Source organism: Paenibacillus sp. MBLB1832 (genome assembly GCF_032271945.1).
Lineage (GTDB): Bacteria > Bacillota > Bacilli > Paenibacillales > NBRC-103111 > Paenibacillus_E > Paenibacillus_E roseopurpureus.
The window spans coordinates 57,672-173,014 of the sequence record NZ_CP130319.1 but is presented as its reverse complement, the minus strand read 5'-3'; the positions used below and the strand labels follow the sequence as shown (position 1 = coordinate 173,014).

Here is a 115,343-nt window from a genome sequence, read left to right as displayed (position 1 = left end):
CCATATTACCCACAGCTCACCGAATGGTGATGAAGGGATTACCGCGCGAGTGGAGCGCTTGATTGAGCGTTTCTCCCACGGTGATTTCGGCTTCAAAGAAAACATCCTGTTCGAGCACAAAGTGAACACGCCGTACGAAGGCGACATTATTGCTGAGCTTGTGGAACGCAAGGCGATTAAAGTGCTTGAGCCGGGCCTCTTCATTTTCCGTGAGCCGTTCTCCAGCTTGATGCGCTTCCTGGACTACTCGTTCGTCACGAAGATCGCCAAACGCTTCGAAGGCATGCAAGAGGAGCAATATCCTGCCGTCATTCACAGCCATACGCTCAACAAAACGAATCACTTCACGTCTTTCCCGGAGCACATCCATTTCGTGACGCATCTTCGCGAGGATTTGGATGTCATCGAATCGTTCTCCCAATCCATTCGTGAGGCGGGCGGTTGGGATCAAGAGAAGCCATTGGCGATGGATGCGAACATGGTCAAGCCTAACTTCATGATGAATCCTTCTACGTGCTACCACTGCTATGAAGGTTTGGAAAATGAAACGCTTGAAGGCGACGGAATCGTCGTCACAGCCATTGCGAAATGTCATCGTTTCGAGTCCAAAAACCACTCCGATTTCGGACGCTTGCTTGACTTCTCGATGCGCGAAATCATTTTCGTCGGTAAGCCTGACTTCGTCAAAGAGAACCGCCTGAAATCGATTGAATATTTGAAAGAGCTCGCCGTAGAGTGGAACGTAGACAGCATGCTGGAGATCGCGAACGATCCGTTCTTCACGAACGATTTCCAAGTGAAAGCGTCGTTCCAGCGCAACCAAGAGATGAAGTATGAGCTTCGCCTCTCCATCCCGCATGTGAAGAAGTCAATTGCCTGCTCTTCGGTCAACTTCCATAGCAACACGTTCGGTAACGCCTTTAATATTAAAATGGGCAAACGCAACGCCGTCACTGGCTGCGTCGGCTTCGGTATTGAGCGTTGGGCGTTCGCATTCCTTGCCCAGTACGGACTTGATGAGTCGCAATGGCCTGCTACTTTCCGCGAGCAGTACCACGCTTGGCAAGAGAAAGCACTATAAGTTTTTTCCATTTCAAAGATAATGAGTGATTCTATTGAAAGCAGCCGCCTTTCTTAAAAAAAATAGCTTTGTGCTCGGCTTGTTGCTCGCCATCGTCGTCTCCGACCTCCTCATCTCGCAGTGGGACCCGATGGCGTCTTCACGCCGTTTCTACAAGAACGACTTTACCAAAACACTCTACCATCACGGCTGGTCCCATTCGGGTCCAGTTTTCTTCGGTAATTCGTCCGTAACGGGGGCTTATATCGAAGAGAAGGCAGATAGCCATCTGGTGGAGATGGGGCTCTCCTACGGGAAGCTGACCGATCTTAAATCGATCCTGAAGGATGACCTCTATCAGGTTCAAGATGAGCTCGTCATTGGAATCGATGTTCATACGATGCTCGACGCCCTCGAGACTGACCCAACCTATCAGTGGTTTAAGCCCTGGTACCAGCCGTATGTGTATACGTACCGCGACTACTTCCGAGATTCGGGCGAGGAGTTCGCTCGCAATCTGAGCAAGGGCAGCCTAGACTACCAGCCACGCTGGATCGATAAAGAGCTGTACCCTGGACGTAAGGATGATACCGCCTTGAAGGTCAAGTGGGATGACTATAACCAGCGCTTCGGCGCCATGACCTTGAAAGATTTTAAGCAAAATCTAGACGCCTTGCAGTGGGTACTGCAGTATGCCGACGAGCACAAGCTCGCGCTGCGTGTGATCTGGATGCCATGGAATGGTGGCTACGCCGATCCACCCTATGTGGCTTCACTGAAAGAGGCGGTTAATGCTCAGCTTCAGGCCGCGAAGGTACCGACACTTGACCTCATGCATATGTTTGAGCCGCGCTATTTCCATGACCTGGTCCACCTGAACCGCGAAGAGGGTGCGCCGATCTTTACGAAGGAGGTTGACACATGGTTAAATTCCTTAGGAAAACCATCGAAATCCTCATCTACCTCGTGATGCTATACTTGGTTTTCGTATATTTTACCGGCAAGGGACTATTCATTTACGAAAAGTTCTAGCCTTGAATTCAGCCTTTCTAGCAGTTCTAGTAGGTCCAGCATTTCTAGCAAGCGAGGAGTTCTCTAGCTATGTTTTATATGCACATGAACGCGATGGTCGCAATGAGCGGCATGATCGCCGTTCTCATGCTTACCCGCAAGTGGGCGGATAATAAACGCATCTTAATGATCATTTTCAGCCTATGCTTTCTGCTGTTGTTCAGCAAAAAGCTGGTCGTTTTCTATGCCATTTTTACCCTAATCAATTATGTCGGCTTCGTGTATTTATGTCGGACAACTCTCTGGCGCAAGGCCACCTTCATCTTCGGAATTGCGGCCAACATTGTGGGCGTTTTTCTCGGGGTTCGCTTTTTCGTGATGGGGATTTTCCACAATCCGATGTTTGATACGATTATTTATTTGGGCCTCATTTATAACGTGTTGAAGGTCATTGATGCTTATTATTTCGCTTATTTCTTTGGCAAAGACGGCGAAGTACCCGCCATCGATTATGCGAACTATGTGTTGTTCATCCCGACCTTCACGTCGGGTCCGATTCTAAAATTCCGTGATTTCATGGCGGATAGCAAAAAGCCCTACACCGTCGACGCCAAACTGTTCGAAGACAGTGTAAAGCGGATTATTCTTGGCCTTTTTAAGAAAATTGTTGTTGTCACATGGATGACGGGTATTTTCAATAACGTGCTCTCGCATGAGCTTCACACATGGCATTCCTTGTTCCTGTTGATCTGGTTCTACGCACTGATTTATTTCGACTTCTCGGGGTATTCGGACATGGCGATTGGCTTTGGGCGTTTGATGGGCTATACGATGCCGGAAAACTTCAAAAAACCCCTCCTGTCCCCCTCGATGACGCAATTTTGGCGGAATTGGCATGTGACGTTGGGTGACTTTTTCCGAGACCACATCTTCATGTTCTTCTCGCGCAAAACGCCCTCTGTCGGGCTCACCGCAAGCCTCTCCATCCTGATCATGGTATTGATGGGTCTCTGGCACGGCTTTACATGGCTGTACTTCCTCTATGGGCTGTACCATGGCATTATTATTGCACTGGAGAATATGTTTAAAATCACGACCGTGAATCGGAAAAAGGTGTCCAAAGCCTACTTCTATTTCCGCTGCCTCATCACACAGACGTTGGTTACGTTCTCAGTTATTATTTACAGTTCGAATTGGGAGACGGTGCTTCGCATTTATAAAGGCTTGCTTCATTTTACTGGATGATAGTGGTATAATTTGATCTGATTGTTTGACTAATTCTGGAGGTGTAACCTAATGAAGTTAGGCGTATTTATGGTTCTATTCGGTGGAAAACCTTTCGAGGAAGCGCTGGATTATATCGCGGCGAAAGGCTTGGACGCTGTTGAAATTGGTACTGGCGGTTACCCGGGTACAGCTCATTGCAACCCAAGTGAACTTCTTGCTGATGCAGGAAAATTGAAAGCATTTAAAAAAGCGGTAGAATCCCGCGGCTTGACGATCAGCGCATTAAGCGCGCACGGTAACCCTCTTCACCCGCAAAAGCAAATCGCAAAAGAATTCCACGATGCAATTATACAAACGATTGAACTCGCTGAGCGTCTTGAAGTTCCTGTTGTAAACACATTCTCTGGCTGCCCTGGCGACCACGAGGATGCGAAATACCCGAACTGGCCAGTAGCCCCTTGGCCGAACGATTTCCAAGAGATTCTGGACTGGCAGTGGACGAACAAAGTTATTCCGTACTGGAAAGAAACAGGTAAATTCGCTTCTGATCGTAATATCAAAATCGGTCTTGAGCTGCACGGCGGTTTCTCCGTACATACGCCAGCTACCCTTCTTCGCCTGCGTGAAGCGGCTGGTGAAGTAATTGGTGCCAACTTGGATCCAAGTCACATGTGGTGGCAGGGGATTGACCCCGTTCAAGCGGTGCAAATCCTTGGTCGCGCTAACGCGATTCACCATTTCCACGCGAAGGATACATCGCATGATTACAACAACACAAACCGCTTTGGCGTAACGGACATGCAGTCCTACGCTAACATGCTTGATCGCTCCTGGCAGTTCCGCTCCGTTGGTTTCGGCCACGACATGAAAGTATGGGCTGACATCATCTCCGCATTGCGTCTAGTCGGCTACGACTACGTGGTCAGCATCGAGCACGAAGATGGTTTGATGTCCGTAGACGAAGGCTTCTCCAAAGCTGTTCAAAACCTGCAACAAGTTCTCATCAAGGAACCACTTGGTGAAATGTGGTGGGTATAAACTTCAATCACTCATATTGATTGAGAAAAGCCCACAGGCTCAAGATCTAAGGATCTTGTATCCTGTGGGCTTTTAATTGTTGCTTCTATGTACTACCAACCCTTAATCATGATAACGTCCATGAATAGGAAAACAAGTAGCGCAACAGTTCCAAATCCTAATGCAAACAAATTACGTTTAGGGTTAATCAATTGTCTGATTACCGCAATGCCAATAATCACTGTGAAGATCAACACATAAATGTCAAAAGCTGTATACGTACTTGTTGATGCTTCAGCTGCTTCCGCGAATAACATGGTGAAACCTCCTTATAGTAACTCGGTGCAAGGCACACGTCCTGCTATTTTAATACTATGTTAGCTTGATTAGACACGAGATGCAAGTAGTTGTCCCGATGTGTAACAAGTTTGTCACCTTTTGTTTGGGTTCCCCTCATGGCGCGAAGTCCCTCACACGTATAAACTGTCCAAATGCTCTCCAATTTATTACTTTGGTATGCGGCTAAAAAGAGAGAATCCCTTAGCCAACTTGATGGCTTTGGGATTCCCTCTTCGCTTCGCGTATGTCATGCGCTGCTGTCTTTATCCAGCCAGCGATTCTCGATGATCTTCGTCTTCTTCGTACTCGTTCAACCCTGCATAGGCCAGCTCCTCTTCTTGCCATGCTAGAAATCGGAACGGATCAATCCCCAAAGCAGATACAATCTCTTGAAGCTCTAACGTCGGTTTCATTTTTCACTAGCCTCCATAACAAATAATTTGACTACACTGCTATATCTCTCAATCATCATGTCATTAGTTAGGTAGAAGGAGATGTTCACTGTTGCTTACTATTATTATAGGCTTAATTTCAATTAATTGGAAAGAGGGTTAAATTGTCGAAGCCTGACTCATTCGATTAATCTTCCCTTAATGTATGTGTCGAATTTGTTTCAAAAGGCAAAAAGCCTGAAAACGGCTTTACGCATGGCCGCTTCCAAGCTTAATGTTCGGTTCTAGCTAACGGAGCCTTCTAGAATCTCCAATCGCTTCGCATAATCCTCTGAACGCTCCCGATCCCGCTCGAGGATCGGCTTCAAATACTGGCCGGTATACGACCCGGCCACCTTCACGACATCCTCTGGCGTACCCGACGCCACGATCAAGCCCCCGCGGCTGCCACCTTCGGGTCCTAGATCGATGAGGTGGTCCGCCGTCTTGATGACATCGAGGTTATGCTCGATGACCAACACGGTTTCACCGCTCTCCACGAGGCGGTGCAGCACCTTCAGCAGACGATCGATATCGTGGATGTGGAGCCCCGTTGTGGGCTCATCCAGGATGTAGATCGTCTTGCCTGTACTGCGGCGGTACAACTCCGCCGCGAGCTTCACACGCTGGGCTTCGCCGCCTGACAGCGTGGTCGCTGGCTGGCCGAGGGTCATGTAGCCCAGCCCCACATCCAGAAGTGTCGTCAGTTTACGATGAATGCGCGGCAAGTTCTGGAAGAACTCGCAGCCGTCTTCAATCGTCATCTCCAACACTTCCGAAATGCTCTTGCCTTTATATTTCACTTCCATCGTCTCGCGGTTGTAGCGTTTGCCTTTGCAGATTTCGCAAGGCACGTACACGTCCGGCAGGAAGTGCATCTCGATCTTGATGATGCCGTCTCCACGGCAAGCCTCGCAACGGCCGCCTTTCACGTTAAAGCTGAAACGGCCCTTCTTGTAGCCGCGCACCTTGGCTTCATTCGTATTCGCGTACACATCGCGAATATCATCGAATACGCCTGTGTAGGTGGCAGGATTAGAACGCGGTGTGCGCCCGATTGGCGATTGGTCGATGTCGATGACCTTATCAATATGCTCCAGACCGGCAATTTCTTTATGCTCGCCAGGACGCACCTTCGCCCCGTTCAAATCGCGTGCAAGCGTTTTGAATAGAATTTCATTGATCAATGTACTTTTCCCTGATCCCGATACACCAGTCACACACGTGAATACCCCTAGCGGTATTTTGGCCGAGACGTTGCGCAGGTTATTTTCTTTGGCTCCTTTGACTTCAAGCCATTTGCCAATCGGCTTGCGACGTTCTGCTGGAATCGGAATGAACCGCTTCCCGCTTAAGTATTGGCCCGTCAGTGAGTTCTCGTCAGCCATGAGCTCAGTAGGCGTGCCTTGCGCAATGACTTGTCCGCCGTGGATGCCAGCGCCAGGGCCGATATCGATGATATAATCCGCTGCCATCATTGTATCTTCATCGTGCTCCACGACGATCAAGGTGTTCCCGAGATCACGCATATGCTCTAGCGTCTGAATCAACCGGGTATTATCCCGTTGGTGCAAGCCGATACTCGGCTCATCCAAAATATAGAGGACGCCCATTAGGCTGGAGCCAATTTGCGTAGCCAAGCGAATGCGCTGCGCTTCTCCCCCTGACAGAGTGCCTGCTGAACGATGCATCGTTAAATAATCGAGACCTACGTTCACGAGGAAACCTAGACGCGCGCGGATTTCCTTAAGAATCAGGTTGGAGATCGTCAGCTCTCGTTCATTCAATTCCAGCCCTTTGAACCATTCTTCCGCCTCGCCAATGGATAAGGACGTTGCGTGGGCGATGTTCTTGCCGTTGATTGTCACTGCAAGCGTCTCAGGCTTCAAGCGCTGCCCTTTACACTTCGGACACGGCTTCGTGCTCATATAGGTCTGAATGTGCTCGCGAATGCCCTCTGAGAACGTATCTTTGAATCGGCGCTCCAGGTTACGAATAATCCCTTCGAACGGTACGAGCGCTTCCTTCGTGGCACCCATGTCATTCTCATAACGGAAGCGAATCTTCTCGCCTCCCGTTCCGTACAAAATGACCTTCATTTGATCACTGCTTAGTTCCGATACAGGGACATTCCGTGGAATATGATAATGCTCACACACCGCAGCAAGGAACTGCGGATAATAGTTAGACGTGCTGCCTGCCCACGCTTCAAATGCGCCCTCTTCAATCGTTAGCTTTCCATCGGGAACTAAGAGATCAGGGTCCACGATCATCTGACTCCCTAACCCGTCGCATTCTGGACAAGCTCCGAATGGACTGTTAAAGGAAAACATACGTGGCGCAAGCTCTTCCACACTGAAACCACACTCTGGGCATGCGAGGTTTTGGCTAAATAGCAGCTCTTCTTGTTCCATCACATCCACAATGACTCGCCCGTTCGCCAATTTCAACGCAGTTTCGAGTGAATCGGCCAGACGTGTCTGCACATCATCTTTGACGACAATACGGTCTACGACCACATCAATGGTATGTTTCTTATTTTTGTCGAGCTCTATTTTCTCAGAGAGGTCCATGGTCTCTCCGTTTACACGTACACGGACAAACCCTTGCTTCTGCACATCCGTGAACAACTTCGAATGCTCACCTTTGCGGCCTGAAACGAGCGGAGCCAGAATTTGAATTTTCGTACGCTCTGGGTACTCCATAATGCGATCAACCATTTGTTCCACGGTTTGCGACGTGATCTCTATGCCGTGTGTCGGGCAATGCGGACGCCCGATACGGGCGAACAGCAACCTTAAATAGTCATAAATTTCAGTAACCGTTCCTACCGTGGAACGCGGATTGCGGCTCGTTGTTTTCTGGTCAATTGAAATCGCAGGCGACAGGCCATCAATCGAATCAACATCTGGCTTATCCATATTCCCAAGAAATTGACGCGCATAAGCAGATAGCGATTCAACGTACCTGCGCTGCCCTTCTGCATAAATCGTATCAAAGGCCAGCGATGATTTCCCAGATCCGCTCAAGCCCGTAAGAACGACGAACTTATCACGCGGAATGGTGACATCAATATTTTTAAGATTGTGAGCTCTCGCTCCTTTAATGACGATCTGATCTCTAGACACAGATAACCTTCCTCTCCTATGTGACACTGATGCTCCCCTTGTTGCTAGGCATCAGCCTTCATTTCCATAATTGCGTCACGCAGCTGTGCGGCACGCTCGAATTGCAAGTTCTTCGCCGCCTCTTTCATCTCGCCTTCCAGGCGTTCGATGAGCGTAGCGCGATCTTTTTTCGACATTTTGGCGCCCTTCACATCGGCCAGATAATCGGACTTCTGTTCGGCGACTTTCGTAGCCTCGATGACATCGCGAACTTTCTTCGCGATCGTCTGCGGCGTAATCCCCAATCGCTCATTGTTGGCTTCTTGCAAGCTTCGACGGCGATTCGTTTCCGAGATCGCTTTCTCCATCGAATCCGTGATTTTATCCCCGTACATGATCACGCGGCCATCCGCATTACGCGCTGCACGGCCAATCGTCTGGATCAACGAGCGCTCCGAGCGCAAGAACCCTTCCTTATCCGCATCCAGAATGGCGACAAGCGATACTTCCGGTAGATCGAGGCCTTCTCTCAGCAAGTTAATCCCAATCAGCACGTGGAATGTCCCCAACCGCAAATCCCGAAGAATCTGCATCCGTTCAAACGTCTTAATATCCGAGTGCAAATACCGTACTTTAATCCCGATTTCCTTGAAATAGTCCGTTAAATCCTCGGACATTTTCTTCGTTAATGTCGTCACCAACACCCGCTCATCTTTGCGAACGCGATCTTGTATTTCTGCAATCAGATCGTCAATCTGCCCTTTGGTCGGACGAACCTCAATGATCGGATCGAGCAACCCTGTAGGCCGAATAATTTGTTGAATCATCGTCGGACAATGTTCTAATTCATAAGGCCCTGGCGTTGCTGAAATATATAAAATTTGAGTGACCTTGTCTTCGAATTCCTCAAAGCGTAGCGGCCGATTATCCAAGGCAGACGGCAGCCGGAAGCCATGCTCTACCAGCACATCTTTCCTCGCCTTATCCCCATTGAACATCGCTCGAATTTGCGGCAGCGTCACATGGGATTCATCGACCATGAACAGCATGTCGTCTGGGAAATAATCCAGCAACGTATACGGCGTTGCTCCCCGTTCACGGAAGGTCAGAGGCCCCGAGTAATTCTCGATCCCCGAGCAGAATCCCATCTCCTCCATCATTTCCATATCGTAACGTGTTCGCTGCTCCAAACGCTGCGCTTCCAGAAGCTTTCCTTGCTCTCTAAGTTCTGCAAGCCGTTCTTCCAGCTCACGCCCGATGTTTACGAGCGCCCGCTTCATCGTATCTTCATGCGTTACGAAGTGAGACGCCGGGAAAATTGCGATATGCTCGCGCTGACCAATAATTTCCCCTGTGAGGACGTTGATTTCGGTAATCTTCTCAATCTCATCCCCAAAAAGCTCGACACGCACCGCATGCTCACTATGCGACGCTGGGAAAATTTCTACAACATCGCCGCGCACACGGAACGTACCGCGCACAAAGTTCAAATCATTGCGCTGATATTGAATATCCACGAGCCTGTGCAGAATTTCATTCCGCGATTTCTCCATACCAACACGCAGTGAGAGCAGCATATTCCCGTATTCCATCGGAGAACCCAAGCCATAAATACACGAAACGCTGGCAACGACAATAACGTCGCGGCGTTCGAATAAGGAGCTCGTCGCGGAGTGGCGAAGTTTATCAATTTCTTCATTTACACTGGAATCTTTCTCGATGTACGTATCGGAGGAGGCAATGTAGGCTTCTGGCTGGTAGTAGTCGTAATAACTGACAAAGTAGGATACCGCATTATGAGGGAAAAACTCTTTGAATTCGCTGCACAATTGCGCGGCTAAAGTTTTGTTATGAGCTATGATCAAGGTAGGTCGGTTTAATTTCGCGATAACTTGCGCTGCTGTGAACGTCTTGCCTGTTCCCGTCGCACCGAGCAGCGTCTGATGCTTGTTGCCGGCTTCGATACTCCGTACAATTTCATCAATAGCTTGGGGCTGATCCCCTTGTGGCTGAAATTCGGAGACAAGCTCGAATTTCTTGGAGCTCATGACGATTTCATTCATCCATTATCACCCTCGATTTCCGAAATAAATCGAACTTTTATCCTATAAACTTTCCCTTTCGACATTCCGATAAAGAAGTCTATGGTACTTTTTGTCCATATATGACGGATTGTAGTACGAAATCCAACATAAGAATGTTTGTTCTCGTTTTTTTATTATACTCTTTTTGACGCATGGATGCAAACAGCATTCCCAGTTTAAGCCTTATGTTAGGCGGCTTTTGCGAGCAGCGGTATCTATTCTTTTTATACGAATTAGGAGTGGTACAGTCATGGATTTGACAACCGTATTAGGGTTAGTATTGGGTCTTGCAGGATTAATCGGCGGATACATGTGGGATGGCGGTCACGTCTCCTCATTAATCATCCCAAGCGCATTGCTTATTGTCTTCGGCGGAACGTTTGGCGCAGTAGCCGTGAGCTTTCCTGGTTCTATTTTAGCTAAAATTCCTAAAGCCCTCGGTATCGCCTTCAAACAGGTAAGGAGAGACCCCGCAGCCACCATCGATGAAATCGTGGATATGGCCTCCATTGCTCGTCGAGAGGGTGTCCTTGCCCTTGAGCAGCGTGCGCAGGAGCACCAGAATCCATTCTTGAAGGATGGACTCCTGATGGTTGTCGACGGTACCGATCCCGAGCTGACGCGTCAGATTCTGGAGCTTGAAATGGATGCGATTGAGCATCAAGTTACGAATATGTCCAAAGTTTTTGAAGCCGGCGGCGGATATGCACCTACAATGGGAATCATCGGTACGGTCATGGGACTTATTCACGTTCTAGGCAACCTCGAGGACCCGTCCTCCCTTGGACCTGCCATTGCCGTTGCTTTCACCGCTACTCTGTACGGCGTTATGAGCGCCAACTTAATTTATTTGCCTATTGCGACGAAAATTAAAATTCGCGGTAAAGAAATGGTTAGTGAAATGGAATTGATGCTGGAAGGCATCCTCGCTCTACAAGCGGGAGAAAATCCGCAACTAATCAAGAAAAAACTGAATTCCTTCCTCCACGATAAATCAACTAAGCAAGCTCCAGAGGAGGTCGATGGCTTTGGCGAGGCGCGGTAAGAAGCACGAAGAACATGTTAATCATGAGAGATGGCTCATTACGTACGCCGACTTGATTACGCTGCTGCTCGTTTTTTTTATTATCATGTATGCGATGAGTAAAGTGGATGTTCAAAAGTATTCCGTTTTGGCCCAAGCCTTAAACCTGCAATTCCAAAAAGCGGACTCCATCCTGGATAAAAACCATGGGATCAGCGGTTCCATGACGCCGAAGCAAGGCGACGCGGATAGCAAGGATAAGGACTACACGCAACATAATCAGGATGAGCAGAAAGAAGAGCACGACAAGACGAAACCTGAAGACAGCGAGAAAGACAAGCGCGAGAAAGAGCTGCAGGATCTCTTGAAGCAAATTCAAACGTACATTACGGATCAAAAGTTGGAGTCCCAAGTGTCCGCCATGAATACGGAACGCGGCGTGGCGATTACGCTCAATGATCTCTTCCTGTTCGATTTGGGCAAAGCGGACCTGAAGGCCCCTTCCTTCCCGATTCTGCAAAAGCTGGCTTCCCTCTTCCCGACGCTAAAAAGTAAGGTCAGTATCGAGGGGCATACGGACAATTTGCCGCTAGCACCTGGATCTCCTTACAAAGATAACTGGGGGCTCTCCTTCGCCCGCTCCCTCTCTGTCCTTCGCTATTTCAGCGATACGGCGAAGCTGGACGATAAGAAGTTCATCGCGACCGCTTATGCGGACACGGTGCCGAAGGAACCGAATACGAGCGATACCAATCGCAGCAAAAATCGCCGCGTCGAGATTATCGTACTCCGGGATGAAATTAAACCGACGACACCGACGCAGTAGGTGCGGCCCTGTGCGTGCCCTAGCCCTATATCCACGATGTGGATGTAGGGCTTTTTTGTGTGCCAGCCCGTCTCGGGGCGGGGTAATGGAGAATAAGACCTTTGCGGGGTCTTATCGTGCTTTCGCTACCAGCGAGTCGCGATTTAAGACCTCTGCGGTCTTATTTGCGGCGGAAGGGAGCGACGGGTTCGGATTGGGGTTTTGACATTAGCTGCGATTGCGGTTGTGCTGCGAGGTGCGGTCGCGTCCCAACCGGGTTAGCGATATACCACAAACATGCAAAAAGCCACCCCCGCGCAGGATCATCTCTACGCTGGGGCAGCCCCGTTTTACAATGACTTCGTTGAATTGTTCGGCAAAAGCCCCGTTAGCTTACCGTGCAAGTAGCTGAACAGATGCTGCGGACGCTGCTCCAGATAATACAGCACGTCTTGATCAGGTGCGAGCAGAATGCCAAGCTGATGATGATCGCCCGCGAATATGCCTCGTTTCAAAAACCGCACCTCGCCCTGATGATTCAGAATCTCCAGCCTACAAAAGGCGGAGTTCAAGCTCATCGCCGCGTGCAGGTCGGTTTTGGTTTTGATTTTGAGTCCATTCACCTTGTGAATGACCTCGCCCACCCCAATGCCGAGCTCCTGCGCAGGGCTGTTCGGTACCACCGAAAGCACCAGAAGTCCGCGCTCGGAGTGAATATAGAAAGGGGTCATTTTCGACTCGGCCCACTGGTTATAAAAGAGCACACCTTCGTGCACCACGATGCTCAGCACTGCTCCAAGCAGGGCAAACGGTGTCCAGAAGTGAGCTGCCACAGCTGCACCAAGCATCACGACACCGTACACGTAGAGCAAGTTCGCGCTGTAGCGCGCTTGCTTCTGCGGCAGCTTCGAGAGCGTCAGCTCGGTGAAGCCGATCATCGCTGGGAAGGCCAGCAGCGTCCAGCCTGCGGAAAGATCAGGACTAAACAGCGTCGACCACGGCAGTGCCAGATCACTTCCGCCACTCATCGGCACGAGGAGGAACAACGGCACTGGCCAAAAGCCTTGCAACCGCTGAGCGCCAATCATTTGGCCGCGCTTCCCTTCAAGAAACAGCGGCGTTGCCATCCGCGCCCCTTGCCAGCCGACCAGTACGCCCTCTAAGAGGTGCAGGACGGCAACGATAACCAACAGCGAAGGGATATCCGCGCTTGCCACGGCTTCTACCATCGTGTAAGACTCACGCAGGCTCGCAGCATCAGGAATCCACGAAAGGATGAGCTGCGCAATCCCTAGAACCCCAACCGCGTAAGCCAGGCATAGGAACCGCACGCGAAACAGCATGAGAACGACCGTAATCACCCAAAGGATAAGGATCACGTCCGCTTGCACCGTCACCCCCACGAAGAAGAGCAGAATCGACGCGGTAAGTCCGCCAACCCAGCCCCAGAGCACCACACGCCACGTTTCACTCAGCAAGCTGTGCAGACGTGTATGAAAGAGCTTCCGCTCCATTTGGATTTGCTTCCGATAGTGCAGAACGATAAACAGTATACCTATATAGTAAAACGGATTCGTAAACAGCTGCCCCACAGCCTGCAGCCCTCTGTCCAAAAATTGCAACCACACATCCATACGAATCTAGGCTCCTTGGCAAAAAGAAATAGGAAGGTCGCCACGAAAGCAACCTTCCTACTCTATTTCGACCGCGAGCGCTTATTTCCTGCCGCAGCGGTACAATTTCCAATAACTTACGGTCATTTTATTTGCCAAGTTGCTTCTGAATCTGATAGACAGCGGCTTTAAGCTGAGCATCATTTTTCGGATCACGAATTTGGGTCATAATGGCCTTCTCGATCTTGGACGCTGTATCTGTGTCCACTTCGCCTGTTACAGGCAAACTGTTCGCCTTTTGGAAAGCTTTCACGGCTAGCGTCGTTTTTTCGCTGAAATAGCCGTCAGTCCGCTCGGCATTAAAGCCCAGACCCGCTAGCATCAACTGCAAGTTTTTCACATCATCGCTCGTAGTGTCTTGCTTCAGGACGTCCTTCTTCGTCAGCGGCGCCGCCTTGAAGTAACCCGGCTGCTCAACCGCAATGTCAGGTGTGATACCCTTCTTATGAATCCAGTTGCCATTTGGCGTCAGCCATTTGTACACCGTCATCTTGATATTGCTGCCGTCGCCCATTTCCTTCTCGAACGTGACTTGAACCGTTCCTTTTCCGTAGGACGTTTCACCAATGATTTTGCTGCCTACCGCTTCTTGGAACGCGCCTGCCAGAATCTCGGATGCACTCGCGCTTCCTTTATTAATCAGCACCGTGACGGGGTAATTTTTCCCTTTGCCTGTCGAAGGTGTCGGCTCCCGCTTCCCATCCCGATTCTCAACCTGCAAGATCGGTGAACCGCTCTTCACGAATGGATTCACGATGTCCACGACCACATTCAGCAAGCCTCCTGGATCGTTACGAACGTCGATAACAAGTCCCTTCATGCCTTTCGCTTCCAGGCTTTTCAGCTCTTCCGCGAATCGAACCGCGGTATTGGATGAGAATTGACGAATCTCAATTTTGCCAATCTGATCCGCCATCATTTCCGCATGTACCGTTTCGACATCGATATTATCTCTCACAACAATAACTTGCACGGGATCCCCCGTACCTTGACGCAATAAGTCCAGCTTCGCCTGCGTACCCTTAGGTCCGCGGATTTTCATCACCGCTTGATTCAGGGTAAGCCCGTCCAACTTCTCACCGTTTACAGAGACGACGACATCCTTGGATTGGATGCCCGCTTTCTCGGCAGGTGATCCTTTAATCGGCGACACAATAACGAATTTGCCATCCTCCAGCGAAACCTCAGCACCTATGCCTTGGAACGAGGATGTGATACTCTCATCGAACTGCTTCGCTTCCTTCTGGTCCATATACACAGAAAATGGATCTTCTAAAGATTCCAACATCCCGTTAATCGCGCCATTGACGAGTTGATCATGATCGGGCTGCTTGAGATACTTACTCTCGATCAGCTGAAACGTGGTGGCGATTTTGTTTAAATCCTTGCTTGAAAGCCCCGACGAAGCAGAAACTGATGTCGCCGAACTGCCCGTGGATTGCTCATTCTTTCCCCAAGTAAAGGAGGAATCGACAATCGTCAGTGTAACAATACTGCTTGCGAACATAGCTAACAAAACGAATACAATGACCGTGCGACCTTTGAATTGCAAAGTGCGATTCACATCCTTTTTCCTCTTACCCTTTTTGAGATGGCCTGCTTTAGTATATGACAAGCCCCTCACTTATTATTACCAGTTTGTCCTAACGCAAGAATGGCTTAGGATCCGTTGGCACTTCATTTTTCCGCACTTCAAAATGCAAGTGATTACCGGTCGACTGCCCCGTGGAGCCAACACCGGCAATTTTCTGTCCGCGCTTCACGACATCGCCGACTTTCACGTAAATACCATCGTTCATAATATGACCGTACAGCGTCCAAAGTCCGCCGCCATGATCGATGATGACACAGTTTCCGTAGCCATTCATCCATGAGGCATAGATGACAGATCCGTTCTCTGCGGCAAGAATCGGCGTTCCTTTGGCCGTGCCCAAATCGATCCCTTTATGGTTCTCTTGTTTTCCTGTCACAGGATTGATCCGACTCACGAAGTCCGAGGTGATCGGTGCCTGAGAAGCTAGCGGATAGCCCAACTTACCGCCCGCATACGTGAATGGCGATTTCGCATTCTCTGCGGCCCGCTTCTTCGCCTGCAAATCAGCCTCTTGCTTGGCTAACTGGGTAATCTGTTTATCGCTTTCTTCCGAGATTTCCTCCAGCTCTCGTTCTTGCTTCGCTAGTGAGGCGATCTTCACTTCCTTCGCCTTCTCCTTCACCTGCAGATCTTCGCGCAGTGCATCCGCATCCGCATAGAGAGCTTTCACTTTTTCAAGCTGCTTCTCCGTCTCCGCTTTTTTCTGTGCAACCATTTCCTTGTCTTTCATATTCGACTCTAGTATTTCTTTATCTTGATTGACGATAGATTTCAATGCTTCGATCCGGTTCAGGAAATCGGAAAAGCTCGTCGCACTTAGCACAACGTCCATATAAGAAACGAACCCGTTCATATACATCAATCGCACGCGGGATTTCAGCATATTGTCGCGGCTCACGACACGCGCTTCCGCTTCATCCAATTGCTTCCCGTTCGCTTCCAACATATCCGACACTTGGTCAATTTGTTCATTGAGTTCCGTCAGTTTTTTGCTAGCTTCGTTCACTTGATTGAGCAAAGTGTTCATGTCCTTGGTCGTCTGATCCTTCTCCGACTGGACTTTCGTGATTTGATTCTGCGCATTATTCGCTTTCTGCTGCGCTTCCGCCTTCTGTTTCTTCAGCGCTAATATCTGCTGATCAATCTTCTCCGTGGCCGACGCCGCATAGCTTGCGGCATTGGGCACGCTTAGCGAAACAAGCAATCCGAGCGTTAACGCGACCGGCACAATTTTCTTCTTCAAACGCGTAGCCTCCCCATCTGGAACGATTAATACGGCATGTATGGTTTGAATCTCTTACGTTCTAAGTTGCAAATCTATGAATCTTTGAAAATGAAACCAAGAAAAAAAGGAGGCCAGAGGAACACTCTGCCCCAATTTCTTCAATATTTACACTCGTAGGAATTTACGGACGGAGATCAGCGATCCCCAAATACCAATCACAATACCCAAACCGATTAAGAGAATGGTCAATGTAGGTGCAATGCTGCCGAAAGGCGTCAACTGAATCATCATCAAATTCAAGTTGAGTGAACTAATATGAAGCAGCTTCCAATAACCTCCAAGAATAATACCAGTTGGAACAATGGAACCAATGATACCGAGCAACGCCCCTTCAATGAAGAACGGCCACCGGATAAAAGAATTCGTCGCACCGACGAGCTTCATAATTGAAATTTCTCTTTGTCTTGCCAAAATCGTAATTTTGATCGTATTGGCAATCAGGAATACCGCCGTAAACGACAGCAGGATGACGATTCCGATACCGATCCAGCGAGCAATCTTCGTCACTTTGAACAGCGCTTCGACCGTTCCCTTGCCGTAATTCACTTTATAAATCGGTTTCGGATCCTTATCCGCGTTCAAGGCCGAAATCTGATCTGCGACATGGGCCACGTTCCGCGGGTCATCCACTTCGATCGTGAACGCATCATTCAGCGGATTGTTATCCCCTTCAAAGCCATCCAGGAGCGCCTTGCCGCTTTCACCAAGCTTCTGACGCAAGTAAACGAGTCCTTCTTCCTTGGAAACGAATTTAATCGTTTTGACCTCAGGGATTGCTTTCATTTGAGTTTCAAGCAAGGTGATCTGGCTCTGAGGCGTGTTAACCTCTAGGTACACATTAATTTCAACCTGTTGCTCAATTTGCGTAGCCACATCGTTCACGTTCAGTGTGATCAAGACGAATACACCAAGAATAAATAAGGAAATTGCGATAGAGCTGATGGATGCGAAGGTCATCCAGCCATTGCGCACGACATTTTTCGTACCTTCTCGCAAATGTCGAGCAGCCGTACTAATCTTCATAGCCATATTCCCCCCGTGCTTGATCGCGAGCAATAAGGCCATTCTCAATCGCAATAACGCGCTTGCGCATCGTATTCACGATTTCTTTGTTGTGTGTTGCCATGACGATGGTCGTGCCGCGGAAATTAATTTCCTCCATCAATTTCATGATGCCCCATGATGTTTCTGGGTCTAAATTCCCTGTCGGCTCATCGGCGATGATGACAGACGGGTTATTGATTATTGCCCGGGCAATAGCAACGCGCTGCTGTTCGCCACCGGAGAGCTGCGACGGGAGTGAATTGGCCTTGTCTTTGAGCTTCACGAGCTCGAGTACTTCCATCGTGCGCTTCTTGATCTGCTTCTTCGGCGCTTCAATCACTTCCATGGCGAAAGCGATATTTTCGAAAATGCTTAACTTCGGCAGCAAACGATAATCTTGGAAAATAACACCGATATTTCGACGAACATACGGGATCTTGCGCTGTTTCAATTTCTCCAAATTAAAGCCGTTTACGAAAATTTGACCTTTGGTAGGCCGTTCTTCTCTATACATTAACTTCATAAAAGTAGATTTTCCTGCACCGGAAGGCCCGACAACATATACGAATTCATTGCGGTCCACTTTTACATTAATTCCTCTCAATGCATGAGTTCCGTTGGAGTACGTTTTCCATACGTCCTGCATTTCGATCACAATATCACATCCTAATATAGGGATCTTTGAGTTTTACTCAAAGTCTCTCTGCTGTATAGACAGCCTATATCCATTCGACATAAAAGGTGAAATTCCTTCTATATCGACTTTGAAAATGATGGAGAATCCCGTCATGATGCCAATTTTTGTACATATTTTAGCCGAATCCTGATTCTGTACTAAATTCGTCCGCCCATTGATACATATAAAAAGACAGGCTGTAACTCATTCGTATGTAAAGGAGAGGCTGTTCATGACACGCCCATTGAAAACCTGGCTCCTCGTCTCGGGGATTACACTCGTCCTGTTAGGCGCATGCGGCGCTGCCCTCTATCGATATGGCTCACAATCTACCTTCGCTCCTGGTGTCACAATTGCGGGCTGGCGTGTAGGCGGAATGACTTATGAGACTTTCCAAAGCCAGTTAACTCAACGCTTGAAGCAGCTGTCGGCTTTCCCTGTCGTTCTGCAAACGTCGTATGCGGACGTGCCCACCAGAAAATTGCCGCTCGGGCAACTAGGCGTTCACTACGATCAAGCAATGCTCACACAATCCATGGCACAATGGACGTCCCGCTCCCTTTATACACGTATCAAAGCCCGATGGACCCTCAGAAATGTTGCGATTCCGCTTCCCGTTTCGGTAGACCCTGATCAGCTGAATGCCACGGTGAAGACCTCATGGAAAGAGCTGTATGCGAAACAACCCATAGCAGCTAAACGGGTTCTAAAGGCGAAGGACCAGATCACTTACGAGTCTGAGCAGAATGTCCTCCGTATTGATACCGCGCATCTGCAGGAGCAGCTGCTCACGATGGCTCCAACCCTGGGCACAGTAACACATGCCGCGCAAATCGGGATCTCCCTGCCGATCTATGAGATGAGCCCCTCTGTCACCGTGGCTTCCCTTCGGCAACAAGGCATTACGGGCAAAATGGCCGAGTTCACCACCACCTTTCCCCTTTCGGGCGAAGGGCGGGTTCATAATATTAAGGCAACGGCAACAACCATTCAAGATTACTTGATGGCCCCTAACGATACGTTCGATTACGCCAAAATTATTGCCCAAACCGAAGCCAAATTCGGATACAAGGAAGCGCCTGTCATTCTTAATGGCACCCTTGTCCCGGGCATTGGCGGCGGAATCTGCCAAGTCTCCTCAACCCTGTACAATGCGGTTCTGCGCAGCGGCCTAGAAATTGTCGAACGGCGCAACCACTCGCTTCCCGTTAGCTATGTGCCATTAGGGCAGGATGCGACCTTCGCTAACGGCTATATTAACTTCAAATTCCGCAATAATACGAGCAGCTATGTATGGATACGCACGATGACGACCGATGGAGCCGTAACCGTCAAATTATTTGGTCATCCCAACCCCTCGATCACCTATGACATTGACTCTACGGTCGTCGAGACGATTCAACCGCCGGTCAAGTACGTGAACAATCCGAACTTACCCCCAGGCTTGGAACGTCCGATCTCCTCTGGCAAAGCCGGGTACAAGGTGGAGACGTATCGCACGAAGCGAGAGAATGGCACAATTGTCAGCAAGGAACTGATCTCCAAAGATCAGTACTCGCCTGTACCTACGATGATTGCTGCCAATCGCGGCGATGCTAAGCCTCAAGATTCTGCGCCTAAACAGCCCATTGTCGAAGATGGCGTAAGTGCATTTTCCGCTCAGTAATCTCCCTTATACGGTGAAAAACGTGAAGGTCATGTGACTGTAGTTACTACGTCATTATGACTTTTTTCTTTTATGATAAGACTATCGAAAGAGGATTTAAGGAGGCCAAGTGATGAGTAAATCGGATTATTTCAAAGAATTAAACTATCGTTTGCGCGGACTTCCCGAGAAGGAGCGCCACAATATATTGAAAGTCTATGAAGAGTTGTTTCAGAAAGCCGTTGAAAATGGCAAACACGAAGACGAGGTAGCGCAATCGCTTGGCTATCCGCGCGTACCGAATTGGGATGCCCACAAGGAGGCACCTTCCGTGAAAGAGGATCTGCTTAGACCTACGGGGGAAGCGCCGCCAATGTCTGTGGCGAGTGACGATCTCCCTGAACCGCCAGCTGCGCCTTATATGGAGCCGAATGAGCCAGTATTTGACTCGAAAATCGCGCCGCAAGCCCCGCCAGCTTGGGAGCCGCCGGCTTACACGAAACCGCCGCAGCCGCATTTTCCACCAATGTACAGCGCACCATATCCGAAACCTTACCCGACCAAAACCGACACGGGCATTAAGGCGATCATCATTTCGATTATGCTTGGTTTCTTCAATCTCATGTTCGTTGTCGGACCTTGGTTCGGGGTCTGCGCAGCGTTGATTGCGTTCTTCGCAGCTGGCTTCGCTTTATTAATCGCACCTGTGATCGGCGTCCTCACCAGCCTCGCAGGAATGTCTGGCAGTGACTTTCAATTCGTATCATTTGCGATGCTCGCCTGCTTCGGCTTAGGCATCATACTCACGACGTTGAGCTCGATGCTGCTGAAGTTATTTTTCAAGCTAAGCTGGAAGTACATTCAATTCAATGCCAAACTGATCAAGGGGGTTTAAGCCATGCCAAATAAAGCGAAATTTTTCTTAGTGACAGGCTTTCTCTGCCTAGCAATCGGCCTGGTTGGCGCAGCGGTGTCTTTCCAGTCCTTAGACTTAGAAACTGGTGTCTCTAATATGGATATGGAGAAAAAAATTTCCGCATCCGCGATCGATACATTAACGATTCAAAACAACCTGACAGGCGTTACCTTTGTGCCAAGCAATACCGATGAAATTACCGTGCATGTGACAGGTTCCGCTCGTGAGGAGGAAGTGCAGAGCTGCACCATCGAAGCGGTGACGGAGGGGACGAACGGCTGGCGTGTCGATGTATGTCCGAAAAAGAAAAACCACATCGATATCGGCTTCGACCTTACCGAGCTGAAGCGGTTGATCAGCGGCCAGGACTTTAAACTACGTACCGAAGTCGCACTGCCCGATAAACTGTACAAAGCCATCACCGTCAGCACAGATACAGGTGCCATTTCCTTCAAGGATGTGAACGCTGAGAAATTAACAGCTAGTACCGATACGGGATCGATCACGATTGACCGGTTCGAAGGGAAAACATTGAGTCTCCAAACCGACACAGGCAGCATTCACCTCAATGACGGTCAGGGAAACATGAAACTGAGAACTGACACAGGCTCCATTACCGCTTCGCTCCGCGAGCTCGGCGATTCCGTCAATTTAGATAGCGACACAGGGTCGATCCGTGTTGAACTAAACACGCCGCCAACGGATGCAAGCTTTGATCTGAGAACAGATACAGGCAGCGCCAACCTGCAAATCCCAGGCATGTCCATACAGAAGACGTCACATAACGAGGCAAAAGGCACGATTGGCAATGGCAGCAAGAAGCTGACAGCTCGCGCCGACACAGGTTACATCGAAGTGAAAAGCAGATAACCTAACTGATTGGAAAAAGGCTTAATTCGCATTCGCTGCGGATTAGGCCTTTTTTACCATTTTCTGTTGTATTTTGTCGTAATAGGAGGAATTCCATCAACAGAACCGAATACATACAAAATTATACAGAAAGTAGGGATAATTAACCATATGTTAAAAAAATTGCAAATAAATATTCAGATGAAGATTGTGACAACATCACTGCTTCTACTGCTTATTCCTATTCTTATCTTAGGCAGCATCTCCTATTACGTTTCTTCCCAAGTCACCAATACCTTAATTGAAAAAGACTTAAGAAACGCTGTTCAAATGTCGATTCAACTAATCCAATCCTTCGATGATTCCGTCAAATCAGGGAGTATGACCAAAGAAGAAGCGCAAGAGAAAGTGAAAGTCTGGATGCTCGGACCGAAAAAAGACGGCAAACGCCCCATCAATCCAAAGATCGACTTAGGCAAAAACGGATACTTCTTTGTCCTCGATAATAAAGGAAACGAAGTCGCGCATCCTTCCTTAGAAGGCCAGAACATTTGGGATAAGAAATCGAATGATGGCCAGCTTTTTATCCAGGAGATGATTCAAAAAGCTGAAAATGGCGGTGGGTTCACAACTTACATGTGGCCTCTGCCTGGATCAACGAAGGAAGCGATGAAAATCACGTACGCTGAGAAGGATCCGCAGTGGGGGTGGATCGTATCCGCTGGCTCTTACTTACAGGATTATAACGCAGGACAAGCTGATATATTGCGCACCATTATTATTACTTTCGTCAGTTGTCTGGTGGTTGGTTTAGCGGTCCTGATTCTCTTCGCTAGACATATCTCCAAGCCACTCGTTCGAGTAGAGCGTCAGGCCAGTCAGATTGCCATCGGTAATTTGGTGATGACGGATCTCAATGTAACGAACCGTGATGAAATTGGCAAGCTAGCCGCATCCTTCAATCAAATGAAATCCTATATCCGGGAACTCGTTTCCCAAGCAAATACAAGCTCAGGTGCACTGAACAAAGAATCTAATCAAGTTGCACTCACACTGAATGGCATGGTGGAATCAGCCAATCATATCTCCTCCGTTATGCATGTTGTGGCAGCAAGTACGCATACACATGCAGCGAGTGTGATCGAGAGCTCGACAGCGATGAAGGAATTATCAAATAGCATTCAACAGGTCGCAGCCAGTTCCTCAACTGCCTTCAATTTGTCAGAAACCACCGTACTGGAAGCGGAAAAAGGTAATGCATTCATCCAGCAGACCAACGAACAAATGCGAGTCGTAAGCTCAACCATGGACAACCTGTCCAGCACCATCAATTTGCTGCGTGAACGCTCTCTGCAAATTGGCGAAATTGTTTCGATCATTTCCGACATTTCCTCGCAAACTAATTTGCTCGCTCTGAATGCCTCGATTGAAGCGGCACGAGCAGGAGAACATGGCAAAGGGTTTGCGGTCGTTGCAGGCGAAGTTAAGAAGCTAGCCGAACGTTCCAAACAATCTACCGAACAGGTGACGGAATTGATCTCAGGCATTCAAGGCGACATTCAGGGAGCTGTGGAGACGATGCGTAAAGGCGATGAAGAAATCGCAGCCAGCGTTGGCACCTTGCAGGAAACTGGCTTTGCTTTCCAAAGCATCCATGGCGCTGTGAAAGAAGTACTTGAACAGGTGCAGCAAGCATCATCTGAAGCCGGGTTCATGGCAGCCACTTCACAGCAGGTGCTTCAATCCTTGTCCGATATGGAAAACTCCGCTAGCCAATCCGCTGGCACTGCACAAACGATATCCGCTTTGACCGAAACACAGCTATCCAGCATCGACGGAATCGCAACATCCGTGAGAAACTTGAACGAGATGTCTGCGCAGCTGCAGCAAGTGATTGAACAGTTTAAGGTTTAGACCAAATTACAGTAAAGACGCCTCCAAATCCACGAGATACATGGTTCTGGGAGCGTCTTTTTGCTTGCATATTCGAAGTTTATTTGCTTTTCTCTAAATAGTCATTTAACCATGCCTGCGAGTCGGCAAGCACTTGCTCCGCGCGGCTGATCGCGCCGCTAACTTGGTTCGAAGCCGTACCGCCGTACACGTTACGCGCGTTGACGACTTGCTCGGGCTGAAGCACCGCATAAATATCGGACTCGAACAGCTCGGAGAATGTTTTGAACTCTTCGATGTTCATATCGAGGAGATATTTGTTGTTCTGGATGCAATACAGAACCGTCTTGCCGATGACTTCGTGCGCTTGGCGGAACGGAAGTCCTTTGTTCACGAGGTAATCCGCGATGTCCGTCGCGTTGGAGAAGTCTTGGTTCACAGCTTGGCGCATGCGCCCTGTGTTCACTTTCATTGTGGACACCATCGGCGCAAACAATTGCAGCGCCCCTTGCAGGGTACGAACGGTATCGAACATGCCTTCTTTGTCTTCCTGCATGTCCTTGTTGTACGCCAGCGGCAGCGACTTGAGTACGGTCAATAGACCGAACAAGTTGCCATAGACGCGGCCCGTTTTACCACGGACAAGCTCCGCGACGTCCGGGTTCTTCTTCTGCGGCATAATCGAGCTGCCGGTGCAGAACGCATCATCGAGTTCGATGAACGCGAACTCGGTCGAAGACCAGAGCACCATTTCCTCGCAGAAGCGAGAAAGGTGCATCATGATCATGGACGCGTTGGAGAGGAACTCCAGAATGAAGTCGCGGTCGCTGACCGCGTCGAGGGAGTTCTCGTACACGCGTCCGAACCCGAGCTGCTCCGCCACGAAATGGCGGTCGATCGGGAAGGTCGTGCCCGCGAGCGCGCCAGCGCCGAGCGGCAGCATATCTACGCGCTTGTAGCTGTCCTGCAAGCGCTCCAGGTCACGCTGGAACATGCTGACGTAGGCCATCAGATGATGCGCGAACAAGATCGGCTGCGCACGCTGCAGATGCGTGTATCCTGGGATAATCGTATCGAGATTAGCCTTGGCTTTCTCAAGCAGCGCTTCTTGCAGCTTGATGAGCAGGCCCACGAACTCGACCACGCGCTTGCGCAGGTAGAGATGCATGTCGGTCGCCACCTGATCGTTACGGCTGCGGCCCGTGTGCAGCTTGCCGCCGACAGGACCGATCAGGTCGATCAAGGTTTTCTCAATATTCATATGAATATCTTCATTCTGAATCGTGTACGCCAGCTCGCCGCGGCGAATCATGCCCTGCACTTGCAGCAAGCCGTCTTTGATTTTCTCAACATCGTCCGCAGGCAAGATGCCGCATTTGCCCAGCATTGTCACGTGCGCCAAGCTGCCCTCGATATCTTCCTCGGCAAGCTCTTTATCGAACGTAATGGAAGCTGTATATTCTTCGACCAGTTGGTCGGTTTGTTTCGTGAAACGTCCACCCCAAAGCTTTGACACCGTGCATAACTCCTCTCGAATCTCGTGATCTCGGTACGGCGCACATCCGCGCCGCTCTGAATAGCCCAAAGGCTTTCCTCGAGGGAAAGCCAGTGTTAAATCCTTATTTCTTCGCGTTCTGCTCCACGCCGGAGCCTACTTTCAAGCGCAGCGCGTTCAAGCGGATAAAGCCTGTAGCGTCGCCTTGGTCGTAAGCTTTCGTAGGATCCGCTTCCATCGTTGCGATATCTGGATTGTACAGGGATACAGGGCTTTTCACGCCTGCCCCAATTACGTTACCTTTGTACAATTTCAGGCGAACCGTACCAGATACGTTCTTTTGGCTCTCGGATACAAGCGCTTGAATCGCCAAACGCTCAGGTGCGAACCAGAATCCGTTGTAAACAAGGGAGGCATATTTGGAGATCAAGGAATCACGCAGATGCATCACATCGCGGTCCATCGTTAGGGATTCCATTTTGCGGTGAGCGGTGAAAAGAATTGTACCTCCTGGTGTTTCATATACGCCGCGGCTCTTCATGCCGACGAAACGGTTCTCCACCATGTCTACACGGCCAATCCCGTGTTTGCCGCCGATTTCGTTCAACGTTTCCATCACTTCAAGCGGGGAAAGCTGCGTACCGTTGATAGCAACACAATCGCCTTGCGCGAACTCAAGCTCGATGTATTCCGCTTGATCTGGCGCATCCTCAGGGTCTACGCTCAGTACGAACATATCTTTGTTAGACGTTGCTGACGGATCGAACCAAGGATCTTCCAACATGCCGCTCTCGAAAGAGATGTGCAGCAAGTTGCGGTCTGTGGAATACGGCTTCGCAGCGGATGCTGTTACTGGAATGTTATGCTTCTCTGCGTAAGCGATCATCTCTGCGCGGCCTGGGAACTGCTCGCGGAATGCTTCCAAACGCCAAGGCGCAATCACGGACAACTCAGGCGCAAGCGCCGCTGCTGTTAGTTCAAAGCGTACTTGGTCGTTCCCTTTGCCTGTAGCGCCGTGAGCAATCGCTGTTGCGCCTTCAGCGCGCGCGATCTCAACCATGCGCTTAGCGATCAAAGGACGCGCAATGGACGTGCCGAGCAGGTATTGCCCTTCATAAAGCGCAGCCGCTTGGAACATCGGGTTGATGAAATCTTTCGCGAACTCAGCGCGCAGATCGTCGATGTAGATTTTGGATGCGCCGGTTGCCAACGCTTTTTCTTCCAAACCGTCAAGCTCATCCTTTTGCCCGATATCCGCTGTGAATGCGATGATTTCGGCGTCATACGTTTCTTTTAACCATTTGAGGATAACTGATGTATCCAACCCGCCTGAATACGCGAGTACGATTTTTTCCTTAGCCATGTCTGTTCTTCGCTCCGTTTCTACTCTCACATTTGAAATTTTATATCATAGTCGCGGCCATAATGGCCTTTTGCGCATGAAGACGATTCTCTGCTTGATCGAAAATGATGGAATGCTTACCGTCGATGACGCCTTCGCTCACTTCTTCCCCGCGGTGGGCAGGCAAGCAATGCATGAACAAGTAATCCGGCTTCGCATATTTCGTCAAAGCTTCGTTGACTTGGTAGTTCTTGAACGCGATTTCGCGCTGTTGCTGCTCAGCTTCTTGACCCATGCTCGCCCATACATCCGTGTAGATGATGTCGGCATTCTCAACCGCTTCGCGCGGATCGCGCGTGACGAGCAGGCTTGCACCTGTTTCTGCCGCGTTTTCCTTGGATTGACGGATCACTTCTTTGTCGGCATCATAGCCTTCTGGCGAAGCGATTGCGAAATCCATCCCCAGCTTGCTAGCTCCCATCATCAAAGAGTGCACCATGTTATTGCCATCGCCGATATAGGCGACTTTGATGCCTCTTAGGCGGCCTTTTTTCTCCAAAACCGTCTGATAATCGGCCATGACTTGGCAAGGGTGCGCATGATCGGTTAAGCCGTTAATAACAGGTACCGTTGCCCCGCGCGCCAAATCGATCACCTTGCGGTGCTCGTAGGTCCGAATCATGATCCCGTCTAGGTAACGGGACAGCGTTTGGGCGGTATCCCATACCGTCTCACCGCGGCCCAGCTGCAGGTCATTTTTGCTTAGGAACAGCGCTTGCCCGCCTAATTGGTACATCCCCACTTCAAAGGAAACCCGCGTACGCGTAGAGGATTTCTCAAAAATCATCCCCAACGTTTTGCCCGCTAGAATCGGGTGCGGCTCTCTCGCCTTCTGCTTGCGCTTCAGTTCGATGCCGTAATGAATTAAGTATTCAATTTCTTCGGATGTATAATCAATTAAAGCCAGAAAATCCTTGCCCTTCAACTGGGCAGCCAGTTCTTCTTGGACTGTCGTATTCATAGAATCCGTTCCTCTCTACTGTAAACTTCAGTTAGACGCCGCTGATCGTTGATGCCTTCTGGGAGAGGACACCGCACACCACATCTAACGCTTGATCCAAATCTGCTTGCGGTATCGTTAACGCCGGCACTAAACGAATCACGTTAGGACCTGCTGGAATGACCAGCACACCTTGCTTATGAATCTCACTGATGATCTCGCTAGCAGGCTGAGTTAATTCGATCCCGATCAGAAGACCGATGCCACGAATACTCTTCACGAGCGGATTGCCCGCCAACGCGCTCTCCAACTTCTTCACCGTATACTCGCCTAATTGAGCTGCGCGCTCTGGCAATTGATTCGAGATAATCGTGCTAAGCGCCGCATGTCCAGCTGCTGTGGCAATCGGCGTGCCGCCGAATGTGGAACCGTGACTGCCTGCGTTGAACGCTTCGGCCAAGTACCCTTTGCCTAGCATCGCACCAATCGGGAACCCGCCGCCAAGACCTTTGGCCAAGGTGAAAATATCTGGCTCTACGCCATAATGCTCGTAAGCAAAAAGCTTGCCCGTACGCCCTACGCCCGTCTGGATTTCATCCGCAATGAGAAGGAGATTGTGCTCTTTGCATAACGCAGCCAGCTGTTTCACGAACTCAGGGTCAGCTGGCAGCACGCCGCCTTCGCCTTGTACGAATTCCAGCATTACCGCACACGTACGCTCGTTTACGAGACTGCGGACCGATTCGATGTCGTTGTAGTTGGCGTAGACGAATCCTTCAGGCAGCGGAAGGAAGCCTTCCTTTACTTTATCCTGACCCGTCGCAGTTAATGTAGCCAGCGTGCGTCCGTGGAAGGACATGTTGAACGTAATAATCTCGTACCGACCGTTGTTCAGAATCTTTTGCGAGTAGCGACGCGCTAGCTTGATCGCACCCTCATTCGCCTCCGCACCTGTGGAGCAGAAAAACACATTGTCCGCACAGCTATTCGCCGTCAATAACCCAGCTAATTTCTCTTGATTCGGAATGTGGAAAAGATTCCCTACATGCCACAGCTGATCCAACTGCTCGATTAGCTTCTCCTTAATTTCCTTCGGCGCATGTCCGAGTGCAGCAACCGCAATCCCGCTCATCATGTCGATGTACTCTTTGCCTGTGTCATCCCACAGTCGGCTGCCTTCACCTTTCACTAGCGTAATTGGATATCTGCTGTAGGTTGGAAAGAGCGAGCTTTTTCCTTGTTCTGTCATGTCCTTACCTCCTAAAAGTTTTCGTTAGAAAACTAGCTTCGTAAGCTCAACTTATGGGTTGTTTGGTTACCGCACAATACGCGTGCCGATGCCTTCGCCTTTCAGCACTTTGCTTAACACGTTCGGCTCCGAACCGTTCACAATGACAACTTCCTGTACTTGCCCTTGTATACATGCAATCGCTGCGCGCACCTTCGGAATCATGCCTCCGTAAATGTCGCCGCTGGTGATCATCTCTTCAATCTCGGCTACGCTGACGACTGGAAGGACTTGCTTCTCGCCGTCTACGACCTTCATGATGCCAGGAACGTCGGTGACAACGATCATCTGCTCCACGCCAAGGTGGGAAGCGACAGCGCCTGCAGCCGTGTCGGCGTTAATGTTATAGCGCTGCCCGCCATCGGCGCCAAGGCCTACAGGTGCGATAACCGGGATGTAGCCCATGCTCACGATCCCTTGAATCAGCTCTGCGTTAACCTTCGTTACGTCGCCAACAAGACCCACTTCATGGCTGTTCGCAACAGGCTTCGCTTCGATTAGATGTCCATCCACACCGGACAATCCGAGCGCTGTTGCACCCGTCAACTGAATACGTCGCACGATTTCCTTGTTAATCTGGCCGGATAGCACCATTTCTACCACATCCAGCACCGCTTCATTCGTAACTCGCAGCCCGTTCACAAAGCCAGACTCAATGCCGAGTTTGCCTAACGTCTCCGAGATCGCAGGACCGCCGCCATGCACGATGACGGTGACGATGCCCTCTTCCTGAAGTTGGCGCATATCTTCAAAAAAACTAGTCGGCAGCGCCGCAAGCGTGCTGCCTCCGCATTTCATCACAAAGCAATTGTTCTTCACTGCTAAATGTCCCCCTTACGTCCGATATGCCGCATTGATACGCACATAATCATAGGTCAAGTCGCAGCCCCAGCCCGTTGCTTTGCCTTCGCCCATATGTAAATTCACATGAATTTGAATCGTGTCTGTTTTCAAATAAGCTAGAGCCGCTTCCTCGTCGAACTTCACGGGACGCGACTGCTCTAGCACAGCGATATCGCCAAGGCGAATATCGACCGTGTTCACGTTCACTGGCTGTCCCGAGTAACCGACAGCCGCAATGATCCGGCCCCAGTTCGCATCCGCGCCGTACACAGCGGACTTCACGAGGCTTGAGCCGATGATCGACTTCACGATCTTCCGTGCCGCATCATCGCTCTCTGCGCCGATGACCGTCGTCTCGATCAGCTTCGTCGCGCCTTCGCCGTCGCGCGCAATCGCTTTGGCGAGGTACTCGCCGACGTATTGGAACCCGGCTGCGAAAGCTTCCCAATCCGGGTGCCCCGGATGCAAGGAGTCTCCGCCAGCCAAACCGCTCGCCATCACCACCACCATGTCGTTGGTGCTTGTATCTCCGTCAACCGTGATCATGTTGAACGTGCTATCTGTAATCCTGCTTAGCAAAAGCTGCAGGTATTCGCTCTCAATCGCGACGTCGGTTGTCATGAAACCGAGCATCGTCGCCATGTTCGGGTGAATCATCCCCGAACCTTTCGCTGCCCCGGCAATGTGCACCTCTTTGCCGCCAACCACAACACGGACACACGTCATCTTCTGCACGAGATCCGTCGTTAGGATCGCCTGGCAGAAGTCTTCGCCGCCGTCTGCCTTAACCTTCGCTGGCAGCTGCTCAATGCCGCTTAGCACTTTGCTCATCGGCAATAGCTCGCCGATTACGCCCGTGCTCGTCACGCCTACGTGATGCTCCGCTACGCCAAGTGCCTTCGCGCTTGCCGCGCGCATCGCGCGAGCGTCGTCTTCGCCTTGCTGGCCCGTGCACGCGTTGGCGTTGCCGCTATTCACGATCATCGCTTGCAGCTTACCGCTGTGGGCGATACTCTCTTGCGTCACGCGCAGCGGTGCCGCTTGGAACGCGTTCAGCGTGTACACGCCTGCCGCTGACGCTGGCACATCACACAGGATTGCGCCGAGATCATAGCGCTCTGTCTTCTTCAATCCGCAGTGCAGTCCGCCTGCACGAAAACCTTTCGGTGTTGTTACCGTTCCCTCTGGCACCACAGTAAAGCTAACTTTATCCGACATGGTTGTCTTCTCACCCATCCTTATCTTCTTGTTATGGATACACCGGCGCGAACAACAACCCTGTCGTTTCGTCCCAGCCCTGCATAATATTTAAATTCTGAATAGCTTGACCTGCCGCGCCCTTCACGACATTGTCGATGACCGACACAATTGTTACACGCCCTGTGCGCTCATCCACAGCAAAACCGATATCACAGAAGTTCGAGCCCATAACTTCCTTCGTCGCAGGGTACTTCCCTTGCTGGCGAATCCGCACGAATTTACGGCCTTCATAGAACTGACGGTACAACTCAATGAATTCCTCCGTCGAGTGTTCCCCTTGTACCGTGGCATACATCGTGGACATAATCCCGCGTGTCATAGGGACAAGATGTGTCGTGAACGTCGTCACAACCGGTTTGCCTGCAATACGGCTCAGCGCTTGCTCAATTTCCGGGATGTGCTGGTGTTTATTTATTTTGTAAGCTGATAAATTCTCATTCACTTCTGAGTAGTGTGCGGTTAAGCTTAACCCGCGACCTGCGCCAGAAACACCGGACTTCGCATCAATAATAATTGTGGATGGGTCAATCCATCCCGCTTTCACCGCAGGAATCAGACCCAGCAACGTTGCTGTCGGATAGCAGCCTGGGTTCGCGATCAGATCGCTGCCCTTCACTTCGTCCCCGAACACTTCGGACAGACCATAGATCGAACGAGCCAAAGCTTCTTCGGACGCGGCCGGTTTTTTGTACCATTTTTCATAGTCGCTAGCGGACTTCAGTCTCAAATCCCCCGAAATATCTATGACCTTCAAGCCTGCGGCAAGCAGCTTCGGTGAAAGCTCCGCACTCACGCCTGCTGGTGTCGCCAAGAACACAACATCCGCTTTGCCTGCAATCAGCTCAACGTCCAACGCATCCAGAATATCCACAACCACTTCCTGCAAATGTGGAAAATGCTCCGCCAATGGCGCTCCCGCATTCGATGTTGAAATGACGGACGTAATCTGCACATACGGATGCGCCTGCAAAAGACGGATCAACTCCGCGCCGCCGTACCCTGTAGCTCCAATAATAGCCGCTCTCATGTTCTGACTCATTCCCATGACCTCCCGATACTCCAAAAATATATGTATTATTATACATTCGTATACATCATAATACAATGAATTTTTTCGCGCTTTTTGCGCGGTTAAATTTACGATACAGCAAGTCATTTCAAGGCTTTCGCTTATGGAAATCAGCTTCCTGTTGCAATGTCTGAATAGTCTGACTACTAGCGGTCATATACACATTATGCATGAAATTTACGTTTGTCGTGCATAAAATCGTATCTACAAGTGAAGATCCATCCCTGCAATCCATCCAACTTATCCATTATCCCAAACTCTCAGGCAAAAAGGCAAATTCTGTTAGATAACTCATCTTGTACACATTTTTACTCCCATGTTGTGGATAAACATAGATGTTATACACAAAATACCAACAACTTATCCACAAACCAAAAAACCACGAGGCAACGTTATCCCCATGGTTTTTCACAATTTCCTTATGCGTGACGCTTAAAGCCTTCGCCCAATACCTCATTCGTTTCGCTCAAAATGACAAAAGCCTGCGGATCAACCGCTTGCACCAGTGTTTTCAACCGACTAACTTCATTCTGTTTCACGACGACCATCATGACTGTCCGCGATTCCCCGGTAAACCCGCCAGCACCGCTCAGCTCAGTCAATCCTCGATCCAAGTCATACAAAATCGCTTTACGAATGGCATCCGTGTGATCCGAGATAATAAAAGCTACTTTCGCGTAGTTGAAGCCAATTTGCACGATATCGATCGTTTTCGTGGTGACGAATAAGCCGATCATTCCATAGAGCGCATTCTCCGGTGTGAACACCAGCGCAGAGCTAATAATGACTACACCATCGAAAATGGCAACCGAAAAACCTAAGCTTAAGCCTGAATATTTATGTAAAATTTGTGCTGCCAGCCCTAATCCGCCTGTGGAACCTCGTCCCTTAAATACAATTCCCAAGCCTAGACCGACGCCGATCCCCCCATACACAGCCGCTAGCAGCGGATTATGCGTGGGCACACCGAGATGACTAGTCGCGAGTACGCAGAACGGAAAAATGATCGAACCGACAACAGCTTTAACCCCGAATTTTTTGCCCACTAGCCATATGGCGAGCAATAAAATTGGGATGTTAAGCGCCCACTGCGTGTACGCTGGTTTCAGTCCCGTTACTTCCTGCAAAATGGTAGAAATCCCTGACACGCCGCCCGTAGCGATCTGGTTCGGGTTCAAAAAGCTATTAAAGCTAGCCGCCATGATCAGCGAGCCCACTAGCATTAACACATATTCAAAGGCGGTGTGGGCCGGACTTCCAATCCGCAGCCGCGGTTCTCTTCTGGACATTGATGTTCCCCCTTGGATGACAATGAAAAATCCTACACCCCTTAGGTGTAGGATCGACGATTATTACACTATACATGCATAAACTTCGCTCGTTACTCTGGCTTCCGAATCTGATGACGCAAATACGCATCGATGAACGTATCGAGATCGCCGTCCATGACCGCGCCAACGTTCCCCGTCTCGGCGGACGTTCGGTGATCTTTCACCATGCTGTACGGATGGAACACGTAAGAACGAATCTGACTGCCCCACGCAATATCCGACTGCTCGCCGCGAATCTCGGCCAGCTGTTTCATCTGCTCTTCGATCTTCCGCTCGTAGAGCTTGGAGCGCAGCATCTTCATCGCTTTCTCGCGGTTCTTGATCTGCGAGCGCTCTTGCTGACAGCTCACCACCACACCTGTCGGAATGTGCGTAATCCGCACAGCCGAGTCCGTGGTGTTAATATGTTGACCGCCCGCGCCGCTTGCGCGGTACGTATCGATCTTGAGATCCTCCGAGCGAATCTCGCCTACGTCGGTGTCGTCTTCGATCTCTGGCATCACATCACACGACGCGAAGGAGGTGTGGCGACGGCCAGAGGCGTCGAACGGCGAGATGCGCACGAGCCGGTGCACGCCCTTCTCTGCCTTCAAATAGCCGTAGGCGTTGAAGCCAGTGATCTGCAGCGTGACACTCTTCACGCCGGCTTCGTCGCCAGGCAAATAGTCGAGCACCTCGACTTTGTAGCCCCGCTTCTCCGCCCAGCGGCGGTACATGCGCAGCAGCATCTCGGCCCAGTCCTGCGACTCGGTGCCGCCAGCGCCTGGATGCAGCTCGAGGATCGCGTTCAGCCTGTCGTACGGCTGATTGAGCAAGAGGCCAAGCTCGAAGGATTCGAGCTTCTTGATCAAAGCTTTGATGCCAGTCTCGATGTCTTTCACGAGACCCGCATCGCTTTCCTCCTCCTCGAGCTCCACCATGACCTGCAAGTCATCAAACTCGTTCGAGAAGCCCTGGAACTGCTCAACGACACTCTTGATGGCGTTGAGGTCCGCGATGGTCTTCTGGGCACGTTCGTTATCGTCCCAGAAGTCCGGTGCGCCCATTTTTTCCTCAAAATCTGCAATTGCTTCTAGCTTATGATCTAAGTCAAAGAGACCCCCGTAATTCGGTTAGTCGCTTCGCTGTTTCTCTTAGGTCTTGTTTTACTTCTGGTTCCAGCATGTCTTACACCTCATTTATTCATCTTGCAGGCTTGCAGGTAGACTCAGGTTGCTTTGCTTACAAAAGGCTTACATCCCTTGTCCATGGCACTGCTTGAACTTCTTCCCGCTGCCGCAAGGGCATGCGTCGTTGCGTCCAATGCGCTGCTCATCGCTGCGCACAAGTGGTTTCTTGCCGCCCGCTTCGTTTTTCGTATCGACCGCTTGACCCTCAGCTACCGCTTGGCGCTCCAGATTGCTCTGTACGTGTGCTTTCATGACATACATTGCCACTTCTTCACGAATGCTTTCGATCATTTCTTGGAACATCTCGAAGCCTTCGAATTGGTACTCACGAAGTGGATCTGTACCGCCGTAAGCGCGAAGGTGGATACCTTGACGCAATTGATCCATCGCATCGATATGATCCATCCATTTGCTATCTACGGCGCGAAGCGCAACAACCTTCTCAAATTCACGCATGAATTCTGGACTAATTTCCGCTTCACGCTCATCGTAACGCTTCCTCACAAGCGCATTAATGTGCTCAATGATCTCGTCTTGCTCTTTGCCCCAGATATCTTGCTCAGAGATCTGAGCGTCGTCATGCAGCAAATTGTTGTTGACGAAATTCGCAACTTCAAGCAGTTCCCACTCTTCTGGAATTTGCTCTTCCGGACAGTGTACTTTCACAACGCGCTCCACCACTGCTGCGATCATACCCTCGATGACTTCGCGGATATTCTCAGACTCCAGCAGCTCACGGCGCTGTTTATAAATAATTTCACGTTGTTGATTCATAACATCGTCATATTGCAGGACCACTTTACGCACGTCAAAGTTGTTACCCTCAACACGCTTCTGGGCAGATTCAACCGCACGCGAGATCAATTTACTCTCGATCGGCTGATCTTCTTCCATTCCGAGACGATCCATCATGGCCATAATATTTTCAGCGCCAAAACGTTTCATCAATTCATCCTCTAGGGAGAGGTAGAACTGGGAGGAACCTGGATCCCCTTGACGACCCGCACGACCGCGGAGCTGGTTATCGATCCGTCTGCTCTCATGACGTTCTGTACCTATGATATGCAAGCCGCCAATATCGTGTACGCCTTCACCCAACATAATGTCCGTACCACGACCCGCCATATTCGTTGCGATCGTAACGGCCCCCGGCTGTCCCGCACGAGAAACGATTTCCGCTTCTTCCGCATGGTACTTAGCATTAAGAACCTTGTGTTGAATGCCTTTTTTCTTCAGCATCTCAGACAGGCGCTCGGAATTCTCGATCGATACCGTACCAACAAGCACGGGTTGATTTAACTTGTGGCGCTCCACAATTTGCTCAACAACGGCTCTGAATTTACCATTTTCCGATTTATACACAACATCCGGCAGATCCTTACGAATCATTGGACGGTTCGTCGGGACGATAATAACATCCAGACCGTAGATTTTCTTCAACTCTTCTTCTTCCGTCTTCGCCGTCCCCGTCATCCCCGCCAGCTTGCGGTACATCCGGAAATAGTTCTGGAACGTAATCGTTGCGAGTGTCATGCTCTCATTCTGAACTTTCAATTGCTCTTTGGCCTCAATCGCTTGATGCAGCCCATCACTATAACGACGGCCTGTCATGATACGACCCGTAAATTCGTCAACGATCATGACTTCTTCTTCTTGAACAACGTAGTCCACGTCACGTTTCATGATGAAACGCGCTTTGAGCGCTTGTGTGATGTGGTGGTTGATATTGACATTCTGATGATCAAATAAATTCTCGATGCCGAAAGCTCGCTCCGCCTTCGCCACTCCTTCTTCCGTCAACGCAACTGCGCGGACTTTGATATCAATCGTGTAATCTTCTTCCTCTGTCAGCTTCGACACAAAACGGTCAGCCGTGAAATACATATCGGTAGACTTGGCAGCTTGTCCAGAAATAATCAAAGGCGTTCTGGCCTCATCGACTAGAATGGAGTCAACCTCATCGATTACGGCATAGTACAGCGGACGTTGAACCATCTGCTCTTTGTATAGCACCATGTTGTCACGCAGATAGTCAAAGCCGTATTCATTATTCGTTCCATATGTAATATCACAAGCGTAAGCCGCTTGCTTCTCTTCGTGAGACAAATCGTGTAAGTTTACCCCAACCGTTAGGCCGAGGAATTGATAAATTTGACCCATCTCGGCACTATCCCGCTGTGCCAAGTAATCATTTACGGTAACCACATGCACGCCTTTACCAAGCAAAGCGTTCAAATAAACAGGAAGCGTCCCAACTAGCGTTTTCCCTTCCCCTGTGCGCATCTCCGCGATACGGCCTTCGTGCAGCACCATACCCCCGATGAGTTGAACATCATAGTGACGCTTGCCGAGCACACGCCATGCTGCTTCTCGAACAACAGCAAACGCCTCAGGCAGCAAATCATCGATTTCCTCACCTTTCTCCAGGCGCTCTCTGAACTCCGTTGTCTTCCCTCTTAACTCGTCATCGGACAGCGGCTTAATGCCAGCTTCGAGCTCGTTGATGTAATCAACGGCCTTGAGCATCCGTTTAATCTCCCGTTCATTGGAATCACCAAAAATTTTCTTCACTAGTCCTAGCATCGGTGAACCCCTTTCCCTTGCGTTCGTATCCTTAAATTGTACCACTGATGACAGTCTTGTCGCAACAAACGCCTGTCTCTTCCTTGTTTATCTGATAAAAACAGGACTTATCTACCATGCAACCCTGTATTTCTTAGTATGAAATATCGACAGGACTTACATGCATGCTTGCATTTGGGGGGCAGCTTTTTGAAAAGGAAAAAAAGCTTAATTCGACGAATCGAATTAAGCTCATTTTACCATTTTGTATAGGAATATTTATGATTAGACCTGGTCATGATATGCTCACAGTGCTTGTAATTTGGTAGAGGCTACATAGCTGGTTCGATCAAACCGTACTTGCCGTCATCCCGTCTGTACACCACGTTCACCGTGTCTGTGTCCATGTTCGAGAAAACGAAGAAGTTGTGACCGACCATATTCATTTGAAGGATTGCTTCCTCCACATCCATCGGCTTCAGATCGAAGCGCTTGTTGCGAACGAGTTCGAAGTCTTCTTCCTCATCCACATAGGACGCTGCTGCCGCCACTTCCACTTTGAATAGATCGCGCTTGCCGCCGTCTTGGCGAATTTTACGGTTCGTTTTCGTTTTGTGCTTGCGAATTTGGCGCTCCAGTTTGTCCACAACCAAATCAATGGATGCGTACATGTCATTGTTGCGTTCCTCAGCTCTTAGCAGCACGCCTGTTAGGGGAATGCTTACCTCAATGGCTTGAAGACCTTTAACCACACTTAGCTTTACTTGTACATCTGATGTAAGGGGAGTTTCAAAGTACCTCTCAAGTCGATTCAATTTCTTCTCGACGTAATCTCCGAGGGCTTCAGTAACTTCAAGGTGTTCTCCGCGAATGCTAATATCCATAGTTAAACATCTCCCTTCCTTCTTACATTATACTACATTCCACCTCATCTTCATAATTCCTTTAAATACCGATCTTAAAAATTTATACAAAAAAACACCCCAGAATATTTCCCAGGGTGCCTCTTGCTAGGTGTATGCGATCGGCACAGGCTGTGCCCGATGATTATAGTCTGCTAACGTTAGCCGCTTGAGGTCCGCGTGCGCCTTCAACGATGTCAAATTCAACAGCTTGACCTTCGTCCAGCGTTTTGAAACCTTCGGATTGAATTGCTGAGAAATGTACGAACACATCCCCACCATCTTCACGCTCGATGAAACCATATCCTTTTTCTGCGTTAAACCATTTCACTTTACCTTGCATAACGTACACAATCCTTTCGTTTTAAAAAATATAAAATGAGTCAGTAAAAAAATGTAAGCCCTTTCTTTTTGACTATACCACCGATCTATTTGTCCTGTCAATTTCTAACTTTTAATAAAATGAATATTTAGAAAATTCACGTATATACAAGTGGTGGATAAGTGCGGATTTTGTAGAATCTTGTCGTGACGGGCTTTTTTACACATTATTAACAAAGTTATTCACAACTTTATGCACATTGTCCACAGGGTGTTGTAGAGGCTTCTATCGGCAGTGGGTTCGTTTTAGATGAGTTGTGCACATGATTAATCGAGGTTATTGATCATCGAAAAAAAAGCAATCCAAACCAGCTGTGAACTGTGTTTAGATTGCTTTTAGATTTTACTCTGAACTCATTTTATGGTCTCACTACTTTTGCACTTCCACTGTTTTTTGACCAATAAACAGGTATCCGTCCATGTAACAACGGAACTCTAGGGTAACACTAGTGGTTGTCCAATTGAAATCGGAGCGTTCAAATTTGAACTGTCCTTGCTTCGCTTGGTTGTAATATCCGTTGTTGCTTGTGAGTGCTTTTACACCATTAATTGTAGCTGTGTTCAAATCGAAACCTTGGCTGCTTGTTCCAGCTTTATAACCATTCGGCATTTCAACACGAACCGTAAATACGCCGCTATTTCCTTTAATAACCTTTGGCGTAACCTCGATTGTTGCCGGTACATAAACGACAAACTTTCTTTCAATGGTTGTACTTAATCCAGCTTTGTTAGTCACGGTAACAGTGATTGTGTAGGTTCCAGGGTTTACTAGTTGGAGGTTTGCACCATTAGGCATAATCAATTCAGCTTGATCAGGGCCTTTCACAACCATTTTCTCGAAAGCAATACCTGATTGTTCATCTTTTGCAAGATAGATTAGCGGTAGCGATGCTCCTAATTTATGCTCGTTGCCTAAATCCATTGTAACAACTGGTGCTGTGTTATCAATCTTTACTTCTGCAGTTTGAACAGCCTCTTTGTTACCCGCTTTATCTACGGAGTAGAAGGAAATTTTATTGATTCCCACTTTATCTACTACGAAAGATGTTCCTTCAACATAGTCTGCTCCGTTAATGGCATAGAATGTCTTTGCCACACCACTTCCTGTGTCCGTCGCTGTTAGCTTAATAGTTACTTTATCCTTGGACCATTCCGTTGGTGCATTTGAAATCGTTACTGGTGGTGTTTTATCAATTTTGATTTCTGCCGTTTTCACTGCCTCTACATTGCCTGCGAAATCAACGGAGTAGAAAGAGATTTGGTTTACTCCTTCTTTATCCACCACAAAGGATGTCCCTTCGATGAAGTCTGCTTCATTCACCGCATAGTATGTGTGTGCTACACCGCTTCCTATGTCTGTCGCTGTTAACTCAACATTCACAGCTTCCTTCGACCATTTCGTTGGCGCATTTGAAACCGTTACTGGTGGTGTTTTATCAATTTTGACTTCTTTCGTTTTGAGTTCTTCTACATTGCCCGCGAAATCCACAGAGTAGAAGGAAATTTGGTTCACTCCGTCTTTGTCAACCACGAGAGTTGTACCTTCGGTAAAGTCTGCTCCATTCACCGCATAGTATGTGTGTGCTACGCCACTTCCTGTGTCTGTCGCTAATAAATCAACAGTCACTCTTTCCTTCGACCATTCCGAAGGCGTGTTAGTCACCGTTACTGGTGGTGTTCTATCAATTTTGACTGCTGCCGATTTGACTTCCTCTACATTTCCTGCGATATCTACAGAGTAGAAGGAGATTTGGTTCACTCCTTCTTTATCGACCAAAAAGGATGTGCCTTCGACAAAGTCTGCTCCATTAACGGCATAATATGTGTGTGCTACGCCGGTTCCTATGTCTGTCGCTGTTAACTCAACATTCACAGCTTCCTTCGACCATTTCGTTGGCGCATTTGAAACCGTTACTGGTGGTGTTTTATCAATTTTGACTTCTTTCGTTTTGAGTTCTTCTACATTGCCCGCGAAATCCACAGAGTAGAAGGAAATTTGGTTCACTCCGTCTTTGTCAACCACGAGAGTTGTACCTTCGGTAAAGTCTGCTCCATTCACCGCATAGTATGTGTGTGCTACGCCACTTCCTGTGTCTGTCGCTAATAAATCAACAGTCACTCTTTCCTTCGACCATTCCGAAGGCGTGTTAGTCACCGTTACTGGTGGTGTTCTATCAATTTTGACTGCTGCCGATTTGACTTCCTCTACATTTCCTGCGATATCTACAGAGTAGAAGGAGATTTGGTTCACTCCTTCTTTATCGACCAAAAAGGATGTGCCTTCCACAAAGTCTGCTCCATTAACGGCATAATATGTGTGTGCTACGCCGCTTCCTACATCTGTCGCTGTTAGCTCTACAGTCACATTTTCCTTGGACCATTCGGCAGGTGCATTAGAGCGAGTGACTGGCGGTGTTTTGTCCATTTTTACTTCAATTGTTTGTACAGCTTCTACGTTACCCGCTTTATCCACCGAGTAGAAGTAGATATGGTTTGCACCATTTTTGTTTACATCAATAGTCGTTCCTTCTACATAATTCGTCCCGTCTAGACTGTAGAATGTATGTGCCACTCCGCTGCCAGTATCTGTTGCTGTGAGTTTAACGGTAGCATTCGCCTCGGACCACTCAGTTGGAGCAACAGAGCTTGTAATCGGTGCTGTTTCTATCAATCTTAACTTCTGCCGTTTTTGCCGACTCTACGTTACCTACAGCATCTACAGAGTAGAAAGAGATTTGGTTCACTCCCTCTTTATCGACTACAAAAGATGTCCCTTCGACAAAGTCAGTTCCGTTGACAGCGTAGAATGTTTTTGCTACACCGCTACCTGAGTCGGTCGCTATTAGCTTAACTGCCACAGCTTCCTTCGACCATTCGGTTGGTGCATTAGAGCGAGTGACTGGCTTCGTTTTATCAACCTTTACCCAAATACTTTTAGCCGTTTCTATATTGCCCGCTTTATCTACCGAATAGAAGGTAATTTTATGAGTACCATCATCCGCTACAAGAATAGAAGTACCTTCTATAAAAACTTGATCATCAATTGAGTAATACGTTTTGTAGACACCTGAATCATTATCCGTAGCAGTTAAGCTAACCTGTTGACTCTGATTCGACCAATCCGTTGATGCCTGAGCTGTTGTAACTGGAGGTACTGTATCCAAGATCAACTTAGCAACAACCGTGTTGGAAGGTGTCGATTCACCAAATGAATTACTCAACGAAGTGACATAGTATTTATGGTCTGCATTCGACAAGTTTGAAACCGTATAAGACAGGTTGTTTAGATTATTAATTAAGAGCACCGGTTTACCATCAATAATTTCATAAACGTTATATCCATTTGCATAAGTGATGAAATTCCATGTTATCCGCGCACTTGTTGCAGTTACTAGATTCAAGGCTGCAACTGGAGGCTGCATAGTCGGATAAACGATAGACTCGGTTACTCGATTAGAAGCGGCAGATTCCCCAAAACGAGTGCTAAACGCGGTTACTTCATAGCTATGAGCATCTTGAGTCAAGTTGTAAATTGGATACGTTAAATCCGTGCCTTTATACAGGAGTTCTCGTGTTTCACCTAATACGTGATACACGCGGTATTCATTTGCCCATGTTACTGCATTCCAGGTTAATGTTACGTTGTTAGCATTATAAACTGTGTCTTTCAAAACTGGTGGTTGAACAATAGGCCATACGAGATTGAATTGAATGGCTGCCGATTTAGGCGATTCACCAAACGTATCGTTGACGGAATTTACCTCATATTGATAAGGGCCTTCAGGCATATTAATAAACGTTCCGCTTATTCCTGTTACAGATTTAACGAGCGTTTTTTGGCCGTCTTGAACCTTATAAATTTTGTATGAACCAGCATAAGTTACAGCATCCCATTTCAATACAATATCATTACCCTTAGTAATGCTGTAGGTTAAATTAGTAGGGGCCTGCATAACCGGATATATCAGATCAAAATTAATTTTGCTGCCATCTGGTGATTCACCAAAGCGATTACTATATGAGTGAACCTCAATTGTATAATTACCTTGTGGCATATTGTTAAGAATTGTTGATGTACTCGTCGTTGTTGTTAACAACACTTTCTGATTATCGATAACCCGATAAACATTATAAGAGTTTGCATAAGTGCTTGATTTCCAGCTTAGGTTAATATCAACGAAGTTGGTTATACTCTGCACCAGATTGATTGGGGACTGCATTACAGGGAAAATTAAATTAAAGTCAACCTGGCTGCCTACTTTCGATTCACCAAATCGATCACTGTATGAGTGGACCACATACGTATATGGACCTTCAGGCATGTTGCTGAACAATGTGTTTGGATCGGTCACGGTTCTTTTTAATACTTTTTGACCATCGATAACTTGGTAAACTTTATAACTTGTTGAATAGGAAACAGCATCCCACTTTAATGAAATATTATTACCATTTGAAATGCTATAAATCAAGTTTACCGGTGCTAGCATTTCTTGATAGTCCAGAGTGAGTGATACTTGACTACCTGCGGCTGATTCACCGAATCGATCACTGTATGAATAAACCTCAAAGATGAGCGCCCCTGCAGCTGTGTTCGGGTAAGTGACAGTCGTATTTGTAACCGTACTTTTTAACACTTTCTGACCATTAATGATTTGATATACTTTGTAAGCTGTTGCATAAGGTACTGTATTCCATTGCAAGGTAAGATCATTACCATTAGCCAGGCTAGTTGTTAAGTTTCCTGGTGCTTCCATATTTGGATACTGCAATGGAACTGTAATTAAGCTTCCCTCTTGTGATTCGCCAAATCGGTTATTTACCGTTTGAACGATATAGGTATGCATACCTTCGGCAACATTCGTTAGTGTTGTCGTTAAGAACAAACCTGACTTAAGCAATACCTTTTGGTTATTAATAAGCTCATAGATATTATAGCTGTCTGCATTAGAAGCCGTACCCCAAGTTAGCACGATATCATTGCCCTTTTGAATTTTATAAACCAAATTACTAGGAGGCGTAATGACTGGGTATACGATAGATACGGTAATTGCAGCCCCTTCTGCAGACTCTCCGTAGAGTGTCGAGAACGAGTGGATCATAAAATTATGGTCACCAGCTGATAATCCGGTGAACGAAGCAGTTGCGCTGGACACTGTGTTTTTTAGTACTTTTTGGCCATCGACCACTTCATATATTTTATATTTTGTAGCATTAGTGGCTACTGTCCACTTTAGCGTAACATCTGTAACGATTGTTATCGTGGACGTTACGTTTGTTGGGGCCTGCATCGTTACACCATCCAAAGTCAATGAAAGCTGACTGCCTTCGGCAGAGTCCCCAAAGCGACTTGAACTCGAATGAACCACGTAGCTATACTCACCTGGTGGTAAGCTTGTATACGAAACAGAAGTTCCAGTCACTGTGCTTTTTAGGACTTTATTACCACCAACAATTTGGTACACTTTATAGCTTGTCGCGTAATCTACCGCTGTCCAGCTAAGTGTAACACTAGAAGGAGTCGTGATCGTACTTGTAAAATTGGTTGGTGGCTGCATCGTTGGAAATACTACTTCCAAAGTGAGAGATGTACCCATTGGTGAAGTTCCGAAACGATTCGATACTGCGTAAACCTTATATTGATAACTACCAGCGGGCAAATCACTGTAGCTAACTGATGTTCCTGTTAAAGAACTTTTCAGAACCTCTTGTCCACCGCTAATCTGGTAAACTTTATAACCTGTCGCATTCGGCGCAGCATCCCACTTTAATACAACCGTGTTGACATCGTTTATTGTATATGAAAAGTTGGCTGGTGCATTCATGATGACTGCCTCCAGAGTTACGGATAGCTGACTGCCTTCGACCGATTCACCAAATCGACTAGATACAGCGTGAACCTCATAGGTGTAATTCCCTGCAGGCAACCTAGTAAAAGTTACAGTTTTGTCTGTCACCGTACTATTTAAAACACGAGTTCCGTCTACGATTTGATACACCTTATAACTATCTGCTAAATTAGCAGAATCCCATGATAAAACGATATCGTTAAGATTTTGAATCGTATATGTTAGATTACCAGGCGGCTGCATAGATATTGGACTTAACGTAAAGGATACTTGACTGCCGTCTGCAGACTCACCAAATCTAGTTGAAAAGGAATGAACCTCATAGGAGTAGTCACCAACTGGCATATTGGTGTAGGTTACTGTTTTACCCGGTATCGAACTCTTTAAAACTCGCTGTCCATTTACAATTTGGTAGACTTTATAGCTGTTTGCATTGGCAGCAGACGGCCAAGATAAAACAATGTCATTACCATTCTGAAGCTGATAAGTAACATTGCTAGGTGAGAACATCGTTACACTTTCGAGATGAAATGAAATCGTGCTGCCTTCAGTGGATTCACCAAAACGGCTGGATATAGATTTCACAATATAACTGTAATCACCGCCAGGCATCTTGGTGAAGGTTACCGTCGTTCCTGTAACTGTGCTTTTTAGAACAGGCACTCCATCAATAACTTGATAGACATTATAGCTATCCGCATAAACAGCACTATCCCATGTTAAGATAATGTCATTAATGTTTTGAAGCTGATAAGAAAGGCTACTTGGGCTCACTATGGCTATAGGATCTAGTGTAAATGAATCTTGACTGCCATCTGCCGATTCCCCAAATCGGGTAGATACGGAATGAATTTCATAGGTATAGTTGCCTGCTGGCATATTTGAATAAGTAACGGTTGTCCCTGTTACTGTACTCTTTAAAACCCGTTGTCCATCAATAATTTGATAGATTTTGTAAGAATTTGCATTAGCTGCTGATGTCCAAGTTAGAATAATATCATTGCCATTTTGAATCTTATGTGCAAAATTGCTTGGTGGAAGCATCGTTACAACACCAACCGTTATGCTAACGCTGCTGCCTGTGGACGATTCTCCGAAGCGATCACTGTAGGAGTGAACTTCATAGCTATAATCTCCTGCCAGTACATTGCTATATTTTACAGTTGTTCCACTGACCGTACTCTTAAGAACTGGATTACCGTCAGTGATTTGGTAGATCTTATAACTCATTGCATTCGATACTGGATCCCAGCTTAAATTCACATCAGTGAGGTTGGTTACTGAAGCAGTGAAATTATTGGGTGCAGTCATTATTGGGTATACCAGATCAATCTGTTTAATCGTCGATTGGGCTGATTCACCGTATACTGTATGTACAGATGTTACAGCAAATTTATAGGTACCTTCGGGTGCCCGGGTTATCGTAAACGTCCTATCTATCCCGGATTTTAATAACGTCGCTACTCCATTCACATCAATCTTATAAAGATTATAAGATTGAGCATTTTGAGCAGAACCCCAGCTAATTACGATATCGTTACCATTTTGAATCGAAGCGTTTAGCGTCGATGGTGGCAACATGTCTGGGTAGTCAATGGTGACGGTGATCGGGGCGCTTGGACCGGATTCCCCTTCAGCACTTAAGGTAGATACGACATACCGATAAGAACCTTCGGCTAGATTATTTTTCGTATATGTAGCATTGGTTACTGTGCCAGTCAGTAGAAGCTGGCCATCTGTAATTTCATAGATCTTATACCCATTCGCACCAAACACAGGGTCCCAGCTTAGTTTAATATCATCAGCGCTCAGAGCCTGATAGGTAACATTACTAGGTGGCAAAATGGAACTGCTTGTTGCAAATACGCTTGCTGCAGGGAAAAGTAATTGCAATAGAAAAAGAAATGACATTATTGCTGACAATCTACTATGCATTCTGTTCGACATCGTTTTGACCAGCCTTTCAACGGTATAGTATTTTATGCGCAATAAAAAAGAACCTTTGCAAGGTTCATAGTTTTACCGCTATGACTCCTTGTGGCAACCGGCTGCCATCCTCATACTTAGAACGAGGTTCAGGCCCTTGGCTTTGCGTATCATGGTTTCCCATGACTTGCCTTTTCATTTGGGTTAAATGCGGCTATTCTTGTTGTTATGTCTCTATTATTGCGTTATTTCTTGAGATCAAAAAAGTAGCTTTCTCCTGTGTAAGCTTTGTCGTATGACATGCGTTGCGTCTTTCCAGTCTCTATCTTCGAAATCTGAAGGCTAGCTTCATCCCTTAACTGCTCTAATTTACGGATAAAAATCGTATCATGACTTAAAACCATTTTGACCCGATTCTTGTATTCCCTCTTCTGTTGTAGCGTAGGTGAAGCATGCAGCAGTAATTTCATGATCTGACTCCGTCGTTCCATATATTCGGAAATTTGTTCAGTGTCCATATTGGAAAGTGCGGATAGCCCCTGCTGCGTATGTATTTCTAATTGAACGAGTAAATCATCCATGGCTGACACCGGATGCTACTGGCGATACCGTTGATTGCGCAAGCTTTGCAGCTTGCATCCATGTTTCCTTTAACTGCATCAGATAACCCAATACCTCTTCTGCTGGCTCTACCTCTTTCTTCATATTCGCTTCAACAAGACGGCGTGTAAAATATTCATACAGCTTGAGCAGATCATTTGCTATTGGAATGGAACGATCAAGCGTAATCGAGAATTCGCTAATGATATCTTGCACCTTTACTAGGTTCGTATTGGCTTCTTGGAAGTTACTAGCCTTTAATGCCTCGATGCCCATTCTGCAAAACCGAATGCCACCATCACAAAGCATAATTAACAACTGTGCTGGAGTCGCAGTCTGAACGGAAGACTCCAAGTATTTATTCCGCTGCGGATAACTCATAGATGTTCCCCCTAAATATGTAGTCCTATTGAATTAGCCGCCCATTTGCTGACTAAGCTGTGCACTCTGCGCCTGCATTTGTGTAATATACTTTTCCATTGCTGTAAATTGATTATAATATCGGGTTTCGAGCGCATCCAGCTTAGCTGTTAGCTTATCAATATTAGTGTTAATCGAATTAATCGATTTGCCGATTAAATAATTAGAATCGACACTTGAAGTAGCCCCGGCCTTTTTTGTAAGGTTAGAAATTAACCGTGTGGCTTTATCATATAATTTCGTCGCTAAGCCGTCACCTGCATCCGAATCTTTATCTCCATCATTTGTAATAAAAAGCGCCATGACTTCATCAGGGTTTTCCGCGATTGCTGCTTTAAGCTTTGCATCGTTAATATAAATTTTACCGTTTTCCGAGTAACTACCTGAAATAGAATTTCCGGCAATCAGGCTTGTTGAGATGCCAATTTCTGATAGGGTTTTATAATCTCCTGTCGGTAATCCGGTTACTATAGCGGAAAAAGAAGTCCTAAAGTTTGTTAAGCCGCTTGAAAGCAAATCATCATTGCGCAGTAAGCCGCTCTTCGCTTTCTCTTCCCAAGCTTTAATTTGATCATCTTTCATTCCTTCTCGCTGTTCATCTGTTAAAGGAGAGAAATCCTTGTACTTCTTCTCAGAAACTTTGGTATTAACCGTCGTAATCAATTCATTGTATTTATCAACAAGTGTCTTAATCGAATTGTACACGCCATCGACATCTCGTGTCGTTGTAATACTAACTGCTGAATCAGTCGGTGCTTGCTCTTTCTTTGCCGTAAACGTCATGCCATTAATGGAAAATGTATTGGAGTCATATTTGGCGGAAACACCATTAAACTCAACATCGGCTTGAGTACCCTTTACACCAAGCTGGGAATAACTCGTTGACGTCGGTGCACTTAAAGCAAAATTAGTCGTAATATCCGTTCCATCTGCAGTTTGATCTGATAAAGTAATCGCTTCTCCCCCTGGAGCAAAGAAAGCAAGCTTGTTATCACTTGTTATATAGGCAGATATGCCAAGCTTCCCAACATCAGAGCTGTTAATTGCATCGATGACATTTCCGATTGCACTTGAGCTGCTTACGGTCACATCGACTGTTTTCCCCCCTGCGCTTACACGCAGTGTTTGCGCCGAGGTAATAGTACTATCTACGATCGTAGTCGTCCCAGCGCTAAATGTATTCGTTCCCTTGTAGGTTTGTCCTGTAGTACCCGAGATTGCTGCAGAAGAAATACCCAGTACATCCTTCAGCAGATTGGTAGTACCATTAGAGGATTCCATTTGCAAATTAACCTCAGCAGACTGCCCCGTACCTGACGATACGAAAAACAATCGCTTCATCGTGCTATCATAGTTAACACCAACACCAGTAACACTCGTTTTACTATTTATTCGTGAAACTAAACTAGCAATCGTATCTGCCTTCTCGACATTTAAGGTAATCGTCCCTTTTTGACCGCCAACGGTCAGTGTCGAAGAGCTGGATAATCCTAAGTCTTCTAGTGTCGAAGAATTACTCGTTGCAAGAGCTAATACATCCGAGGTCACCTTAGCTCCAGACGCAAGCTTGTTCACTTTCAGTGTATAAATCCCCTCGGCAGCATTGGAAGATGATGTAGCAGAAACTATACTATCATCCGATGAGGATGACTTCTTCGTTTGGTAGGCTGACTGTAATTTCATATTAAATGCTATGTTCCGAAATTCCATGATTTTAGAGTTCATAGCACGGTAATCATCACGCTGCCATTCCAGCGTCTGCTTATTCTGCTTTAATTTATTCTGTGGCATTCTCGCAGCCTTCATTAACTTACTAACCGTATCATCAATATCGATTCCCGAACCCGAAAAGCCGTTTAATCGAGTTACCATTGCCTGTGACCTCCTCATTCAACATAACGGATAAGTTTATCTCCGTTCATCAATAATAATTCCTGCCATTTCCCACAGCTTAGCAACAAAATCCAAGCTTTTTTCTGGTGGAATTTCCCGTATCGTTTCTCCTGTATTTGTATCTACGACCTTGACGGAGATTAGCTTAGTTTTTTGGTGAACAGAGAACTCTAGTGATGTCGTTCTACCCTGCATGGCTTTAATGGCATTTTCGATCGCTTTAACGAGCTGCTCATCACTAACCGTTACTTTCTCTCCCTGAATTTCTGCAACTCTAAGCTCATGCGTGTTCGTGATGTAGGGAGACACAAGTGACGCAGCATTTACTCCTGCATCTTCTATGCTCTTTGACTTTACAGTAGGCTCCACAGCAGGTAGTTCTGCCCCAGAAGAGGCTCCTATTCCACCAACAGGAAAATTGACGCTCATAACAAGAACCTCCAACCGAAATATGTATATTACATATATCGGCTGAAGGCACGTTTTGTATTATAGTTATTTTGTCGATTTTGCAATAAAAAAAGAGACTTTGGACGAGCCAAAGTCTCTTTTGTAGCAATAAATTAACGAAGCAATTGCAGAACGCCTTGTGGCTGTTGGTTCGCTTGTGCCAACATTGCTTGTGCAGCTTGGGAAAGGATGTTGTTCTTAGTAAAGTCCATCATTTCTTTCGCCATATCCACGTCACGAATACGGGATTCAGCAGCTGTCAAGTTCTCGGAAGAAGTTTGCAAGTTGTTGATTGTGTGCTCCAGACGGTTTTGCACAGCACCCATTTTGGAACGCTCAGAAGAAACGCTCGTAATAGCTTTGTCCAAAGAAGTGATGGCTGCAGCCGCACCGGAAGCAGAAGATACGTCAACTCCGGAAATACCTAGAGCGGAAGCCCTCATATCGGAAATACCCAGAGCGATCGTTTGTCCTTTATTAGCACCAATTTGGAAAGAAATCGCACCAGCACCAGCAGCTTCACGTGAAGCATTGCTCAAGCCTTGGTCATCCAGAACGGTTTGGTTCTCTTCTTCGGATAGCTGCAGATCACCACTTGGAGCTTGGAAAGTCAGACGACCATCAGATGTTGTTTTTACAATGATATCTTCAAGGAAGCCTTCGTCTCCTTGGGACTTACCTGCATTTGTATTCCATGTTGTGATTTCTGCATTCATACGTGTTTGGAACGCTGTAGCTAATGTATCCAAGCTTGAACCCGCTGCAACAGCAGACATTGTTACTTGCATTTGTTGACCGTTATAAGTCATAGTAAATGTTTGAGCAGCGGTTGTAGCGTTAACTGTCTGCCAGTCGCCATCTGTTTGAGTTGCAGCACCTACTAGTTCTGCAGTTGCTCCCAGGAATGTATCAAATACAGACTTAGAACCAGCCGCATCAGTTACACCGTCAGACAATTTAGCATTTGTAGAAGCACTAGCGTCTCCAAGGTACAATTCAACTTTGGAAGCCGTACCTTTTGTGCTGCTTTCAATTTTAAATGTACCTGCAGTTGCATCTGTAATATTAACATGCCCAGCGCCTGTTCCGGAATCGTCAATTGCTTGGTTGATGACTTTTTCCAGAATGTCACGAACCTTATGACTTTCTGTAGAAGTCATGTTAGTACCAGACCAATCATGTTCCAGAACTGCTTTATCATCAGCGCTCAAATATTTATTCCAAGCGACATCAATTTTCTTGCCATCAACGATTAGCGCGTCTGTTTGATCGTATTTGACGTTACCAGTGGAAGCATCCACAGCTGATACGCTAACACCAGTCAAATTACCTTTTGTTCCTTTGAATACTGCTGCGCTGCTTACGTTAACTGAAGAGTCGCCAGCAGCACCGTTTAAAGCGCCGTTTAGCAATTTCTGAGTATTGAACTCAGTTGTGTTACCAATACGGTCGATCTCGGATTTCAATTGGTTTACTTCATCTTGAATGTTTTTGCGATCTTCAGTTGTGTTTGTTCCGTTTGCGGATTGGTCAGCCAGCTCGCGCATACGCTGAAGGATCGAGTGAGTTTCGTTAAGCGCACCCTCAGCTGTTTGGATCAAGGAGATACCATCTTGAGCATTTTTGGAAGCCATATCAAGACCGCGGATTTGCGCTCTCATTTTCTCGGAGATTGCAAGACCTGCAGCGTCATCGCCGGCACGGTTGATACGAAGACCGGAAGACAATTTCTCAAGTGATTTGCTTGCTGCTGCTGTGTTGCTCGTTAATTGGCGGTGCGTGTTCGCTGCCGCGAGGTTGTGATTAATTCTCATCGTGTTCTTCCTCCTGAAGGTTCGGTTCATCCACGTCCATGTGGATGTTAATTAGGCGTTTAGTAGGTCGGCCGCCCTACTTATTGCCGTTAATTTGTATATCGGTAGGACCATTCTGAAAGTTTATAGCAATAATAAAAAAATGCCGACTTTTGCCGACATTTATCATTTATTTAGACTTATTCATTAACTTGTTCAAATTCATAGGACTGACCTTATGAGTAAATGCCTCTTTATTCGACTCCTCAATCTGTTGATAGATCTCCTTGCGATAAACCTCCACTTGCTTGGGAGCTTTGATTCCAACACGGACTGTATCTCCCTCTGTGCCGAGAATGACGACCTCAATTTGATCCCCGAGCATAATAGATTCGCCTTTTTTCCTTGCTAATACAAGCATGCTCCTCACCCCTTCACATGTGTCGATTCATCAAGCTCACTCAAGATTAGCTCATGCTTTACATGGTAACCCGAATCATGCAAGATGATTTGTTTAGCTAATTTCGATGTAAGGTTCAAAATAATCGGTGCCAATAGGTTGACTGTAATCTTGGAATAATCGTCATTTACGGTTACGACCGACCAAACCTGCACATCTTCTCTTTGTGCAATCTTGAGCTCTTGAAGTGCTGCATCGGGGAGGCTGAAGTCATAGTCCTTAAAAAAGAGAAAAGGGTCTGTAACTAGAAATGCAAGTTCTCCATCCTGAATAGACTGCATGTATGAAAACGGAACACTGTTATCAGGTTGGACCAGCGTAAATGTTGTCAGGTCTTCAAACCCCGGAATGCCCTGCGCAAACGTAATGACGTTAGCGTCCTCCACCTGTAGCTCGCCAAAAAATAATGTATGAACCATCATGAATCCTATCTCTCCTTAAAGGTTGTTCTGCTCATAAAAAAAGCTATAGAAGCAATCTATAGCTTGATTATAACGCTTTATGTTTTGAAATCAATTTGCGGTGGAGTGATCTCGATGCTAGGATATTGTCTCATGTAAATATCGAGCTTTCCACGATTGTAATCAACTTCAGGCGGATTGACATGTGTATTTACGTTCACTTTACCCTCAGTAACAGTGATTTCAGGTTTATGAGCCATATAAGTAATATCGACATTATCATAGGAGGCCTCGCCATAATAATCAAACTCCTGATGATCAAAGACGAGCTGATGAGCAATTTCTGCAATGGCGTTGCCAGGCTCATGAATTGCCGCCATTCGGTTGCCATTCTCAACAATGCGGGCGATTCCTTGGAGAGCCACATTCTTGCATTGCGAATATATGCGATTCATGGCTTCTAGAATAGGGCCTTCTCCCAAAGCATCCCAAGCTCGGCTTTGATCAATTTCGAGTTCTCCACGAGGTTGACGTATTTCTTGCTTAGGCCGATCAACCTGCATCTCATAGGTTGGCCTGGGTTGCTTCATTTCAAGCGTGCCAAGATCCGCATCAATCCCAATGAGTGCTGGTTGCTGATGAATCTGTAACTGTGGGATGATCGTCAAGTTAACTCCCTCCAACTACTTTTAGTGTAAGAAATCAACAAGACTAGGCACAATTACCTTGGTTCCTGCTGACAAGGAAGCCTGATACACGTTCTCTTCCATCTTCAAATTGGTTATGACGAGTGACATATCCGCATCCTCTGTTTTGGATTGCAAGCTTTGCAAGTTAATATTAATGTCTTTGAGGCGATCCTCTGCCAGTTGAATCCGGTTCGTCTTAGCGCCGACATCAGATCGTGCCCCAAGCAGCATGCTCATTCTCTCATCCATGAGCCCAATTGCATTTTGAATCGTGGTACTACCTCCAGGCTTCAACACAGCGGATAGATCTTTTAGAATCTGAAATGCATTATTCTTTGCCCCAGATGGACCAAATATTTGTGTTGCTGTCTTATTCATCGCAATTTGTACGCCGGCGCCTATTTCAAACTTGATCTCACCGCTATCTGTAATCGAATTAGCTGCATCGTCCGGGTCAGGAAAAGGCTTCTCATCGGTCTTCTGTCCATTAAACACATATTTACCGTTAAATTGACTATTTCCGATGTTTGTTAGTTGCTCATATAATTGATTGACTTCAGTTTTCATTGCATCTAGCGATTCAGCCGAATTTGTACCGTTAGCCGCCTGTACAGCTAGCTCCCGGGCTCTTTGCAATACTTGCCCTGTCTGATCAAGCATTGTGTCGGTGTAATCCAAAAAGGAAACCGCGGCATCCACGTTCCTTTGGTATTGATCATTCGTACCGAGCTCACTTCGATAACGCATCGAAAAGCTTATTCCTACAGGATCATCGGAAGGCTTATTAATTCTCCGACCTGTAGAAAGTTGATTCTGCAGCTTATCCATCCGGGTCATATTGCCATTTAAATTTCGCAGTAATTGTGTATTTAGCATGCCTTGAGTGACACGAAGTGGCATTACATTTCACCTCAACCTATTAGTTTCGTCTGGTGGGTTATCTACCTACAACACCCATCGAGTTTATAACTTTATCCAGCATTTCGTCGAAAGTAGTTAATGAACGTGCAGCCGCATTATAAGCATGCTGGTATTTAATCATATCGGCCATTTCCTCGTCCAAAGAAACACCGCTTACGGATTGACGTCTGGCGTCAACCTGGTCCACAAGAATCTTTTGATTCGATGCTTGACGTTGTGCTTCTTGTGTTTGGACCCCGATTTCCGATACAACCGCTCGAAGAAATTCGTCAAATGTGCCTCCATTGAGGATAATTTTTTGAACGCCAGAGCCATCAAAATTATACTTCTCGTTTTTAATATTAGCGATCTTAAGAGCCAATTCGTTGTTCCCTTTGATGACTTTGTTTGTGGCAGGATCAACCCGTAAAGATGCGGCAATATTCTCAACATTATCCGTAATATTACTACTTACTTTCATTGTTAGTGCTGCATTAGAAAAATCTGTGACAGGGGAGAAGAACTCTCCGCCTTTGGTTGCGGGATTTTGTAACGTATAGCCCTGTTTATGCGTGTCATTCACTGCAGTCACAATTGTCGAGACCATTGAATTTAGTTGATTCTTATAACCTGTTACATAGGCTGCATTGGAGTACAGAAGGCCGTACAGTTCTCCGCTATTCAAATCCGTAGGATAGGCTGCTGTTGCCATATCAGTGGTAAAATCTGTTGGCGTATCTCCGACAACCAGATCTTGATTACCCATTCTAACATGATAACCATTAGGTTCCTCCTGAACGGTTACATTTACGACTTTGGATAGTTGGTCGATAAGTAAATCCCGTTGATCTCGAAGATCATTGGCATTATTACCGAGGCCTTCTACCCTGTAAATCTCGCTATTTAAATTGGCGATTTGTTTAAGTGTCGAATTTACTTGTGTGACTTTCACTGAAATATTATCATTAATATCGGACGTAAGGTCATTAAGTTGCTTGGCTGCATGATTAAACGCATCTGTCACCGCTAAGGCACTTTCCTTCACAACAGCCCTTGTTTCCAAGTTATCCGGCTGCTTACTTAGCTCTTGCCAAGCATTCCAGAAATTATCCAATACCTGACGAAGACCTGTATCCGAGGGTTCGTTAACAATCGCCTCAAGCTTTTCCAATGTGTCCTGACGGACAGTCCACTCGCCAAGGCTTTTATTCTCGTTGGCAAATTGCTTATCCAGAAAGGTCTCACGAATACGGCTCACTTCAGTGAACAAGACACCTTGACCCATTTGACCAGGGATCGTCGAACGCTGTAAGCCTGGATACTCTATAGGTTCAGCTGCAACCATTTTTACAACCTGACGTGAGAAACCAGGCGTATTCGCATTTGCAACGTTATGTCCAGACGTAGTTAGAGCTGCTTGTTGTGTCAAAATTCCCCGTTTGGATATTTCAATTCCGCCAAAAGTTGATCTCATCCGTTCTCTCTCCTATGCCCCTACTTGAATTTTCTAACAGTAATACCTAGCCTTTTCGGTCAAACAATCCTTGACGGCTCATGCCTTTGTTCTGATTGGGATTCTTATAGACTACATCATCCTCTGGTGGTCCGAAAATTAAATCTATCGAATAATCCACAAAAGCTAATGACTGCTCAATTAATTGCTGGTTAATAACATTACTTGATTTCAATTCCTCTATGGTAGCAAGCAGCTTCTCCTGCGCTTCCCTTAGTGCTTGTTTTTCTTCCGCCTTAAAAATAACTTTAATTAAATCGCTAACGGTTATTTTGGGGTTCGGATTGTATCCTCGTGAAATGAGGTAAGAACTAATAATTTGAATCCGCTGCTGATTCGCATCTGAGATTGCTCGAATCCACTTGTTCTCGCGATTCACAACCGCATTGAGCTCATCAACTTGATTATTAATTAGAACCTGTGTTTTCGATTTGGCCAGTTCAAGCAGTGCTTCATGCGCTTCTTGCAGTGTGTTCATTGTTACCAATAATGGCTGTATGGACATGATTGTCACCTGCTTTTTCGTGATAGGCTCATTATTTCAAGTAAGGCAGCAGTTTCTCTGCAATTTTGCCTGCATCGACATGGTAGGTCCCTGAAGCGACAGAGGATTTCAATTGTTCAATGCGCGTGCTATGCTCTTCCGTTCGAATTCCTTGCGCACCTAACAATTCCTTCGCTTGGGCAGAGATTTCAACCTGATCCTTTGCTTTCCCCTTCTTACCTGGAGCTTGCGTAAAAGTGGCATCTCCTGATTTCTTATAGGGATTTACCGCGCCAATGCGCCCATTATCATTAATTTTCATACCGATACACTCCTATGCTCTTCTAACTATAAATATAAAAAGCCGATAATCGTTAGATGTATTATCGGCATCTTCGCTATGAAACTTTATATCACACCAGGTCGAATTCTAAATTAATGGCGATCCCGCAATCTATCTTTTATATTAAAACTTACCTTGCCTTCCTGCTGTCTCCGCTCTTCTTCCCGACGACCATCTTCCGCTGAGTTCTTAACATCCTTCATCAGCTTCTGACGGCACAATTCGCAGATCGTATTCTCACGAATGAGCGTCCCGCACACTTCACATGGATAAGACATGTTCGGTGCATTCATTATGGAGATTCGGCCCTCACGAACGAACTTCGTAATTTGCTTTACCGGTACCTCTGTTGCCTCGCTTAACTCCTGTATATTAACCCCACGATTCTCACGCAGATACTTGAGACATCTCTCATATTGCAGCTCTTGCTCCTTGATACAATTTGGACAAAGTTCTACGAAGCCCCTCACAAAAATTTTCCCGCATCGCGGACAATTGGCTACATTCATACCCATTGTTTGGCCCTCCTTATGTAGTATTCCCAATAACCACTTTATTAATTCCAGTTTACCGCAATTCGACAGCTTTTGCCTATCCCTATTTTTTTGAAAATAGGACCACTATACGCTCACCTAGCCCACGTGAGTCCAACTATTTCGACATTTACTGACAAAATGTCTTTAATCGTCAACGCGCACTGATTCATCGTACTCCCCGTCGTATATACATCGTCCACGATGTAGAGGAGGATCGTTGCTCCCTGACTGCTTAACTCAAGCTGGCCAGCCGCATTCACTTCAAACACATGTGCAAGATCGTCAATCCGCTCATTCCGCTTTTTGAAGCTTTGTTTATCCGTGTGCTTAGCACGACGCAGCAAGCTAACCACAGGAACTCCAACACGCCGACCAAGCTCTACCGCCATTTGCTCCGCCTGATTGAACCCCCGCTCCTGCATACGTCGCTCACTCACAGGCACGTAAGTGATAAACTCTCTTACTTGCTCAGCACCCACAACCTTTCTCTCCCCCTGCAATAGCTGAAAAGCATGCACCAGCATATGACCGAGCACGGCCTTCAACCGTTCGTCCCCACGATATTTGTACCTGGCCAGAAGCTCTTTCATCGTTTCATCATATCTCACTGCACTTCGATTTCTAGCAAAATGCGTGTGCGGCATACGTCGACAATCTGGACAGAACTCGCTTCGTCCGCAGGTTGGACAAATAACCTTGCGAATCCACGGAATACTTGTGTAGCAAGAGTGGCAGAGCCCAAGCTCACCCAGTTCCAGACTGCTCATTTGTTTACATAATAAACAGACTTCTCTCTTAGGCCCTAGCAGCGAAAATAACGCACGACTAACTCCCCTCCACCATCCGATCATTTCTCTCCTCCTTGCAAAAATCCTCGCTTACGCGCAATTCGATTCATCGTTCGGATCTGTCGAACTGCTTCTTTCTGTGATTTCGTCACTTCCGCAGCGGCAAAATACACCTTCCCATACGGGTCATCCTTCGATCTGCCTGCACGCCCCGCCATCTGGACGAGAGCTGCTTCATCAAATAACTTCGAGTCCGCATCCAAAATGAAAACATCGGACTGGGGCACCGTAACCCCTCGTTCAAGAATGGTCGTCGTGACGAGTACACGGATGTCTCGATCACGGAAAAACTGAACCTTCTCCGTGCGCGATGCGTCCTTAGAGGAAGTTCCCTCTACGCGGACAGCGGCCTTGCCGCCAAGCAACTTCTTTCTTAACAGCCCCACCATCGGCTCTACGAGCCCAATATTCGGGACAAAAACAAATACCTGTGCGCCACGGGCAATGGAAACTTCTAAACGGGATACAATCGATTGTGGAATGGATTGTGAAGCAATGGATTTTCGTAACATCGGGGTAGTTATCAACTGAGGGACTGGCAGTGGATGTTTATGATAGCGCACCGGCACGCGCACATGCGGCAGCTTACCGCGTTCGGCGGCTTGCCGGACGGCCCTTGGAGGCGTTGCGGACAACAAGATCGTTGTCCCGCTGGGCTTGCACACTTTCGCGGCTGCATAGATCAGCATGGGGTTGTTATGGTAGGGATAGGCATCGATTTCATCGATGATGACGAGGTCAAAAGCTTGATGAAACCGCAACAACTGGTGCGTTGTTGCGATCGTGATCTGCCCCTGCTCCCAGCGCTGCGCGCTCCCACCGTACAGCGTCACCACGCTGTACGCTGCGAACGCCCGCTGGATGCGGGGCTGAAGCTCCAACACCACGTCCTTGCGTGGTGTCGCAATTAGGACACGGCCCCCACGGGCGGCCGTGTAGTGAATGAACGGGAAGATCATCTCAGTCTTCCCGGCACCTGTAACGGCCCATATGAGGAACTCACGTGGGCCCGCACTACAAGAGCTACTCTCCATCTCATGGAGATAGCGGAGTCCCTCACCAGAGGCATGCGCTTGCGCGTCGCTAAGCCCCCAGGGCTCAATGTAGGCGCTCAGGTCGCCTACTCCAACTCTACCGCTCGCGATGCCACGCGAGCCCCCAAGCACCAGCAGCGAGCATGAGCGAACTCTCCCCATGGTCAAGCATTCTTCGCAGTACGGGCACGCTTGTCCGCAATGCACACAGTCGGACATGTACATTCGCTCAGATCCGCTTCCACAGCGCTTACAGCTGTAGCCTGCTACTTTCTTAAAGAGTCGTCGCCACTCCCTTCGCTCTTGCAGCAGCAATCCATTCGTAATCGTGACATCTCCGTGCAGATGCGCTAATTGCAAGTAGGCTGGCCAATTCGCCCGGAGATCGGCCAATTCATTGCTAGTTTCTACTAGTTGCTCTAGCTCTTCTAGCAAAAGCGCACGCCCCTGGCACATCTCCACCAGATCGCCATACACCCGACTGCGCAATTGCACCTTCGGATATTGCCCGCTGCACCATTGTCTATAGCCAACCACCTGCGCTGTCATGGCTTCCTTACTAGGCAGGCCAATATCCTCAGCCGCCTGCCTCACCTTCACCATACAATCGGCCTCGACCTGGATCACGGCACTCTTCAATATCTCAACCATTCGTTGTCCTTGCCCCAAAGAAACAAAAGGTTCGAACACTACGAGGCCGGCGTCGGCTGCGTATTGCTCGAACCAATATTGACAATCTGTTGGGGCGTGTAGTGTGAGCTGCCATGACCACACATCGTTTATGCGGGCAGCATAGAGCTGAACCTTCATTCTTCACCGCACTCTCTTTTTTATAAAACAGGAATCTTCACTGCCTCTTCCCGATTGCTTAAATGAACGATCACAACCGGATCATCCTCGTGCTGACTCAGAAAACGATCAATGGCATCATACTCAAACTGTACACGCAGCTCTACTGCATACGTCTGAGATAAACGTTCCACGATTTCTTGGGTATCATCCGATGAGCCTTCATCAAAAACAGTGGCGGTCACCTGAGAGCCCTTCACTTTCGAGAAGAAAAATAAAGAGCGAATAACCCACTCAATTTGACTTTGATTATTTTTGGTAACGAGAACTATCGTTGTCGGCTTCTTACTCCCTTTACGGGCGCCCAATAAGAGATGCATGATAATGATGCTCGCGCCGTAGCAGCCGAAAATACAGAGCATTCCAATCCACATTGCGGGTCCCTCCCTTACCTGCAGTGTATGCGGCAGAGCAAAGGGGGGTTCCAATCAGCATGGCATTTGAACTGTGGAAAAGCTTATGCTAGAGCGTTACCCAGCCATTTTTGATCGCGATAATAACAGCCTGTGTACGATCATCTACTTCCATTTTTTGCAGAATACTGCTCACATGGTTCTTAACTGTCTTCTCACTGATATAGAGGAACTCGCCAATCAGCTTATTGCTCTTGCCTTCGGCCATTAGACGAAGCACTTCGGCTTCCCTTTTGGTCAGCGGGCTGTTCGCATTATGTATGTATTTCAGACCTGAATCCTTCACGGTTTGGCCTGTTCCAACGACACCAACATCATCCAGATACGTCATCCGTCTCAGTTGATTGATCAGCTTGCCTGTTACCTTCGGATGAATGTAAGCATGCCCCGCAACGACAGAACGAATCGCATTAATCAAGGACTCCGCTTCCATATCCTTCAGCAAATACCCTGAAGCTCCTTTGCGGAGCGTCTCAAACACATAACTCTCATCATCATGAAGAGATAGTATGATCACTTTAATATCTGGGAAGATTAGCTTAAGCCGCTCGGTAGCCACGACACCATTCTCAAGTGGCATATTAATATCCATGAGCACAATGTCCGGCGTGATTTGATTGCACAATTCAATAACTTGAATGCCATCTCCACACTCGCCGATCACTTCCATATCATCTTCCATATTAATGATTCGTTTAACACCTTCACGAAAAAGCTGATGATCGTCTGCAATGACAATCTGTACATTGCGATTATGACTCGCCGTGTTGTCCATTCTGATTATCCTCCTTGTTCTCTCCAACGCCGCCGATCGGAATGAGCATTGTAATTTTAGTACCTGAGTCTTTCTCGGATTCCAAAACCATGGAACCTTCTAGCAGTTCTACACGCTCTCGCATTCCCAGTAAGCCAAAATTATTGCCCTTGGCGATTCGAATCTCTGTCAATGGAACATCAAAGCCAACACCGTTGTCTACAACATAGATTTGTACTTGATCTGGTTCTAACGTGAGCTCAACTGACACAAAGGTCGCTTTGGCATGCTTGTACACATTCGATAAAGCTTCTTGTACGAGTCGGAAAATAGCAATTTCAAGCCCTGAGGGTATGCGAGTCTCCTTCCCAACCAAGTTGAATTGTGTATGGATTCGATATTTATCTTCGAAGTCCTGCACGTATTTCCGCAGCGTAGGTACAATGCCCAGATCATCGAGCGCCATTGGACGGAGGTTGAAGATGATCTTACGAACTTCCTCAAGTCCGCCTCTGACTTGTCCCTTTAAATCAACTAATTCGTCTTTCACAGCCGAAATATCCTCTTTTACGAGCATCCTTTGTGCGATTTCTGTTCGCAACACGACATTAGCTAAGGTTTGCGCCATGCCGTCATGGATTTCTCGGGCGATACGTTTCCGCTCTTCTTCCTGGGCCAAAATAATTTTCAATCCCAGCAATTGTCGGTTCTTAGCCGATTCAATAATACGCGTTACCTGATTCAGATCCCCCGATAAGTATTCCAAGGCAACATTCATCTGCGAGACAATCGTCTCTGCACGTTCTACCTGCTTGTCCACATTCTTCATCCGGACCTGCAGATCGTTGCGGCGGTTCTTCAAATTATTTTCTTTTTCCCGCGCGATGGTAAGCTGTAATTGAAAAGCAATTGCAGCTTCATACGCGATTTTAATATCTTCTTCACGATACTTGTTGAAATCCCGGCTTACTTCCGTGAGCCGAATTCTCGACCTCTTGTAATCTCTTTCTAGCGTATCGACAAGATCAATCGTAACCCTCGTTTCATGCTTAATCTCTTCAAGCTCCCGCGCAAGCGTCTCCTTCTCTAAGCGTGAAGCTTCGGCGATTTCAAACAGCTGATACTTGCTGCTTTCCATGACGTTAATGGCGTTTTTTATGACACGATCTATAGCGTCTGGTTGCACATGAAACGAGCTCCTTTAATAAATCCAAAATGTTAAATTAGTCTACCCCATATTGTAGCATAGTTTTTCCGATTTGCCGTGTACTTCTAGTACTATTTATTCAATAGAAATCCCATAATTTTGGGGATCCCAGCCTACTTTGAAGCCTAATTTCTCCGAAATGAGACGAAGTGGGACCATGGTCACATTACTCATGATCGCTGGCGCTACCTCTGCCGTGACACGTTCACCGTTAATCAGGAGGTCCGCTTGATCAATCCAAAGGTCAATTAACTTATCGCCGCGAACGACCGTCACCTTACGTTCCTTGTCGTCCCACTTCACAGTTCCACCGAGCCCCTCTGTTACAAAACGAAGCGGAACCAACGTGTTATCCTTCACGATCGTTGGAGCCTGTTCCAACGTCATCGCTTTCGTATTCAGTGTCGCTTGCTTCTTACCCACCAATAGCTTCATTGTATTTTTCGGCAGAGCTGGCAGCTGACCATCATAGATGAAAGAGATGTCATCAATATTAATTTTCCCTTTACCGGCTCTTTCATCCTGTCCGTTAGCGGGATTCGCTACGTATATACTCTTCAACGAAATCGGCATTGTCAAATTAGAGACGTCCGCCGTCACCTTGCGCCAGCCGGTCCAATTCATATTTTCCGTAAAGCTGACATAATTGAGCTTGCCATTGCCATCGATAACTTCTGCGCGAACCCAGTTGAAGCTGCCATCTCCAAACACTTTGGCCGTAATGAATTGCGGCTCGCCCTCAATCGGAGCACCATTGCCATTATTCAATCTAGCATAGGCTGCCTTCGTCCCTAACCCCTTCGTGAAATCATACGTGATTTCAAGGTTCTTATTTCCGTTAAATTGCGGGATATTAACTGAAGATATCACTTCCGCTGGATACTTATCACCAGTCGTCATCACCGCATAATGATCCAGATCGTACCACACCTTTTCCTGCCCAATCGGGAGTGTCACCATCGTACTGTAGCCATCATATCTGGCAATCACTTGAGCAGCTTGTGAGCCCGCGGCGCTATCCACGTGAAGAACACCGTTCGTAATCGTGCCTTTGATGCCGCTTAGCTCCCATGTCGCCGAGGATGCGGGTAATTCCCTAGTTGCGCCACTCCGTGTGGTCACTGTAATTGGCAGCTTGAAATCGCCGCCTTCTATCACTGAGAAAGACCCATTTCGGAAAGCCATCGACACGATCTGATCGCGGCCCACTACTTCTACATCCATGGAGGCGGAGCCTTTGCCGGATTTGGCTATCACCTGTGTTTTCCCAGGCATAGTCGGTGTGTATACATTGTCCTTGAACGAGCCGTTTGCGACTGAAGTGCTCCATTGTGGCACAATGCCGTCCGTGGAGATCGGATTATAATAATCATCGTATGCTTTAAATTGATAAGTGCTGGATTCATTCATGAATAATAAGGATTGTCCTTTTAAAATAAGACCTTTCAACTCTCCCTTGGGAGCGGTAGAATAGACGCCCAACCCATTGGCAACGGCACGTTGATTGCCATTTTGCGGCTTATTGACCAGCTTCGGGTCAACGTCACCTAGCGGCCTAGACACCATCTGTGTCGATCCGCCTCCATCCAGCACCATGCCACGCCACACACCTGCATCAATCATGAATTGCTGCAGCTCTGGAAGGGTCATCCCTGCGCTATCGCCATTTCGATCCACCGTAATCATATAAGCCTTCTTCTGATCCTTGGAATACCCCACAGCCGTTCTGGAAAGCGGGCTATAACCGTTGAAATCATTAATATTGCGTGTAAAATAACTCGGCTTCGCCTCATCCACAAGCAGCGTGCTGCCGCCGATCAGCATTTTGAAATTGCGCCAATCATACGTCTTCGACGCGTCATGCGGAATCATGTCGTATTTCGTCGTGACCTTATCGCCGACTTTCAAATGCTTCACGATAAAGTCTTTCGCCAAACCCGAGCCCCTCAGAATATAGCCATCGGCTGGTGCTGCCATTTTGACATTCGTATCGACCTGAATTTCCTTCACTATATCGTTCTGAATCAGCGCTTCCGTCGGAACGTTCGTGCCATCCACTGCTCGCTGGGTCATCGCCCATGCGCTCGTATACAGGAAAAGACCATTTGCAATGAGCGGAACACCGTTGTCGTCCCAGTAAAAGGTTTTGTTCACGCCACCCAGCTCAAAAGCCGTACCATCCTTCGCCGTTACCGTTCCCTGGAAGTCAAAAATATCAATAATCGGTTGATTCGTCTTCGTTATTGCAAAAGAATACAACCCCGAAATCTTAGCAGGCGTGGACATGACCTGGCCATTAGTGATTTGCGCACCTTCTGGGACGCCCTCCGCTTGCGTATTATAGAAATCGCCATTGATGCCAGCGACAGCCCCTGTATCCTTCACCATGCCTAGGACACTCTGGTTCTTCGTGAATTGATTTTTCGTCCCAGCCATCGCATCGATCTTCACATTCGGATTCGTTAAATCTACCTCTATCACATTGGCATTCACCGAAACATCCTTGCTGCCTCGCGTCGTTGCCCATACATAATTCTTCATCACTGCGCCTGATGTAATCGTCTCTTGTGAACTTAGCGTTAACTTCGTGCCCGCCGCGCTCACGGTTGCTCCCGCCACTAACTGCCACACCAAAGCGCAAGCCAGCGCAGCAGCGCCTACCTGCTTCTGAACCGTCATGCTGCTTTCCACTCCTCATATTTATCTAATTCTCACCATGTCTATCAAATATCCGATATCTATATAGACTCTTAAACTATGGAAAAAGTTACGATTTCCGTTGCGTTGTATTCATATGCCAGCAAAAAGCTATGCCGATCAAAGAAAAGAGAGCACCCCCATAGGGTTTGCTCTCTGCTTGAGATGCTTATATGTTAAAATTAACCGATTTTCTTCAATTTTGCTTCTTGCTCGATGGATCGTGCAGATAATAGTTCAATGATACGGTGTTGGTTTTCTTGGACAACCTCTAGTCTTTTCACTATTTCATTCGTTTCAAGGACAGCTTGTTTGATTTGAGATTGTTCTAGTTCTAGGCGGTCTAATCTCTCAATCACTGGTGATAATTCTGCTTTCAGTATCGTTTTTAGTGCTTCTTCCGTTAGTGGTTCTTTCAATTCGTTATCCAACGTCTCGCTCTCCCTTCGACTTCCTCAACAGAATGTATCTTCATTATTATATCATAATTCTTGTTGTTTTCGCACGAGATGACATAAACAGATATTAACACACTTTTGTTCATTTGCAAATATAAAAGATTACAATTGTAAACAGATGGTGAGTCACACTATCACAACATGCAAAAAAGCCGCCCAATTGGACGGCTTCCTTAATTAAACTAACGCTTGTGTTTTCAAAGCTTCCGCTTTATCCGTACGCTCCCAAGGAACATCTAGATCGTTACGGCCGAAGTGACCGTAAGCCGCTGTTTGGCGGTAAATCGGACGACGAAGGTCAAGCTCTTTAATAATACCAGCTGGGCGCAGGTCGAAGTTTTTGTGAATAAGCTCAACAAGCTTCTCTTCACTAACTTTCGATGTGCCAAACGTATCAACAGCGATGGATACTGGACGTGCAACGCCAATCGCATAAGCCAATTGAACTTCACATTTCTCAGCAAGGCCAGCTGCTACGATATTTTTCGCTACATAACGCGCCGCGTATGCACCGGAACGGTCAACTTTCGTTGGATCCTTACCAGAGAATGCGCCGCCGCCATGACGTGCGTAACCGCCATACGTATCAACGATAATTTTACGCCCAGTTAAACCAGCATCACCTTGAGGTCCGCCGATAACGAAACGGCCCGTTGGGTTGATGAAATAGTTGGTATTCGCATCCAACAAGTTCGCTGGAACGATCGGGTTAATAACGTGTTCTTTGATATCAGCTTGGATTTGCTCCAATGTGATATTTTCATCGTGCTGTGTGGATACAACGATCGCATCTACACGCACTGGTTTGTCGTCGATGTACTCAACCGTAACTTGTGTTTTACCATCAGGACGCAGGTATGGAAGAGTGCCATTCTTACGAACTTCGGTCAAACGACGAGCTAACTGGTGAGAAATTGAAATCGGAAGCGGCATAAGCTCAGGTGTTTCATTAACCGCAAAACCGAACATAAGACCTTGGTCACCAGCGCCGATTGCTTCGATTTCCGCATCAGACATAGAACCTTCTCTTGCTTCAAGCGCTCTGTCAACACCTTGTGCAATGTCAGGGGATTGTTCGTTCAGGGAAACAAGAACCGCACATGTTTGGGAGTCAAAACCATATTTCGCGCGTGTGTACCCAATATCTTTAATTGTTTGTCTTGCGATCGCTTGAATATCCACATATTCAGACTTCGATGTGATTTCACCAATCACCAATACCAAACCAGTTGCTACAGATACCTCACATGCTACACGAGCATTCGGATCATTGGCAAGAAATGCATCCAATACCGAGTCAGAAATTTGGTCACAAATTTTATCTGGATGACCTTCTGTTACGGATTCGGATGTAAATAAACGACGTCCACGTACTTGCGCCATATCATTCATCCTCCTAATACCTTTAGTATGTTTGAAAAGCTTTTTCTCGATGCCTCTATGATGAAAAAATCGGGCCCGGCTTCAGCGGCAGCTTTTCACGCCAAACGGAATCCCTCTTCTGCGCTGGGGCGCTGGTAAGATTCTTGAATTCCGCCAAAAAAAATGAACCTTTTCCGATAGGAAAAGGTTAAATGAAAGATTGACCTTCAATTAGTTATCTTACTTCATTTGTCGTCTAGTGTCAATTCATCTTAGGGTAAAATTCCCCCTGATTTTTACCCTGGCTTCATTCAGCATTCTTTCAGATTTCTTTCATTCATTCTTCATTTTTTCTTTATAAAATTATAAAATCAACGAACGATGGCATTAAACTTTCCGAGCTATTTTTACATAAATTAAAGACTAAATAGGGTTTCCTCTGCTCTTTGGATTAGACGCTGCGTGATTCGGCCCCCGACAGCACCATTATCCCTGGAGGTAAGATGTCCCCATGATTCTTTTTTTCCAGAATAAGATGAAACAGAACCGAGCTCCGTTGCGAACTCCGTATCTACATTCATAGACAAATGTTTCCCGACTGGTAAGCCTAATTCCGCAGCAATTTCATATTTCAGGATGTCTAATGCTTTCTTGGATTCTGGAACCACTTTATTTCTAGCCATAACCCAAACGCCTCCTTAGAGTCTTAGTTGTTAATCTTGTTCAATAAGCAGCCACCTCTCACTGCTAGTACAATGATTAGTATGGCTATATTCGCAAGGCCAACACGCATAAGAAGTTGTCAGTTTGGGTAAAATTATGGAGTAGACATTTATTATTGTGAAACCGTACTACCATCTGCATTCAAAAGTAAATAACCACCGCGCACCATAACATAAATGGTTGTGTCGTTCTTAGGTGATGGCTTAATACCACGCCCTTCAACAGGAAATATCAAAAGATGATTCAGCGCAACTTCCGTTCCCGCTGCCAAATCCTTGCCTCCCGTTACATCCGGGATGCCGTTCTCATCGTTGCTCACCGCTAGCACTCGGCCGGTTCGCACGATAAACTCCGCGCCAGCGCCTGCATACAGAGTTTGTCCATTTTGCAACTGGACAACCTTCATGCTCGCTACTGCCGCAGGGCTAGTGCCCGTGCCTCCGTTGCTCCCGCCAGCATTCGCTGCGATCGCGGAGGCCACGATTTCCTTCACCTTTGCTTCGCTTAAGGTGTTTTGCTCGAAGTAGCTCAAGGTGATGACCGGATCGCTCCCGCCTGGGGATGGAGCTTCGGCTTGGGAAGTGGAGAGGGTTGTGGTTAGAATGAAGGTTAGTAGGAGTGCTGTTAGAGTCAGGTTCGTTTTCATTTTATTCTCCCTTAACTATGTCTTGTCTTTATATAATAAATCAACTAACCTCATATTTGCTATTTTTTAAACTTTCTATAAAAAAGAAGCCGAGACTATTGTCTCGACTTCTTTGAAGTTATATTAATTACTTAACGATAACTTTGAAGGAAATTACTTTTGAACCAATGATTGCAGTAACGTTGAATGTGTCACCAGTTGCAACGTGTGCAAGATCTTTTGTCGCGCTAGCTACAGTTAGATTAGACACGATAATGTTAGCTTGTGCAAAATCTTCAGCGATCTCTACACCGTATTGATCAACTGATTTAACAATACCTTCTACTACTGCTTCTAATTCGCCAATAGTGTCAACATCAGCTGCAAGAGCAGACACAACACCATCAGATTCCTTCTTAGCAACAGTAACAGCTGGAGAACCAACTTCATATTTATCTTTCAAAGACAAAGTTTGAATTGCTGGAGTTGCTTTAGATACTTTAACTGTTACAGGGATAGTTTGAGTTGTTGCACCTTTCACAACTACAGTTACAACTGCATCAGCAGATGTATCTGTTCCACTGAAAGCAAAGTTAGCTGCTGTTATTTTACCTGCAACTGCTGGGTCTGAGTTACGAGTGTATACTACACCAGCGTTACTGCTGATAACATCATAGTTAGCTGCTACGCTAGGGATAGTCACTTTGGATCCATCAGCAAGGATACCTGTTACAACTAGATCTTTACCGTAAGTTGCGCTAGCACCATCATTGTAAACAGTACCAGATACAGTAGCTTCGTAAGAAGCAATATCAGCGTTCTCTACAACTTTTTGAGTATAAGTGTATGAACCGTTAGCTACTGGTGCGAATGCTGCAGTATCAGTTGCCTTCTCAAGTTTCAATGTGATTGTGGAAGTACCTTTAGCTGCACCAGTCAATACAACAGAGTTAGTATCATCAACATATACGTTGCTAGATACGCTAACGTTGCCTACTGTACCACTTTCAACTACTACACGATACTCAGGAGCAGCGCTAGCAGCTACAGTGCCATCACCCCAGTTAGGAGTCATGTCGCGACCATATTGGTCTTTAACTACGATATTTGCTTTGCCAATAGTTACTGTACCAGTTTTCAGAACTGATGTGCTGAAATCTTTAGTAGCTGAAACTACAGTTGGAACTTTAGCATCTACTACGTTTACAGTTAATTGTTGTACTTTGTTTGTCTTAGTTACAATAGTGATGATAACAGTCCCTTTTGAAGGGTTAACAAGCTTCATGTTTGTTTTATTAGCTACTACATCTTTCTCGAATACAATGGAACCACTTGTTGTATTTACAGAAGTGAAGGAAGCAGCTGTTGGATGTGCAACATCTTTATTGAATTGATCAAGTGCTGTGAAAGGAATTACTGTTTCCTCAGCAGCAACAGCTAATGCAGGAACTGTCATTGTGAAGTTGTCAACTTTAACGGAATCCTTAACTACTACATCGAAACTAGATTTAGCGCCAGTTGATTTTGAGATAAGGGTTACATTGGAAGTACCAGCAGTCAATCCACCAGCCAAAGTTAATACTGCTTTGTTACTACCATCAATAGTAAGGTTAGCAAAAGTTGCAGCATTGTTCGTGTATCCAGCTACTGATACCACTGCCGTGTTTGATACGGTAACAAGAAGATCAGATGCAAGTACAGCTGTGTCAGTTACACTATTACCATATTGATCTTTTGCTTCAAGCACTAGGTTATATTCACCAACGTTAGCGTTACCAGCTTGAAGATCTGATTTTGTAGTATTGTTTTGGTATTGGGATTTAATCTCAATTGCTGAAACATTAGCTACAGCGCCAACAGTTACAGTTGCGCTCGCAAAAGTACCATTTGTGTGAATCAAAGACACTGCGATTGGGTCATTAGCTTTGAAATCAGCTGAACCATTATCGATTGTGATAGTGCCACCTGATACAGTGTTACCACCAACAATTGTTCCTGCACTAGTAGTAGCAGTTAGGGAAGTGGAACTAGTGATCTCTTCGTTGTATTGGTTGAATACTTTGTAACCAACTTTAACTTTTTTAAGATCACCACGAACCAATACAGCTTTGTCAGAGTTGAAGTTGATTTTTGTTACTTTCTCAGCTTCAACTTTAACAGTTCCAGTTAGATCTTTACCTAAGCCAGTTACTGATACAGTGTAATCAGCTGCAGCTAAAGCATAAGGGAATTCAACTGTTGCTGTTTTCTTGTCATCAGAGAAAGTTACAGACTTAGTGTTAACAGCATTAGTACCATTTTTAACTGCAATAACAGCTTTGCTAGTATCAACAGCTTTGTTGAAAGTAACAGTGAATTTTTTAGCGCCAGTTGCTTTGAAGTCAGCAGTTACTGCTTGAGCAGCTTCAACAGCTGCACTAGCAGCGAAAGAACCAACAACAAGATCAGCACGTGTTGCAAGTTTAGCACCGTCAGTTCCTAGATCAACATTATTTGCTTTAGCAACATCTAGGTAACCTTGGTACCAAGGAGTAGTTGTTTTAACATCTGCACCTTTACCAAAACCTTTTACAAGCAATGTAGCAAGTTGGCCCAATGTTACGTTGTCTTTCGGAGCAAACGTTGTGTCAGTCATTCCATCGATGATACCAGCTTTTTTAGCTGCTTCGATGAAAGGAATGGACCATGCGATTGAAGCGTCAGTTCCATCAACATCTTTAAAAGATGAAGTTGTTTCAGTGCCAACTGTTAGACCGAAGATTTTTGCAACAAGTTTAGCTGCTTCTGCACGAGTCATGTTGCCAGTAACGTCGAAGTTGTCGCCTTTACCGTCCATGTAACCTTTAGCAAGCAAAGCGTCGATTTTAGCTGTAAGAGCTGCGTCAAGACCAGCAAGGTCTTTGAAATCTTTAGAAGTTTTTACAGCTGCAGGTGCAGTTGTTGCTGCAGGTGTTGTTTCAGCAGCCATTGCCACCGATGCAAACAACGAGAACGCTAGTGTAGCGGATGCTAGTACTTTTAAACTTTTTTTCATAACCTTTTTTTCTCCTCCTTGAATATCGTGAGTTTTATTTTTTAAGTTCGGTCTTTCTTTATTGGAGCTCAATTCACTCATCTTATTGTTCACCCCCTCTCCAGAGTTAGAGCATTATATAACTAAGGTTCACTTGTGACTTCTTAAAGTCACATTTGAAACTAGTAAACTTTGAATAAAAATACTTCAGCTAGACCAATTTACATTATACATTGCTCATGTATAACCGTAAAGATTTATTTTTAAGCAAAATAATAACAAATCTTACTTGGGATACTTTCAAAGTATTAAACGCATTATATTTATAAAAGTTGCGATTACTCGAAAATTTCTCAAATAATTATTTGATGTATATCTTTTCTCTCTTTTTGCTACACTTTTAGTATACATGCAAGAGCAACATTATTCATTACCATGTATTTTCCTTTAAACAAAGGTTGTTGTCATTAGAATAACAAAATAAAGAAGCCGAGACTCATGGCCTCGACTTCTCTTGTATTATGTTTGAATTATTTAACGATAACTTTGAAGGAAATAACTTTCGAACCGATGATTGCAGTTACGTTAAACAAATCTCCCGTTGCAACATGAGCAAGGTCTCCTGCAGCGTTAGCAACAGTTAAGTTAGTTACAACAATGTTAGCTTGTGCAAAGTTTTCGTTTATTTCTACACCATATTGATCTACTGATTTAACAATACCTTCAACTGTTGTTTCCAATTTTCCGATAGTATTTACGTCAGCTGCAAGAGCGGAAATAACTCCATCACTTTCTTTTTTAACTACACCGTTAGTTGCTGTAAATGTATCTTTTAGAGACAAGGTTTGAATCGCTGGATCATTTTTCGATACTTTAACAGTTACAGGGATAGTTTGGGTTGTTTCACCTTTTACAACCACTGTTACAACGGAGTCAGCAGATGTATCTGTTCCACTGAAAGCAAATCCACTTGCAGTTACTTTACCAGCAACAGCTGCATCAGATCCAGGAGTGTATACTACACCAGTGTTGCTACTGATTACATCGTAGTTAGCCACTGTGTTAGGGACAGTTACTTTAGATCCATCAGCAAGTACACCCGTAACAACTAGATCTTTACCATAAGTTCCGATTGCTCCACCATCGTATACAGTGCCAGCAACAGTAGCTTCGTAAGAAGCGATGTCAGCATTTTCTACAACTTTTTGAGTGTAAGTGAAGGAACCATTAGCTACTGGTGCAAATGCAACAGTATCAGTTGCTTTCTCAAGTTTCAATGTGATAGTTGAAGTGCCTTTAGCAGCACCAGTCAGTACAACAGATTGTGTATCATCAACGTATACGTTGCTAGATACGTTAACATTTCCTGCTGTACCACTTTCAACTACTACACGATACTCAGGAGCAGCGTTAGCAGCTACAGTGCCATCACCCCAGTTTGGAGTCATGTCACGACCATATTGGTCTTTAACTACTACGTTATCTTTGGTGATTGCTACAGTACCTGTTTTTAGTAATGAAGTGCTAATATCTTTAGTAGCCGAAATTACAGTTGGAACTTTAGCATCTACTACGTTAACAGTCAGTTGTTGTACTTTATTTGTTTTAGTAACAACGGTGATGATTACTGTACCCTTAGAAGGATTGTGTAATTTCATGTTCGTTTTGTTAGCTACTACATCTTTCTCGAATACAATTGAACCGCTTGTAGTGTTTACTGATGTAAAGGAATCAGCTGTCGGGTGTGCAACTTCTTTATTAAATTGATCAAGTGCTGTGAAAGGAATTGCTGTGTCCTCATCTGCAACAGCCAATACTGGAACTGTCATTGTGAAGTTGTCAACTTTAACAGAATCTTTAACTACTACATCAAAGCTGGATTTAGCACCGGTAGACTTGGAGATAAGGGTTACATTCGAAGTACCTGCAGTCAAACCACCAGCCAATGTTAGTACTGCTTTGTTAGCACCATCAATTGTAAGGTTGCTGAAAGTTGCAGTGTTGTTCGTGTATCCATTTACTGAAACTACTGCTGTGTTTGAAACTGTAACTAGCAAGTCAGAGTTAAGGATATTAGCATCTGTAACACTATTACCGTATTGGTCTTTAGCATCAATTACCAGGTTATATTCGCCAACGTTACTATTACCAGCTTGAAGATCTGATTTTGTAGCATTGTTTTGGTATTGGGATTTGATTTCAATTGCAGAAACATTTGCAGCTGCACCAACATTTACATTTGCGCTTGCAAAAGTACCATTAGTATGAATTAAAGATACTGCAATCGGGTCATTAACTTTAAATTCAGTTGCGCCGTTATCAATTGTGATAGTACCACCTGAAACAGTATTGCCACCAACAATAGTACCTGCGCTAGTAGTAGCAGTTAGGGTAGTGGAACTAGTGATCTCTTCATTGTATTGATTATAAACTTTGTATCCAATAGTAACTTGAGTTAAATCACCACGTACCAAAACAGCCTTATCAGAAGTATAGTTAATTTTAGCAACTTTCTCAGCCTCTACTTTTGCAGTTCCAGTCAAATCTTTACCTAGGCCAGTTACACTTACTGTATAATCAGCTGCTGCTAAAGCATATGGGAATTCTACAATTGCAGTCTTTTTGTCATCAGAGAAAGTAATGGATTTAGTGTTAACTGTATTTGTTCCATTAGCAACCGATATGTTAGCTTTGTTTGTATCGACAGCTTTGGTAAATGTTAAAGTAATTTTTTTAGCGCCGGTTGCTTTAACTTCCGTTAGTAGAGTTTCTTTAGCAGCTGTTACAGCTACGTCAGCAGCATAAGAACCACTTACTAAATCAGCACGAGTTGCCGCTACAGAACCGTTAGTTCCTAAGTCAACACCGTTTGCTTTGGCTACATCCATGTAACCTTGGTACCAAGGAGTTGTTGTTTTAACGTCTGCTACTTTGCCAAGACCTTTAACGAACATTGTAGCCAATTGACCGATTGTTACGTTGTCTTTTGGAGCGAAAGTTGTGTCTGTCATACCATCGATGATGCCAGCTTTTTTAGCAGCTTCAATAAAAGGAATGGACCAAGCGATGGAAGCGTCTGTCCCATCAACATCTGCGAAGCTTGAAGTTGTTTCTGTTTCCAACTGTCAAACCAAGTACTTTTGCAACAAGCTTAGCTGCTTCTGCACGCGTCATGTTACCAGCGATATCAAACGTTGTATCGGTTTTACCTTCCATGTAACCTTTAGCAAGCAAAGCGTCTACTTTCGCTGCCATTGTAGCATCTAGACCTGCAAGGTCTGTAAAGTCTTTAGACGTTTTCGCTGCCGCGGTAGTTGTCGCGGAAGTTGTTACAGGTGTTGCAGTTGTATCAGCCATTGCTACAGATGCGAACATGGAGAGAGCCAAAGTTGCTGTTGCAAGTACTTTAAAAGTCTTTTTCATAAAGTGTGTTTCCTCCTAATATTTTAAAGTTTTTGTTATAAAAACTTATAACCAACGGGGCGATTTGTGTGAGCTCTGTCAATCTCTGAATCTATTTGATAGATTATCGTGTAGCTTCGCGTATATCATCTCAGCTACCAACTCAGTATACGACACTCCATACAACAATTCATTGATAAGTATTTTCCAGATGGACTCTCTTAGTATTTCGATTGCCCCTCCCATCTTTCATTACCCACAAATAGAATTGTAAAGGCGAATTGTAAAAGAAATGCGTCTACAAGCTTAATATAAGCTAAAAGTTAACTGAAGGTTTCCTGAAAGAAATATCCTAGTAAGCACAAAAAAGCCCACATCCTATACCATCGGATGTGGGCTAAAAGTTTACTCAAGGTTATTTAGGAACTTTCTTTTGCTGTTTCAGCACGCGCATTGCCACCACGGCGGCTTCAGCACGTGTGAAATTCTCAAGCGGGTCAAACCGCAAGGTTGTTTTCTTCTGACCTTGAAGCAAGACATTCTCTTTACCTTCAATTAATCCCGCTTTGCTAATGGCATCAACAGAAGTAAGCGCATAGTAATCAATGCTATTAGCATCTGTAAATAGCTTTTGCAGATTAGCCAAGGACTTAGCCTCATCGGAGCCAAGCTTGGACTCTGCTGCACGGGCAATCATAACCGCGGCATCTTGGCGAGTGATTGCGTTGTTCGGCAAGAACATGCCATTCGCGTTTCCTCTAACGATACCAGCTCTTGCAGCTGCCTCAATATAGAGGAAGTTATATTGTTCGAACTGGGTATTGCTATTACTTCCAGCCAGGTTATAGCCTCTTTGTACATCGACGAATGTACTGTTGTTATACCCAGTACCCGTTTGTTGAGTGTCAAGATTCTCAAGTGGAACATCAAAGATTTTCACAAGCATTGTAACAAATTCACCACGATTGATTGCATCATTCGGCATGAATTGTCCTGGTGATTTACTATTCATAAGCCCCTTGGAGTAGAGCGTATCCAAATCATCTCTTGCCCATGGGTGATTAGTTACATCATTATAGCTATCATCCATGTACATGACTTGGAAATAACCAAATGAGTCAACAGGAACGGTAATGGTGTTGGATTTAGGATCGACAACGCCGCCAATATTTCTCCACGAAGGCGAAGCTGCCCCTGATCCCGTCGCATTATTAAAGTAACCATATTGGTAGACAGTCAAGTACTTCCATGCGTCATCTCTAATATTTGAATCATATTTGAGTGTTAAAGTTCCACGCTCAGTTGGTATTACGAGATCATTATAATTCCGGTTGTAAAATGGCGTCAATTTAGGATCTGTCGTATTAGGTAAAATACCTCCACCAAGGAACGCCTGTTGCAAACTTGAATTTGTCGTATTCGCTGTAGACGGTATAATCCCTGTATCTACCCAGAAACGCTTGCTAGCAGGTCTGAAATGGCCTGTAGGCTCGATCAAAAGCTGCTTCCATCCTGTACTCTCATTAATCTTGTCAATACGGCCATCGTCATTGTTAGCAATACCAAACAACATTTGACGATCTGTTGTTATGTATTGCGTCGCGCTTGTACGGTCATTACGCATCAACTTCGTATCTTTCGGGAATTTTAATTGAATATCGCCGTCGAAGATCTTCATCGTGCTTGTTAAAGGAGTTTTATAGGATGCTCCCTCAATACCTGTATCCGTATTAAACAATATAATACTGCCGTTCGTTTTGCCAGTACCACGGGTTACGACGAATTTAATCTCATTCGCACCTACCTTAAGATTCCTTACTTCATAGAAGAAATGTCCAGTAGCTTTATCCAGAATCGCTTGATCCTTGCCAATCGTCACGGAATCCGCTTTATCAGCAAGAATTTCAAGCATATAATAATTCTGATTAATGTTGGCTTGATCTACACCTTTATTATTCTTAATAATCTGATTTCGCTTAGGTGCAATAAAGTCATAGGGAACGGGTTCTCTTGTGATCGTAATTAGTTTGTTTGCTGTTGAGCCTGATACCCCATTAGCAGAAACTAATTCAAAAACATAATCACCATATTCTGTTAAGTTATAGGGCACTGATTCAAAGCTGTCTAACGGATCAACATATACTTTATCCTGCAATCCAATGGTTTGAGTCCCAGTAACAGGTGTCGTCGCAGCTTTGCGTAAGTACAGTGATGTACCAGCTGGCGCTTGATTCACGATAGAGTTTACTACTTGCCCTTGGAACTGAACGGAAGACGCTCTAGTAACAAAGGTATCTGGCAGTGAACCTGCAACAAACTCCGGATTCAACGGGTCCATTTCAATAGGCTTCAAATAGTTAATGGCCGGTACATTGTCAGATAAGATAAAAATATCAACACTTGAAGATGTGATCAGTTGTCCACCAATCTTTAAAGCAACTTTCAACGTATATTTACCATCTGTTTTACCGTTATTTTGTACAAACATGCCAGTTATAGCCGATTTCAGTGTAAATATCCCACTTCCCGACTGAGGCTCTTCACCTAAACTAACATTGAGCGGCTTGTCGTTGAGTGTAAATACGACATTAGGATACTCGACTTCTGGAAGATTAACTACTCTCCCCGTTATACACGGAACTCCAGGACTAGTAGGACCAGGACATGTAAGTTTAGAATCTGCATTAACAACAATCCCATTAAATATATTATTTACAATGACATACGGTGCTCCAGAGATCAGCAAATCAAACTGTTTAATCCCAGCCGTGTATGGTGTAGCCGTTACACCAGACACTACGTAAGGAGTTACTTTCATTGTAACAGGACCGTCTGCAATTCCTTGTAGGTTAACATCTGCGGAATATGTTGTTGGTGTGGAAGTAGATGATGAAATAGGGAAACGACCAGTTGTTGAGTCAGCTCCGTTCGTATAAGGCACACCATTCAGCTCAATCGCTACTTCATTTGCGATACTGTTCGTATAAACTTTAAGAGCAGCTGGAAAGTCAGTAATCTGTGTAGTTCCTGATTCACTCATTTTAGTTTCAAAAGGAGTGCCTGAAGCGGATGCTTTACGGGTAACCCCAACATGATCGACATAGGGTTGATTGGGATTTACGTATGAATAATTGTATTTAGAATACGTTACACCATTATTAATATCCGTGAACTTAAAAACTAATTCTTGATATGTGGCCCCTTGGTTTACTGGTAAGGATGCCGTTAAATCATAGAGATCGTAAGGATCTGAAGCACTGTTCGTCTTTGCAATCGTTGCATTTGCTGCGGTTCCATTATTCAAATTTCCAGTAGGAGTTTTAGCAGGAGTCCCACTTGTAAAATCAATATGAATATTGGTCCCTCCCATGCCAGTTGAAAAAACGTCTGCATACACATATCGAGTAACCCCACCAGCAGAACGAGGTACTTTAAATGAAGCATTAACACTTATATCAGCAATTGAATTATCCTGTAGATTGGGACTATCTACCAGTTTTTCATAAACTATTGTAGTAGGACCCGATTGGAGAAGCCCAACTTGCGCGTTATAGGCAAATGCCTGCCCATTATCAAAAACAAATGATCTATTGGCAGTATAAAAATTAGTTGTATTCTTCGCAGCAAAAGTAACCTTGTTGTCACCAGGACGGAATGCTAATTCATTCGGTCTGTTTGTATTTGTAATAAACGTAAAATCACCATTGATAAAAGCGGAAGGTTGAAAAGTATTACCTTGCAGGCTGGCCTCTACTTCCATTGCATTCAAGGAAGTTCCTGTAATTGAGACGCCTGAATAAGGTGGTTGCTTTGGATAAAAGCCACCATCCACAAAATCATCGCCATTGATTTTGAGATTTGTAATATTCGTCACTGGTGTGTAATAAGCATACGCAGGACTCGAAGCGATGCTGCCACTGGATCCATATTTAATCGTAATTTTGTTAAGCCCTGTTGTTAGCTGTACATTCTTAAATGTTGCCTGATTGCTGTTGGACGTGCTCTTAACTGCCTTATTCGTCGCATTAGTTGCCGTTTGTGATGTATTCAAGTTATAAATCTCATAAAAAATGTTTGAAATTTGGTCATCCGGAATCCCGTTAATCAGAAAATCAACGTTAATTGGGTTGATTGTAAACCGATCTACCAAACTATCATTGTTACTATCAATGTTTATCCCAGGACCTGGTACAAATAAATTGGTAACACTTATTGTTGCAGCAGCATTGGCCGTTAGGGTTGGCAGCATACTCAGTACCATTGCCAGAACAATAGTTAGACTCATCCATTTCCTTTTTAACTGTCTCAAAAGAAAGTTCCTCCTTATGTTATCTAAATGTTGTTAGTAGCGAGTGGGAATCTTAATACCTTCTTCATCCGAATGTTCAACTAGCTTTCGACAATCCCTCCTATTTCCTTCTATCATTCTACACGATTAGACGCGGCTGATCGCCAAAAGTTACTGTATCTTACTTATCGGTTGATTCCAGGTAAATGTTTAGAGAAAGAAAGGTTTTCCTTGAAAAGCAAGAAAAACCCAACCGCGAGGGCTGGGCTTAATACGTTCTATAACTTCTATAACAATAAATAAGGACTACTTCCCTAAACGATCACTTTGCACTTGCTTCCCTACTAGACGTTGCAAGAAGTTGAGTACAGGCTTGCGGCTTTTGCTAATGATCCCAATGGCCTCCGCGCCAACGAGCATGACGAGGAACAGGGCGACGATAATCATGATAAGACCCCATGTCGAGTCTTGTGAGATAAAGACGGAGCAGACAACCGCACAACCACCGAACACTGAAGCGATTCCGTAGATGATCAGGACGCTTGTACGATGGGAGAAACCCATTTGTAATAAGCAGTGGTGCAAGTGGCTTTTATCAGGTGCCGAAATCGGCAGTTTATTCACATACCGGCGCAGCATCGCGAAGAAAGTATCGGATAGCGGTACGCCAAGAATCATAATCGGAATCAAAAGGGACACAACCGCTGCTTGCTTAAAGCCTAAAATGGACAGTGTAGCAAGGGCGAAGCCTAGGAATAAGGCGCCGGAGTCGCCCATGAAGATTTTGGCTGGATGGAAGTTAAAGAACATAAAGCCCGAGATACTTCCTAGCAAAATCACACAGAGTAGAATGACGGTTACGTTGCCCATCATAAGGGCTAGAACAAGAATGGTTGTTGTCGCGATACCAGAAACTCCAGCGGACAAGCCGTCCAGGCCGTCAATCAAGTTAATAGCGTTGGATACGCCGACGATCCAAATTATCGTAATCGGGATACTTAACCAGCCGATCGGCAGGTTCGTTTCTCCGAATGGGATGTTGACCAAATCGATCTTAAGACCAAAAGAAACGACGATGCAGGCAGCAATGAGTTGACCTAGCAGTTTCCATTTGGGGGAAAGTTGAAAGCGATCATCCAGAGCCCCTGTGACCACAATCACAAAGCCTCCGATCAGAAGTCCAAAAGCAGCATCTGAGTTCACGGCATCAAGTGCTGGAGAGACGACGAAATAAGCTCCGACGAACGCAAGGAAAATCGCTAATCCTCCTAAACGCGGCATAATTCGCGTATGTACCTTCCGATGGTTTGGGGCATCAACTGCGCCTACCAAGAAGGCAAATTTTTTGACCAGGGGTGTTAGCAACAGCGCCATAACGCACGCAGCAATAAACCCTATCGCATATAATCCATACATGTCTTCTTCACAGCTCCTCTTTTCATGGGTGGCGGGTTCCGCCGAAATGAATTATACTCCCATTCCGTCACAAATACTACTGCTAAATTCATCTGAAATGACCGTTTTCAGGTAATTCTCATAGATTTTTTCATGATTTCGTGACTTTATCTTTGTCTCGCATAACTTTCAAGGCAAATTGCGGGAGTAACAGCATTCGCTTATAACGCCAAGGCTCTTGTAGCAGTCGATAGAACCATTCCAAGCGTAGTTTTTGAAATAAGACTGGCGCTCGTTTTAGCTTGCCCGAAAGTACGTCGAAACTTCCGCCGACGCCCATCATAACAGGAACGCCAAGCTGTGACTTGTACTTGCCGATCCAAGGCTCTTGATTCGCAGCCGCTCTGCCGACTAGCAGAATATCTGGTGCGGCATCCACGATAGCCTGAATGACTTCGGCATCCTGCGCATCTTTAAAATAGCCGTCTCTGACACCAACCAAGCTGACGCCTGGATAGGTGGTGCGCAGTTTATCTGCCGCGGCTTGGATGACTTCGGGAGAAGCGCCGAGCAGGAACACTTTCCAGCTCTTCTTCTCGCCTACCTTCATGAGCTCATGAATCAAATCAAAGCCAGGCACGCGCTCCGCAACAGGTTGCCCCACGCGATTTGCCGCCCAGACGACACCTGTGCCATCGGGAACAATCAGTTCGGCGCGCTGCATCATGCTTAGATAAGCAGGATCATCCTGGGCGGCCATCACCATAATCGGATTCGCGGTAATGACCTGATGCGGTTGCCTTTGTTCGATCACCTGGGCGAGGTAGTCGACGGTTTGTTTCATGCTCATTTTGGAGATCGGTACGCCGTAGATGCGTACTTTGGGTATTGCTTGCAAAGCGGTCTTCGCCGCTGATTCTGGGGTTAGTGACGTCGAACTCATCGTATCTCTTCCTAACTATAGACGTTATGGGTTGCGTTTTGGTTGCAAGACAGAGGAGCTACTTGCTTTTATAAAAAGAAAGGATGCGTTGCGCAGGTAACTGCGCCTGCGCCTTCAGCTCTTCAATGGTGGCACGCGAAGCCGCCGCCCACTGCTCGCGAGCATCGAGGAGGCCCAGTGCCTCCTCGGAAAAGGCTTTAGCATCGAACGAACTCGTCGATGCGGCGGCTTTCATGCCAAGCCTATGGAGGAACTGGTCGATCTTCGGATCGTACGAGATCCCCACCATAGGCACGTACTGCGAGGCTGCATAAATCAACGAATGCAGCCTCATCCCGATCAGCAGGTCGCATCCCGCGACCTGCGCAAGCATGTCCTGCGGGTGCGTGACACCGCGCACCAGCTCGGACCGCCCGCCGTGATCGCCCAAGCGGTCGATCACGAACTGCGACGCCACCTCATCCGAGGGGAGGTGGAAGGGCAAGAACCGCAGCCGCACATCCGTGCGGGCTGCGAGCAGCAACTGCAAGGACCGCGCGAGAGCTTCCAGCTCGGAGCGGTCCTCGTTCCAGAAGCGGACGGACACGCCAATCGTCCGCACCGCACTTTCAGCCGCGCCGCCACCAGGCACGTCCACCACCGCTTCCCGGAGGGGCAAGCCCATCACCGGGTCGGGCACGACCGTGATGCGCTCCCGCGGGAGGCGCATCCGCCCTAGCAGTTCCGCGGACTCCACGTCGCGGACCGACACCACTTCGCAACGCTTGAACACGTTGCGGATCCAGCCATAGAACATCGGACGGTTCACCGGCCCGATGCCCTGCGAGTAAATGAACGTTGGCTTACCTAGCCATTGTGCGATTTTGATAACAGCCAAGTAATACGGGATCGTCTTCGAGCTTGTAGCATCCTGCAGCAAGCTGCCGCCGCCGCTGATCAGACCGTCGGATTCGCGCAGCGCCTGAAGCAGTGAGCCTGGTTTCATCCGGTGGTAGGCCTTCACGCCATACATGGCGGTGGTTTTCTCCGGATTAGCTGAAAGCACGATCGGCTCAATCTGCACGCCTTCGGCCTGACCCTGCTCCTGCAAAGCGAACAAAATCGACTGCAGCACCGCCTCATCCCCGCTATTATCGAAACCGTAGTAGCCGGATAGTGCTATTTTGAGAATTGGGGCTGAACCCATCGTTTCCAACTCCTTGTGATGATTTCCCACGCTGCGATGAGCACAAGACCGATAATCGCACCCAGCACAAGACCGTAGCTAATCCGGATCAAGGAAATGTGCAGAGGTGTATGCAGATGGGCAAACGTGTCCACCAAGGAAAGCTGACCAATCACGCCGATGAACAGCAGATAGACCGCATGGCGATAGCGAACGGAAAGGTAAGCACCTAGTAAGAAAATCGGATGTGCAACCAAGAATTCTTTGGTCCGCGGGCGTACGCCCAGCGTATTTTCCAAGAAGGAACGGAACATTTTCTCAATAGTAGATGCTTGTCCCTCATTACCTGTACGCGACAAGTAGTACACGACAGCGGCAAGTCCTACGCCTGCGATGACGATCCACAATACGCTAATAAAGGAAGAAAGCAATCGACGCACATGAGCCAACTTCTCCGTATACGTATTATTCTCACTAAAGAATAAGAGATACAGCCCTGCAATCCCAATCGGCAGCAGATGAAGAATTCCGACGCCGCGGAACTGTTGAAGCACGAGCGAATAGGTCACATGATTCAGTAAAGCGACGAGATACACCGCGCCGAAAAGTGAAATCACAGACGTCTTCAGCAGCTGCCAGAGCCCGTAAGCCACGCCAGATTTCCATTTCGCAGCAACACCCGAGCGTACGGAGCGAATCGCTAGCATCACCGCAACGCTAGGTGCACTGATCGCAGCTGCCAAGGCAAGACCTTGTGCATACAAATTCGCGGATAGCGTATGTAAGGCAACCAAGCCCAGCAGACCAAGCACGAAAAACACAATTGTTAGTTCTGGCAAGAAGAACGAAATCATCCACACAATCAAGCTTAGCGCGCCTAGCAGCACGAAAAGTCGAGCTATTTTCTGCCAACCTGTGGTATGCACGTCAAATGCTTCTGCGGTTCCAAGCGTAAATCCAACGTCTTGAATACGAGGGATCGCGCCGTCTTTGCCTTTCAAGCTCTCATAGTAGGAAGCGAGCGGATCCACGACTTTCCCTTTATCCAAGCTTTTCACAGGACGCGCATTCATGAAAACCATCCGAATATTGCGGTCCTTCACCGCTAAGACCAATCGATCCGACACACCTTGAACGCGGTCAGCCAGCTCTGATTTTTTCAACGGCTCTGTCAGCTTCTCCCCATCTTTCTCTGTAAAAGAGTGCAGGCGCACGACATTGTAATTAGTCTGTTTTGCTAGTGTGCTGAAGCCTTTTTGCGGCTCCTTCAAGAGTTCAATCGCGGCAAGTCCGATGCCGTTTTTATTCAATAAATCCGCCATTTTGTTCAAATTGGCTTCGGTATTTTCTTCGGTATAGCCTGGCACCTCATTGCCGTCCACGATAATGCGTTTCACGCCAAGATCATGGAATTGCTTCAACAACGCATCCATTTCCTTCGTATTGAAAGGTCTGCGATTAGATAAACGTACGACGATTTGGAAGCCTTGCGCCTTCAACGTTTGCAGGGCAATCGGGTCAGGATCCATCGCCTTCATGGCAGCGTCATCCATACTCATCCCAATGATGAGTCCATTGCGGTTCTTGAAGCTCCACGGCTTCACGCTGACTTGCAGGTCTGCAAAAGTCTTCTGAATAAGCGGCTCCAGCTTCTGCTGCGCTTGACTGTCTGTGAACAACACATACGTAAAATTCTCATTCGGATCTCCAAATGTTTGTGTCAGTGTCGCGGCATCGCGCGAGTTGTACATTTCAATACGGCGGCTTTCCTTGAACTCAGCCAAGGTGCTTTCATATACGGCCATCGAGTGAATACCCGCGGCTTTCATCTGCCCTAATTGAGTTTGCACAAATTGCTGCGGGTTCGTTTGCACATCGGCAATGTCCAACAAATCGCGATAGTCGAACACGAATTCGACCTGATTGGCTGACGTCTCCGTCTGATGACGGGCATAGGCCAGCGGCAACGAACACAGCATGCCGATAATGACGAACCACCATAACATATTTCTTAACGGGTTATTCCAGGTTTGATACAAATTCACCAGTTGTCCACTCCTTAGAGCATGTACTTTATTTGCCTTATCCCATCCATATACATTCGAAAACCTCTCCGCCCCCAAGCACGGAAAAGACGCCCCATGCATGCCGATTTCTCATCGGACTACACATTAGACGATCTATCCGTCACTTCGGTTCTGAAGAGGTTGTATACACCTTGTTTACTTACCGTCTACACGATGAAGTACGTATTGAATGATACCGTTGATTCGCTCTGCAGCCTCAGGTCCTGTTGACCCTTGTACCGCGAAATAAAATTTAATTTTCGGCTCTGTGCCAGACGGACGCAGGCAGAACCAGGAGCCATCCTCCATCTTGAACTTCAACACGTTCTCACGTGGCAAGCCTTGAATGCCTTGCGCGTAATCTTCCACGGAGGAGACACGCGTACCGCCAATCTCCACAGGAGGATTCGTTCTCCACGCTTCCATCATGCGGCCGATTTGTTCCACGCCGTCTTTGCCTTTAAGTGTTCTTGATTCCAGTTTTTCCAAAAAGTAACCGAAGGATTCGTACAACTCCTGCAGGACATCATACAAAGTCTTACCTTGCTTCTTGTAATACGCCGCAGCTTCAGCGATGAGCATGGAAGCAATGACCGCATCCTTATCACGGGCATAGGTGCCTGCCAAGTAGCCATAGCTCTCTTCATAACCAAAGAGGAATGTGTGCTCACCGGTTTGCTCGTACTGCGTCATTTTTTCCCCAATATATTTAAAGCCTGTTAAGGTATTCAACGTCGAAATGCCGTAATGGTTCGCAATCGCAGCTCCCATCTCGCTTGTTACGATCGTCTTGATTACGACGCCGTTAGCCGGCAGTGTTCCACGCTCTTTCATACTTGAGAGCAGGTAGTTTACAATAATCGCACCTGATTGGTTGCCCGTCAGTACGAAGTACTCCCCATTCGGATCCTTCACAACCGCACCCATTCGGTCTGCATCGGGGTCCGTTCCGATAATGATATCGGCGTCCCACGCTTTCGCCTGCGCGATCGCCAGCGTGAAGGCTTCACGCTCTTCCGGGTTTGGCGACTTCAAGGTGGAGAACTGCGCATCTGGCAGCTCTTGCTCAGCTACAACGCGCACTTGCCCGAAGCCTACAGCTTGCAGTACCTCGCGAACAGGCACATTGCCTGCGCCATGAAGCGGCGTGAAAACGACGCGGAAATCGTCGCTGATTTCTTTAATGATCGCGGGATTTTGGCTGATCGCCGAAACCGCCTGTATGTATGCCTGATCCACGTCTTCGCCCAGCCAAACGAGCAGGCCTTGCGCTTCCGCTTCTTGTTGTGATAGCTTCTTCACTTTATCAAAGGAATCGATGCTCTGCACGAGGTCAATCACTTGTTCCGCGAATTGGGGAACGAGCTGTCCGCCGTCTGCGCCATACACTTTATACCCGTTGTATTCTGGCGGATTGTGACTCGCCGTCACGACAACACCTGCCCTCGCACCTAAGTATCTCACGGCAAAAGAAAGCTGCGGCGTCGCATGCAACGTCCTGAACAGGTACGCTTTGATGCCATTGCCTGCGAAGACAAGCGCGGCTTCCAACGCGAACTCAGGAGACATATGACGGGAATCATACGCAAGGACGATCGCAGGATTAGCTGCTCCTGTACCATTCACATATTGCGCCAAGCCTTGGCTTGCGCGACCCACGGTGTACACGTTGATACGATTCGTACCAGCGCCAATGACCCCACGGAGACCGCCTGTCCCAAATTCAAGATCTTTATAAAAGCGATCCTCGATTTCTTTCTCATCCCCAGCAATTGCTTGAAGTTCTTGCTTCGTTTGTTCGTCGACAGCCGGATCTTGGAGCCATAACTGATACTCTGTTTGTACACGCGTCATCGTCGTTAGGTTCATCTCCTTTTATCTATCTCGATTATTTATTAGCAAGGGCAAACATAAGTTCACCTTCGACTACCACTTTGTCTCCGACTTTCGCCACAGCTTGACCTTTGACAATGGTGCCTTTCACTCGGGTGATGGTCATTTCTAATAGCAGCGTATCGCCTGGCACCACTTGCTGGCGCCAACGGATGGCGTCCGCCCCTGCGAATAAGCCGATTTTACCTTTATAATCGGGCATAGACAGCACAGCAACTGCGCCTACTTGCGCCAAAGCTTCAATAATGAGCACACCTGGCATGACAGGGTATCCAGGGAAGTGACCTGCGAAGAACGGCTCATTGATCGTCACATTCTTAATTCCTACGGCTCTAACCCCTTCTTCTACTTCCAAAATGCGGTCAACCAACAGAAACGGCGGACGGTGCGGGATAATCTCTTGAATTTGATTGATATCTAGCATGGATGTTCATGCTCCTTTCGAATGCTTATATGCTTGTATAAAATACAAGGGAATTACTTACAATAGGGTTGTCCCTTCATACACTGCAGAAGTGAAGGTTCATATAAGGGGAGCTTATGTAAAGGTCTGTAGACCCCTACATAGGCTCTTTTTACATTTATTTACTGGCTCTGGCCCCCCGATTGAGAAGAAGGAACTGAAAAATATAAATAAATGACGTTAAGAAGGAAACCCCGATGACATACCATAAATACGTGAGTGCGAACGTGAATTCGAATACGATAAAGAGGATGGCGAAATAGTAGAGTACCGTCGTTAACTTACCCATCACATTGGCGGGCACCGTTAGTTTGCCCCTGAAATGGAAGAAGGCGGAGCCGATAATCATGCCTGCATCTCGGATAAACATAGCGGCAGCGGCCTGCCACGGAATCATCTCAGAGATGAGCAGGGACATGATGACGGCAATCATCATACATTTGTCCGCTAGCGGGTCCAGCATAATCCCCATCGGCGTAATCAACTTGCGAGTTCTTGCAATATAGCCATCTAAGATATCCGTTAGTCCAGCTGCGAGTAGTATAAGAAAGGAAGTGCGAATATGGCCATTGAAAAAAAGAACGAGGTACACGGGGATTAGTACAAACCTGCTGATCGTGAGCATGTTCGGTATATTCAAGGTACTCCTCCTGCCCGTAAGCATCCGATCCATTATTTTGGTAGATAAAGCCTTTCTACATTATAACGCCGCGCGTTAAAAAATAAAACTCCCTTGCGGGAGTTCGACTTAATTAGCAAAAACGAGATCATATAAATGCCGCCATGTGCTGATATGCATAATTTCTGAGGAGGGCTGATGCCCCATCTTCGTATAGCCGACCCATAACCCAATATAGATGGCCAACACGCACAGAACGGGGATCCGTATGATTTTGAAAATAAGCCAAGTAATCTGCAGCCATTTCGGCCGCTCCTTCTTCTTGACTGGAGCAGGCTTGTCTACCATCGAGCCTATCCCTTCCTTTCTACGATCAAGCGCGCAAATTGTTGGCCATGCCCATCATCTGGTCGGACGATGTGATCGCTCTTGAATTCAGCTGAAGTGCGCGCTGCACGATGACCAAGTCCGTCATTTCATCGGAGAGGGTCACATTCGATTGCTCCAAGAAGCCCTGCATTAAGCTGACGCGATTCGCTCCTGTGCCCGCCACTCCATTGAGATCCTGCAAGATATTCGCTTTCTCCTCCGCTGTAATCCCTGCTGGGAGCGCATAGAGGTTCTCCCCTACGTCTTCAAGCAACTGCGGACGTACAACACGAACTAGCTTAATTTGTCCTAATCTAATAGGGGCTGCCGCCGGATCCTGTTCATTGTAACCTTGAATCGTACCGTCCTTCTCAACGGATGGGCGATAACCAACAGGCACATGAATCGGATTGCCGTCGGTACCCGTGATGAATCGTCCCTCTTTGGTCGTAAGGACCGTTCCGCCATTGCCATCCGGCGTTAGGCTGAACGCCCCATTCCGTGTCCATGCGGGCTGAAACACAGGATTGCCGTTCTCGTCCAGCTTGCTGACCGAGACTTCGAATAATCCCTCGCCTTGGATGGCGAAGTCGGTTAAGTTGCCTGTCGACTGAATTGGTCCTTGTGCCAGATTCGTTTGAATCTGTACGAGCCTCGAACCCCAGCCTTGGTTAAAGCCGAGCGGAGAGAAGCGACCTTGTGAACGGAAGCCCTCAGGCTGCGCTTGTACATTCGTCAGCACGTCCTCGAACGAAGCTTCTTTCTTCTTGAAGCCGTTCGTATTGACATTGGCAATGTTGTTGGAGAGAATATCCAGCTTCTGCTGTAAGCTATGCATGGATACCGATGAGTTAATCATGGAGTTGTTCATGTTTTTGCCCCTTCGCAAGCCAGATTTAGACGCGTCCTACGTCATTCGCCGCTTTGTCCATACTTTTATCATAGGATTGAATAACTTTCTGATTCGCTTCATATGCACGCAGTGCCGACATCATATCAACCATCGATTGCGCGGAATCCACGTTAGAGCGTTCCACGTACCCCTGACGGACTTCAACTTGATCGCCGAGACCCACTTGTGTGACGGTAGCTTCATCCCCAGGATTAATACGAAGCAGCCCGTTCCCCTCACGTAGAAGCAGATTCGGATTCTCTGCACGCGACAGCATCAAGCCCATCTGCTGTCCCGCCGCATTCAGAATAGGACGTCCATCGGCATCAAGAAACTGGCCTTTATCTGTTACTTTGAAGGAACTAATGGGTTGTCCATTTCCGTCCAATAACACGATAGGTTGTCCATCCCGTCCCACAACTTGTTCCCCATTGGCATTCACAAGCTGGCCCGCCGCATCGACCGTAAACTTTCCGTTCAAGGAATACCGCTGTTCACCCTTCGCATTCAGTACGGTAAACAACGCCTGAGGCTGGAACGTACGCTCGCCGTCTGCATTCACGTACTTGCCTGTCGTATCAAATGTCACTCCAGGCACTTGAATGTTCGATACAAGCGCGAAGTCGAACGGATTATTCGTTTCCTGCAAGTCCCCTTGCGTATGTACGGATATGCTCTCCTCCGAGAACACACCCAAGCTCATCTTCCCAAGCGGTGCAGGTGAGGCGCCTTGTCCACCGCGAATCGTCGAGATTAGCATTTCGGGAAACGAACGCGACAAAGCATTGCCTTGTTTAAAACCTGGCGAATTTAAGTTGGCAATATTATTCGTAATCGTATCGTGCCTGCGTTGTTCTGAAATCATCCCTGCCGCCGCGGTATACAATCCTCTTAACATGTGGTCACCTCTTGGATAGTCTGTTAGTTATATTTGCGTTTCGATACTTTATCAAGGTTGTCTAGCATAATACCTGTCCCTTTTACCACACAGGACATTGGGTCTTCGGCAATCAAGACAGGCACTTTCAACTCGTCAGCAAGCAATTGATCCAGACCGTGCAGCAAAGCGCCGCCGCCTGTCAGAATCACCCCGCGGTCAATAATGTCCGCTGAAAGCTCTGGCGGTGTCCGCTCCAATACACTCTTCGCTGCAGTTACAATGGATGAAACCGGATCCCACAGCGCTTCTTGTACTTCGCTGGAGTGGATTGTGATTGTCAGAGGAAGTCCAGACACCATGTCTCTTCCGCGAATATCCATCTCTTGGTCACGACCATGAGGATATACCGTTCCGATTTTCAACTTAATATCTTCGCTTGTCCTTTCACCGATCAACAGCTTGTACTTATTTTTGATATACTTCATGATCGCCATATCGAATTTATCGCCGGCAATCTTGATGGAGGAGGAGGTGACGATGTCGCCCATTGATAGGACCGCAACGTCCGTCGTCCCTCCGCCAATATCAACAACCATGTTACCGCTGGGTTGGAAAATGTCCATACCTGCACCAATTGCTGCTGCCTTCGGTTCTTCTTCCATAAATACCTCGCGGGCACCGCTGCGCTCTGCTGCTTCGCGAATAGCCTTCTGCTCAACCGACGTAATGTTGGTAGGGGCGCAAATCAGGATTCTCGGGTGAGAGTACCAGTTCTTGCCCCCTACTTTCGCGATGAAATGCTTTAACATCATTTCCGTAATGTCAAAGTCTGCGATAACGCCGTCCTTCAATGGACGAATCGCGATAATGTTGCCAGGCGTTCTGCCTACCATGCGGAAAGCTTCTTCCCCTACAGCCAGTACGCGTTTCGTATCGCTTTCAATGGCAACTACGGATGGCTCATCCAGTACAACACCGCGACCCTTGACGTGAATAAGCACGTTTGCCGTGCCAAGATCTATTCCAATATCCTTGCTGAACATTTCTTATTAATCCTCCCTAAACCTACCGTCCATCCCGTGAAGAATCGGCGCTCTGATATACAGTTCTAATTATAAGCTAAATTCGCTATAAATGCATTATTTCCTCTTTTTCCGTGAATTTTCGACACAACCATATCTAGGAAGCGCTTCGGGATGTAGGTATCTTAGGACTTGACCGTAACCAGGCTTTCGGAAAGCTTCGGACTGCGGGTCTTACGATACTTGATTTTCGTCGCTTCTCCTCCCCTAAGGTGTCGAATGGACTTGTGATACTCCAGAATGTGCTTCACCTGATTAGCCAGGTCCGGGTTGATTTCCGGTAGTCTTTCCGTCAAATCCTTGTGCACCGTGCTTTTGGAAACGCCGAATTCCTTAGCAATGGTGCGAACCGTATTCTTGGTCTCGACGATACAGGTACCAATTTTAATGGTTCGCTCTTTGATGTAATCGTGCACTCCCCTCGCCTCCCTACTCGAGATAGTTTGGTAAAGTATATGAGGGGCATGACTAGATATTCTACGTAACCAAGCCTGACAAGCCTAATTCCCATATTTATTTTCAAAATAAAGGAGGAAATACGCCCTATGCTGCCTAAACTGGCTAATTTCATATGAAAAACAGGAAAAAGCAGCAGGATATGATCCCGCTGCCCTCTACCTATGTAGGCTCTTCGCCGTAATATTGTTATTGCTTCGCGTTCAACAGATTATCTGGGTTGAGCGCTGCGTTGTCGCTTGCTTGGCGAACCTCGAAGTGTAAGTGTACGCTTTCTTCTTTCTCGAAGTCATTTTTGCCAGCTTTCGCGATGATGTCGCCTGTCTTCACTTCTGTGCCTTTGGTCACTTTCACGTCGCTCAAGCTTTGATAAATGGAGATCAAGCCGTTTGCATGTGTGATTTCGACCAAATTACCAACAACCGGGTTGTTATCCACGGCAGTTACTTTACCGCCAAGAGCTGCAAGCACATCAAATGCTGCGCCGTCTTTGGCTTTTAAGTCAAGCGCGGTGTGCGGAGTCAGTGTACCGTCGATATACTCAATCAACGCCGCTTTCTTCACATCTGCCGATGCATTCGTGTCGTAGAACGGAATCCCCGTTTCGACAGCTGCTCTGTCTTTAACAGGCCATTGCAATGCTTCGGTTCTTCCGTTAACCGCAACAGCACCATCATGAGGCGCTTTCGGATTATCGGTTTGTTCATTGCTGCTAACCTTAATACCCAGATCTTCTTGGCTGACTGTTTTCGTTCCTGCTCCCTGGTACACCCACATTAAGGTTAAGATAATTGCTGCTGCTGCCACATACGTCGCTGGGAATACCCACTTCTTAGCAAGCAACCTCTTCCATGCAGATGTTGAACTTTGTGCTCCTTGAACAGTTTTAGGAGCTTCTTCCTTCTGAAAACCTTTGTTATTATCACTCATGGTTATCACCTCATCAACCATTCTTGACACATTCCAAGGTTTTATACTTGAAGAAAGATATTTTTATAGACATGGAGAGAGGATTACGATTTTTGCAGATAGGAGGATGCTTTTTCGATAGAGATGCCTGTGTAGTAATAGGTTACGATATCTTCCGCCGTCTTCCCTTCTTTCGCCATCCCGTTAGCGCCCCACTGACTAAGACCCACACCATGCCCGTACCCGTAGGTCGTGATCGTAATTTGAGAGCCTGACCATTTCCACGCAAATTGTGAAGAGGCTAAGCCTAGCTTTTCCCGCACCTCGCGTCCCGAAAATAGTTTACCCCCGATCGTCATACTTAGAATTCGATGCCCCGTTGACCACTTGAGCACTTTCATACCTTTGGCACTCGTATCCGTCGTTGCAATGCTAGGCACACCTAATTTCTGAAGCATCGTCTTATAGCTGAGCGTGACACTCTCTTGATAGTGGGAGGACAGCTTAATATCCCAGGGACTTGGCACACTGCGGAGGTAGGGGCTCTTGAACGGCCAGTACTCTTCCGAATTCTCGGTATAGCCATTGCTTGTTGAGAAAAAAGTGGCATTAATCGGCTCATGCGCGTATGTGAGGATTTGATCTTTGGTTTCATTCACTGCTCTATCGATCTTCGCCATATTCGCCTCATATGAGCCCTTGACCCACTTCTCTTTCAGTTCTTGATCGGTGAGATAAGCTTGATGAGCAGTCGTATCGGTAACTAGCGCATCTTGGACAGGCATGTTGCTATAATCCTTCTCTAGCACGCGCCGCACCACATACGTTCTCGCGGCCATGGCCTGTGCCTTCAGTGCCTCCAGCTCGAATTCAACTGGCATTTCTGCGGCAAGTACGCCTCTTACATACTGCTCTAGCGGAACGGTTTGTACTTTCGCTTGCTTCGTTAAATAGACGGGGATCATGAGCCCTTGCTCGCTGCTAGCCCCTTGAAGTTCACTGTTTAATACGGGAGCGGGGCTCACTTCGCTGTTTGAAATCTTGTTGACTAGCAATCCAGGCACGATGATAGTGACACACAACATGGAAGATAAGCAAACAGCCATCCACAGGATGACTTCTTTTCTTACTCGCAGGACGCGTTTCTTTTTGAACATAAGTCTGGGCAGCCTCCATTAGCGCGTTTACTAGCAGCGATTTTGGTATGACTTAGCTTATGAGAGGCGGTGCTAGAATAGAACTCGAAAGAGGCGGGGTGGCGGGTTAATAGGCAGAGGGGACGAGCGGTTGCTAGGATTCAAGCTATCTGGCAAATACCGCTCCTATTAGAGAGCGGCTAGCCGTAGACGGATGATAAGCAAGCTAAGCTTGCCTATTCATCTGCTCGACGAGGCATTTCGGCGAAGTAAGACCATGGCGAGTGCTTATGCATGACCTAACGTTACGCCAGATTCGCCAGAGGGTGCAAATAAACACTCGTAGCTTGCTTATCTCCCCTACTAGCGGGATTTCCAGGAAATAAGCAACTTTGATTGCCTTATTCGCGCAGCCGATCGATGGCGTCTCCAGCAAACAAAAAGAACCACCAGGGCACGCCCCGATGGTTCCTCCTTATTTAAGCAAGCGTCGGCTGAACATTAAAAAAGCCAAGCTCCGCTGCCTCTTGTTCGATCTCTTGCGGTACCGAGCGATGAATATCAGCGCCTAGTTCACGCAGTACGTCTGTAATATCCACATAGCCGCGATCAATATGGTGAACGCCCGTAATTTCGGTCTCACCCTCCGCAGCCAAGGCTGCGAGGATCAACGCTGCGCCAGCACGCAGGTCTGTTGCACATACCTTCGCACCGCGAAGTTTGGAGTTCCCGCTCACAATGGCTGTACGTCCATCCACTTTAATGCTTGCATTCATATTCGCGAACTCCTCCACATGCATGAATCGGTTCTCGAATACCGTCTCCGTTACAAGGCTCGTTCCGTCCGCCACCATCAGCAGCGCCATCATCTGCGACTGCATATCGGTTGGGAAGCCTGGGTACGGCAGTGTTTTCACATCAACAGCGCGAAGCGGTCCTGTTGCGCGCACACGAATACCGTTCTCGTCTTCTTCAATCGTGACGCCCATCTCCTGCATTTTGGAAATAACAGGACGCAAATGGTCGCCGATTGCACCTTCCATGTAGAGCTCACTGCCTGTAATCGCGGCAGCAATCATGTACGTGCCCGCTTCAACGCGATCTGGAATAACCGTATGTACGGCACCGCGCAGCTTTTCAACACCTTCAATACGAATAACACCCGTGCCCGCACCGCGTATCACAGCGCCCATCGCATTCAGGTAATTCGCCAAATCCACGATTTCCGGCTCTTTCGCCGCATTCTCAATGGTGGTTGTTCCCTCTGCGAGGGTTGCTGCCATCATGATATTCTCGGTTGCGCCTACACTGGCTACATCCAAATAAATCTTGGCACCCTTCAGGCGCCCTTTCACTCTTGCTTCGATAAAACCTTGACCCAGTTCAATATCAGCACCCATTGCTTCAAAGCCTTTGAGATGCTGGTCAATCGGTCTTGTGCCGATCGCACAGCCGCCAGGAAGCGAGATTCTCGCTTGACCCAGTCTAGCTAACAAAGGACCCATCACGAGGAACGAGGCTCTCATTTTACGAACGAGATCATAAGAAGCTTCACAGGTTGTAATATGCGCTGCCTTCACTCGAATGGTCTGACGATTATATTCGACGCCAATCCCCAAACTTTGCAACACTTTATTGATGACTAGTACATCGTCAAGGGGAGGCGCATCATGGATGACGCTTTCACCTTCCGACCCCAGAATGGAAGCTGCAATAATCGGCAGTACCGCATTCTTTGCTCCGTTAATTTTCACATTGCCAGCTAACTTTCGACCACCGCGGACGATAATTTTGCTCATCATGGTCCCTCCGCGCACTTATTTTATAAGACAGGTTTCGCACATTTCTTAAGTTTATCATTTGGAGCCACTTCGATACAACTGTGTTCTTTTGGTATTCAGAGGGGCCCTATATACTGTTCGAGGGCCATTCTGATTTTCATTCCGTTCTATTATCCATTGTTGACAACAAACTTCAGCATTATTCGGGAATAGGTTTATCGCCAATAAGAATTTGTTCATCCGAGTATCGGAAACTTATAAATTCTTATGTGGTCAAAATAAACGGCTAAAGCTCATGGACAGTCCCAAATATTGAATGAAAAAGCTAGCCACCAAATGCCCCAGTCCAATGGCAAGAAGAATCTGCAGCATGATCGCCTGTGCGGCTTTGGGCCTTTTGAGCAAGATATCGAAGCGGAACGACTGCAGCGACCACCAGGCCAGACCAATGCATACGATGTAGACCGTTATATTTACTATATTCATCAATGACGCATATTGCGCCAGTCCACTCCATTGATCTGCTTCGCCCATTAGTGGCCACTCTCCCCGATTTTACCGATTTATTACTTTCGCCAGCATGGTTACGAACTCAGCCCGTGTCGCTTGCTCTTCAGGACGGAATGTACCGTCAGGAAACCCGCTGACCCATCCATCCGCCGACATTTGCTTCAGAATACCAACACCCCAATATGACTCGCTAACATCGCTAAAAGGGGAATTGCCTCGCCGCTTTCCAGTCATGTTCATCGCGCGCGCAAGCATTTGCGCCATTTCCATGCGGGTTAGCTTGCCGTCTGGGTCGAACGTGCCGTCGGGATATCCCTCCACGATTGACGCTTGAACAGCTTTGGCGATGTCCGCATACGCCCAATGGGAAGCGGCAACATCCGTAAAGCGCAGCTCATCGCGCTTGGTTAAATGCAGCGCGTGTGACAGCACGGTAGCCGCCTCTGCTCTCGTAATAGACTGATTCGGTGCAAACTGATAATTGCCATAGCCGCTTATCACCCCTTGCTCCGTCATCTGACTGATGGCTCCCTGCGCCCAATGCCCAGCAATATCGACATACCCGCTGACAAGACCGTAGCTATTCAACTGCAAACGATACATTTGACTCATGAACCATTGATTCGCTTGCAGCTTGATATAGTATATGCCTTCTTTTAAAGGTTTTTCGAAATTAAGTTGATCGGAGCCACTTTCACTTCGATAGGTCCCTAGCTCGTCAAGAGAACTGTTGTATAACGTCGCGTACAGCGTTCGGGAAACTGGAATATTCGTAAGTCTCACTTGTGCCAAACTCTCCGAATCCAAGCGGAATTCGAACCAATCGACATCTTCATTCCTGTGAAAAACACCTTCATAACCCGCATTCATCGCGGCAAAGGTAGCCTGATACGATTTATCATTGGGCTCGTTCGGATCAATCAACTTCGGTGTATATTCGATTTCCAGCGCATATTCACCCGTAATGGGCCCGGAATAATCCTTCGTATTGCTGACACGAATGTAATACTGCCCTGGAAGCACCTCCATGAGCGGGCTGATTTCAATACCACCATCCTCCGCTTGATCGATCGTCGTCGCCTTCTCCCCTTCCTTCTGGATGAGGAGCATCGGATCGATTCGGCCTGTATCTGTGGACAGACGAATCCGCATCGTACCTGAATGCTCCAGTATTAACGCGAACCAGTCGAGATCGCCTTTCTCATGGAATGTTCCTCGAATCGTCTGGCTGCGCTCTGGCAAGGTAAACGCTTTGTACTGCTTATCATTATCCTCGAAGGGATCGGTATAAATAACGAAGTCGGTCCCCAGCTCATAATTCAATGCGGTCTTCCGATTACGATCAACGTTCTCCAGCTTCACATACGTGCGCCCTTTGGTCACCGTTACGGTGAAAGGCTGTGTATCGCCATCCTCACGGCTGGCTCTGAAGCTCTGCCCCGAATCGAAGGTGGCACGTATGCTGCCGCCCTCCTCGGGCTGCACCCACAATTGAATGGCGCCATCATAGGCTGCATCAATAGCGTACCAATCCTGATCTGACCCTGAGCTCAGATTCGCCTTCACGGCGGTATGATTCGGTAAGGAAGCCGCTTGCCCCACCCCATCATTGGGTTCGAAACGATCTTGCTTGTAGGGATCAGTCAACGCTTTCTCAATGTTCAACAAGCCGTAGCCCGTCTGGGCATCCCAGCCTTTGGTCAGCAAATCCTGCGCGCTTTGCTCCAGCTGCGACCGCACTTGATACGCGGTCATCGCTGGGTATTTGCCCCAGACCAATGCCGCTGCCGCGGCTACCTGCGGCGCTGCCATGGAACTGCCGTCTTGATACTGATAGCCGCCGCCCATGGCGGTCGTATACACGTCCCAAGGCGCCATCAAATCAAGCTCGGGACCATTGTTGGAACGCGGGTCCGGCTGTTTATCGGGACGAACGCCGCCTACCGCCAATGCGGTAGGGTAAGCAGCCGGATATTTTACACTCGTGCTTTCATTGCCAACGGCGGCAACTAATAATACATTATGATCCTCGGCATACTGGACAATACTTGCTAAGTAATCCGAATATTTGTTCAATCCAAGGGAAAGCACAACAATCTTCGCGCCATGATCGACGGCGTATTTAATGCCTTCACCCAGCTTCGCTTCGCCGCCGGTTCCATCGGATTCCAGCGCCTTAATCGGCATGATCTTAGCGTTCGGCGCGATGCCTGTAATCCCTTTATCATTATTCATCACAGCGGCGATCAAGCCAGCAACATTGGTTCCATGTCCATTGTCATCATTAGGCTTCTGGCTCGGTTGAAGCAGATTGGCTCCCTCCACCAAATTGCCGATCAAATCAGGATGACGCAAGTCAACGCCCGTATCCACAACGGCCACCACAATCGGTGAGCGTGAATCCCCAGCAGCTGCCCAAGCTTGATCCAGACGAATCATATCCAAGTACGTCTGTTTCACTCGCATCGGATCTGTGGAGGGCTTATAAGCCGCCTCCGCATTCGCTGCGAACACGCTGAGTCCGAGGACGAACAGCATGAGTACCATGACCCCTATTTTGCGTTTATCTATCATTCCATCAGGTCCTTTATCCCCAAATTACGTCTCAAACCAAATGCACTTCTCTATCTATACCACATTCGGGTATCCTCTCGATACCTATAACGGTTTTTCTTCGCAAAAAGTTCAGATATTCAGAAAATATTTTTTGGCAATACCAAAAAAGGCCTCCCCCACTTCTTACGCAGGGAAGGCCTTCGGGTAACACCGTTTTTTACGAAATGATAAAATCCTTCGTCAATGTAAAAATGCTTTCAATGGCTTTCAGCACCATATGTGGAACAACGCCGAGCGCCACGCTGATGAGCGCACACAACCAGACGGTAATCCCTAATGGAGCGGACACTTTGATCGCGGCAGGCTCATAGTCGCTGCGCATGAACATTTGACGGACAATGCTGAAATAATAGTAGAACGAGACGACGCTGGTCGCGATCATCAACGACCCTAGCCAATACTGTTGCGTCTGCATCGTACCTAAAATGATGTACAGCTTTCCGAAGAATCCGCCAGATAGCGGAATGCCCGCTAAGGAGAGAATCAGCAGCACCATCGCGACCGCTGTTAATGGCGCGCGATAGTAAAGCCCTGCGAAGCCCTTGCCCTCTGTGTGGCCTTCGGCTTGTTCAATAATCATTAGCACCGCGAAGGCGCCGATGTTCATAAACAGGTAAGCGATCAAGTAAAAAATGAACTCGGAGAAGTTGGCATAATGCGTTGCCGAGAAATACGTCCCAATGGGCACGAGCAGATAGCCCGCATTCGCAATCCCTGAGTAGGCAAGCAATCGTTTCATGTTCGTTTGCTTCAACGCAACGAAATTTCCCACGACCATCGCAACGGCCGCCATGACGGAGATCGCCAAGAACACGTCAGACTGCAGATGCGATTCGCCGAAGTTGTTAAACCCGAACAGCACGTAGAACACGCGGAACAAAATGGCGAAGCCAGCTGCTTTGGACACAACAGCCAAGAAGGCTGTCACTGGCGTCGGCGCGCCTTGATACACGTCTGGTGCCCAGCTGTGGAATGGGGCCGCGGCGATTTTGAAGCCGAAGCCTGCCAGCAGCAGGAAGAACGACACGTAGAGCAGCGGCTCATACGACGCTACAAGAGAAGGCAATGCTTTACCAATTTCAAGCAAATTGGTCGAGCCCGCCATGCCATAGAGGAAGGACATGCCGTACAAGATGATGGCCGAGGAAATCCCGCCCATAACCAAATACTTGAAGGAGCCTTCGTTGGAGTTTTGATCCTTCTTCTTCATGGCAACGAGCAGGTAAGACGTGATGCTCAGCAATTCCAAGCCTACGTACAGGGTGATCAGATCCCCCGAAGAGGACATTACCATCGCGCCTAGCGCAGCAGGCAAATAGAAGTAATAGTATTCGCCGACATGCGGGATCGCATCTTCTTTCACGAAGCCGAGGCTCATGAAGACGATGAGTCCCGTACCGACTAACGTACATAATTTCAAAATATTCGAGAAATCGTCGATGCGATAGCTCTGATTCAGCAGCTGAATCGCTTCCTCTGGGTTCAGTTGCAGCACCACGAAGACCGCAGAAACCGCAATACCCGCAAGCGTCAACCAACCAATGATCGAACGATTCACGCGATTAGGCAGCACCAAATCCAAGAGAGATAGGATAAGCGCGGTCGCGACCAGCGCAAGCTCAGGGAGCAGATGCATCAAATCAGCAGCATGGAGTCTAATCTGTTCCACTGGACTACCCTCCTATCTTCCCGGCTACACTATGGATCAATTGATCCAAGCTGCCGATGGTTTGTTGTAGCGGCTGGCTCAGCACGCTTGGGTACACACCCAGCAAGAGAATGAACGCGACGAGGGTAATCATCGGCACAGCCTCGATGAAGCGTGCGTCGCGCATCCCTTGCTGCAGTAAGCTTGGCTGCTTAGGGCCGAACGTGATGTTCAATACCCCGCGCAGCACGTACACCGCTGCGAGAATGATCCCCAGTGTACCGATAATCGCGTACACACGGTGGTTCTCAAAGAGTCCGAGGAACGCGAGGAACTCACTGATGAAGCCGGATAAGCCAGGCAATCCGAGCGATGCCATACCCCCAATCAGCAGAATGCCGCTGATGAAAGGAATATTGCGAGCGAGACCGCCCAAGCGATCGAGCTGCGTGGTTTCGGTTCGCTCGTAGATGCTGCCGACGAGCAAGAACATCAGGGCTGAGATCAGACCGTGTGAGATGAGCTGGAACACGGCGCCCTGCAGACCTGAAATATTGAAAGCAGCGAGTCCCAGCAGGACGATGCCCATGTGGCTAATACTCGAGTAGGCCAGTACGAGTTTGAAATCTTTCTGAACCATGGCGAGCAGCGCACCGTACACGATGTTAATGACACCGAGGAGCGCAAGCACCCACGCCCACTGCTGGGCTTCCGCCGGGAAGAACAGGATCCCAAAACGGATGAGGCCGTAGGCCCCCATTTTCAGCAAAATGCCCGAGTGAATCATAACCACAGCAGGCGGAGCCTCTGTGTGCACTTTCAGCATCCACGTATGGAACGGGAAGATCGGCAGTTTGATCCCGAATGCGACCAAGAGCAGAATGAACACGGTCCATTTCATCGCTTGGCTCATGAAGAACGGTGTATTCGCTTGATTTACATAGGCTTCAGGAGCCTGCAGCAAATTGTGCGCAATCGTGTGAATATCACCGCTGTAGTAAATGATCGCTTCGGTTTGTGACGGGTCCTGGTTGAAGCCAGCCGTTGCCACCAGAATCAAGAAGGCAATCAGCATGATCGCTGAGCCCAATCCGTTGTAGAGCAAGAAGCGATTCGCCGCTTGTTCCCGATTCATATAGCCCCATATTCCGATCAAGAAGAACATCGGCACGAGTGTAATTTCGAAGAACAGGAAGAATAAGAACAGATCCTGTGCAAGGAAGACACCGAACATGCCTGTTTCTAGCAAAAGGAATAAGATGAAATACGTTTTCCAGCGTTTCTTAATGTACACCGACGCTAGAGCAGCCATTGTCGAAATTAGTGCCGTTAGGAAGACGAGCGGCAACGAGATGCCATCGACCGCTAACGAATATTTAAACTCGAAGAAAAATTTCGTAATCTGCTGTATCCCCTCGTGGTTCAGGGGCACTTTGATCCAATCGAGCGACTCTTTGTACTGCAGCGGATCCCCTTGATAGTTGTAGTCCACATACAGCCATGCGGCCAAAAACAGTGGAATTAGCGTTGTGACGATCCCCACCGTCTTGATCAGACGGCCTTTGTCTCCCCGAAGGAAGAGCAGAACAAGCACGCCGAGCAACGGCGAGAAGGCGATCATACTTAAAATAGGCAAGTTATCCGGCATGTAGGAACCTCCTTCCTGCGATGGCAAGGGCCAGAATCAGCATCCCCAGCAGCATGATGACGCCGTACGATTGCATCTGACCGTTTTGGAGTCGGGACCCGAGCCGTCCCAGACTTACCACGGTGAATGCGACCAAGCGTACGATTCCGTCGATGACGTAAATATCAAACAATTCCAAGATCACGCTTAAACCGCGAAGCGGTTTAACGACGACGGCTTCATAGATTTCATCAATGAAATATTTACGGTTAAGCAGCTTGTATAACCAAGGCGCTTTGCTCGAAACGACATCCCGTGGGATGGAGCGTTTCAAATAGATGAGGTAGCCCAGTCCGATACCCAACAAGCCCGCTAAGGTGGACAAAATAATGACCGTCCAATTCGCCGCCTCGTCGTGCTCCTGCCCTGTTAACCAATGACCCAGCCATTCATTGAATGGCGTATTTACGAAACCTGCTACAACGGCTAACGCAGCCAGAATAATGAGCGGTGCCGTCATCGTCGCTGGAGATTCATGCGGTTCATGCGTGTGTGCATGGTCGTGCGCATCATCGTGATCGTCATGATCGACATGCGCTTTGCCTCTAGACGCCCCCATGAACACAAGGAAGAAAAGACGTGACATGTAGAAAGCGGTGAAGAACGCCGCAATCACACCAACCCAGAACAGCAATTGGTTATGCTCATACGCTTCGGTTAAAATCATATCCTTCGACCAGAAGCCTGCGAATGGGAAAATACCGCATAACGCCAGCGTCCCGATCGCGAAGGTCCCCGTCGTAATCTTCATTTTGCGGGATAAACCGCCCATTTCGTTAATATCCTGCGTATGCACCGCGTGAATCACACTACCTGCGCCTAAGAAGAGCAACGCCTTGAAGAACGCATGCGTGAACAAGTGGAACATCCCCGACGTATAGGAGACGCCGATTCCCAGCGCCATCATCATGTAACCGAGTTGGCTGACCGTGGAGTACGCGAGAATCCGCTTTATATCGTTCTGCGCGATCCCGATCGTCGCAGCGAAGATCGCCGTGAATCCGCCCACATATGCCACAACGGTTAGCGCATCTGGCGACGCATGGAAAATGTCAAATGTCCGCGCCACGAGGTACACCCCAGCCGCAACCATCGTTGCCGCATGGATCAGCGCCGAGATCGGCGTTGGCCCTTCCATGGCATCTGGCAACCACGTGTGCAGCGGAAATTGACCCGATTTACCGATCGCCCCGACGAAAATCAGAACTGCAATCCAGGTGACGATCGTTGGGTCGATTTTACCCGTTGTAAAGGCATTATGTATCGATGTGAAATCAAGTGCGTGCCCTGGCATGTACAAGTACAGCAACAGGATCGCGATGAATAAGCCGACATCCCCGATGCGTGTGACGATGAATGCCTTTTTCGCCGCTGCCTTCGCCTCTGGTTTGAAGTACCAGAAGCCGACGAGCAAGAAAGAACAGACGCCGACAAGCTCCCAGAAGATGTAGAGTTCTAACATATTTTCTGCAATGACCAGACCTAGCATGGAGAACGAAAACAGCGCAATATACCCGAAAAACGTGTGTATCCGCTCGTCGCCCTTCATATAGCCCTTGGAATAAATGTTTACGAGCAGAGACACCAGGGTAACAATGACCAGCATCAGTGCGTTGAGGTTCGTGACCTCAAAGCCCATTTTCAGCGTAAAATCACCGACCTGCAGCCAGTTCATTTTATCCCACGTAAAATCTTCAACATTCCCGCCGATACGCTCCACGAAAATAAGAAAAGCGACAATAAACGAAAGCAGCATGGCAAAAATGCTAATGTAAATCCCGAGGTCCTTCAGTTGACGTCCCATCGCCGTAAGCGCTAGAAAAGCAATCAGCGGAAACAACGGAATGAGCCAGGCATATTGTGAATAGTCCGATACCATATCCTTGTTATCCTCCTAGCGCTTCATAGAATCCAAATCCGTAACATCCGCCGTACCTCTATTGCGGTAAATGGCGATCAAAATCGCAATCCCCACAGCCGCCTCAGCAGCCGCAATGGTGATATTGAAAAGGGAGAAAATTTGCCCCGTTAACGCGGGATGGTCCCCTAGCTTCGAAAACGCAATCAAGTTCAAGTTGACCGCATTGAGCATCAGCTCGATGGAGAGCAGGACGATCACCCCGTTCTTCTTCGTTAACGCGCCGTACAGTCCGATACAGAACAAAATCGCTGCCAACGTGAGATAAGGCGTAATGATAGTGCCCATGGGTTAATCCTCCTCTCTCTTCGCGACCACGATCGCCCCGATGAAGGCGACTGTCAGCAGAACGGACATAATTTCGAAAGGGATGACGTGCACATTATAGAGCAGCTTCCCGATTTCAAGCGTATTATCTTTCCCTACATCTAGGTTTTCCGATGAGACGAACGTCGACTTCTGAATTGCGTAGAACAGAACACCGAACAGTCCTACCGCGCCCAAAATGGCCAACCCTTCATGCCAAGGACGCTTTGGCCCTTCCTCTTCCTCTTGCCGATGCTTCGTCATCATAATGCCGAAAATCATCAGAATAGAGATCGCACCCGCATAAATCAACACTTGAACGAACGCCACAAATTCCGCTTCTAGAATGACGTACAGACCAGCCAAGCTGATGAACGTGAGGGCAACGGCGATGACCATATGAACGACTTTGGTAAAAGAGATCATAAAGATGGCCCCGCCAATGGCGAGCAGCGCGAAGATGAAGAACGCCCAACTCGTACCGCTAGATAGGAAATCGCCGAGTCCACTAAACATCTTTCTTTGCGCCCCCCTTCGGCATAGCCGAGTTGTTCTCTTGGCGAATATTTTGATTGTTGTTGTTCAGCCACTCCATGTTCTTGAACAAATCGTCACGACTGTAGCTGCTCAGCTCAAAATTGTTCGTCATCACGATCGCTTCCGTCGGACACACCTCTGTGCATAGGTCGCACAGAATGCAAATTTCGAAATTGATGTCATACGTATCGATGACCTTCCCTTTTTTCTCAGGGTCGGGATTCGCTTTCCCCGTTAACGTGATACACTCCGTTGGGCATACACGCGCACATTGATTGCACACGATGCATTTCTCGGGATCAAAGTGTTGAATACCGCGAAAGCGGTCCGGCATTTTGAGCGGAACGTCTGGATAAGCGTACGTAACCTTCTTCTGTGTTAAGCCCTTAAACGTGAAGCCTAAACCTTTCATAATGCCTTTCATGTGTTTCAGCTCCTTAAAGTTTTGCTAGAGCAAAACTGTCTTCGTAAGCACATTTTAGAAAATGGTCATAATGATCGCCGTTAACAGCATGTTAACCAGCGCCAGTGGAAGCAGCACTTTCCAGCCGAATCCCATCAGCTGATCGATGCGAACCCGTGGCAATGTCGCGCGCAGCCAGAACAAGAAGAACACCACAAGCGAGAATTTCAACAAGAACCAGATCACGCCTGGAATGAAATCAAGGAAACCGAACGGCGCATGCCATCCACCCAAGAAAATCAAGCTGATTAGCGATGCGATGACGAAGACATACACGTACTCAGCCAGCATATAAAAGGCGAAACGGAATCCGCTATATTCGACATGGTAGCCCGCAACGAGCTCAGATTCAGCTTCCGGCAAGTCAAACGGCGTCCGATTCAACTCAGATACACCCGCAATAACGAAAATAACGAAACCGAGAATCTGAGGAATGAAATTCCAGTGCCAGAAACCGCCTGTTTGGTGATCGACAATCGTATGTAGATTCAAGCTGCCTGTCATCATAATGACGCCAATCACGGAGATAACAAGCGGAACTTCATAGGAAATCATTTGTGCCGCTGAGCGCATACCGCCTAGTAACGCATACTTATTGTTCGAAGCCCAACCGCCAAGAATAATCCCAATGGTCGAGATGCCTGTCAGGGCGACATAGTAGAGCAGTCCCACGTCCAAGTTCGCATTGAACATCCGATCCGAGAACGGAATCGTCGCAATAATTGTAAAGGACGGAATGAATGTGATAATCGGTGCTAAAATAAAGAGCTCGCGCTCCGCTTTTTTGGGAATGGTATCTTCTTTAATCAACAGCTTGAGCACGTCCGCGACGCTTTGCAGCAACCCGAACGGCCCTGTTCGATTCGGTCCAATCCGCAGCTGCATCCAGCCGATGACTTTACGCTCGAAGTAAATGGCATAGGTAACGAAACCGAGTACGAGCAGCAGCATGACGATGCCCCAGAAAAGGAATACGAAGAAGTTCGTCCACGTTAGACTCTCCTCCAATAGATTGACCATTAGGCATCCACCTCTCCAACGACAATATCAATGCCGCCCAGAATCGTGATCAGATTCGTCATCGATTCTCCCACGAGCAGCTTAGGCAAAATTTGCAGATTCACGAAGGACGGTCTGCGGAATTTCAAACGGTACGGCTCTTGCTTGCCTCGGGAAATAATATGACAGCCGATTTCCCCGCGCGGAGATTCGATGGCTGCATAGATTTCGCCTTCTGGTGGGCGAATGACTCTCGGCACTTTGCCCATCGTTTCGCCACCCTCAGGGAACACGTCTAACGCCTGTTCCAAGATGCGAAGCGATTGTTTAATTTCTTCCATCCGGATTAAATAACGGTCATAGCAATCCCCGCCGCTGCGCACAGGCACATCGAACTGGAAGCGGCTGTACAGGCTGTACGGCTGTGTTTTGCGAATATCCCAGTCCACCCCTGTACAACGCAAGTTCGCCCCGCTAAGGCCATACGCAATGGCTGTCTCAGCATCATATTTGCCGACACCCTTGATCCTTGATAGGAAAATCTCATTGCCCGTCACGAGGGTGTGATATTCTTCTAATTTCCCGTACATATACGGTACGAATGCGCGCACCTTGTCAATCCAGCCCTCTGGCGCATCCCACTTCACGCCGCCAACACGCATGTAGTTGTACGTTAAGCGAGCACCGCATAATTCATTGAAGAAATCGATGATCATTTCCCGATCACGGAATGCGTACAAGAACGGGCTCATCGCGCCAATATCGAGTAAGTACGTGCCCCACCACACCATGTGAGAAGCGATTCGTTGCAGCTCCATCACGATCAAGCGCAGGAATTCCGCACGCTCTGGGACTTCGAGCCCCATCATTTTCTCGACGGCGTTCACTAACGCGTAGTTCGTCGTCATCGCCGAAACGTAATCCATGCGGTCGGTGTAAGGGATAATTTGGGTATAGCTGAGGTTCTCAGCCAATTTCTCTGTTCCTCTATGTAAGTAGCCCATAACGGGTATGGCTTCTCGAATGATTTCACCATCCAGCTTTACAATCACGCGGAAAACCCCATGCGTACTAGGATGCTGAGGGCCAACATTTAATAGGAGCTCTTCTGTCCGTAACACGTGCTACACCTCCGGGTCAAGCGGTTCGTAGTCTTTGCGCAGTGGATGACCCACCCAATCATCAGGCATCATGATGCGAACTAAGTGCGGATGGCCAGGGAAATCGATGCCGAAAAGGTCAAAGGCTTCACGCTCATTCCAGTTGGCTGTCGCCCAAACATCCGTTACCGACGGAATGCTTGGCTGCTCGCGGTCTGTCTTCACTTTCACACAATACTCCTGCTTGTGTGTAAGCGAAAGCAGATAATACGCCACCTCCAGGTGCGTTTCTTGATCCACCCCAGAGAGATTGCGCAAGTAATCGCAGCGCAACTCCTCGTGATCTCTAAGCGTTAGCGCGGCCTGCGGCCAGCGCGAGCTGTGAATGACCACGTAAGGGCGATGCGCGTCCCTTTCGTTGATGAACGCGTCGACGACGGCGTCTTCGCCTACGTCGGCCTTCAAGATCGCAACCAGCCGATCCAACAGCGGCTGGTTCGGTGATGGTTCCTTCGGCGCGGCTGGCTCCGCCGAGTCGGATTTCGCTCCGCGTGCTGCGGCACGCGCGGCGCGGGCTTCTGCTGCTGCCTGGGCTTTGGCCGCGGCGCGCTCCGCCGCCGCGTCGGACGCTGGCGCTGCAGCCGCTTCGGCGCCTGCAGCTCGCTCCGCGAGCTCTGCCGCAGGTGCGTCGCTTGGCTCGCTCGTCGTCTGCACGGCCGGATCAGCGGCCTGTATCTCCGCAGCGCGCTCTACATCCGCTTGCACGTCTGCGCTAAGCGGCGTCTTGCTCAATCGCGCCTCTGGGGTGAGCTCGCCAACCTCAGCAATCGCTTCATCTAGGGGCGATTCATTCACTTTACCATCCTCACCAACGGGAGGAGTTGGATCCACGGATTTCTCCGGCTTATTCTCCTCACTCATCGATTGGTCACCTGCTTCCCAGTCTTCGCCTCATAGCGAATCTTCTCCTGAAGCTTGTTGATCCCATAGATCAGCGCAGCCGGATTCGGCGGACAACCAGGGATATACACGTCAACGGGTACGATTTGGTCGACACCTTTGACAACCGAATACGACTTCACGTAAGGTCCGCCCGCCGTTGCGCAAGAGCCCATCGCAATGACCCACTTCGGTTCTGGCATTTGTTCATAAAGACGGCGCAGCAAAGGAGCCATTTTCTTCGTAACTGTCCCTGCTACAATCATGACATCTGATTGCCTTGGCGACGTACGGAAGATGACTCCGAATCGATCTAAATCATAGTGAGAACCGCCTGTTCCCATCATTTCAATGGCGCAGCAAGCTAAGCCAAATGTCAATGGCCATAGGGAATTACTGCGAGCCCAAGCTTTTACCTGCTCCAGCGTTGTCATAAATACATTGCGGTTTAATTCTTCCCGTTCCTCGGGAGTGATCGACTCTAGACTGAAGTCCATTGCAGCACCTTCTTCTTCCAAGCGTATATTAAGCCTATGGCAAGCAAGGCTACAAAAATACACATTTCTATTAAGGCAAACAAACCGAGCTTATCAAACGCGACAGCCCACGGATAGAGGAACACGGTCTCCACATCAAAGATGACGAACATCAAAGCAAACAAATAATAACGAATGTTAAACCGGATCTGCCCTTCACCTACAGGCTCATTACCACTCTCGTACGTCGTGTACTTCTCATCGATGGGTTTGCTCGGTCTTAACCATTTGCCAATCGTCAGCGCTGCAATGGGAAGAAAAACTCCTAAACCCAAAAAAACCGCTACGATTACATAGTTATTTGTATACATCATGTGAATGTAACCGCCTCCATTTCTGATTTGCATTCTTTGCTAGTTTAGCCAATTTGGTAATAATCACCTACATCAGTATAACAAAAAGGGGTTGGGGCGTCGACATTAATTCTTCCAAGCTATGAGTAGGATACCACCTAAACGGGGAATATTATTCATTGGGCATACGAGCTGTGTCCTATAAATCAAATTATTATGAATGAAAGGGTTGATCTTCCCCATGTCATCAGCTTCACAATCCAGTCATCAGCATAAGACGAATGACAAAGTAACCGAAACAGGCCGCTACCGCGATGCCGACGGGCAGAGCATAACATTAACGGCAGGGGATACGTTTCCTCCTTGTCCGAAAACAGGGCAATCCACCATCTGGCATCATGCTTAAAATGAAGCAATAACCGCACTGCTCCTCCTTCTTAGGAGGAGCAGTTTTTGCGTTTTCCACCTTCAGAAAACGCAAAAAAAGCGGAGGAACCAAAGCTCCCCCGCTTTTATCAACGATTTATTTCCCGGACACACCGATACGATTCATTGCTCTTTGTAAAGAAGCTTCAGCGCGTTTGAAATCCACGTTATCTTGCTTCGCGTCCGCAAGACGTTTCTCCGCACGCTCTTTCGCTGCTCTCGCACGATCGATATCGATTTGACCAGGCAGCTCGGCGCTTTCCGCCAAAATAACCACCTTATCCTTGCGCACTTCCATGAAGCCGCCATTCACTGCAAGAACTTCGTCTTTCGACCCTTGTTTCTTCACAGTAATCGGAGCGATTTTCAACGGTGTGACAAGTGGAATGTGATTCGGCAGAATTCCAAGCTCACCTTGGACACCCTTCACGCTAACCATGTTCACTTGTTCAGCATACACTGTGCGCTCTGGTGTTACAATTTCCAATAGGAATGTACTCACTTGGATTCTCCTTCCTAAGCTAACTTAGCGAGTATGCAAATGCAACTTATAGCGTTTTAGCTTTCGCAATAGCATCCTCAATTGTTCCCACGTTGTGGAAAGCAACTTCAGGAAGATTGTCGTGCTTACCTTCAAGAACTTCTTTGAAGCTGCGCACAGTTTCTTTCAATGGTACATACAAGCCTGGGAATCCGTTGAACGGCTCAGCAACGTGAAGCGGCTGAGACAAGAACAAACGAAGACGACGCGCACGAGTAACGACCAATTTGTCCTCATCAGACAACTCATCCATACCCAAGATCGCGATGATATCCAAAAGCTCTTTGTAACGTTGAAGAACTTGTTTAACACCTTGTGCTACTTTGTAGTGCTCTTCGCCAACGATTTCTGGCGTCAAGACACGGGAAGATGAAGCAAGTGGATCTACCGCAGGGAAAATACCTGCAGCTGCGATACTACGCTCCAAGTTCGTCGTTGCATCCAAGTGAGCGAAAGCCGTTGCAGGAGCCGGATCCGTATAGTCATCGGCAGGAACGTAAATCGCTTGAATGGAAGTAACGGAACCTTTTTTCGTGGACGTAATACGCTCTTGCAATTGACCCATTTCAGTTGCAAGCGTTGGTTGGTAACCTACCGCGGAAGGCATACGGCCTAGCAAAGCGGAAACCTCAGAACCTGCTTGTGTGAAACGGAAGATGTTATCGATGAAGAGAAGAACGTCTCTTCCTTCTTCGTCACGGAAATACTCAGCCATTGTCAAACCGGACAGAGCTACGCGAAGACGCGCGCCTGGAGGCTCGTTCATTTGACCGAATACCATTGCTGTTTTTGCAATAACGCCGGAGTCTTTCATCTCGTGGTAAAGGTCATTACCTTCACGCGTACGCTCACCAACGCCCGCAAATACGGAGATACCGCCGTGCTCTTGCGCAATGTTGTGAATTAGCTCTTGCATTGTTACCGTTTTACCTACGCCGGCACCACCGAAGAGACCAATTTTACCACCTTTTGCGTAAGGAGCCATCAAGTCAATAACTTTAATACCCGTCTCAAGAATCTCGGATTTTGTCGACAAGTTGTCGAATTTCGGAGCTTCTTTGTGGATTGGGCTGGAAAGTGTACGGTCAACTGTGTCGATGCCATCGATTGGATCGCCAACTACGTTGAATACGCGGCCCAGTGTCGCTGCACCAACAGGTACAGTGATTGGAGCGCCTTGGTCGACAGCTTCTGCACCACGGACAAGTCCGTCTGTAGAAGACATCGCTACGCAACGAACGAGGTTGTCACCGAGGTGAACAGCCGCTTCAACGGTAATCGAAACCGTTTGTCCGTTTTCTGTCTTTTCAATTTTGATTGCATTCAGAATTTCAGGGAGTTGTCCGCGCTCGAACTCAATGTCGACGACAGGCCCTGTAATATTCACAACGCGCCCTTTGCTCATGGTTTCCCTCCTAAGTAAAGCTTGTGTCTCCATCGAGACCGTTTATCATTAAGCGTTCGCGCTGGCACCGCTGACGATTTCCGCAATTTCTTGCGTAATTGCTGCTTGACGTGCACGGTTGTACGCTAGTGTGTAAGTGCTGATCATCTTCGTTGCATTTTTGGTCGCTGAGTTCATCGCTGTCATTCTCGCACCGAACTCACTCGCTTTACCTTCAAGCACTGCGCTGTAAATAATCGTTTCCGCATATTTCGGCAGCAATACTTCCAGTACGCCTTCCGCTGACGGCTCATACTCATAGCTAGCCGTTGTAGTACTCGTTACTTCCTCCATCGGAAGCAAACGAACCATGGTTGGCACTTGGCTGATCGCATTTTGGAACTTATTGTATACCAGGAACAACTGGTCGTACGAACCGTTCACAAAGTTGCTGACAGCTGAAGCAGCGATTGTTTTGATATCCGCGAAAGTCGGTGAATCTGGAAGACCTGTAACGTGTTGCACGATTGGCACATTGCGTTTCGTGAAGAAGTTATTTCCTTTACGACCGATCACGAAAACGGAGTATTCCGCCGTCGATTTATGTCTTTCACGAATTTCGTTCATTACTTTACGCAAAACATTCGCATTGTAGCCCCCTGCTAGACCACGGTCCGATGTAATAACCAAATAAGCGGTTTTCTTCACTTCGCGTGTTTGCAGCATCGGGTGCTTCACACCCTTGGTGCCTGCTGCGATGCTCGCAACAACTTCTTTCAACTTATCCGAGTAAGGACGAGCTGCTTCTGCTGCTTGTTGAGCTCGACGCAAGTTCGCAGCCGCGACCATTTCCATCGCGCGCGTAATTTGCTTCGTGTTTTGAGTAGATTTAATCTGGCGCTTAATCTCGCGCATTCCCTTTGCCATACCTGTCACCTCTCTTTTGAGGCCTTGGAGAGCCTTCATTCGAAGGCCTGATCTCAGGCGCCATGCAGCGCCCAATCTCAGGCATAACACGAACTGTCTGCTTCACGCAGACAATCAATTATTATTCAGAAACTGCGAAGCTCTTTTTGAACGTGTTGATTGCATCAACTAACGCTTTATCCGTATCCGCAGGAATGTCTTTCGTATCGCGAATGCTGTTCAAGATTTCTGCACGGTTAGATTCCAAGTAAGCCAAGAATTGCGCTTCAAAACGAGTAACGTCTTGAACTGGAAGATCATCCAAGTGGCCTTTAACAACTGTGTACAGGGAGCAAACTTGTTTCTCAAGGGAAAGCGGTTGGTTAACGCCTTGCTTCAAGATTTCAAGTGTACGAACCCCGCGATCAAGGCGCGCTTTAGTCGCTCTATCAAGGTCAGAACCGAACGCTGCGAACGCTGCAAGCTCACGGTATTGAGCCAAGTCAACACGCAGTGTACCAGCAACTTTTTTCATCGCTTTCGTTTGAGCGGAGCCCCCTACACGGGATACAGAGTTACCAACGTTAACCGCTGGACGCTGACCGGAGTAGAACAGGTCGGACTCAAGGAAGATTTGACCGTCCGTAATGGAAATTACGTTCGTCGGAATGTAAGCGGAGATATCGCCTGCTTGTGTTTCGATGAATGGAAGCGCCGTAATGGAACCGCCGCCAAGCTCATCATTCAATTTCGCAGCGCGCTCCAGCAAACGGGAGTGCAAGTAGAAAACATCCCCTGGATAAGCTTCACGACCTGGCGGACGACGAAGCAAGAGGGACAACTCACGGTAAGCCGCAGCTTGTTTGGACAAGTCATCGTATACGATCAAGACGTGCTCGCCTTTGTACATGAAGTACTCACCCATTGCGCAACCGGAGTATGGAGCTAGCCACAGCATCGGAGATGGCTCAGATGCAGAAGCCGTTACAACGATTGTGTAATCCAACGCGCCTGCAGCACGAAGTTTTTCAACAACGCCCACAACCGTGGATTGTTTTTGACCGATTGCAACGTAGATACATTTCACGCCGTTGCCTTTTTGGTTGATAATCGCATCGATTGCGATCGACGTTTTACCTGTTTGACGGTCACCGATGATCAACTCACGTTGACCGCGACCGATTGGAACCATCGCGTCAATCGCTTTGATACCAGTTTGCATTGGCTCATGAACGGATTTACGAGCCATAACGCCTGGTGCCATATTCTCAACAGGACGGAATTCCGTCGTTGCGATTGGACCTTGACCATCCACGGGCTGACCCAAGGAGTTCACGACACGGCCGAGAAGTGCTTCCCCAACAGGAACCTCCATAATACGTCCAGTACGTTTTACTTGGTCACCTTCACGGATATCTTTGTAAGGTCCGAGAATAACGATACCTACGTTGCTTTCTTCCAAGTTAAATGCATAGCCAAGTACGCCGTTTGGAAACTCAAGCAGCTCGCCTGCCATAACGTTTTCCAAGCCGTGAGCACGAGCGATACCGTCACCTACTTGGATAACAGTACCCACATCAACCACTTGGATATCGGAATTAAAGTTTTCAATCTGTTGCTTAATCAATAAGCTGATTTCTTCAGGTTTGATACTCAACGAACTTCACCCCTATTCTTACAGTGCTTGTGTTAAACTAAAGCTTTGGACAAACGATCAAGTTTGCCAGACAAACTTCCATCATATAAACGATCACCGATACGCACTTGAATGCCGCCGAGCAGCTTAGGCTCAACTGCATTGGTAACGCGAATCGTTTTACCTGTAATTTTGCTAAATTGGGAAGCCACTTCCGCTTGCTGAGCATCAGAAAGATGGGCAGCCGAGTAAACAACCGCAGTTGCTTGTCCAAGTGCCTCATTTGCGACCTTGGTAAACTCACCAACCAATGCATTCAGAATGGATTGTCTTCCTTTATCGATCAAGACCAGCAGCGTGTTCCACACCGGCTCGGAAACTTTGCCTTCGAAAATCTGCTTTAGCAAGCCCGTTTTCGTGGAAGTCCCGATGTTCGGATGGTTCAGGAACTTCTGCAAGTCTGCATTATCCCTAATCGCACTAGCTACAGATTTAAGCTCATCCTCAACTTGGGAAATAATATTCTTTTCCTTCGCTACTTCGAACAAAGCTTTGGCATAACGCTTCGCTACGACGATGTCACTCATACGTTGCCTCCTACCTCTTTGAGGTAATGCTCAACAAGTTCTTCTTGGGACTTCTCGTCGATTTGCTTTTCAATAATTTTGGAGGCGATCAGAACGGACATTGCGCCAACTTGGCTGCGAAGAGAAGCAATTGCTTTAGCCTTCTCATTCTCAATATCTTTCAATGCTTCGTCTTTCAGACGAACGGCTTCCGCACCAGCAGCATGAATAATATCATCCGCTTGCTTGGAACCTGTTTGTTTCGCTTGCTCAATAATTTCATAAGCTTCTTTACGAGTTTGTTGCAGCGCTTGTTTTTGTTCCTCTAACAGTTGATCAGCTAGCTTACGGCTGTCCTCCGCTGTCTGAATTTGTTCTTTCACTAACTGTCTGCGTTTTTCCATCATGCCAAACAGAGGACCAAACGCAAACTTAGAAAGAAGTACATACAAAATCAAAAACGCAACGATCTGTATAAAAAATGTGGACCATTCAATATGCAAGTAACGTCACTCCCTTCTGATAACGTGGGCAAAACGAAGGCGTGGTGGCAGCTACGGCCATCAACGCCAACCGATTTCTTAAGCTTTTCCCATAAAGATGAAAGCAAGTACCAATGCAACAACTGGCATAGCCTCAACTAGACCTACCCCGATAAACATTGTTGTTTGAAGTGTTCCACGAAGTTCTGGTTGACGGGAAATACCTTCCAAAGCGCGACCTACGATCAAACCGTTACCGATACCAGCACCAAGTGCTCCCAAACCAAATACGATACCTGCTGCTACTAATGCGATTGCTCCCATTGTAAAAAATCCTCCCTTAAACTCTTATAGTTTGTTTTGTTTTTTATAAGTGACTCGAGACTACCCGAGGTAAGTCTTGTTCTTAGCAGACTTTCGAAATAAAATATGCTAATTTCGGAAAGCTCCATTAATGCTCTTCTTCGTGAATCAACGTTTGCGAGATGTAAACCATCGTCAACATCGTGAAGACGAAGGCCTGAATTGCGCCTACGAACACAGAGAAGCCCTGCCATACAAATAACGGTGCAACGCCGAACCAGCCAGCTCCGATGATGACAGATATCATAATTTCACCTGCATAGATGTTACCGTAAAGACGGAAAGCGAGTGTCAGCGGCTTGGAGACAACTTCAATTAAGTGAAGAATCAACATAGCCCCTTTGTACTCAAAGTAATGCGCGAAGTAATGCTTGGTGTTGCGTGTAACCCCCAAGTAGTGACTGAGGAAGATTACAATGACAGTAAGCGCTCCTGTTACTGCGATATCAGCTGTCGGCGATTTCCACCAGGACACGTGATCTTCCGTTACGATTGAGAAAGGAAGGCCGAGCATGTTACCGATAAAAATGTACATGATGAGCGTAAGACCTAGTGCGATAAATCCCTTGCCGTGCTTGGAACCGATCGTGCTTCCAATAATGCCTTCTACAAACTCAATCGTCCATTCCATGAAGTTTTGAAGTTTCGAAGGATTCGCTACAGAAAGCTTACGGGTGCCTGCGAATGCAAGAATTAATACGATTAGCGTGGTTATACCGATCATCATCAATGCGGATGCATCAAAATGAAAGCCTAACCACTCAAATTCTGGTACATGATGTTCCATATTTTCCATTTTCACCCCTTTCACTCGTTGAAGTTACATCGTGGAATTACTTCTTCGATCTTTGATTAGAAAGAATACCCAGTACGAGTGTTACCAATTGAGCAAAAAAGTATCCAACAATTGTCGTGGTTAACGCAACTTGCTCGGGATACCTCACCGCTACCAAACCGGCAAAACCTGCGACTGCCGCCCTGGTCAAGAAACCGAGGGTTACCTTGCGTCCTTTCTGCTCTATCGCAGCTGCTGCCAGCTTGTTAATCTTCCAGGCTAAGAACCTTGCGTTAATCATACTGGCACATGCACCGAGCATAATGCCTGCAAAGTAAATCCGGTAATCGACAAGAAGCGCCCATGCAGCCAAACAAAAGGATAAAAAGAATAAGAATACATTTTGAACCGTTT

Annotated in this window: 99 protein-coding genes and 1 riboswitch (2 of these 100 cut by a window edge); of the genes, 12 read left to right on the top strand and 87 right to left on the bottom strand. The window is 47.3% G+C overall.

Annotated features, from left to right (window positions below; genetic code table 11):
* From MJB10_RS00760 to MJB10_RS00745, 4 genes are all read left to right on the top strand, one after another.
* On the top strand, positions 1-1,081 hold the 3' portion of the coding sequence (locus MJB10_RS00760) for a class-II aminoacyl-tRNA synthetase family protein (protein ID WP_314800568.1). The gene continues 119 nt to the left of window position 1, outside the view; the window shows 1,081 of its 1,200 coding nt (coding positions 120-1,200); its start codon lies off the left edge, out of view; the stop codon is at positions 1,079-1,081.
* A 34-nt stretch (positions 1,082-1,115) separates the two neighbouring features.
* Positions 1,116-2,030, top strand: a complete 915-nt coding sequence (locus tag MJB10_RS00755) for a hypothetical protein (protein ID WP_314800565.1) — start codon at positions 1,116-1,118, stop codon at positions 2,028-2,030.
* 131 nt (positions 2,031-2,161) lie between these two features.
* Positions 2,162-3,316, top strand: coding sequence for an MBOAT family O-acyltransferase (locus tag MJB10_RS00750; protein WP_314800563.1), 1,155 nt, complete (start codon positions 2,162-2,164; stop codon positions 3,314-3,316).
* Positions 3,317-3,367: 51 nt separating this feature from the next.
* Entirely contained in the window at positions 3,368-4,336 is a 969-nt protein-coding gene (locus tag MJB10_RS00745; protein WP_314800561.1) for a sugar phosphate isomerase/epimerase family protein, read from the top strand.
* A gap of 92 nt (positions 4,337-4,428) precedes the next feature.
* Here the strand turns inward: MJB10_RS00745 and MJB10_RS00740 are convergent, their stop codons facing one another.
* The 4 genes from MJB10_RS00740 to uvrB form a co-directional block, all read right to left on the bottom strand.
* Positions 4,429-4,632: a hypothetical protein gene (locus tag MJB10_RS00740; protein WP_314800559.1), complete on the bottom strand. Its 204-nt coding sequence runs from the start codon at positions 4,630-4,632 to the stop codon at positions 4,429-4,431.
* 285 nt (positions 4,633-4,917) lie between these two features.
* The gene (locus tag MJB10_RS00735) at positions 4,918-5,067 is read right to left on the bottom strand and encodes a hypothetical protein (RefSeq protein WP_314800556.1); all 150 of its coding nucleotides are present in this window, start codon (positions 5,065-5,067) and stop codon (positions 4,918-4,920) included.
* A 263-nt stretch (positions 5,068-5,330) separates the two neighbouring features.
* Positions 5,331-8,213, bottom strand: a complete 2,883-nt coding sequence (gene uvrA, locus MJB10_RS00730; protein WP_314800548.1) for an excinuclease ABC subunit UvrA — start codon at positions 8,211-8,213, stop codon at positions 5,331-5,333.
* A 44-nt stretch (positions 8,214-8,257) separates the two neighbouring features.
* Positions 8,258-10,255 (bottom strand): excinuclease ABC subunit UvrB, encoded by a 1,998-nt coding sequence (gene uvrB, locus MJB10_RS00725; RefSeq protein ID WP_314800544.1) that lies wholly within the window; start codon positions 10,253-10,255, stop codon positions 8,258-8,260.
* A 271-nt stretch (positions 10,256-10,526) separates the two neighbouring features.
* On the opposite strand from uvrB, the gene MJB10_RS00720 reads away from it, so the two are divergent.
* Positions 10,527-11,321 (top strand): flagellar motor protein, encoded by a 795-nt coding sequence (locus MJB10_RS00720; protein ID WP_314800540.1) that lies wholly within the window; start codon positions 10,527-10,529, stop codon positions 11,319-11,321.
* Positions 11,299-12,126, top strand: a complete 828-nt coding sequence (locus tag MJB10_RS00715; RefSeq protein ID WP_397386561.1) for a flagellar motor protein MotB — start codon at positions 11,299-11,301, stop codon at positions 12,124-12,126. The genes MJB10_RS00720 and MJB10_RS00715 overlap by 23 nt, the downstream gene beginning before the upstream one ends.
* Positions 12,127-12,455: 329 nt before the next feature.
* On the opposite strand, the gene MJB10_RS00710 is transcribed toward MJB10_RS00715, so the two are convergent.
* From MJB10_RS00710 to ftsE, 5 genes are all read right to left on the bottom strand, one after another.
* A complete protein-coding gene (locus MJB10_RS00710) occupies positions 12,456-13,739 on the bottom strand; it encodes a PDZ domain-containing protein (RefSeq protein WP_314800536.1) in 1,284 nt (427 codons plus the stop codon).
* Between the two features lie 127 nt (positions 13,740-13,866).
* Complete coding sequence (locus tag MJB10_RS00705; protein ID WP_314805434.1) at positions 13,867-15,330, bottom strand: S41 family peptidase; 1,464 nt, start codon at positions 15,328-15,330, stop codon at positions 13,867-13,869.
* Positions 15,331-15,421: 91 nt separating this feature from the next.
* Positions 15,422-16,615, bottom strand: coding sequence for a murein hydrolase activator EnvC family protein (locus tag MJB10_RS00700; RefSeq protein WP_314800533.1), 1,194 nt, complete (start codon positions 16,613-16,615; stop codon positions 15,422-15,424).
* 147 nt (positions 16,616-16,762) lie between these two features.
* Positions 16,763-17,680: a permease-like cell division protein FtsX gene (gene ftsX, locus MJB10_RS00695; protein ID WP_314800531.1), complete on the bottom strand. Its 918-nt coding sequence runs from the start codon at positions 17,678-17,680 to the stop codon at positions 16,763-16,765.
* A complete protein-coding gene (gene ftsE, locus MJB10_RS00690; RefSeq protein ID WP_314800528.1) occupies positions 17,670-18,356 on the bottom strand; it encodes a cell division ATP-binding protein FtsE in 687 nt (228 codons plus the stop codon). Before ftsE ends, ftsX begins: the two co-directional genes overlap by 11 nt.
* Before the next feature lie 253 nt (positions 18,357-18,609).
* Here ftsE and MJB10_RS00685 point away from each other — a divergent pair, with 253 nt between their 5' ends.
* From MJB10_RS00685 to MJB10_RS00670, 4 genes are all read left to right on the top strand, one after another.
* Positions 18,610-20,043 (top strand): VanW family protein, encoded by a 1,434-nt coding sequence (locus MJB10_RS00685; RefSeq protein WP_314800524.1) that lies wholly within the window; start codon positions 18,610-18,612, stop codon positions 20,041-20,043.
* 112 nt (positions 20,044-20,155) lie between these two features.
* Complete coding sequence (locus tag MJB10_RS00680; protein ID WP_314800522.1) at positions 20,156-20,917, top strand: DUF1700 domain-containing protein; 762 nt, start codon at positions 20,156-20,158, stop codon at positions 20,915-20,917.
* A gap of 3 nt (positions 20,918-20,920) precedes the next feature.
* Positions 20,921-21,808: a DUF4097 family beta strand repeat-containing protein gene (locus MJB10_RS00675; protein WP_314800519.1), complete on the top strand. Its 888-nt coding sequence runs from the start codon at positions 20,921-20,923 to the stop codon at positions 21,806-21,808.
* Positions 21,809-21,958: 150 nt separating this feature from the next.
* The gene (locus MJB10_RS00670) at positions 21,959-23,701 is read left to right on the top strand and encodes a methyl-accepting chemotaxis protein (protein WP_314800517.1); all 1,743 of its coding nucleotides are present in this window, start codon (positions 21,959-21,961) and stop codon (positions 23,699-23,701) included.
* 79 nt (positions 23,702-23,780) lie between these two features.
* Here the strand turns inward: MJB10_RS00670 and argH are convergent, their stop codons facing one another.
* The 67 genes from argH to MJB10_RS00335 all read right to left on the bottom strand — a co-directional run bounded on the left by argH (position 23,781) and on the right by MJB10_RS00335 (position 106,475).
* Positions 23,781-25,196, bottom strand: coding sequence for an argininosuccinate lyase (gene argH / locus MJB10_RS00665; protein WP_314800515.1), 1,416 nt, complete (start codon positions 25,194-25,196; stop codon positions 23,781-23,783).
* 103 nt (positions 25,197-25,299) lie between these two features.
* Positions 25,300-26,538 (bottom strand): argininosuccinate synthase, encoded by a 1,239-nt coding sequence (locus tag MJB10_RS00660; protein ID WP_314800512.1) that lies wholly within the window; start codon positions 26,536-26,538, stop codon positions 25,300-25,302.
* A gap of 40 nt (positions 26,539-26,578) precedes the next feature.
* Positions 26,579-27,538, bottom strand: coding sequence for an ornithine carbamoyltransferase (gene argF, locus MJB10_RS00655; protein ID WP_314800509.1), 960 nt, complete (start codon positions 27,536-27,538; stop codon positions 26,579-26,581).
* A gap of 31 nt (positions 27,539-27,569) precedes the next feature.
* Complete coding sequence (locus tag MJB10_RS00650; RefSeq protein WP_314800506.1) at positions 27,570-28,766, bottom strand: aspartate aminotransferase family protein; 1,197 nt, start codon at positions 28,764-28,766, stop codon at positions 27,570-27,572.
* 66 nt (positions 28,767-28,832) lie between these two features.
* Positions 28,833-29,603, bottom strand: a complete 771-nt coding sequence (gene argB, locus MJB10_RS00645; RefSeq protein ID WP_314805432.1) for an acetylglutamate kinase — start codon at positions 29,601-29,603, stop codon at positions 28,833-28,835.
* Between the two features lie 36 nt (positions 29,604-29,639).
* Entirely contained in the window at positions 29,640-30,884 is a 1,245-nt protein-coding gene (gene argJ, locus MJB10_RS00640; RefSeq protein ID WP_314800504.1) for a bifunctional glutamate N-acetyltransferase/amino-acid acetyltransferase ArgJ, read from the bottom strand.
* 13 nt (positions 30,885-30,897) lie between these two features.
* A complete protein-coding gene (argC, locus tag MJB10_RS00635; RefSeq protein ID WP_314800501.1) occupies positions 30,898-31,947 on the bottom strand; it encodes an N-acetyl-gamma-glutamyl-phosphate reductase in 1,050 nt (349 codons plus the stop codon).
* Between the two features lie 449 nt (positions 31,948-32,396).
* Positions 32,397-33,266: a YitT family protein gene (locus tag MJB10_RS00630; protein ID WP_314800499.1), complete on the bottom strand. Its 870-nt coding sequence runs from the start codon at positions 33,264-33,266 to the stop codon at positions 32,397-32,399.
* 92 nt (positions 33,267-33,358) lie between these two features.
* Positions 33,359-34,472, bottom strand: a protein-coding gene (gene prfB, locus MJB10_RS00625) for a peptide chain release factor 2 (RefSeq protein ID WP_314800497.1) whose coding sequence is annotated in 2 segments (ribosomal slippage) — positions 33,359-34,399 and positions 34,401-34,472 — 1,113 coding nt in all. Because the reading frame shifts where the segments join, the coding sequence is not laid out codon by codon here.
* A gap of 68 nt (positions 34,473-34,540) precedes the next feature.
* Positions 34,541-37,060: a preprotein translocase subunit SecA gene (secA, locus tag MJB10_RS00620; protein ID WP_314805430.1), complete on the bottom strand. Its 2,520-nt coding sequence runs from the start codon at positions 37,058-37,060 to the stop codon at positions 34,541-34,543.
* Between the two features lie 311 nt (positions 37,061-37,371).
* Positions 37,372-37,923: a ribosome hibernation-promoting factor, HPF/YfiA family gene (gene hpf, locus MJB10_RS00615; RefSeq protein ID WP_314800496.1), complete on the bottom strand. Its 552-nt coding sequence runs from the start codon at positions 37,921-37,923 to the stop codon at positions 37,372-37,374.
* 163 nt (positions 37,924-38,086) lie between these two features.
* Entirely contained in the window at positions 38,087-38,284 is a 198-nt protein-coding gene (locus MJB10_RS00610; RefSeq protein ID WP_028556842.1) for a cold shock domain-containing protein, read from the bottom strand.
* A 408-nt stretch (positions 38,285-38,692) separates the two neighbouring features.
* The gene (locus tag MJB10_RS00605) at positions 38,693-40,993 is read right to left on the bottom strand and encodes an OmpL47-type beta-barrel domain-containing protein (RefSeq protein ID WP_314800491.1); all 2,301 of its coding nucleotides are present in this window, start codon (positions 40,991-40,993) and stop codon (positions 38,693-38,695) included.
* Complete coding sequence (locus MJB10_RS00600; RefSeq protein WP_314800490.1) at positions 40,950-46,079, bottom strand: OmpL47-type beta-barrel domain-containing protein; 5,130 nt, start codon at positions 46,077-46,079, stop codon at positions 40,950-40,952. Before MJB10_RS00600 ends, MJB10_RS00605 begins: the two co-directional genes overlap by 44 nt.
* A gap of 125 nt (positions 46,080-46,204) precedes the next feature.
* Positions 46,205-46,296, bottom strand: a riboswitch (cyclic di-GMP riboswitch).
* A gap of 43 nt (positions 46,297-46,339) precedes the next feature.
* Positions 46,340-46,675, bottom strand: coding sequence for a hypothetical protein (locus MJB10_RS00595; protein WP_314800487.1), 336 nt, complete (start codon positions 46,673-46,675; stop codon positions 46,340-46,342).
* Positions 46,668-47,075 (bottom strand): flagellar export chaperone FliS, encoded by a 408-nt coding sequence (gene fliS / locus MJB10_RS00590; RefSeq protein ID WP_314800486.1) that lies wholly within the window; start codon positions 47,073-47,075, stop codon positions 46,668-46,670. Before fliS ends, MJB10_RS00595 begins: the two co-directional genes overlap by 8 nt.
* Before the next feature lie 33 nt (positions 47,076-47,108).
* Complete coding sequence (gene fliD, locus MJB10_RS00585) at positions 47,109-48,986, bottom strand: flagellar filament capping protein FliD (protein WP_314800485.1); 1,878 nt, start codon at positions 48,984-48,986, stop codon at positions 47,109-47,111.
* A 36-nt stretch (positions 48,987-49,022) separates the two neighbouring features.
* Entirely contained in the window at positions 49,023-49,436 is a 414-nt protein-coding gene (locus MJB10_RS00580; protein ID WP_314800483.1) for a flagellar protein FlaG, read from the bottom strand.
* 134 nt (positions 49,437-49,570) lie between these two features.
* Positions 49,571-51,271, bottom strand: a complete 1,701-nt coding sequence (locus tag MJB10_RS00575) for a flagellin N-terminal helical domain-containing protein (protein ID WP_314800481.1) — start codon at positions 51,269-51,271, stop codon at positions 49,571-49,573.
* A 169-nt stretch (positions 51,272-51,440) separates the two neighbouring features.
* A complete protein-coding gene (gene csrA / locus MJB10_RS00570) occupies positions 51,441-51,671 on the bottom strand; it encodes a carbon storage regulator CsrA (protein ID WP_314800479.1) in 231 nt (76 codons plus the stop codon).
* A gap of 5 nt (positions 51,672-51,676) precedes the next feature.
* Complete coding sequence (gene fliW / locus MJB10_RS00565) at positions 51,677-52,132, bottom strand: flagellar assembly protein FliW (RefSeq protein ID WP_314800477.1); 456 nt, start codon at positions 52,130-52,132, stop codon at positions 51,677-51,679.
* A gap of 77 nt (positions 52,133-52,209) precedes the next feature.
* Positions 52,210-52,779 carry a DUF6470 family protein gene (locus MJB10_RS00560; RefSeq protein ID WP_314800475.1) on the bottom strand — a complete coding sequence of 190 codons (570 nt, stop codon included), beginning with the start codon at positions 52,777-52,779 and terminating at the stop codon, positions 52,210-52,212.
* 21 nt (positions 52,780-52,800) lie between these two features.
* Complete coding sequence (flgL, locus tag MJB10_RS00555) at positions 52,801-53,700, bottom strand: flagellar hook-associated protein FlgL (protein WP_314800473.1); 900 nt, start codon at positions 53,698-53,700, stop codon at positions 52,801-52,803.
* A gap of 37 nt (positions 53,701-53,737) precedes the next feature.
* Complete coding sequence (flgK, locus tag MJB10_RS00550; protein WP_314800471.1) at positions 53,738-55,174, bottom strand: flagellar hook-associated protein FlgK; 1,437 nt, start codon at positions 55,172-55,174, stop codon at positions 53,738-53,740.
* Positions 55,175-55,220: 46 nt separating this feature from the next.
* Positions 55,221-55,718: a flagellar protein FlgN gene (locus tag MJB10_RS00545; RefSeq protein ID WP_314800469.1), complete on the bottom strand. Its 498-nt coding sequence runs from the start codon at positions 55,716-55,718 to the stop codon at positions 55,221-55,223.
* Between the two features lie 31 nt (positions 55,719-55,749).
* Entirely contained in the window at positions 55,750-56,019 is a 270-nt protein-coding gene (flgM, locus tag MJB10_RS00540; protein WP_314800467.1) for a flagellar biosynthesis anti-sigma factor FlgM, read from the bottom strand.
* Between the two features lie 113 nt (positions 56,020-56,132).
* A complete protein-coding gene (locus tag MJB10_RS00535; RefSeq protein WP_314800465.1) occupies positions 56,133-56,555 on the bottom strand; it encodes a flagellar protein in 423 nt (140 codons plus the stop codon).
* A 113-nt stretch (positions 56,556-56,668) separates the two neighbouring features.
* A complete protein-coding gene (locus MJB10_RS00530) occupies positions 56,669-57,427 on the bottom strand; it encodes a ComF family protein (RefSeq protein WP_314800462.1) in 759 nt (252 codons plus the stop codon).
* Positions 57,424-59,268, bottom strand: coding sequence for a DEAD/DEAH box helicase (locus tag MJB10_RS00525; RefSeq protein WP_314800460.1), 1,845 nt, complete (start codon positions 59,266-59,268; stop codon positions 57,424-57,426). Before MJB10_RS00525 ends, MJB10_RS00530 begins: the two co-directional genes overlap by 4 nt.
* A gap of 20 nt (positions 59,269-59,288) precedes the next feature.
* Positions 59,289-59,681, bottom strand: coding sequence for a hypothetical protein (locus tag MJB10_RS00520; protein WP_314800458.1), 393 nt, complete (start codon positions 59,679-59,681; stop codon positions 59,289-59,291).
* 88 nt (positions 59,682-59,769) lie between these two features.
* Complete coding sequence (locus tag MJB10_RS00515) at positions 59,770-60,495, bottom strand: response regulator transcription factor (RefSeq protein WP_314800457.1); 726 nt, start codon at positions 60,493-60,495, stop codon at positions 59,770-59,772.
* A complete protein-coding gene (locus MJB10_RS00510) occupies positions 60,473-61,660 on the bottom strand; it encodes a sensor histidine kinase (RefSeq protein ID WP_314800455.1) in 1,188 nt (395 codons plus the stop codon). The genes MJB10_RS00515 and MJB10_RS00510 overlap by 23 nt, the downstream gene beginning before the upstream one ends.
* 96 nt (positions 61,661-61,756) lie before the next feature.
* Complete coding sequence (locus MJB10_RS00505) at positions 61,757-64,360, bottom strand: stalk domain-containing protein (RefSeq protein WP_314800452.1); 2,604 nt, start codon at positions 64,358-64,360, stop codon at positions 61,757-61,759.
* A gap of 200 nt (positions 64,361-64,560) precedes the next feature.
* Positions 64,561-64,809: a hypothetical protein gene (locus tag MJB10_RS00500; RefSeq protein ID WP_314800451.1), complete on the bottom strand. Its 249-nt coding sequence runs from the start codon at positions 64,807-64,809 to the stop codon at positions 64,561-64,563.
* A 204-nt stretch (positions 64,810-65,013) separates the two neighbouring features.
* A complete protein-coding gene (gene metK, locus MJB10_RS00495; RefSeq protein WP_314800450.1) occupies positions 65,014-66,219 on the bottom strand; it encodes a methionine adenosyltransferase in 1,206 nt (401 codons plus the stop codon).
* 395 nt (positions 66,220-66,614) lie between these two features.
* Positions 66,615-66,881, bottom strand: a complete 267-nt coding sequence (locus tag MJB10_RS00490; RefSeq protein WP_314800448.1) for an alpha/beta-type small acid-soluble spore protein — start codon at positions 66,879-66,881, stop codon at positions 66,615-66,617.
* A gap of 152 nt (positions 66,882-67,033) precedes the next feature.
* Positions 67,034-67,567, bottom strand: a complete 534-nt coding sequence (locus MJB10_RS00485) for a hypothetical protein (protein WP_314800446.1) — start codon at positions 67,565-67,567, stop codon at positions 67,034-67,036.
* Between the two features lie 127 nt (positions 67,568-67,694).
* Positions 67,695-70,661: an S-layer homology domain-containing protein gene (locus tag MJB10_RS00480; protein WP_314800444.1), complete on the bottom strand. Its 2,967-nt coding sequence runs from the start codon at positions 70,659-70,661 to the stop codon at positions 67,695-67,697.
* 428 nt (positions 70,662-71,089) lie between these two features.
* The gene (locus MJB10_RS00475; protein ID WP_314800443.1) at positions 71,090-73,681 is read right to left on the bottom strand and encodes an S-layer homology domain-containing protein; all 2,592 of its coding nucleotides are present in this window, start codon (positions 73,679-73,681) and stop codon (positions 71,090-71,092) included.
* Positions 73,644-73,982, bottom strand: coding sequence for an S-layer homology domain-containing protein (locus MJB10_RS00470; RefSeq protein ID WP_314800441.1), 339 nt, complete (start codon positions 73,980-73,982; stop codon positions 73,644-73,646). Before MJB10_RS00470 ends, MJB10_RS00475 begins: the two co-directional genes overlap by 38 nt.
* A 394-nt stretch (positions 73,983-74,376) precedes the next feature.
* The gene (locus MJB10_RS00465; RefSeq protein WP_314800440.1) at positions 74,377-78,270 is read right to left on the bottom strand and encodes an S-layer homology domain-containing protein; all 3,894 of its coding nucleotides are present in this window, start codon (positions 78,268-78,270) and stop codon (positions 74,377-74,379) included.
* A gap of 285 nt (positions 78,271-78,555) precedes the next feature.
* Positions 78,556-79,665 (bottom strand): MraY family glycosyltransferase, encoded by a 1,110-nt coding sequence (locus MJB10_RS00460; protein WP_314800439.1) that lies wholly within the window; start codon positions 79,663-79,665, stop codon positions 78,556-78,558.
* Between the two features lie 130 nt (positions 79,666-79,795).
* A complete protein-coding gene (locus tag MJB10_RS00455) occupies positions 79,796-80,587 on the bottom strand; it encodes a WecB/TagA/CpsF family glycosyltransferase (protein WP_314800437.1) in 792 nt (263 codons plus the stop codon).
* A 58-nt stretch (positions 80,588-80,645) separates the two neighbouring features.
* Complete coding sequence (gene csaB, locus MJB10_RS00450) at positions 80,646-81,773, bottom strand: polysaccharide pyruvyl transferase CsaB (protein WP_314800436.1); 1,128 nt, start codon at positions 81,771-81,773, stop codon at positions 80,646-80,648.
* Positions 81,746-83,758, bottom strand: coding sequence for a DUF5693 family protein (locus MJB10_RS00445; protein ID WP_449591701.1), 2,013 nt, complete (start codon positions 83,756-83,758; stop codon positions 81,746-81,748). Before MJB10_RS00445 ends, csaB begins: the two co-directional genes overlap by 28 nt.
* Positions 83,759-83,974: 216 nt before the next feature.
* On the bottom strand, positions 83,975-85,672 hold the full coding sequence (locus MJB10_RS00440) for a phospho-sugar mutase (RefSeq protein ID WP_314800433.1): 1,698 nt from the start codon (positions 85,670-85,672) through the stop codon (positions 83,975-83,977).
* Positions 85,673-85,706: 34 nt separating this feature from the next.
* Positions 85,707-86,135, bottom strand: coding sequence for a 3-hydroxyacyl-ACP dehydratase FabZ (fabZ, locus tag MJB10_RS00435; protein ID WP_314800432.1), 429 nt, complete (start codon positions 86,133-86,135; stop codon positions 85,707-85,709).
* Positions 86,136-86,292: 157 nt separating this feature from the next.
* Entirely contained in the window at positions 86,293-86,814 is a 522-nt protein-coding gene (locus tag MJB10_RS00430; RefSeq protein WP_314800430.1) for a CDP-alcohol phosphatidyltransferase family protein, read from the bottom strand.
* A 108-nt stretch (positions 86,815-86,922) separates the two neighbouring features.
* Positions 86,923-87,141: a DNA-directed RNA polymerase subunit beta gene (locus MJB10_RS00425; RefSeq protein ID WP_314800428.1), complete on the bottom strand. Its 219-nt coding sequence runs from the start codon at positions 87,139-87,141 to the stop codon at positions 86,923-86,925.
* A 25-nt stretch (positions 87,142-87,166) separates the two neighbouring features.
* Positions 87,167-88,033, bottom strand: coding sequence for a flagellar hook-basal body protein (locus MJB10_RS00420; RefSeq protein WP_314800426.1), 867 nt, complete (start codon positions 88,031-88,033; stop codon positions 87,167-87,169).
* Between the two features lie 25 nt (positions 88,034-88,058).
* Positions 88,059-88,952 carry a flagellar hook-basal body protein gene (locus tag MJB10_RS00415; RefSeq protein ID WP_314800424.1) on the bottom strand — a complete coding sequence of 298 codons (894 nt, stop codon included), beginning with the start codon at positions 88,950-88,952 and terminating at the stop codon, positions 88,059-88,061.
* A 23-nt stretch (positions 88,953-88,975) separates the two neighbouring features.
* Positions 88,976-89,977: a rod shape-determining protein gene (gene mreB, locus MJB10_RS00410; protein WP_314800422.1), complete on the bottom strand. Its 1,002-nt coding sequence runs from the start codon at positions 89,975-89,977 to the stop codon at positions 88,976-88,978.
* Between the two features lie 164 nt (positions 89,978-90,141).
* Positions 90,142-90,432: a sporulation transcriptional regulator SpoIIID gene (gene spoIIID, locus MJB10_RS00405; RefSeq protein ID WP_314800420.1), complete on the bottom strand. Its 291-nt coding sequence runs from the start codon at positions 90,430-90,432 to the stop codon at positions 90,142-90,144.
* A gap of 229 nt (positions 90,433-90,661) precedes the next feature.
* The gene (locus MJB10_RS00400) at positions 90,662-91,402 is read right to left on the bottom strand and encodes a M23 family metallopeptidase (protein ID WP_314800418.1); all 741 of its coding nucleotides are present in this window, start codon (positions 91,400-91,402) and stop codon (positions 90,662-90,664) included.
* Between the two features lie 83 nt (positions 91,403-91,485).
* The gene (gene spoIID, locus MJB10_RS00395) at positions 91,486-92,538 is read right to left on the bottom strand and encodes a stage II sporulation protein D (RefSeq protein WP_314800417.1); all 1,053 of its coding nucleotides are present in this window, start codon (positions 92,536-92,538) and stop codon (positions 91,486-91,488) included.
* Between the two features lie 458 nt (positions 92,539-92,996).
* The gene (gene murA / locus MJB10_RS00390) at positions 92,997-94,316 is read right to left on the bottom strand and encodes a UDP-N-acetylglucosamine 1-carboxyvinyltransferase (protein ID WP_314800415.1); all 1,320 of its coding nucleotides are present in this window, start codon (positions 94,314-94,316) and stop codon (positions 92,997-92,999) included.
* A gap of 255 nt (positions 94,317-94,571) precedes the next feature.
* A complete protein-coding gene (locus MJB10_RS00385; RefSeq protein ID WP_314800413.1) occupies positions 94,572-94,832 on the bottom strand; it encodes a DUF1146 domain-containing protein in 261 nt (86 codons plus the stop codon).
* A gap of 21 nt (positions 94,833-94,853) precedes the next feature.
* Complete coding sequence (locus MJB10_RS00380; protein ID WP_314800412.1) at positions 94,854-97,382, bottom strand: S8 family serine peptidase; 2,529 nt, start codon at positions 97,380-97,382, stop codon at positions 94,854-94,856.
* Positions 97,383-97,581: 199 nt separating this feature from the next.
* Positions 97,582-99,060: an NADH-quinone oxidoreductase subunit N gene (locus MJB10_RS00375; protein WP_314805428.1), complete on the bottom strand. Its 1,479-nt coding sequence runs from the start codon at positions 99,058-99,060 to the stop codon at positions 97,582-97,584.
* Positions 99,061-99,097: 37 nt separating this feature from the next.
* Positions 99,098-100,720 carry a complex I subunit 4 family protein gene (locus MJB10_RS00370; RefSeq protein WP_314800411.1) on the bottom strand — a complete coding sequence of 541 codons (1,623 nt, stop codon included), beginning with the start codon at positions 100,718-100,720 and terminating at the stop codon, positions 99,098-99,100.
* Entirely contained in the window at positions 100,710-102,638 is a 1,929-nt protein-coding gene (gene nuoL / locus MJB10_RS00365; RefSeq protein ID WP_314800410.1) for an NADH-quinone oxidoreductase subunit L, read from the bottom strand. Before nuoL ends, MJB10_RS00370 begins: the two co-directional genes overlap by 11 nt.
* A gap of 15 nt (positions 102,639-102,653) precedes the next feature.
* Positions 102,654-102,965 carry an NADH-quinone oxidoreductase subunit NuoK gene (gene nuoK, locus MJB10_RS00360; protein ID WP_314800409.1) on the bottom strand — a complete coding sequence of 104 codons (312 nt, stop codon included), beginning with the start codon at positions 102,963-102,965 and terminating at the stop codon, positions 102,654-102,656.
* A 3-nt stretch (positions 102,966-102,968) separates the two neighbouring features.
* A complete protein-coding gene (locus MJB10_RS00355) occupies positions 102,969-103,499 on the bottom strand; it encodes an NADH-quinone oxidoreductase subunit J (RefSeq protein ID WP_314800408.1) in 531 nt (176 codons plus the stop codon).
* Positions 103,492-103,944 (bottom strand): NADH-quinone oxidoreductase subunit NuoI, encoded by a 453-nt coding sequence (nuoI, locus tag MJB10_RS00350; protein WP_314800406.1) that lies wholly within the window; start codon positions 103,942-103,944, stop codon positions 103,492-103,494. The genes MJB10_RS00355 and nuoI overlap by 8 nt, the downstream gene beginning before the upstream one ends.
* Positions 103,945-103,998: 54 nt before the next feature.
* The gene (gene nuoH / locus MJB10_RS00345) at positions 103,999-105,003 is read right to left on the bottom strand and encodes an NADH-quinone oxidoreductase subunit NuoH (protein WP_314800404.1); all 1,005 of its coding nucleotides are present in this window, start codon (positions 105,001-105,003) and stop codon (positions 103,999-104,001) included.
* On the bottom strand, positions 105,003-106,103 hold the full coding sequence (locus MJB10_RS00340; RefSeq protein WP_314800403.1) for an NADH-quinone oxidoreductase subunit D: 1,101 nt from the start codon (positions 106,101-106,103) through the stop codon (positions 105,003-105,005). The genes nuoH and MJB10_RS00340 overlap by 1 nt, the downstream gene beginning before the upstream one ends.
* A 3-nt stretch (positions 106,104-106,106) precedes the next feature.
* On the bottom strand, positions 106,107-106,475 hold the full coding sequence (locus MJB10_RS00335; RefSeq protein WP_314800401.1) for an NADH-quinone oxidoreductase subunit C: 369 nt from the start codon (positions 106,473-106,475) through the stop codon (positions 106,107-106,109).
* Between the two features lie 28 nt (positions 106,476-106,503).
* Here MJB10_RS00335 and MJB10_RS00330 point away from each other — a divergent pair, with 28 nt between their 5' ends.
* On the top strand, positions 106,504-107,064 hold the full coding sequence (locus tag MJB10_RS00330) for a hypothetical protein (RefSeq protein WP_314800399.1): 561 nt from the start codon (positions 106,504-106,506) through the stop codon (positions 107,062-107,064).
* On the opposite strand, the gene MJB10_RS00325 is transcribed toward MJB10_RS00330, so the two are convergent.
* A complete protein-coding gene (locus MJB10_RS00325) occupies positions 107,000-107,518 on the bottom strand; it encodes a NuoB/complex I 20 kDa subunit family protein (RefSeq protein WP_314800398.1) in 519 nt (172 codons plus the stop codon). The two genes, MJB10_RS00330 and MJB10_RS00325, sit on opposite strands and share 65 nt — an antisense overlap.
* A complete protein-coding gene (locus MJB10_RS00320) occupies positions 107,503-107,868 on the bottom strand; it encodes an NADH-quinone oxidoreductase subunit A (protein WP_314805426.1) in 366 nt (121 codons plus the stop codon). The genes MJB10_RS00325 and MJB10_RS00320 overlap by 16 nt, the downstream gene beginning before the upstream one ends.
* Before the next feature lie 223 nt (positions 107,869-108,091).
* Here MJB10_RS00320 and MJB10_RS00315 point away from each other — a divergent pair, with 223 nt between their 5' ends.
* Positions 108,092-108,256 carry a hypothetical protein gene (locus MJB10_RS00315; RefSeq protein WP_314800397.1) on the top strand — a complete coding sequence of 55 codons (165 nt, stop codon included), beginning with the start codon at positions 108,092-108,094 and terminating at the stop codon, positions 108,254-108,256.
* 117 nt (positions 108,257-108,373) lie between these two features.
* On the opposite strand, the gene MJB10_RS00310 is transcribed toward MJB10_RS00315, so the two are convergent.
* The 9 genes from MJB10_RS00310 to MJB10_RS00270 form a co-directional block, all read right to left on the bottom strand.
* Positions 108,374-108,778, bottom strand: a complete 405-nt coding sequence (locus MJB10_RS00310) for a F0F1 ATP synthase subunit epsilon (RefSeq protein ID WP_314800396.1) — start codon at positions 108,776-108,778, stop codon at positions 108,374-108,376.
* Between the two features lie 46 nt (positions 108,779-108,824).
* A complete protein-coding gene (gene atpD, locus MJB10_RS00305) occupies positions 108,825-110,222 on the bottom strand; it encodes a F0F1 ATP synthase subunit beta (protein WP_314800394.1) in 1,398 nt (465 codons plus the stop codon).
* Positions 110,223-110,270: 48 nt separating this feature from the next.
* A complete protein-coding gene (gene atpG, locus MJB10_RS00300) occupies positions 110,271-111,128 on the bottom strand; it encodes an ATP synthase F1 subunit gamma (protein ID WP_314800391.1) in 858 nt (285 codons plus the stop codon).
* Between the two features lie 121 nt (positions 111,129-111,249).
* Positions 111,250-112,764, bottom strand: coding sequence for a F0F1 ATP synthase subunit alpha (atpA, locus tag MJB10_RS00295; RefSeq protein ID WP_314800388.1), 1,515 nt, complete (start codon positions 112,762-112,764; stop codon positions 111,250-111,252).
* A gap of 32 nt (positions 112,765-112,796) precedes the next feature.
* Positions 112,797-113,330 carry a F0F1 ATP synthase subunit delta gene (locus MJB10_RS00290; protein WP_314800386.1) on the bottom strand — a complete coding sequence of 178 codons (534 nt, stop codon included), beginning with the start codon at positions 113,328-113,330 and terminating at the stop codon, positions 112,797-112,799.
* The gene (gene atpF, locus MJB10_RS00285) at positions 113,327-113,812 is read right to left on the bottom strand and encodes a F0F1 ATP synthase subunit B (protein WP_314800384.1); all 486 of its coding nucleotides are present in this window, start codon (positions 113,810-113,812) and stop codon (positions 113,327-113,329) included. The genes MJB10_RS00290 and atpF overlap by 4 nt, the downstream gene beginning before the upstream one ends.
* A 78-nt stretch (positions 113,813-113,890) precedes the next feature.
* Positions 113,891-114,115: a F0F1 ATP synthase subunit C gene (atpE, locus tag MJB10_RS00280; RefSeq protein WP_028556930.1), complete on the bottom strand. Its 225-nt coding sequence runs from the start codon at positions 114,113-114,115 to the stop codon at positions 113,891-113,893.
* Positions 114,116-114,242: 127 nt separating this feature from the next.
* A complete protein-coding gene (gene atpB / locus MJB10_RS00275) occupies positions 114,243-114,941 on the bottom strand; it encodes a F0F1 ATP synthase subunit A (RefSeq protein ID WP_314800378.1) in 699 nt (232 codons plus the stop codon).
* Between the two features lie 46 nt (positions 114,942-114,987).
* Positions 114,988-115,343, bottom strand: the 3' portion of a protein-coding gene (locus MJB10_RS00270; RefSeq protein ID WP_314800376.1) for an ATP synthase subunit I. 25 nt of this gene lie beyond the right edge of the window; 356 of the gene's 381 nt are visible here — the last part of the coding sequence; the start codon falls outside the window, past its right edge; it ends in the stop codon at positions 114,988-114,990.

What these genes read in the sequence shown, in the direction of transcription:
- MJB10_RS00750 (WP_314800563.1), top strand. Translation starts at nt 2,162, where the DNA reads ATGTTTTATATGCACATGAACGCGATGGTCGCAATGAGCGGCATGATC.
- MJB10_RS00745 (WP_314800561.1), top strand. Translation starts at nt 3,368, where the DNA reads ATGAAGTTAGGCGTATTTATGGTTCTATTCGGTGGAAAACCTTTCGAG.
- MJB10_RS00740 (WP_314800559.1), bottom strand. Translation starts at nt 4,632, where the DNA reads ATGTTATTCGCGGAAGCAGCTGAAGCATCAACAAGTACGTATACAGCT.
- MJB10_RS00735 (WP_314800556.1), bottom strand. Translation starts at nt 5,067, where the DNA reads ATGAAACCGACGTTAGAGCTTCAAGAGATTGTATCTGCTTTGGGGATT.
- uvrB (WP_314800544.1), bottom strand. Translation starts at nt 10,255, where the DNA reads ATGAATGAAATCGTCATGAGCTCCAAGAAATTCGAGCTTGTCTCCGAA.
- MJB10_RS00720 (WP_314800540.1), top strand. Translation starts at nt 10,527, where the DNA reads ATGGATTTGACAACCGTATTAGGGTTAGTATTGGGTCTTGCAGGATTA.
- MJB10_RS00715 (WP_397386561.1), top strand. Translation starts at nt 11,299, where the DNA reads ATGGCTTTGGCGAGGCGCGGTAAGAAGCACGAAGAACATGTTAATCAT.
- MJB10_RS00710 (WP_314800536.1), bottom strand. Translation starts at nt 13,739, where the DNA reads ATGGATGTGTGGTTGCAATTTTTGGACAGAGGGCTGCAGGCTGTGGGG.
- ftsX (WP_314800531.1), bottom strand. Translation starts at nt 17,680, where the DNA reads ATGAAGATTAGTACGGCTGCTCGACATTTGCGAGAAGGTACGAAAAAT.
- MJB10_RS00685 (WP_314800524.1), top strand. Translation starts at nt 18,610, where the DNA reads ATGACACGCCCATTGAAAACCTGGCTCCTCGTCTCGGGGATTACACTC.
- MJB10_RS00680 (WP_314800522.1), top strand. Translation starts at nt 20,156, where the DNA reads ATGAGTAAATCGGATTATTTCAAAGAATTAAACTATCGTTTGCGCGGA.
- MJB10_RS00675 (WP_314800519.1), top strand. Translation starts at nt 20,921, where the DNA reads ATGCCAAATAAAGCGAAATTTTTCTTAGTGACAGGCTTTCTCTGCCTA.
- MJB10_RS00670 (WP_314800517.1), top strand. Translation starts at nt 21,959, where the DNA reads ATGTTAAAAAAATTGCAAATAAATATTCAGATGAAGATTGTGACAACA.
- MJB10_RS00660 (WP_314800512.1), bottom strand. Translation starts at nt 26,538, where the DNA reads ATGGCTAAGGAAAAAATCGTACTCGCGTATTCAGGCGGGTTGGATACA.
- argF (WP_314800509.1), bottom strand. Translation starts at nt 27,538, where the DNA reads ATGAATACGACAGTCCAAGAAGAACTGGCTGCCCAGTTGAAGGGCAAG.
- MJB10_RS00650 (WP_314800506.1), bottom strand. Translation starts at nt 28,766, where the DNA reads ATGACAGAACAAGGAAAAAGCTCGCTCTTTCCAACCTACAGCAGATAT.
- argB (WP_314805432.1), bottom strand. Translation starts at nt 29,603, where the DNA reads ATGAAATGCGGAGGCAGCACGCTTGCGGCGCTGCCGACTAGTTTTTTT.
- argJ (WP_314800504.1), bottom strand. Translation starts at nt 30,884, where the DNA reads ATGGGTGAGAAGACAACCATGTCGGATAAAGTTAGCTTTACTGTGGTG.
- argC (WP_314800501.1), bottom strand. Translation starts at nt 31,947, where the DNA reads ATGAGTCAGAACATGAGAGCGGCTATTATTGGAGCTACAGGGTACGGC.
- MJB10_RS00630 (WP_314800499.1), bottom strand. Translation starts at nt 33,266, where the DNA reads ATGTCCAGAAGAGAACCGCGGCTGCGGATTGGAAGTCCGGCCCACACC.
- secA (WP_314805430.1), bottom strand. Translation starts at nt 37,060, where the DNA reads ATGCTAGGACTAGTGAAGAAAATTTTTGGTGATTCCAATGAACGGGAG.
- hpf (WP_314800496.1), bottom strand. Translation starts at nt 37,923, where the DNA reads ATGGATATTAGCATTCGCGGAGAACACCTTGAAGTTACTGAAGCCCTC.
- MJB10_RS00610 (WP_028556842.1), bottom strand. Translation starts at nt 38,284, where the DNA reads ATGCAAGGTAAAGTGAAATGGTTTAACGCAGAAAAAGGATATGGTTTC.
- MJB10_RS00600 (WP_314800490.1), bottom strand. Translation starts at nt 46,079, where the DNA reads ATGTCATTTCTTTTTCTATTGCAATTACTTTTCCCTGCAGCAAGCGTA.
- MJB10_RS00595 (WP_314800487.1), bottom strand. Translation starts at nt 46,675, where the DNA reads ATGGATGATTTACTCGTTCAATTAGAAATACATACGCAGCAGGGGCTA.
- fliS (WP_314800486.1), bottom strand. Translation starts at nt 47,075, where the DNA reads ATGAGTTATCCGCAGCGGAATAAATACTTGGAGTCTTCCGTTCAGACT.
- fliD (WP_314800485.1), bottom strand. Translation starts at nt 48,986, where the DNA reads ATGGTAACTCGATTAAACGGCTTTTCGGGTTCGGGAATCGATATTGAT.
- MJB10_RS00580 (WP_314800483.1), bottom strand. Translation starts at nt 49,436, where the DNA reads ATGAGCGTCAATTTTCCTGTTGGTGGAATAGGAGCCTCTTCTGGGGCA.
- MJB10_RS00575 (WP_314800481.1), bottom strand. Translation starts at nt 51,271, where the DNA reads ATGAGAATTAATCACAACCTCGCGGCAGCGAACACGCACCGCCAATTA.
- csrA (WP_314800479.1), bottom strand. Translation starts at nt 51,671, where the DNA reads ATGCTTGTATTAGCAAGGAAAAAAGGCGAATCTATTATGCTCGGGGAT.
- fliW (WP_314800477.1), bottom strand. Translation starts at nt 52,132, where the DNA reads ATGATGGTTCATACATTATTTTTTGGCGAGCTACAGGTGGAGGACGCT.
- flgL (WP_314800473.1), bottom strand. Translation starts at nt 53,700, where the DNA reads ATGCCACTTCGTGTCACTCAAGGCATGCTAAATACACAATTACTGCGA.
- flgK (WP_314800471.1), bottom strand. Translation starts at nt 55,174, where the DNA reads ATGAGATCAACTTTTGGCGGAATTGAAATATCCAAACGGGGAATTTTG.
- MJB10_RS00545 (WP_314800469.1), bottom strand. Translation starts at nt 55,718, where the DNA reads ATGTCCATACAGCCATTATTGGTAACAATGAACACACTGCAAGAAGCG.
- flgM (WP_314800467.1), bottom strand. Translation starts at nt 56,019, where the DNA reads ATGAAAATTAATGATAATGGGCGCATTGGCGCGGTAAATCCCTATAAG.
- MJB10_RS00535 (WP_314800465.1), bottom strand. Translation starts at nt 56,555, where the DNA reads ATGGGTATGAATGTAGCCAATTGTCCGCGATGCGGGAAAATTTTTGTG.
- MJB10_RS00530 (WP_314800462.1), bottom strand. Translation starts at nt 57,427, where the DNA reads ATGATCGGATGGTGGAGGGGAGTTAGTCGTGCGTTATTTTCGCTGCTA.
- MJB10_RS00525 (WP_314800460.1), bottom strand. Translation starts at nt 59,268, where the DNA reads ATGAAGGTTCAGCTCTATGCTGCCCGCATAAACGATGTGTGGTCATGG.
- MJB10_RS00520 (WP_314800458.1), bottom strand. Translation starts at nt 59,681, where the DNA reads ATGTGGATTGGAATGCTCTGTATTTTCGGCTGCTACGGCGCGAGCATC.
- MJB10_RS00515 (WP_314800457.1), bottom strand. Translation starts at nt 60,495, where the DNA reads ATGGACAACACGGCGAGTCATAATCGCAATGTACAGATTGTCATTGCA.
- MJB10_RS00505 (WP_314800452.1), bottom strand. Translation starts at nt 64,360, where the DNA reads ATGACGGTTCAGAAGCAGGTAGGCGCTGCTGCGCTGGCTTGCGCTTTG.
- metK (WP_314800450.1), bottom strand. Translation starts at nt 66,219, where the DNA reads ATGGCGCAAGTACGTGGACGTCGTTTATTTACATCCGAATCCGTAACA.
- MJB10_RS00490 (WP_314800448.1), bottom strand. Translation starts at nt 66,881, where the DNA reads ATGGCTAGAAATAAAGTGGTTCCAGAATCCAAGAAAGCATTAGACATC.
- MJB10_RS00485 (WP_314800446.1), bottom strand. Translation starts at nt 67,567, where the DNA reads ATGAAAACGAACCTGACTCTAACAGCACTCCTACTAACCTTCATTCTA.
- MJB10_RS00480 (WP_314800444.1), bottom strand. Translation starts at nt 70,661, where the DNA reads ATGAGTGAATTGAGCTCCAATAAAGAAAGACCGAACTTAAAAAATAAA.
- MJB10_RS00470 (WP_314800441.1), bottom strand. Translation starts at nt 73,982, where the DNA reads ATGAAAAAGACTTTTAAAGTACTTGCAACAGCAACTTTGGCTCTCTCC.
- MJB10_RS00460 (WP_314800439.1), bottom strand. Translation starts at nt 79,665, where the DNA reads ATGTATGGATTATATGCGATAGGGTTTATTGCTGCGTGCGTTATGGCG.
- MJB10_RS00455 (WP_314800437.1), bottom strand. Translation starts at nt 80,587, where the DNA reads ATGAGTTCGACGTCACTAACCCCAGAATCAGCGGCGAAGACCGCTTTG.
- csaB (WP_314800436.1), bottom strand. Translation starts at nt 81,773, where the DNA reads ATGGGTTCAGCCCCAATTCTCAAAATAGCACTATCCGGCTACTACGGT.
- MJB10_RS00445 (WP_449591701.1), bottom strand. Translation starts at nt 83,758, where the DNA reads ATGTTATGGTGGTTCGTCATTATCGGCATGCTGTGTTCGTTGCCGCTG.
- MJB10_RS00440 (WP_314800433.1), bottom strand. Translation starts at nt 85,672, where the DNA reads ATGACGCGTGTACAAACAGAGTATCAGTTATGGCTCCAAGATCCGGCT.
- fabZ (WP_314800432.1), bottom strand. Translation starts at nt 86,135, where the DNA reads ATGCTAGATATCAATCAAATTCAAGAGATTATCCCGCACCGTCCGCCG.
- MJB10_RS00425 (WP_314800428.1), bottom strand. Translation starts at nt 87,141, where the DNA reads ATGGTAGACAAGCCTGCTCCAGTCAAGAAGAAGGAGCGGCCGAAATGG.
- MJB10_RS00420 (WP_314800426.1), bottom strand. Translation starts at nt 88,033, where the DNA reads ATGAACAACTCCATGATTAACTCATCGGTATCCATGCATAGCTTACAG.
- MJB10_RS00415 (WP_314800424.1), bottom strand. Translation starts at nt 88,952, where the DNA reads ATGTTAAGAGGATTGTATACCGCGGCGGCAGGGATGATTTCAGAACAA.
- mreB (WP_314800422.1), bottom strand. Translation starts at nt 89,977, where the DNA reads ATGTTCAGCAAGGATATTGGAATAGATCTTGGCACGGCAAACGTGCTT.
- MJB10_RS00400 (WP_314800418.1), bottom strand. Translation starts at nt 91,402, where the DNA reads ATGAGTGATAATAACAAAGGTTTTCAGAAGGAAGAAGCTCCTAAAACT.
- spoIID (WP_314800417.1), bottom strand. Translation starts at nt 92,538, where the DNA reads ATGTTCAAAAAGAAACGCGTCCTGCGAGTAAGAAAAGAAGTCATCCTG.
- murA (WP_314800415.1), bottom strand. Translation starts at nt 94,316, where the DNA reads ATGAGCAAAATTATCGTCCGCGGTGGTCGAAAGTTAGCTGGCAATGTG.
- MJB10_RS00385 (WP_314800413.1), bottom strand. Translation starts at nt 94,832, where the DNA reads ATGGGCGAAGCAGATCAATGGAGTGGACTGGCGCAATATGCGTCATTG.
- MJB10_RS00380 (WP_314800412.1), bottom strand. Translation starts at nt 97,382, where the DNA reads ATGATAGATAAACGCAAAATAGGGGTCATGGTACTCATGCTGTTCGTC.
- MJB10_RS00375 (WP_314805428.1), bottom strand. Translation starts at nt 99,060, where the DNA reads ATGCATCTGCTCCCTGAGCTTGCGCTGGTCGCGACCGCGCTTATCCTA.
- MJB10_RS00370 (WP_314800411.1), bottom strand. Translation starts at nt 100,720, where the DNA reads ATGCCGGATAACTTGCCTATTTTAAGTATGATCGCCTTCTCGCCGTTG.
- nuoL (WP_314800410.1), bottom strand. Translation starts at nt 102,638, where the DNA reads ATGGTATCGGACTATTCACAATATGCCTGGCTCATTCCGTTGTTTCCG.
- nuoK (WP_314800409.1), bottom strand. Translation starts at nt 102,965, where the DNA reads ATGGGCACTATCATTACGCCTTATCTCACGTTGGCAGCGATTTTGTTC.
- MJB10_RS00355 (WP_314800408.1), bottom strand. Translation starts at nt 103,499, where the DNA reads ATGTTTAGTGGACTCGGCGATTTCCTATCTAGCGGTACGAGTTGGGCG.
- nuoI (WP_314800406.1), bottom strand. Translation starts at nt 103,944, where the DNA reads ATGAAAGGCATTATGAAAGGTTTAGGCTTCACGTTTAAGGGCTTAACA.
- nuoH (WP_314800404.1), bottom strand. Translation starts at nt 105,003, where the DNA reads ATGGTCAATCTATTGGAGGAGAGTCTAACGTGGACGAACTTCTTCGTA.
- MJB10_RS00330 (WP_314800399.1), top strand. Translation starts at nt 106,504, where the DNA reads ATGAACGCGTCGACGACGGCGTCTTCGCCTACGTCGGCCTTCAAGATC.
- MJB10_RS00325 (WP_314800398.1), bottom strand. Translation starts at nt 107,518, where the DNA reads ATGGACTTCAGTCTAGAGTCGATCACTCCCGAGGAACGGGAAGAATTA.
- MJB10_RS00320 (WP_314805426.1), bottom strand. Translation starts at nt 107,868, where the DNA reads ATGTATACAAATAACTATGTAATCGTAGCGGTTTTTTTGGGTTTAGGA.
- MJB10_RS00315 (WP_314800397.1), top strand. Translation starts at nt 108,092, where the DNA reads ATGTCATCAGCTTCACAATCCAGTCATCAGCATAAGACGAATGACAAA.
- atpD (WP_314800394.1), bottom strand. Translation starts at nt 110,222, where the DNA reads ATGAGCAAAGGGCGCGTTGTGAATATTACAGGGCCTGTCGTCGACATT.
- atpG (WP_314800391.1), bottom strand. Translation starts at nt 111,128, where the DNA reads ATGGCAAAGGGAATGCGCGAGATTAAGCGCCAGATTAAATCTACTCAA.
- MJB10_RS00290 (WP_314800386.1), bottom strand. Translation starts at nt 113,330, where the DNA reads ATGAGTGACATCGTCGTAGCGAAGCGTTATGCCAAAGCTTTGTTCGAA.
- atpE (WP_028556930.1), bottom strand. Translation starts at nt 114,115, where the DNA reads ATGGGAGCAATCGCATTAGTAGCAGCAGGTATCGTATTTGGTTTGGGA.
- atpB (WP_314800378.1), bottom strand. Translation starts at nt 114,941, where the DNA reads ATGGAACATCATGTACCAGAATTTGAGTGGTTAGGCTTTCATTTTGAT.